The organism is Streptomyces sp. NPDC020681, from assembly GCF_044334895.1.
Lineage (GTDB): Bacteria > Actinomycetota > Actinomycetes > Streptomycetales > Streptomycetaceae > Streptomyces.
The window spans coordinates 342,470-454,819 of the sequence record NZ_JBIRTX010000003.1; the positions used below are offsets into that span (position 1 = coordinate 342,470).

General features: G+C 70.1%; 103 protein-coding genes, 2 tRNA genes and 1 riboswitch (2 of these 106 only partly in view). Of the genes, 46 read left to right on the plus strand and 59 right to left on the minus strand.

Going from position 1 to position 112,350, the window contains the following annotated elements; all coding sequences use genetic code 11:
- Positions 1–2,607, minus strand: partial view of a nitrate- and nitrite sensing domain-containing protein gene (locus ACH4YL_RS08665; protein WP_398506131.1) — the 5' portion only. The gene continues 147 nt to the left of window position 1, outside the view; the window shows 2,607 of its 2,754 coding nt (coding positions 1–2,607); its start codon is at positions 2,605–2,607; its stop codon lies off the left edge, out of view.
- 249 nt (positions 2,608–2,856) lie between these two features.
- Here ACH4YL_RS08665 and ACH4YL_RS08670 point away from each other — a divergent pair, with 249 nt between their 5' ends.
- Positions 2,857–3,648, plus strand: a complete 792-nt coding sequence (locus ACH4YL_RS08670; RefSeq protein WP_398506132.1) for a hypothetical protein — start codon at positions 2,857–2,859, stop codon at positions 3,646–3,648.
- A 53-nt stretch (positions 3,649–3,701) separates the two neighbouring features.
- Here ACH4YL_RS08670 and ACH4YL_RS08675 read toward each other — a convergent pair whose 3' ends face one another.
- Positions 3,702–4,184: a MarR family winged helix-turn-helix transcriptional regulator gene (locus ACH4YL_RS08675; protein ID WP_398506134.1), complete on the minus strand. Its 483-nt coding sequence runs from the start codon at positions 4,182–4,184 to the stop codon at positions 3,702–3,704.
- A gap of 231 nt (positions 4,185–4,415) precedes the next feature.
- Between ACH4YL_RS08675 and ACH4YL_RS08680 the strand changes: the two genes are divergently transcribed.
- Entirely contained in the window at positions 4,416–5,279 is an 864-nt protein-coding gene (locus tag ACH4YL_RS08680) for a lysozyme (protein WP_398506136.1), read from the plus strand.
- A gap of 191 nt (positions 5,280–5,470) precedes the next feature.
- Here the strand turns inward: ACH4YL_RS08680 and ACH4YL_RS08685 are convergent, their stop codons facing one another.
- Entirely contained in the window at positions 5,471–6,277 is an 807-nt protein-coding gene (locus tag ACH4YL_RS08685; protein WP_398506138.1) for a pentapeptide repeat-containing protein, read from the minus strand.
- An 88-nt stretch (positions 6,278–6,365) separates the two neighbouring features.
- Positions 6,366–9,164 carry a M4 family metallopeptidase gene (locus ACH4YL_RS08690; RefSeq protein WP_398506140.1) on the minus strand — a complete coding sequence of 933 codons (2,799 nt, stop codon included), beginning with the start codon at positions 9,162–9,164 and terminating at the stop codon, positions 6,366–6,368.
- A gap of 186 nt (positions 9,165–9,350) precedes the next feature.
- On the opposite strand from ACH4YL_RS08690, the gene ACH4YL_RS08695 reads away from it, so the two are divergent.
- Positions 9,351–10,313 carry a helix-turn-helix domain-containing protein gene (locus ACH4YL_RS08695; RefSeq protein WP_398506142.1) on the plus strand — a complete coding sequence of 321 codons (963 nt, stop codon included), beginning with the start codon at positions 9,351–9,353 and terminating at the stop codon, positions 10,311–10,313.
- A gap of 167 nt (positions 10,314–10,480) precedes the next feature.
- The gene (locus ACH4YL_RS08700) at positions 10,481–11,362 is read left to right on the plus strand and encodes a trypsin-like serine peptidase (protein ID WP_398506143.1); all 882 of its coding nucleotides are present in this window, start codon (positions 10,481–10,483) and stop codon (positions 11,360–11,362) included.
- Positions 11,363–11,419: 57 nt separating this feature from the next.
- Here ACH4YL_RS08700 and lon read toward each other — a convergent pair whose 3' ends face one another.
- Complete coding sequence (gene lon / locus ACH4YL_RS08705) at positions 11,420–13,834, minus strand: endopeptidase La (RefSeq protein WP_398506144.1); 2,415 nt, start codon at positions 13,832–13,834, stop codon at positions 11,420–11,422.
- A gap of 129 nt (positions 13,835–13,963) precedes the next feature.
- On the opposite strand from lon, the gene ACH4YL_RS08710 reads away from it, so the two are divergent.
- The gene (locus ACH4YL_RS08710; protein WP_398506145.1) at positions 13,964–14,449 is read left to right on the plus strand and encodes a protealysin inhibitor emfourin; all 486 of its coding nucleotides are present in this window, start codon (positions 13,964–13,966) and stop codon (positions 14,447–14,449) included.
- Here the strand turns inward: ACH4YL_RS08710 and ACH4YL_RS08715 are convergent.
- Entirely contained in the window at positions 14,405–15,259 is an 855-nt protein-coding gene (locus ACH4YL_RS08715) for a rhomboid-like protein (RefSeq protein ID WP_398506146.1), read from the minus strand. The genes ACH4YL_RS08710 and ACH4YL_RS08715 overlap by 45 nt on opposite strands.
- A 208-nt stretch (positions 15,260–15,467) precedes the next feature.
- Between ACH4YL_RS08715 and ACH4YL_RS08720 the strand changes: the two genes are divergently transcribed.
- The 4 genes from ACH4YL_RS08720 to ACH4YL_RS08735 all read left to right on the plus strand — a co-directional run bounded on the left by ACH4YL_RS08720 (position 15,468) and on the right by ACH4YL_RS08735 (position 22,274).
- On the plus strand, positions 15,468–16,169 hold the full coding sequence (locus tag ACH4YL_RS08720; RefSeq protein ID WP_398506147.1) for a spermidine synthase: 702 nt from the start codon (positions 15,468–15,470) through the stop codon (positions 16,167–16,169).
- 92 nt (positions 16,170–16,261) lie between these two features.
- A complete protein-coding gene (locus tag ACH4YL_RS08725; RefSeq protein WP_003959164.1) occupies positions 16,262–16,999 on the plus strand; it encodes a response regulator transcription factor in 738 nt (245 codons plus the stop codon).
- On the plus strand, positions 16,996–18,129 hold the full coding sequence (locus ACH4YL_RS08730) for an ATP-binding protein (RefSeq protein ID WP_398506148.1): 1,134 nt from the start codon (positions 16,996–16,998) through the stop codon (positions 18,127–18,129). The genes ACH4YL_RS08725 and ACH4YL_RS08730 overlap by 4 nt, the downstream gene beginning before the upstream one ends.
- Positions 18,130–18,377: 248 nt before the next feature.
- Positions 18,378–22,274, plus strand: a complete 3,897-nt coding sequence (locus ACH4YL_RS08735; protein ID WP_398506149.1) for a multifunctional oxoglutarate decarboxylase/oxoglutarate dehydrogenase thiamine pyrophosphate-binding subunit/dihydrolipoyllysine-residue succinyltransferase subunit — start codon at positions 18,378–18,380, stop codon at positions 22,272–22,274.
- A 97-nt stretch (positions 22,275–22,371) separates the two neighbouring features.
- On the opposite strand, the gene ACH4YL_RS08740 is transcribed toward ACH4YL_RS08735, so the two are convergent.
- The 4 genes from ACH4YL_RS08740 to ACH4YL_RS08755 form a co-directional block, all read right to left on the minus strand.
- Entirely contained in the window at positions 22,372–25,602 is a 3,231-nt protein-coding gene (locus tag ACH4YL_RS08740) for an SAV_2336 N-terminal domain-related protein (protein ID WP_398506151.1), read from the minus strand.
- Positions 25,603–25,608: 6 nt separating this feature from the next.
- On the minus strand, positions 25,609–26,622 hold the full coding sequence (locus ACH4YL_RS08745; protein WP_398506153.1) for an AAA family ATPase: 1,014 nt from the start codon (positions 26,620–26,622) through the stop codon (positions 25,609–25,611).
- Between the two features lie 94 nt (positions 26,623–26,716).
- On the minus strand, positions 26,717–28,708 hold the full coding sequence (locus ACH4YL_RS08750; RefSeq protein ID WP_398506154.1) for a trypsin-like peptidase domain-containing protein: 1,992 nt from the start codon (positions 28,706–28,708) through the stop codon (positions 26,717–26,719).
- The gene (locus tag ACH4YL_RS08755) at positions 28,705–29,088 is read right to left on the minus strand and encodes a CU044_2847 family protein (RefSeq protein WP_398506156.1); all 384 of its coding nucleotides are present in this window, start codon (positions 29,086–29,088) and stop codon (positions 28,705–28,707) included. The genes ACH4YL_RS08750 and ACH4YL_RS08755 overlap by 4 nt, the downstream gene beginning before the upstream one ends.
- A gap of 156 nt (positions 29,089–29,244) precedes the next feature.
- Here ACH4YL_RS08755 and ACH4YL_RS08760 point away from each other — a divergent pair, with 156 nt between their 5' ends.
- Complete coding sequence (locus ACH4YL_RS08760) at positions 29,245–29,427, plus strand: DUF6104 family protein (protein WP_055509879.1); 183 nt, start codon at positions 29,245–29,247, stop codon at positions 29,425–29,427.
- Positions 29,428–29,477: 50 nt separating this feature from the next.
- Here the strand turns inward: ACH4YL_RS08760 and ACH4YL_RS08765 are convergent, their stop codons facing one another.
- The gene (locus tag ACH4YL_RS08765; RefSeq protein ID WP_398506158.1) at positions 29,478–30,284 is read right to left on the minus strand and encodes a hypothetical protein; all 807 of its coding nucleotides are present in this window, start codon (positions 30,282–30,284) and stop codon (positions 29,478–29,480) included.
- A gap of 152 nt (positions 30,285–30,436) precedes the next feature.
- Here ACH4YL_RS08765 and ACH4YL_RS08770 point away from each other — a divergent pair, with 152 nt between their 5' ends.
- Together ACH4YL_RS08770 and ACH4YL_RS08775 are read left to right on the plus strand one after the other, a co-directional pair.
- Positions 30,437–31,339, plus strand: a complete 903-nt coding sequence (locus ACH4YL_RS08770) for a DUF4097 family beta strand repeat-containing protein (protein WP_398506160.1) — start codon at positions 30,437–30,439, stop codon at positions 31,337–31,339.
- A 1-nt stretch (position 31,340) separates the two neighbouring features.
- The gene (locus ACH4YL_RS08775; RefSeq protein ID WP_398506161.1) at positions 31,341–32,339 is read left to right on the plus strand and encodes a helix-turn-helix transcriptional regulator; all 999 of its coding nucleotides are present in this window, start codon (positions 31,341–31,343) and stop codon (positions 32,337–32,339) included.
- 812 nt (positions 32,340–33,151) lie between these two features.
- Here ACH4YL_RS08775 and ACH4YL_RS08780 read toward each other — a convergent pair.
- Both ACH4YL_RS08780 and ACH4YL_RS08785 read right to left on the minus strand, forming a co-directional pair.
- Entirely contained in the window at positions 33,152–33,709 is a 558-nt protein-coding gene (locus ACH4YL_RS08780; RefSeq protein ID WP_398506163.1) for a Clp protease N-terminal domain-containing protein, read from the minus strand.
- The gene (locus tag ACH4YL_RS08785; RefSeq protein ID WP_398506164.1) at positions 33,709–33,918 is read right to left on the minus strand and encodes a helix-turn-helix domain-containing protein; all 210 of its coding nucleotides are present in this window, start codon (positions 33,916–33,918) and stop codon (positions 33,709–33,711) included. The genes ACH4YL_RS08780 and ACH4YL_RS08785 overlap by 1 nt, the downstream gene beginning before the upstream one ends.
- Before the next feature lie 71 nt (positions 33,919–33,989).
- Between ACH4YL_RS08785 and ACH4YL_RS08790 the strand changes: the two genes are divergently transcribed.
- Positions 33,990–34,847: an MBL fold metallo-hydrolase gene (locus tag ACH4YL_RS08790; protein WP_398506165.1), complete on the plus strand. Its 858-nt coding sequence runs from the start codon at positions 33,990–33,992 to the stop codon at positions 34,845–34,847.
- Positions 34,848–34,937: 90 nt separating this feature from the next.
- Here ACH4YL_RS08790 and ACH4YL_RS08795 read toward each other — a convergent pair whose 3' ends face one another.
- Both ACH4YL_RS08795 and ACH4YL_RS08800 read right to left on the minus strand, forming a co-directional pair.
- Positions 34,938–35,903 (minus strand): zinc-binding dehydrogenase, encoded by a 966-nt coding sequence (locus ACH4YL_RS08795; protein WP_398506167.1) that lies wholly within the window; start codon positions 35,901–35,903, stop codon positions 34,938–34,940.
- Positions 35,904–36,109: 206 nt separating this feature from the next.
- Positions 36,110–37,321 carry an NADP-dependent malic enzyme gene (locus ACH4YL_RS08800; RefSeq protein WP_398506168.1) on the minus strand — a complete coding sequence of 404 codons (1,212 nt, stop codon included), beginning with the start codon at positions 37,319–37,321 and terminating at the stop codon, positions 36,110–36,112.
- A 534-nt stretch (positions 37,322–37,855) separates the two neighbouring features.
- On the opposite strand from ACH4YL_RS08800, the gene ACH4YL_RS08805 reads away from it, so the two are divergent.
- The 3 genes from ACH4YL_RS08805 to ACH4YL_RS08815 are packed head-to-tail and all read left to right on the plus strand — an operon-like array spanning position 37,856 to position 40,573.
- Positions 37,856–38,812: an ABC transporter substrate-binding protein gene (locus ACH4YL_RS08805; RefSeq protein ID WP_398506170.1), complete on the plus strand. Its 957-nt coding sequence runs from the start codon at positions 37,856–37,858 to the stop codon at positions 38,810–38,812.
- A gap of 46 nt (positions 38,813–38,858) precedes the next feature.
- Positions 38,859–39,815 carry an amino acid ABC transporter permease gene (locus tag ACH4YL_RS08810; protein WP_398506171.1) on the plus strand — a complete coding sequence of 319 codons (957 nt, stop codon included), beginning with the start codon at positions 38,859–38,861 and terminating at the stop codon, positions 39,813–39,815.
- A gap of 5 nt (positions 39,816–39,820) precedes the next feature.
- Complete coding sequence (locus ACH4YL_RS08815) at positions 39,821–40,573, plus strand: amino acid ABC transporter ATP-binding protein (protein ID WP_398506631.1); 753 nt, start codon at positions 39,821–39,823, stop codon at positions 40,571–40,573.
- 84 nt (positions 40,574–40,657) lie between these two features.
- Here ACH4YL_RS08815 and ACH4YL_RS08820 read toward each other — a convergent pair whose 3' ends face one another.
- Positions 40,658–41,347: a class I SAM-dependent methyltransferase gene (locus ACH4YL_RS08820; RefSeq protein ID WP_398506633.1), complete on the minus strand. Its 690-nt coding sequence runs from the start codon at positions 41,345–41,347 to the stop codon at positions 40,658–40,660.
- 173 nt (positions 41,348–41,520) lie between these two features.
- On the opposite strand from ACH4YL_RS08820, the gene ACH4YL_RS08825 reads away from it, so the two are divergent.
- Positions 41,521–42,150, plus strand: a complete 630-nt coding sequence (locus tag ACH4YL_RS08825) for a CGNR zinc finger domain-containing protein (RefSeq protein ID WP_398506172.1) — start codon at positions 41,521–41,523, stop codon at positions 42,148–42,150.
- Here ACH4YL_RS08825 and sodX read toward each other — a convergent pair.
- Positions 42,054–42,473: a nickel-type superoxide dismutase maturation protease gene (sodX, locus tag ACH4YL_RS08830; RefSeq protein ID WP_398506173.1), complete on the minus strand. Its 420-nt coding sequence runs from the start codon at positions 42,471–42,473 to the stop codon at positions 42,054–42,056. The two genes, ACH4YL_RS08825 and sodX, sit on opposite strands and share 97 nt — an antisense overlap.
- Before the next feature lie 163 nt (positions 42,474–42,636).
- On the opposite strand from sodX, the gene sodN reads away from it, so the two are divergent.
- On the plus strand, positions 42,637–43,032 hold the full coding sequence (gene sodN / locus ACH4YL_RS08835; protein ID WP_089511141.1) for a superoxide dismutase, Ni: 396 nt from the start codon (positions 42,637–42,639) through the stop codon (positions 43,030–43,032).
- Between the two features lie 88 nt (positions 43,033–43,120).
- Here sodN and ACH4YL_RS08840 read toward each other — a convergent pair whose 3' ends face one another.
- The 3 genes from ACH4YL_RS08840 to ACH4YL_RS08850 all read right to left on the minus strand — a co-directional run bounded on the left by ACH4YL_RS08840 (position 43,121) and on the right by ACH4YL_RS08850 (position 46,314).
- A complete protein-coding gene (locus ACH4YL_RS08840) occupies positions 43,121–44,332 on the minus strand; it encodes a low temperature requirement protein A (RefSeq protein ID WP_398506175.1) in 1,212 nt (403 codons plus the stop codon).
- Between the two features lie 114 nt (positions 44,333–44,446).
- Positions 44,447–45,397, minus strand: coding sequence for a hypothetical protein (locus tag ACH4YL_RS08845; protein ID WP_398506177.1), 951 nt, complete (start codon positions 45,395–45,397; stop codon positions 44,447–44,449).
- Positions 45,398–45,426: 29 nt separating this feature from the next.
- Entirely contained in the window at positions 45,427–46,314 is an 888-nt protein-coding gene (locus ACH4YL_RS08850; protein ID WP_398506179.1) for a DMT family transporter, read from the minus strand.
- Positions 46,315–46,424: 110 nt separating this feature from the next.
- On the opposite strand from ACH4YL_RS08850, the gene ACH4YL_RS08855 reads away from it, so the two are divergent.
- Complete coding sequence (locus ACH4YL_RS08855; protein WP_398506181.1) at positions 46,425–47,006, plus strand: TetR/AcrR family transcriptional regulator; 582 nt, start codon at positions 46,425–46,427, stop codon at positions 47,004–47,006.
- Between the two features lie 42 nt (positions 47,007–47,048).
- Here the strand turns inward: ACH4YL_RS08855 and ACH4YL_RS08860 are convergent, their stop codons facing one another.
- On the minus strand, positions 47,049–48,011 hold the full coding sequence (locus tag ACH4YL_RS08860) for a LysR family transcriptional regulator (RefSeq protein ID WP_398506183.1): 963 nt from the start codon (positions 48,009–48,011) through the stop codon (positions 47,049–47,051).
- 181 nt (positions 48,012–48,192) lie between these two features.
- On the opposite strand from ACH4YL_RS08860, the gene snpA reads away from it, so the two are divergent.
- Positions 48,193–48,855, plus strand: coding sequence for a snapalysin (snpA, locus tag ACH4YL_RS08865; RefSeq protein ID WP_398506185.1), 663 nt, complete (start codon positions 48,193–48,195; stop codon positions 48,853–48,855).
- Positions 48,856–48,980: 125 nt separating this feature from the next.
- The gene (locus ACH4YL_RS08870; RefSeq protein ID WP_398506187.1) at positions 48,981–49,445 is read left to right on the plus strand and encodes a group II truncated hemoglobin; all 465 of its coding nucleotides are present in this window, start codon (positions 48,981–48,983) and stop codon (positions 49,443–49,445) included.
- A 24-nt stretch (positions 49,446–49,469) separates the two neighbouring features.
- On the opposite strand, the gene ACH4YL_RS08875 is transcribed toward ACH4YL_RS08870, so the two are convergent.
- The 6 genes from ACH4YL_RS08875 to ACH4YL_RS08900 all read right to left on the minus strand — a co-directional run bounded on the left by ACH4YL_RS08875 (position 49,470) and on the right by ACH4YL_RS08900 (position 54,209).
- Positions 49,470–49,922 carry a DUF6304 family protein gene (locus ACH4YL_RS08875; protein ID WP_398506189.1) on the minus strand — a complete coding sequence of 151 codons (453 nt, stop codon included), beginning with the start codon at positions 49,920–49,922 and terminating at the stop codon, positions 49,470–49,472.
- 108 nt (positions 49,923–50,030) lie between these two features.
- Positions 50,031–50,255: a hypothetical protein gene (locus tag ACH4YL_RS08880; protein WP_398506191.1), complete on the minus strand. Its 225-nt coding sequence runs from the start codon at positions 50,253–50,255 to the stop codon at positions 50,031–50,033.
- Between the two features lie 43 nt (positions 50,256–50,298).
- Entirely contained in the window at positions 50,299–50,880 is a 582-nt protein-coding gene (locus ACH4YL_RS08885) for a dihydrofolate reductase family protein (RefSeq protein WP_398506193.1), read from the minus strand.
- Between the two features lie 65 nt (positions 50,881–50,945).
- Positions 50,946–51,545, minus strand: coding sequence for a GNAT family N-acetyltransferase (locus tag ACH4YL_RS08890; protein WP_398506194.1), 600 nt, complete (start codon positions 51,543–51,545; stop codon positions 50,946–50,948).
- A gap of 76 nt (positions 51,546–51,621) precedes the next feature.
- Entirely contained in the window at positions 51,622–52,653 is a 1,032-nt protein-coding gene (locus ACH4YL_RS08895; RefSeq protein ID WP_398506634.1) for a family 2 encapsulin nanocompartment cargo protein polyprenyl transferase, read from the minus strand.
- A gap of 131 nt (positions 52,654–52,784) precedes the next feature.
- The gene (locus ACH4YL_RS08900; protein WP_398506195.1) at positions 52,785–54,209 is read right to left on the minus strand and encodes a family 2B encapsulin nanocompartment shell protein; all 1,425 of its coding nucleotides are present in this window, start codon (positions 54,207–54,209) and stop codon (positions 52,785–52,787) included.
- Positions 54,210–54,523: 314 nt separating this feature from the next.
- On the opposite strand from ACH4YL_RS08900, the gene ACH4YL_RS08905 reads away from it, so the two are divergent.
- Positions 54,524–55,114: an N-acetylmuramoyl-L-alanine amidase gene (locus ACH4YL_RS08905; RefSeq protein WP_398506197.1), complete on the plus strand. Its 591-nt coding sequence runs from the start codon at positions 54,524–54,526 to the stop codon at positions 55,112–55,114.
- 44 nt (positions 55,115–55,158) lie between these two features.
- On the plus strand, positions 55,159–56,079 hold the full coding sequence (locus tag ACH4YL_RS08910; protein ID WP_398506199.1) for a 1-aminocyclopropane-1-carboxylate deaminase/D-cysteine desulfhydrase: 921 nt from the start codon (positions 55,159–55,161) through the stop codon (positions 56,077–56,079).
- A 34-nt stretch (positions 56,080–56,113) separates the two neighbouring features.
- Here ACH4YL_RS08910 and ACH4YL_RS08915 read toward each other — a convergent pair whose 3' ends face one another.
- Entirely contained in the window at positions 56,114–57,706 is a 1,593-nt protein-coding gene (locus ACH4YL_RS08915) for a Na+/H+ antiporter (protein ID WP_398506636.1), read from the minus strand.
- Positions 57,707–57,764: 58 nt separating this feature from the next.
- Here ACH4YL_RS08915 and ACH4YL_RS08920 point away from each other — a divergent pair, with 58 nt between their 5' ends.
- The 3 genes from ACH4YL_RS08920 (at position 57,765) to ACH4YL_RS08930 (ending at position 59,613) form a co-directional block, all read left to right on the plus strand.
- Positions 57,765–58,025, plus strand: a complete 261-nt coding sequence (locus tag ACH4YL_RS08920) for a UBP-type zinc finger domain-containing protein (protein WP_398506201.1) — start codon at positions 57,765–57,767, stop codon at positions 58,023–58,025.
- Positions 58,026–58,267: 242 nt separating this feature from the next.
- The gene (locus ACH4YL_RS08925; protein WP_018845530.1) at positions 58,268–58,681 is read left to right on the plus strand and encodes an anti-sigma regulatory factor; all 414 of its coding nucleotides are present in this window, start codon (positions 58,268–58,270) and stop codon (positions 58,679–58,681) included.
- On the plus strand, positions 58,678–59,613 hold the full coding sequence (locus ACH4YL_RS08930) for an RNA polymerase sigma factor SigF (protein WP_398506203.1): 936 nt from the start codon (positions 58,678–58,680) through the stop codon (positions 59,611–59,613). The genes ACH4YL_RS08925 and ACH4YL_RS08930 overlap by 4 nt, the downstream gene beginning before the upstream one ends.
- A gap of 57 nt (positions 59,614–59,670) precedes the next feature.
- Here ACH4YL_RS08930 and ACH4YL_RS08935 read toward each other — a convergent pair whose 3' ends face one another.
- Positions 59,671–60,087, minus strand: coding sequence for a hypothetical protein (locus ACH4YL_RS08935; protein ID WP_398506205.1), 417 nt, complete (start codon positions 60,085–60,087; stop codon positions 59,671–59,673).
- Between the two features lie 70 nt (positions 60,088–60,157).
- On the opposite strand from ACH4YL_RS08935, the gene ACH4YL_RS08940 reads away from it, so the two are divergent.
- Both ACH4YL_RS08940 and ACH4YL_RS08945 read left to right on the plus strand, forming a co-directional pair.
- Entirely contained in the window at positions 60,158–61,126 is a 969-nt protein-coding gene (locus tag ACH4YL_RS08940) for a diacylglycerol/lipid kinase family protein (RefSeq protein ID WP_398506207.1), read from the plus strand.
- Between the two features lie 318 nt (positions 61,127–61,444).
- Positions 61,445–61,702 (plus strand): WhiB family transcriptional regulator, encoded by a 258-nt coding sequence (locus ACH4YL_RS08945; RefSeq protein ID WP_003953983.1) that lies wholly within the window; start codon positions 61,445–61,447, stop codon positions 61,700–61,702.
- Between the two features lie 171 nt (positions 61,703–61,873).
- Here ACH4YL_RS08945 and ACH4YL_RS08950 read toward each other — a convergent pair whose 3' ends face one another.
- The 6 genes from ACH4YL_RS08950 to ACH4YL_RS08975 form a co-directional block, all read right to left on the minus strand.
- Complete coding sequence (locus ACH4YL_RS08950) at positions 61,874–63,346, minus strand: sensor histidine kinase (protein ID WP_398506637.1); 1,473 nt, start codon at positions 63,344–63,346, stop codon at positions 61,874–61,876.
- 339 nt (positions 63,347–63,685) lie between these two features.
- Positions 63,686–64,762, minus strand: a complete 1,077-nt coding sequence (locus tag ACH4YL_RS08955) for an SIS domain-containing protein (protein WP_398506208.1) — start codon at positions 64,760–64,762, stop codon at positions 63,686–63,688.
- Between the two features lie 73 nt (positions 64,763–64,835).
- Positions 64,836–66,377, minus strand: a complete 1,542-nt coding sequence (locus ACH4YL_RS08960) for a glycoside hydrolase family 3 protein (RefSeq protein ID WP_398506210.1) — start codon at positions 66,375–66,377, stop codon at positions 64,836–64,838.
- Between the two features lie 9 nt (positions 66,378–66,386).
- Positions 66,387–67,277, minus strand: a complete 891-nt coding sequence (locus ACH4YL_RS08965; RefSeq protein WP_398506212.1) for a carbohydrate ABC transporter permease — start codon at positions 67,275–67,277, stop codon at positions 66,387–66,389.
- Positions 67,274–68,266 carry a carbohydrate ABC transporter permease gene (locus ACH4YL_RS08970; RefSeq protein ID WP_398506214.1) on the minus strand — a complete coding sequence of 331 codons (993 nt, stop codon included), beginning with the start codon at positions 68,264–68,266 and terminating at the stop codon, positions 67,274–67,276. Before ACH4YL_RS08970 ends, ACH4YL_RS08965 begins: the two co-directional genes overlap by 4 nt.
- A gap of 85 nt (positions 68,267–68,351) precedes the next feature.
- Positions 68,352–69,650: a sugar ABC transporter substrate-binding protein gene (locus ACH4YL_RS08975; protein ID WP_398506216.1), complete on the minus strand. Its 1,299-nt coding sequence runs from the start codon at positions 69,648–69,650 to the stop codon at positions 68,352–68,354.
- 302 nt (positions 69,651–69,952) lie between these two features.
- Between ACH4YL_RS08975 and ACH4YL_RS08980 the strand changes: the two genes are divergently transcribed.
- The 6 genes from ACH4YL_RS08980 to ACH4YL_RS09005 all read left to right on the plus strand — a co-directional run bounded on the left by ACH4YL_RS08980 (position 69,953) and on the right by ACH4YL_RS09005 (position 76,207).
- Complete coding sequence (locus ACH4YL_RS08980; RefSeq protein WP_398506217.1) at positions 69,953–70,717, plus strand: GntR family transcriptional regulator; 765 nt, start codon at positions 69,953–69,955, stop codon at positions 70,715–70,717.
- A gap of 112 nt (positions 70,718–70,829) precedes the next feature.
- The gene (locus tag ACH4YL_RS08985) at positions 70,830–72,977 is read left to right on the plus strand and encodes a carbon starvation CstA family protein (protein ID WP_398506219.1); all 2,148 of its coding nucleotides are present in this window, start codon (positions 70,830–70,832) and stop codon (positions 72,975–72,977) included.
- Entirely contained in the window at positions 72,946–73,149 is a 204-nt protein-coding gene (locus ACH4YL_RS08990; RefSeq protein WP_398506221.1) for a CstA-like transporter-associated (seleno)protein, read from the plus strand. The genes ACH4YL_RS08985 and ACH4YL_RS08990 overlap by 32 nt, the downstream gene beginning before the upstream one ends.
- A gap of 121 nt (positions 73,150–73,270) precedes the next feature.
- Positions 73,271–73,561: a DUF3311 domain-containing protein gene (locus ACH4YL_RS08995; RefSeq protein ID WP_398506223.1), complete on the plus strand. Its 291-nt coding sequence runs from the start codon at positions 73,271–73,273 to the stop codon at positions 73,559–73,561.
- The gene (gene mctP, locus ACH4YL_RS09000) at positions 73,558–75,183 is read left to right on the plus strand and encodes a monocarboxylate uptake permease MctP (protein WP_398506225.1); all 1,626 of its coding nucleotides are present in this window, start codon (positions 73,558–73,560) and stop codon (positions 75,181–75,183) included. The genes ACH4YL_RS08995 and mctP overlap by 4 nt, the downstream gene beginning before the upstream one ends.
- 472 nt (positions 75,184–75,655) lie before the next feature.
- Positions 75,656–76,207 carry an ATP-binding protein gene (locus ACH4YL_RS09005; RefSeq protein ID WP_398506227.1) on the plus strand — a complete coding sequence of 184 codons (552 nt, stop codon included), beginning with the start codon at positions 75,656–75,658 and terminating at the stop codon, positions 76,205–76,207.
- A gap of 60 nt (positions 76,208–76,267) precedes the next feature.
- Here the strand turns inward: ACH4YL_RS09005 and ACH4YL_RS09010 are convergent, their stop codons facing one another.
- The 4 genes from ACH4YL_RS09010 to ACH4YL_RS09025 all read right to left on the minus strand — a co-directional run bounded on the left by ACH4YL_RS09010 (position 76,268) and on the right by ACH4YL_RS09025 (position 80,764).
- On the minus strand, positions 76,268–78,073 hold the full coding sequence (locus ACH4YL_RS09010; protein ID WP_398506228.1) for a cation acetate symporter: 1,806 nt from the start codon (positions 78,071–78,073) through the stop codon (positions 76,268–76,270).
- Between the two features lie 40 nt (positions 78,074–78,113).
- On the minus strand, positions 78,114–78,545 hold the full coding sequence (locus tag ACH4YL_RS09015) for a hypothetical protein (RefSeq protein WP_398506229.1): 432 nt from the start codon (positions 78,543–78,545) through the stop codon (positions 78,114–78,116).
- On the minus strand, positions 78,542–79,417 hold the full coding sequence (locus tag ACH4YL_RS09020; protein ID WP_398506230.1) for a LytR/AlgR family response regulator transcription factor: 876 nt from the start codon (positions 79,415–79,417) through the stop codon (positions 78,542–78,544). The genes ACH4YL_RS09015 and ACH4YL_RS09020 overlap by 4 nt, the downstream gene beginning before the upstream one ends.
- 78 nt (positions 79,418–79,495) lie before the next feature.
- Positions 79,496–80,764, minus strand: a complete 1,269-nt coding sequence (locus tag ACH4YL_RS09025) for a sensor histidine kinase (protein ID WP_398506231.1) — start codon at positions 80,762–80,764, stop codon at positions 79,496–79,498.
- A 254-nt stretch (positions 80,765–81,018) separates the two neighbouring features.
- A riboswitch (cobalamin riboswitch) is annotated at positions 81,019–81,161 on the plus strand.
- A 143-nt stretch (positions 81,162–81,304) separates the two neighbouring features.
- Here ACH4YL_RS09025 and ACH4YL_RS09030 point away from each other — a divergent pair.
- The gene (locus tag ACH4YL_RS09030) at positions 81,305–83,674 is read left to right on the plus strand and encodes a ribonucleoside-diphosphate reductase subunit alpha (RefSeq protein WP_398506232.1); all 2,370 of its coding nucleotides are present in this window, start codon (positions 81,305–81,307) and stop codon (positions 83,672–83,674) included.
- The gene (locus tag ACH4YL_RS09035; RefSeq protein WP_398506233.1) at positions 83,674–84,687 is read left to right on the plus strand and encodes a ribonucleotide-diphosphate reductase subunit beta; all 1,014 of its coding nucleotides are present in this window, start codon (positions 83,674–83,676) and stop codon (positions 84,685–84,687) included. The genes ACH4YL_RS09030 and ACH4YL_RS09035 overlap by 1 nt, the downstream gene beginning before the upstream one ends.
- A gap of 68 nt (positions 84,688–84,755) precedes the next feature.
- On the opposite strand, the gene ACH4YL_RS09040 is transcribed toward ACH4YL_RS09035, so the two are convergent.
- Entirely contained in the window at positions 84,756–84,950 is a 195-nt protein-coding gene (locus ACH4YL_RS09040; RefSeq protein ID WP_398506235.1) for a hypothetical protein, read from the minus strand.
- An 82-nt stretch (positions 84,951–85,032) separates the two neighbouring features.
- Here ACH4YL_RS09040 and ACH4YL_RS09045 point away from each other — a divergent pair, with 82 nt between their 5' ends.
- Positions 85,033–86,010: a helix-turn-helix domain-containing protein gene (locus ACH4YL_RS09045; protein WP_398506236.1), complete on the plus strand. Its 978-nt coding sequence runs from the start codon at positions 85,033–85,035 to the stop codon at positions 86,008–86,010.
- 13 nt (positions 86,011–86,023) lie between these two features.
- On the opposite strand, the gene ACH4YL_RS09050 is transcribed toward ACH4YL_RS09045, so the two are convergent.
- The 9 genes from ACH4YL_RS09050 to ACH4YL_RS09090 form a co-directional block, all read right to left on the minus strand.
- On the minus strand, positions 86,024–86,761 hold the full coding sequence (locus ACH4YL_RS09050) for a D-Ala-D-Ala carboxypeptidase family metallohydrolase (protein ID WP_398506238.1): 738 nt from the start codon (positions 86,759–86,761) through the stop codon (positions 86,024–86,026).
- A gap of 180 nt (positions 86,762–86,941) precedes the next feature.
- Entirely contained in the window at positions 86,942–87,571 is a 630-nt protein-coding gene (def, locus tag ACH4YL_RS09055) for a peptide deformylase (protein ID WP_398506239.1), read from the minus strand.
- 59 nt (positions 87,572–87,630) lie between these two features.
- Positions 87,631–88,638 (minus strand): tetratricopeptide repeat protein, encoded by a 1,008-nt coding sequence (locus tag ACH4YL_RS09060; RefSeq protein ID WP_398506241.1) that lies wholly within the window; start codon positions 88,636–88,638, stop codon positions 87,631–87,633.
- Positions 88,639–88,743: 105 nt separating this feature from the next.
- Positions 88,744–89,997, minus strand: a complete 1,254-nt coding sequence (locus ACH4YL_RS09065; RefSeq protein ID WP_398506639.1) for an HD-GYP domain-containing protein — start codon at positions 89,995–89,997, stop codon at positions 88,744–88,746.
- A gap of 46 nt (positions 89,998–90,043) precedes the next feature.
- Positions 90,044–91,429 carry an HD-GYP domain-containing protein gene (locus ACH4YL_RS09070; RefSeq protein WP_398506243.1) on the minus strand — a complete coding sequence of 462 codons (1,386 nt, stop codon included), beginning with the start codon at positions 91,427–91,429 and terminating at the stop codon, positions 90,044–90,046.
- Between the two features lie 162 nt (positions 91,430–91,591).
- Complete coding sequence (gene rsrA / locus ACH4YL_RS09075) at positions 91,592–91,891, minus strand: mycothiol system anti-sigma-R factor (RefSeq protein ID WP_398506245.1); 300 nt, start codon at positions 91,889–91,891, stop codon at positions 91,592–91,594.
- On the minus strand, positions 91,888–92,553 hold the full coding sequence (locus tag ACH4YL_RS09080; RefSeq protein WP_398506247.1) for a sigma-70 family RNA polymerase sigma factor: 666 nt from the start codon (positions 92,551–92,553) through the stop codon (positions 91,888–91,890). Before ACH4YL_RS09080 ends, rsrA begins: the two co-directional genes overlap by 4 nt.
- Before the next feature lie 258 nt (positions 92,554–92,811).
- A complete protein-coding gene (locus tag ACH4YL_RS09085; RefSeq protein WP_398506249.1) occupies positions 92,812–93,447 on the minus strand; it encodes an alpha/beta family hydrolase in 636 nt (211 codons plus the stop codon).
- A 79-nt stretch (positions 93,448–93,526) separates the two neighbouring features.
- A complete protein-coding gene (locus tag ACH4YL_RS09090; RefSeq protein WP_398506250.1) occupies positions 93,527–94,342 on the minus strand; it encodes an SOS response-associated peptidase in 816 nt (271 codons plus the stop codon).
- Between the two features lie 49 nt (positions 94,343–94,391).
- Here ACH4YL_RS09090 and ACH4YL_RS09095 point away from each other — a divergent pair, with 49 nt between their 5' ends.
- The 4 genes from ACH4YL_RS09095 (at position 94,392) to ACH4YL_RS09110 (ending at position 98,071) form a co-directional block, all read left to right on the plus strand.
- Entirely contained in the window at positions 94,392–95,132 is a 741-nt protein-coding gene (locus ACH4YL_RS09095) for a M50 family metallopeptidase (RefSeq protein WP_398506252.1), read from the plus strand.
- Between the two features lie 168 nt (positions 95,133–95,300).
- Complete coding sequence (gene aroA, locus ACH4YL_RS09100) at positions 95,301–96,635, plus strand: 3-phosphoshikimate 1-carboxyvinyltransferase (RefSeq protein WP_398506254.1); 1,335 nt, start codon at positions 95,301–95,303, stop codon at positions 96,633–96,635.
- A 5-nt stretch (positions 96,636–96,640) separates the two neighbouring features.
- On the plus strand, positions 96,641–97,654 hold the full coding sequence (gene rsgA / locus ACH4YL_RS09105) for a ribosome small subunit-dependent GTPase A (RefSeq protein ID WP_398506256.1): 1,014 nt from the start codon (positions 96,641–96,643) through the stop codon (positions 97,652–97,654).
- Positions 97,655–97,747: 93 nt separating this feature from the next.
- On the plus strand, positions 97,748–98,071 hold the full coding sequence (locus ACH4YL_RS09110; protein ID WP_398506641.1) for a DMT family transporter: 324 nt from the start codon (positions 97,748–97,750) through the stop codon (positions 98,069–98,071).
- On the opposite strand, the gene ACH4YL_RS09115 is transcribed toward ACH4YL_RS09110, so the two are convergent.
- Entirely contained in the window at positions 98,037–98,720 is a 684-nt protein-coding gene (locus ACH4YL_RS09115; RefSeq protein WP_398506258.1) for a TetR/AcrR family transcriptional regulator, read from the minus strand. The two genes, ACH4YL_RS09110 and ACH4YL_RS09115, sit on opposite strands and share 35 nt — an antisense overlap.
- A gap of 177 nt (positions 98,721–98,897) precedes the next feature.
- On the opposite strand from ACH4YL_RS09115, the gene hisN reads away from it, so the two are divergent.
- Positions 98,898–99,698, plus strand: a complete 801-nt coding sequence (gene hisN / locus ACH4YL_RS09120; RefSeq protein ID WP_398506260.1) for a histidinol-phosphatase — start codon at positions 98,898–98,900, stop codon at positions 99,696–99,698.
- 228 nt (positions 99,699–99,926) lie between these two features.
- Positions 99,927–100,328 (plus strand): cyclic nucleotide-binding/CBS domain-containing protein, encoded by a 402-nt coding sequence (locus ACH4YL_RS09125; RefSeq protein ID WP_398506262.1) that lies wholly within the window; start codon positions 99,927–99,929, stop codon positions 100,326–100,328.
- Positions 100,329–100,412: 84 nt separating this feature from the next.
- Here the strand turns inward: ACH4YL_RS09125 and ACH4YL_RS09130 are convergent, their stop codons facing one another.
- Positions 100,413–101,885, minus strand: a complete 1,473-nt coding sequence (locus ACH4YL_RS09130; RefSeq protein WP_398506264.1) for a catalase — start codon at positions 101,883–101,885, stop codon at positions 100,413–100,415.
- A 124-nt stretch (positions 101,886–102,009) separates the two neighbouring features.
- Between ACH4YL_RS09130 and ACH4YL_RS09135 the strand changes: the two genes are divergently transcribed.
- On the plus strand, positions 102,010–102,426 hold the full coding sequence (locus tag ACH4YL_RS09135; RefSeq protein WP_398506265.1) for a Fur family transcriptional regulator: 417 nt from the start codon (positions 102,010–102,012) through the stop codon (positions 102,424–102,426).
- 152 nt (positions 102,427–102,578) lie between these two features.
- On the opposite strand, the gene ACH4YL_RS09140 is transcribed toward ACH4YL_RS09135, so the two are convergent.
- From ACH4YL_RS09140 to ACH4YL_RS09155, 4 genes are all read right to left on the minus strand, one after another.
- A tRNA-Met gene (locus ACH4YL_RS09140) sits at positions 102,579–102,652 on the minus strand.
- An 88-nt stretch (positions 102,653–102,740) separates the two neighbouring features.
- A complete protein-coding gene (locus ACH4YL_RS09145; protein WP_398506266.1) occupies positions 102,741–104,783 on the minus strand; it encodes a tetratricopeptide repeat protein in 2,043 nt (680 codons plus the stop codon).
- Positions 104,784–104,986: 203 nt separating this feature from the next.
- Positions 104,987–105,060 (minus strand) — tRNA-Met (locus tag ACH4YL_RS09150).
- A 41-nt stretch (positions 105,061–105,101) separates the two neighbouring features.
- The gene (locus ACH4YL_RS09155) at positions 105,102–108,038 is read right to left on the minus strand and encodes a UPF0182 family protein (RefSeq protein ID WP_398506643.1); all 2,937 of its coding nucleotides are present in this window, start codon (positions 108,036–108,038) and stop codon (positions 105,102–105,104) included.
- Positions 108,039–108,174: 136 nt separating this feature from the next.
- On the opposite strand from ACH4YL_RS09155, the gene ACH4YL_RS09160 reads away from it, so the two are divergent.
- The gene (locus ACH4YL_RS09160; protein WP_398506267.1) at positions 108,175–108,732 is read left to right on the plus strand and encodes a PPA1309 family protein; all 558 of its coding nucleotides are present in this window, start codon (positions 108,175–108,177) and stop codon (positions 108,730–108,732) included.
- A gap of 92 nt (positions 108,733–108,824) precedes the next feature.
- Here the strand turns inward: ACH4YL_RS09160 and ACH4YL_RS09165 are convergent, their stop codons facing one another.
- The 4 genes from ACH4YL_RS09165 to ACH4YL_RS09180 all read right to left on the minus strand — a co-directional run bounded on the left by ACH4YL_RS09165 (position 108,825) and on the right by ACH4YL_RS09180 (position 111,953).
- A complete protein-coding gene (locus ACH4YL_RS09165; protein WP_398506269.1) occupies positions 108,825–109,913 on the minus strand; it encodes a PDZ domain-containing protein in 1,089 nt (362 codons plus the stop codon).
- A 101-nt stretch (positions 109,914–110,014) separates the two neighbouring features.
- Entirely contained in the window at positions 110,015–110,185 is a 171-nt protein-coding gene (locus ACH4YL_RS09170; RefSeq protein ID WP_398506270.1) for a hypothetical protein, read from the minus strand.
- Positions 110,186–110,287: 102 nt separating this feature from the next.
- Positions 110,288–110,746 (minus strand): molybdenum cofactor biosynthesis protein MoaE, encoded by a 459-nt coding sequence (locus tag ACH4YL_RS09175; protein ID WP_398506272.1) that lies wholly within the window; start codon positions 110,744–110,746, stop codon positions 110,288–110,290.
- Between the two features lie 79 nt (positions 110,747–110,825).
- Positions 110,826–111,953 (minus strand): SDR family oxidoreductase, encoded by a 1,128-nt coding sequence (locus tag ACH4YL_RS09180; protein ID WP_398506273.1) that lies wholly within the window; start codon positions 111,951–111,953, stop codon positions 110,826–110,828.
- Positions 111,954–112,141: 188 nt separating this feature from the next.
- On the opposite strand from ACH4YL_RS09180, the gene ACH4YL_RS09185 reads away from it, so the two are divergent.
- Positions 112,142–112,350: the 5' end (the start) of a zinc-dependent metalloprotease gene (locus ACH4YL_RS09185; RefSeq protein ID WP_398506275.1), read on the plus strand. It continues 1,216 nt past the right edge of the window; the window shows 209 of its 1,425 coding nt (coding positions 1–209); its start codon is at positions 112,142–112,144; its stop codon lies off the right edge, out of view.

Here is a 112,350-nt window from a genome sequence, read left to right on the forward strand (position 1 = left end):
GCCGAGCCTGCGGCGCAGTGCGTCGGCGTCGACGCTGCCGGTGCGCTCGCCGGGCGCGGTGGCGGGCGTCACGATCTTGGGCGTGCGCTTGGGCAGTCCCTTGTCGGTGACGCGGTCCCAGACGGGCGCGGGTGCTGCGAGCTCGGGCTCGGGCTCGGGATCGACCTCGGGCTCGGCCTGGGGCTCGGGCGCCACTTCGGACTCGGGCTCGACCGGCGCCTCGACGGCCTCCGGCTCCGGCAGCCGCATCTCGAAGGTCGTTTCGTCGACAGAGACACTCTCCGGAACGCTGTCCGGAAGCCCGTCCGCCGTCCGCTCGTGCGTCTCCGGCTCCGCCGCCCGTACGGCCGCCTCCGCGGCCTCGATCAGCGAGTCCCTGATCTCCGGACGCCGTGAACTGCCCGGCAGCGCGTTGGAGTTGGCCTCGGCCACCGAGCCCGGCAGCTGCACGGTCGCCGTGGCGGCCGCCACCTGCGGATCGGCAGCGGGCGGCTCCTTGGGCAGCAGCGCCTGCGTCAGCACGACGACCGCCGCGACCCCGCCCTGCTTCTGCTCGCGCAACTGGATCCGCACGCCATGACGCGCGGCCAGCAGCCCGGCCACCCGCAGCCCGAGCCCCTCGCCGTCCCGCGCGGGCCGGGTCTCGTACGCATCCGGGTCCTCCAGCCGCGCGTTGAGCTCGGCCATGCGCCCGCTGGTCATCCCGATGCCGCTGTCCTGCACGGAGAGCATCACCTCGCCGCTCTCCAGCAGCCAGCCCGACAGCTCGACCTGGGCGTCCGGCGGCGAGAAGGAGGTGGCGTTCTCCAGGAGTTCGGCGATCAGGTGGCTGAGGTCGTCCGCGGCGAACCCGGCGACCTGGGAGTGCGGCGGCAGTGACTGGATGACGACGCGCTGGTACCGCTCGATCTCGCTGACCGCCGCGCGCAGCACGTCGACGAGCGGTACCGGGCCCAGGTGCCCGTGGCCGTGCTCGGCGCCGGCGAGTACCAGCAGGTTCTCGCTGTGCCGGCGCATCACGGTGGCCAGGTGGTCGAGCTTGAAGAGGGTGGCAAGCCGCTCCGGGTCCTGCTCGCGCTCCTCCAGCTTCTCGATCACACCGAGCTGCCGCTCGACGAGGCCGAGCGTGCGCAGCGAGAGATTGACGAAGGTGTGGCTGACGGTGTGCTGGATCCGCGTCAGTTCGGCGGCCATGTCCGCGGTGCGCTGCTGGAGCTCGGCGCGTGCGGCGGCGAGTTCGGCGGCCAGCGCGTCGCGGTCGTCGGCGAGGTCGCCGCGGTCGCCCTCCAGCCGCTCGGCGCGTGCGGCGATGTCCCGCAGCTTGCCGTGCAGCGTGTTGAGGGACCGTACGACCTGCGCGAACTCGTCGTTGCGGCCGGTGAAGCGTACGGGCTCCTCCACCTCGGGCGCGCCGGCGAGGCGGGCCGCGCCGATGCGCAGGACGGCCAGCGGACGGGTGAGCGTGCGGGCGACGGCGGCCGAGACGCCGATCGCCACGAACAGCAGACCGCCGAGCAGCGCGATCTGCAGCTCCAGCGCGGTGACATCGTCGTCCCGCAGCTGCTCGAAGCCTTCGATACGGCCTGCGGCGAGGCTGGACTCGACGCCGCGCAGCTGCTCGATGCGGGCGGTGAGCGCGCCGTCCAGCTTCACGTAGTCGGTCTTGCGGTCGGCGGAGGAGAGCGTGGGCTGGTCGGTGAGCCGGGCGAGGAACTGCTCGGCGGCCTTCACGTCGGGCCCGGTGACGGTGCCGGCCAGCGAGTTGCGGGCGTCCTTGCGGGCGGCCTGGTCGAAGTCGGCGAGCGCGGCGAGTTCACGCACCCGCGCCTGCTGGGCGGCGGCGCTGAGCGCGTCGCGCGTACGGTCGTCGGCCTTGTCGTCCGCGTCCTCGACGGGCAGCCCGGTGATCGGGTCGACGGTCGTACCGCCGGACGAGCGCGGCACCGAGAGCGCGGCGAGCAGCAGTCCCCGGGTGGCGGACGCCTGCTCGACGGCGAGACCGAGATCGGCGGGCGCGCGGGTGCCTTCGGCGGCGCGCGGCGGGGTCTTCTCGGTGAGCTCGACGGCGAGTGCGGTCAGGTTCGTGATGACGGCGGAGTACGCCCGGTGGGCCTCCATCGCCGTGCCTTTGCCGGTGAGCGCGGTGCGGCGGACGGACGGCACGGTGGACAGATCGCGGCGCAGCTCGGCGCGGTCGCCGGGCAGCGTGGCGCGGATCTCGTCGATCTGCCGGTCGACGCGGGCGCTGCGGCTGCCGGAGACGGTGCGCTGCTTGTCCTTGTCGCCCTTCTGGTCCTCACGGCCGGCGGCGATGTACGCGGTGACCTCGTCGCGCTCGTCGGCGAGCGAATGGGCCAGGATGACGGCCTGCCGGTTGAGTCCGGCGAGGTCGACGAGGCGCTGGGACTCGGTCAGTTCGGCGGAGGTGGCGAGGACGCCCGGGGCGCCTGCCGCGAGGACGACCAGGCTGACGGCGGCGACACCGGCGACCAGTCGGCCGCGGACCCGCACGGCACGGCCTCGCCCTGCGGGGGCCGGGTCCTGTGCCGGGAACGTCTCAGGAACCAGGGGGGCCTGAGGCCGCTTCTTCTGCACCGGTGCTCGCATTCCTGCTTGACTCGTCCACCCATGAAGCAGAGATGACGACCGGTCAGACGCGACCCCCACCCCTGGTACGGCTGGACCATTCCAGCGCTTTTGGGAGGGAAGACGCGCATCGGCCGCTCCGCCACCTGAACGAGTGAACATCACTTCGGAGTTGGCGAACAACTCGCCTCGGCGGACCCGCGGGAGCGTCGACTGGATCTTCGGGCCCGGCTTTGGCAGGATGCGCGCCCGCAGCTCAGACTGGGGATCATGCGTATCGAACTCGCCACCGCGCCCGGCACCCCCGACCGTCCGAACGAAGACTGGGCCTCCGTGGTCCTGCCTGCTGCGGGACGGGGAGGGGCGCTCGTGGTGCTGGACGGAGTGACGCCGCCGAAGGGCGATGACGGATGTGTGCACGGGGTTCCGTGGTTCACCTCCCGGCTCGGCGGTGCGCTGATCGAACTGTCCGGTTCGCGGCCGGACATACCGCTGGCCGGGGTCCTTTCCACGGCAATCCGGCGCACCGCCGACGCCCACCGGGACACCTGTGACCTTTCTCACGTGCGTACGCCGCAGGCCACGGTGGTGATGGCGCGCTGGGGCGGCCCCTCGGAGGACGTGGAGCATCTGGTGCTCTCCGACTCGACGCTGCTGCTGGAGTCGCCGGACGGGCGGGTTCGCGCGGTGCTCGACGACCGGATCGACCGGCTGCCGCGCGAGTCGCTGCGTACGCACGCCTCGGCCGACGCACTGCGCAACGCGGAGGGCGGCTTCTTCACGGCGGCGGCCGATCCGGCTGTGGCGGTCCGCGCGGTGACGGGCACTACGCCCCGGGCCGAGGTGCGCGCGGTGGCGGCGCTGACGGACGGGGCCTCGCGGTGGGTCGACATGTTCGCGGAGGGCACCTGGGCGGACTGTCTGGCGCTGCTGCGCAAGGAAGGGCCGCAGGGCCTCGTCGACCGGGTCAGGGCGCTGGAGGCGTCGGCGGCCGAAGCCCGTACGGAGGTCATCCGCTGGAAGCTGCACGACGACGCGGCCGTCGTCTTCGCCGAGCTGTAGCGGCCAAGGGCCCGGCGCCCGATCCGGACGACAGGCTGCCCCGGGGCCGGACGCTACTTCTCCACGCGGGTGTTGAGCTGGTGCAGCAGTCGCGCGAGCTCCGCGATCTCGCCGCGGTCCCAGTCCGCCAGCTTGCTCACATAGCGCTCGCGCCGGGCGTCCCTCACCCGGCGGAAGCGCTCCAGGCCTTCCTCGGTGAGCCGGACGAGCGAGGCCCGGCCGTCCGCCGGATCGGGTTCGCGGGCAACCAGCCCGAGCTCTTCCAGGGCGCGCAACTGGCGGCTCATGGTCGCCTTTCCGACCCCGAAGTAGCCGGCGAGGTCGGTGGCCCGCTGCTGCCCGGCCTCTTCGAGCCGTACGAGCAGTCCGTACGCGGCGGCCTCCAGATCCGGGTGGACCTCGCGCGCCATCTCGCCGGAGTTCGCCCGGGCCCGGCGCAGAAAGACGGCCAACTCCCGCTCCAGGGCCAGGAAGACGTGGTCCACACCACTCCGGTCCTTGGGATCCGCTTCACTCCCTGTACCGCTTCTGTGCACGTCAGCACCCCTCGCGCGCTTTCCGGATCCTGAAAGTTTCTTTCGGCGGCGGCCATTGCCGCAGCTCGGCCAGTATTTCGCAGGCGTAGACCAACGGCAGCACCCTGCCCCTCTTCCGCAACAGGGTTCTACGTGCGTAGCTTCATGAATGACATGTCCACACCATGCAGATCCCCACGACATGTCGACACATCGTCAGATCCCCCCCACCGAGGTCTTCGGAGGCACGCCATGCCCGTGCACAGATCCGGAACCACCGTTCCCCTCAGCTCGTCGTGGAGACCCCGCCGCTCGCTGCTCGCCGCGGCCGGCGCTCTCCTCGCAGTCCTCTCCCTCCTCCTCACCCTCCCCGGCACGGCCGCCGCTGACGCGGCCGGCGCCGATGTGCCGCCGCGCGGCTCCGCCCGTCTGGGCATGGGCGTCATCGCGCACGACGGCCAGGGAGGTCTGCCGCGCGACAACCGCGCCGTCCAGACGGAAGGCGTCGACGTCTCCAGCCACCAGGGCAACGTCAACTGGTCGGGACTGTGGACCAGCGGTGTGAAGTGGGCCTACGTCAAGGCCACCGAAGGCACCTACTACAAGAACCCCTACTTCCCGCAGCAGTACAACGGCTCGTACAACATCGGGATGATCCGCGGCGCGTACCACTTCGCCACGCCCGACACCACGACCGGAGCCGCGCAGGCCGACTACTTCGTGAACAACGGCGGCGGCTGGTCCCGTGACGGAAGGACCCTGCCGGGCGCGCTCGACATCGAGTGGAATCCGTACGGCGCGGCCTGCTTCGGCAAGACGCAGTCCGCGATGGTGACCTGGATCCGCGACTTCCTCAACCGGTACAAGGCCCGTACCGGACGCGACGCGGTGATCTACACCGCCACCAGTTGGTGGACCCAGTGCACCGGCAACTACAGCGGCTTCGGTGCGGCCAATCCGCTGTGGATCGCCCGGTACAACACCACTCCGGGCACGCTGCCGGCCGGCTGGGCGTACCAGACGATGTGGCAGTACACCTCGTCCGGACCGATCGTCGGCGACCACAACAAGTTCAACGGCGCGCTGGACCGCGTCGTGGCTCTCGCGAACGGCTAGGTCCTGTCGGGCCGATCGGGCCGGATCAGTGAGCGGGGTCTGGTGCGTGCAGCTGCAAGGCGGAGGAGGGAGACATGGCGGAGCCATGGCGACCGACGACAACGCGGCAGATGTGCGTGCCAGGGCACGCGAGCCCGGCAAGATCGGCCCGACAGGACCTCAGCCTCCAGGGGCCGCCCCGCGGACCCGGGTCACGACCAGTGCGCGGGGCGGTTCAGTTCCTTGGGAAGCCTGGTGGCGGCATCGCCCTTCGCCGCGTTCAGCTGCGGCTGAGTGACGAAGATGGCGCCGGTGAGATCGGCGCCCGAGAGGTTCGCGTCGCGCAGATCCGCACCGATGAGGTCGGCGAGGCGCAGATCGGCGCCGGTCAGATCCGCGGCGATGAGATACGCGCCGCGGAGACTGACCCCGCGCAGATCGGCACCCTTGAGCCGGGCGCCCATCAGATCCGCTCCCCGGCGGTCCTTCTTCCGCCCGGCGGCGCCGGCGCCGGCCCGTACGAGCTCGCTCGTCCGCAGCAACACCTCATTGACCTGCTGCCGGTGCGCGGCCACATCCAGCTTCTCCAGGTCGTCGGGCCCCAGCCCGGCCAGACGCTCGGTCTCCGCGAGCTGCCGCCGGATGTCCGCGTGGACCGAGCGGGCGGGCCGCAGCGTCAGCGCCTCGGTCAGATAGCGGAGCAGTTCGTGAAGCTGCCGTACGACGGGGAAGACCGCGAACATCTGCGCCGCGGTCTCGGGGGCCTGCCGCCAGTCCGTGCCGCCGAAGGTGATCTGCGAGACCTGCTGGCCCGCGCCGAAGCAGTCGTACACCGTGCAGCCGGAGAAGCCGCTCTGCCGCAGCCGGGTGTGGATGCCGCAGCGGAAGTCGGTGCGCAGATTGGAGCAGGGCTTTCCGGCGTCCTTGTCGGTCGCGAAGTCCGCGGACGCGGAGAACGGCAGTGCGACGCAGCACAGCCCGAAGCAGCTCCCGCAGTCGGCCTGCAGCGGGTTTTCCATTGCTCCATTGTGCGGGACGGCGAAGGACCCCCGGCGCGCAGGCACCGGGGGTCCGTCACATCACCTAGGCCTTGCTGTCAGCCGGTTGTCAGCCGCACCGGCCCGCCGGCCGGTCGCGGGTGACCAGGTCGGTCCAGCCCGTCGTGCCGTCGATCCAGATCACCTGACGGCCGGAGACGGCCGCCGGGGAGATCTGCTCGCCGCGGTTGCAGGAGACCCGCTCCTGGCGCGAGCCGTCCGCGGCGATCTGCCACAGCTTCGGCAGCGACTCGTTGCGGAGCACCGTGTCGGGCAGCGCGCTGTTCACGGTGACCGCCTCGTCGGAGACCGTCAGATCGAAGGGCAGCAGCGCGGTCGGCTTGGACTCCGGGCTGATGTCGACCGTGCCGGTGCCGTCGAGGCCGGAGCGGCGGACGGCCATCTGGCCCTCGTCGTTCAGGTTCTCGTCCACCAGCCAGAAGGCGTGCGTGGCGTTGATGCCGGCCTGGCCGAGCACCTGCGGGTCGCCGAGCTGCTGGGCGAGTGCCGCCTTGCCGGTCTTGAGGTCGTGGACCTCGACGCCCAGCTTGTACTCCTGGCCTTCCGGATACAGCTTGGCGTAGGCGAGCTTTCCGTTCCTGATCGCGGGAAGCGCGGTCAGTACGTCGAAGCCCCCGCCGTCCACGAAGGTCGGCTCACGGTCGCCGGGGCGCAGATAGGCGACATGCCGGTCGAAGAAGATCCCGAAGGTCTCGAAGACCACCACACCGTTCTCCACCCGCAGGCCGGAGATGTCGGTGAACGAGGTGTACAGCTTCTTGGTCGGACCGCCCGCGACCGGCCGGGAGAGGATGTCGAGGCTGGTCGTGCCGTACGCCGCCCAGACGACCGTCTTGCCGTCGGTCGCCGGATAGACGTGATAGCGCCCGTCGTTGGGGCTGATCAGCTTCGGACTGCCGGTGCCGTCGGCGCGGCCCGCGTAGACGGAGTACGGCTCCGAGCCTTCGTCGTTGGACTGCGAGACGGCCCACCAGCCGCCGCCCGCCTGGACGCCGGTGCCGGCGATGTTGAGCTTGCCGAGCAGCCGGTCGGAGTCGACGCCGAGGGCGTCCTCCCAGCCCTCGACGATGCCGTGGGCGTTGAACGACCGCTTCACCACGGCCAGTTGCTTCGCCGTGACGTCGAGGTCCTTCGCGGCCGCGAGCACCGCGTTGCGGCCGTCGGTGAATCCGTCGAGCGGTGTCATGTACTCGGACAGCGCCTTGTAGACGATTCGGTCGCCGAGCTCGCCGCCGACGTCCTGGCGCAGGTCCCACAACGCACCCGAGAAGATGGTGGAGTTGAGGTGCACTCCGCCGTTGTCGGCGCCGAAGGTGACGCCGAGGAAGTTCTTCGAGGTGGACGCGCCGTCGTTGAGGTCACGCAGCGCGCAGTCCCGCGGCTTGGTCGTACGGCACAGGTCCTCGCCGATCAGACCCGACTCCGGGGCCTCCATCGACTGGCCGGACGCGGCGAGGTCGATGGCGTTGCCGAAGTAGTCGGCGAGCGCTTCGTTGAGCGCGCCGGACTGGCCCGCGTAGACGAGGTTGGCGGTGTTCTCGACGACGCCGTGCGTCATCTCGTGTCCCACCACGTCGAGGTCGGCGGAGAGGGGCTTGTACTCCTCGTCACCGCCGCCGTACACCATCTTCTGGCCGTCCCAGAAGGCGTTCACGAACGGGCCGCCGAAGTCGGTGACGCCGACGAGGGAGTTGACGGTCATGCCGCGGCCGTCGAGGCTGTCGCGGCCGAGGTTCTTGCGGTAGAAGTCGTAGACCCGGCCGGCGGCCCAGTGCGCGTCGACCGCGCCCGACTCGGTGGCCTCCTTGCCGAAGTCCGACGCCGGATCGCTGAACTCCTTCAGCCCGCTCGGCCAGGTGCCCGCCACCTCGCCGACGTCGCGGCCGCGTGCGTCCCAGGTCGTGAGGGTGTTCTTGCTGGTGTCCGCCATGCGGGCGGTGTCCGTCATGCGGTACGCGGTGCCGGCGGCGTCGAGTCCGAGGTCGAGGTCGACCTTGGCACCGTCGAGCTTGACGCCGGAGCCCTTGACCGGGAGGACGGGGTCGGCCTCGGCCGCGCGCGCGGCCGCCTTGGCCGTGGCCGTGCCCGGCTTCTTCGCCATGTTCTTGGCGGCGAGGGTCTTGATGCCGCTGAACTGCAGCACCGGGTATCCGGCGCGGGCGTCGACATACACCTGCTGGAGGACCGGCTGGCCGGTGGCAGGGTCGGTGCCGCGCACGGTGACGTGGTGGGCGAGCACGCCTTCGCCGCGCGGGATCACCACGAGGCCGCCGGCCGTGCCGGTGAGCGCGGCGGCCCGGGCGGACTTGGCGCCCTTGCCCGGTATCGCGTCGGCCTTGCTCAGCGTCTTGCCGCCGAGACGCGCGGCCGTCGCCGCGATCGCGCGGCGCACCGCCGTCTCCTTGCTGACGCTCGCCTTCGTGCCGGTCTTCAGACCCGTGAAGTACTTGCCGGAGGTGCCGGTGACGACCCGCTTGCCGCCCTTGGACTCCATCCGTACGACGTACTGGCCGCCGAACACCGGGACGCCGTGGTGCTTCTGCTGAAGCCGCACGGTCTCTTCCGCGCCATTTTTGACGGTCCCCAGCGGCGTCAGATCGCGCTGCGCGTCGGCGATCCGGTAGCGGCTCTCCTTGGCTTCGAGATGGCCGCGGGCCGCGTCGGCGGGACTTGCCTCGGCGTCCGCCGCGTCCCTGATGCCCTCGACGAGCGACGGTGTGGCCGTCTCTGCCCCCGGGATGACATCGGCGGGCGGTGCGGCGGCCGGAGTGACCGCCTGCGCCGGTACTGCGGTCAGCAAGAGCCCGGCTGCGCCGAGCAGTGCTGCGAGACCGGTCCCCCTGGACATGCCCGATCTCCGTGTGCGTGTTCTGGCCTTGCGCACAGTTCGTACCCCTCCCACGTGCTGGTCAAGCCGTAAAGGTGGTCATGCCCATGCAACCTGCGGGCCGCCAACCGATCAATGAGGTCGGCAAGTTGACAAGTGGACACGCACACTTGTGTGTCCCGTGAAGACGGAGTGAGAATCCGACACATGAGCGAGGGGGAACTGCACACCCTCGGCCTGGGGCAGGCCGAGGAACGCGCCTACGAAGCGCTGCTCAAGGAAAGGGCCTGCGGGGCGGATGAGTTGGCGCGGCTGCTGGGACTGCCGCGGGAGCGTCTTGACCGGGTGCTCGGCCACCTCGTCGAACACGGCTTCGCGCTGCCGGCCGACGGCGCCGGCGACGACGCGCTGCCGCATCCGGCGGCCCCGGCGTCGGCGATCCGTACGCTCATCCACCGGCGCCAGGCCGAACTGCACTTACGGTCGGCGGAACTCGAGCGATTACGGATGACCGCGGACCAGCTCGCGGTCCGCCTGATGTCGGGCTCACCGAGCGCGTCCGACGGCGGCATCGAGGTGGTGACGGGACCACGGGCGATCGGCGAGACGACGGCGTACCTGCTGGCGTCGGCGGAGCGCGAAGTGGCGATCCTGGACCCGGAGTCGCTCGACCTCTCGGCGCTGCTCGAACGAGGAGTCGACGTACGGACCGTCCTCGACCGGGACGGCCTCTCGGCCCCGGGCCGGATGCGGGCGGTGACCGGCCTGGCCGAACGGGGCCTGCGGGCACGGGTCGCGACGGCCGTCCCGACCAAGCTGATCGCGGTCGACCGCCGGATCACGCTGCTGCCTCCCGCGGACCCGACATCCCCCGCCGCCACGGCGCTGCTGGTCGACGACGCGCTCCTGCGCAACGCACTCGTCCCCCTCTTCGAAACGGTCTGGGACCGCGCGACCCCGCTGGGCGGCCCGCACACCGCGCTCCCGAAGGCCGAACGCGAACTCCTGGGCCTGCTGGCCTCGGGCCTCAAGGACGAGGCAATCGCCCGCCGCCTGGGCGTCCACGTCCACACGGCACGCCGGAGAATCAGCCGCCTGCTGGACACACTTGGGGCGGAGACCCGCTTCCAGGCGGGCGCGAAGGCGACGCTCCGGGGGTGGCTGGACTGATTGTTTCCGGGGCTGCGCCCCAGCCCCCGCGCCTCGCTGCTCGCCGCGTCCGGCGAAGCTCGGCCACCACGGCCGCAGGCCGTACGGGGTCCAGGGGCGAAGCCCTGGTTGCGGGAAAGGGCAGGGTGGGGAAGAGAGGCCCAGCCCTCACCCGGCAGGATGGCCGGATGACGCACAACCGGACCGGCACCGCACGGCGTTCCAACGCCGCCGCCGCCACCGCGATACTCATCGCGCTCAGCGCCTGCGGCGGGACAGCGTCGTCCGCCGAGCCACCGGCGAAACAGGCCGCCCGCGCCGTCGCACCCGCACCCCGGTCCTCGGCCGTCGCCTTCGACGGGGCGTCTTCGGTCGGCGTACTGATCGACCGCGACGGCGAGCACTTCTGCACCGCGAGCGTCGTCGACAGTCCGAAGGGCAATGTCGTCGCGACCGCCGCGCACTGCATCCAGGACGCCGGCGGCGAGCCTGACCACGAGCCCGGTGAGCTCCGGTTCGCGCCGGAGTTCTCCGGCAACGGCAATGGCAACGCCACGAACAAGGACCAGGGCAGGACCAGCGCCAAGGCCAAGGGCGTGTATCCGTACGGGCAGTGGAAGGTCGGCTCCGTACACATCGACGACCGGTGGACCGACGACGCCGACGACGCTGACGCCGCCGACTACGCCTTTCTGACGCTGGAGCCGGACCCCAAGGGCCGCCAGGTGCAGCAGGTCGTCGGCGCGGCCAAACCCGACTGGGAGTCGGAGGCCGACCGGCGGGTCACCGTCGTCGGGTATCCGAATCAGGCACACAATCCGGCCAATCGGCCCGTCGCGTGCACCACCGACACCCGTCCCGACCCCGAGTCGCCGGAGATCCTCCTCATGGAGTGCGCCGGGTTCTGGGAGGGCACGAGCGGCGCGCCCTGGCTCGCCGACTACCGGGACGCGCAGCATCAGGGGCGGCTCATCGGCGTGCTGAGCGGCGGCGACACGGACCGCGAGTCGACCGCGGCGCTCTTCGACGCGAAGGCGCGCGACCTGTACGAGCAGGCCGCGGGCCAGTAGCGGCACGCGCAAGGGCCCGGCGGCTCACCCACAGCCGCCGGGCCCGCACACGAAGCGTCACGCCGCCGCCGGCAACGCCACCTCCGCCGGAGAGAGCGCAATCTCCAGCACCTGTCGGACATCCGTCACCGGGTGTACCTCCAGCTTGTCGAGGATCTCGGACGGGACATCGTCCAGGTCCGCCTCGTTCCGCTTCGGGATCACCACCGTCGTCGTACCCGCCCGGTGCGCGGCCAGCAGCTTCTGCTTCAGGCCGCCGATCGGCAGGACCCGCCCGGTCAGCGAGACCTCGCCGGTCATGGCGACGTCCGTACGGACCAGCCGGCCCGACAGCAGCGACGCCAGCGCCGTGGTCATCGTGATGCCCGCGCTCGGGCCGTCCTTCGGCACCGCGCCGGCCGGGAAGTGGATGTGCACACCCCGGTCCTTGAGATCCGCCACCGGAAGCTCCAGCTCCGCTCCGTGCGAGCGCAGGAAGCTCAGCGCGATCTGCGCGGACTCCTTCATCACGTCACCGAGCTGACCGGTGAGGGTCAGACCCGCCGCGCCCGTCTCCGGGTCGGCCAGCGACGCCTCGACGAACAGGACGTCGCCGCCCGCGCCGGTGACGGCGAGACCGGTGGCCACTCCGGGCACGGCCGTACGCCGCTCGGCCGGGTCCTGCGCGGACTCGGGCACATGGTGCGGCCGCCCGATCAGGCCGCGCAGTTGCTCGGCGCCGACGATGAACGGCAGCTCCTGCTCGCCCAGTTCGTGCTGCGACGCCACCTTGCGCAGCAGTCTGGCGATCGAACGCTCCAGGTTCCGCACGCCCGCCTCACGGGTGTACTCCCCCGCCAGCCTGCGCAGCGCGGACTCGTCGATGGTCACCTCGCCGGGCTCCAGGCCCGCCCGCTCCAGCTGGCGCGGCAGCAGGTGGTCCCGGGCGATGACGACCTTCTCGTCCTCGGTGTAGCCGTCGAGCCTGACCAGCTCCATCCGGTCGAGCAGCGCCTCCGGGATGGCCTCCAGTACGTTCGCGGTGGCCAGGAAGACGACGTCGCTCAGGTCGAGTTCGACCTCCAGGTAGTGGTCGCGGAAGGTGTGGTTCTGCGCCGGGTCCAGGACCTCGAGCAGCGCCGCGGCCGGGTCGCCGCGGAAGTCCGAGCCGACCTTGTCGATCTCGTCGAGCAGGACCACCGGGTTCATGGACCCGGCTTCCTTGATCGCCCGGACGATGCGGCCCGGCAGCGCGCCGACGTAGGTACGCCGGTGTCCGCGGATCTCCGCCTCGTCCCGGACGCCGCCGAGCGCGACCCGGACGAACTTCCGTCCCATCGCGTGCGCGACGGACTCACCGAGCGAGGTCTTGCCGACACCGGGCGGGCCGACGAGCGCCAGAACCGCGCCCCCGCGCCGCCCGCCGACCACGCCCAGCCCCCGGTCGGCACGCCGCTTGCGCACCGCCAGGTATTCGGTGATCCGTTCCTTCACGTCCTGCAGTCCGGCGTGCTCGGCGTCCAGGATCGCCTTCGCGCCCTGGATGTCGTACTCGTCCTCGGTGCGCTCGTTCCAGGGCAGTTCGAGGACCGTGTCGAGCCAGGTGCGGATCCAGGAGATCTCGGGGCTCTGGTCGCTGCCCCGCTCCAGCTTGTCGACCTCCTTGAGCGCGGCCTCACGGACCTTCTCGGGCAGGTCGGCGGCCTCGACGCGGGCCCGGTAGTCGTCGGTCTCGTCCTCGCCGTCCTCACCGTTGAGCTCACGGAGCTCCTTGCGCACGGCTTCGAGCTGACGGCGCAGCAGGAACTCGCGCTGCTGCTTGTCGACGCCCTCCTGGACGTCCTTGGCGATGGACTCCGCGACGTCCTGCTCGGCGAGGTGCTCGCGCAGCTGCTCGGTGGCGAGCTTGAGGCGGGCCACCGGGTCGGCGGTCTCGAGGAGTTCGATCTTCTGGGCGGTGGTCAGGAACGGTGAGTAGCCGGAGTTGTCGGCGAGCTGCGAGACGTCGTCGATCTGCTGGACACGGTCCACGACCTGCCAGGCTCCGCGCTTCTTCAGCCAGTTCGTGGCGAGCGCCTTGTATTCCTTGACGAGCTCGGCGACCTGACCGGGCATGGGGTCAGGCACGGTCTCGTCGATCCGCGCGCCCTCGACCCAGAGTGCGCCGCCGGGCCCTGTAGTGCCAGCGCCGATCTTCACGCGGCCACGGCCGCGGATGAGCGCGCCGGGGTCTCCGTCGGAGAGCCGGCCGACCTGCTCGACGGTCCCGAGCACACCGGTCGCGGCGTACGTCCCGTCGACCCGCGGAACAAGAAGCACCTTCGGCTTGCTTGCCCCACTGGAGCGCGCAGCGGCCTGCGCGGCCTCCACCGCGGCTCGTACCTCTGCGTCGGACAGGTCCAGCGGCACCACCATTCCGGGCAGCACGACCTCGTCGTCGAGGGGCAGCACGGGCAGGGTGAGCGAAGTGAACGCAGAAGACTCAGCAGCCATGATCTCCCCTTAGGCAGTGAAGTTGAGCTGTATGGACTCAATGCACAGGGCCTCGGAGATGTTCCCGGGGGAACGTTCGCTCTCAGCGATCGTCCGCGGGGCAGCCGCCTCGTGGCCGATACTGCGGCGATGAGGCTTGAGTCGTACGGACGACGGGTGGGCGCCGGGGCGGGGCTGGCGCTCGCGGGACTTCTGGTCGCCGGGTGCGGCGGCGCGGGCGGGGGCGACGGTGAGGCGCCCAAGAGCACGCCTTCCTCCTCGGCGGCGACACGCTCCGCGTCGCCTGCCGCGGCTCAGCCGCTCGTCGAGATGACGGTCACCGGAGGCATCGCCGGTGTGCACAACCGGCTCCTCGTCCGCGCCGACGGCAGCTACTCCACGACCACGAAGACCGGAGCGGGCCGTACCGGCCGAATGACCCCGGCCGAGCTGGCCGAGCTGCGCCGGGCCCTGGAAGACGCCGACTTCGCCCGCCTCCCGCGCAATCCCACGGGCTCCCCGATCGCGGACGGCTTCACCTACGAGATCTCGTACGCGGGCCACACGGTCACCACATCCGACCCCGGGCTGCTACCCGCCCTGCGGGACGTACTCGCCGCGCTCCCCGAGGACTAGCGGGTGCCGCGCCACGCGGCGCACCGCCGGCCAGCACAGGAGCCCGGCCAGCAGGGCCAGCGGATGGCCCCAGTTGGTGAGCGGGTCCGCGAAGGCCAGCAGGTCCTTGAGGAGCATCAGGGACGTGAAGCCGAGGAGCGTGGCGCGCGGGACCGGGCCGAGGAGCCCGGCGAGCGCGCCGATGCTCGCCATCAGCCCGAAGCTGATGCCGTAGTCGAGCCGGTGCAGCGAGGTGGCGGGCAGATGTCCGGCCGCCACGGATATCCCGACCGGTATCTCGGTGGCCAGCGTCGCCATGACATGACCGGCGAAAAACACCCCGGCGGTGCGCAGTCCTCCGATGCGGCGTTCCAGCGCGGTCAGTGTGAAGAGGAAGGCGACGGCGTACGGGGACGCCAACCCGCCGGCCACCCACAGCGCGCTCGCACCCAGAACGAGCAGCGGGGTGTCGGCCAAATGGGCGACATCGGTGCTGGAGCCGCGGAGGAGGGCGGAGACGGTGGCGGGGTCGCCGTACTCGGCGAACAGGGAGGTGGCGATCAGCACGAGGATGTACGCGAAGGTGAACGGCGTCCCGGTGGGTGTCGGCACCACCTGCCGCAGCACGGCCCAGCCGCGCCGCCACGCCGACCCTTGAGCTTCACCGCCGCACGAGGCCTCGGCCGCACCGGACGGTACGGGCCGGACAAGGCCCGCCTCCGGGGAGGCGGACTCGGCAGCGGGCTCCACCGGGCTCTTCCGCTGGCGCGGGATCCCGGGCAGCAGGCCCGTGTCCGTCGAGGGGACTTCGTCCTTCGTGCGCCGGTGCACCGCGTGAGGCCCCTTTCGCCAAGCCCCCGAACAAAACACCACCCAACGCGATCACCATCACCCGCGTCTATGACGTGCGCCACACCAGGCAACCCTCGTACCGCTTCGAGCGTCGCGCGCACCACCGGGCCAATTCATTTGTTCCGCTCGCGCCGTCCCGCCACGATGGCCCCAGACACCCGCCCGGCCCGCCATCCGGAGGTCATCCATGTCGCTGTACACCGACGCGTCCGATCCGCCCGTCACCCTCGACCGGCGCGACGGACCCCATGGCGAGGTCGTACTGCGGCGGCGCGGTGATCGGCACGAGATCATCGCCAACGGGTGTTTTCTGATGGACACCTCCGACGGCCGCTCCGAGCGACTTCTCGTCGACGCCGCGTACGACGCGCTCGCCGCCGCCGGAAAACGCGATCCCGCCCTCCTCATCGGCGGCCTCGGCGTCGGCTTCTCGCTGGCCCACGCCGCCGCCAACCCGAACTGGCGCAGCATCGCCGTCGTCGAGCGCGAACAGGCGATCATCGACTGGCACCGCACCGGGCCGCTGCGGCAGATCTCCGGCGACGCGCTCGCCGACCCCCGCAGCGTGATCCTGCACACGGACCTCCTTGACCACCTCCGTGCCGGTCCGGACCACGCGGAGCGTTACGACGCCCTCTGTCTTGACATCGACAACGGACCCGACTGGACCGTCACCGACGACAACGGAAATCTCTACTCACCAGCCGGACTAGCCGCCTGTCAGGCCCTGTTGGAGCCGGGCGGAATTCTCGCCGTGTGGTCCGCCCAGCCCTCCGCCGCTTTCGAGGATGCGTTGCGGAATGCCGGATTCACCGGGGTAAGAACCGAAGAGATCCCCCTTGCCCGAGGAGTTCCCGACGTGGTCCATCTCGCTGTTCGCCCTGCGTAGCCGGGAGTGCGTCACTGCCTTTACGCTGCTGACCTACACACCGGATCTAGAACCGGCTTGCAGCTCGCGAGAACGCGTACAGGGGCGGGACGATGGAGCAGACACACACCACCCACAACGGCGTCGCGGCCACGCCCGGCGCCCAGCGCCGGGTGCTGGTGGTCGAGGACGATTCGACGATCGTCGACGCCATCGCCGCACGTCTGCGGGCCGAGGGCTTCCTCGTGCAGACGGCCGCCGACGGGCCCGCCGCGGTCGACGCGGCCGAGGCATGGCAACCCGATCTCATGGTCCTGGATGTGATGCTGCCCGGCTTCGACGGCCTCGAGGTGTGCCGTCGCGTCCAGGCGCAGCGTCCCGTCCCGGTCCTGATGCTCACGGCGCGCGACGACGAGACGGACATGCTCGTCGGGCTCGGCGTCGGCGCGGACGACTACATGACCAAGCCCTTCTCGATGCGGGAGCTCGCGGCACGCGTGCATGTGCTGCTGCGCCGCGTCGAGCGGGCCGCGCTCGCCGCGGTGACCCCGCGCAGCGGGATCCTGCGCCTCGGCGAGCTGGAGATCGACCACGCACAGCGCCGGGTCCGGGTGCGCGGTGACGACGTGCATCTGACGCCGACCGAGTTCGATCTGCTGGTCTGCCTGGCGAACACGCCGCGCGCCGTGCTCTCCCGCGAGCAGTTGCTGGCCGAGGTCTGGGACTGGGCGGACGCCTCCGGCACCCGCACCGTCGACAGCCACATCAAGGCTCTGCGCCGGAAGATCGGCGCAGAGCGGATCCGTACCGTGCACGGCGTCGGCTACGCGCTGGAGACGCCTGCGCCATGAGGCGCAGGCTCCGTGGCGGACGGCCCGGCAGACGAGACCGCAGCCAGGGCTGGAGAAACTGGCTGCGGTCCGCCTCGATCTCGATATCCATCAAGACCAAGCTCGGCACGCTCGTCGTCGTCTCGGTCTTCATCACGACCGGCCTGCTGCTGGTCGCGCTGCGCACCGAGACCGAGCTGCGCTTCATCACCGTCTTCTCGGTGATCGCGACGCTCCTGATCACCCAGTTCGTGGCGCACGGGCTGACCGCGCCGCTGGACGAGATGAACACGGTGGCCAAGGGCATATCGCACGGCGACTACACCCGCCGGGTGCGCGGCGCCGACCGCCGGGACGAGCTCGGCGACCTCGCCTCCACCATCAACCGCATGGCGGACGACCTGGAGGCGGTGGACCAGCACCGCAAGGAGCTGGTCGCCAATGTCTCGCACGAGCTGCGCACTCCGATCGCCGCGCTGCGCGCCGTGCTGGAGAACGTCGTGGACGGGGTCTCCGCCGCCGATCCGGAGACGATGCGCACGGCGCTCAAGCAGACCGAGCGGCTGGGCCGCCTGGTCGAGACGCTGCTGGACCTCTCCAGGCTGGACAACGGCGTCGTACCGCTGCGGTCCCGCCGTTTCGAGGTGTGGCCCTATCTGTCGGGAGTGCTGAAGGAGGCCAATCTGGCCGCCTCCCAGCGCGGTCTCACGTCCGGCTCCGGGCACCACACCCGTACCGACGTGCATCTGCATCTGGACGTGTCGCCGCCCGAGCTGACCGCGCACGCGGACGCGGAGCGGCTGCACCAGGTGGTGGCGAACCTCATCGACAACGCGGTCAAGCACTCGCCGCCGCACGGCCGCGTGACCGTACGGGCCCGGCGCGGCCCGCTGCCGGAGTCGCTCGACCTCGAAGTGGTCGACGAGGGCCCGGGCATTCCCGAGCAGGAGCGCCATCGGGTCTTCGAGCGCTTCAACCGCGGCAGCGTGACGTCACCGCACGGCAAGGGCAGCGACGGCGGTACGGGCCTGGGCCTGGCGATCGCACGCTGGGCGGTCGATCTGCACGGCGGGCGCATCGGCGTGGCCGAATCGTCCCGCGGCTGCCGCATCCTCGTCACGCTTCCGGGGGTCCCGGCGGCACGCGGTTGACGTAGGGTTCGAACCGGAAGCGCGCATTCTGCGTGTACGCAGGTGAGGACACCGCCCGCGCCCAGACCCCGCTTCGGACTCTGGGTGCGAAACCATGCTTGTTTCCCGCCATTCCCTGCCCCGAAACCCGCCCTTCGGTGTGACTTGCGCGACGATGGCCCGCCCGGCCTGCACCTCTCGGCCAGGGAGGCGTAGCCTTTATTTCCGCTGTCCACCACCTTGTGAAGCGGAAGAGGGCGGTTGCCGCCGTGTCGTCTCAGTCCCCCAGTAACTCGAGCATCTCGACCGACCAAGGCGGGCAGGGTAAGAACCCTGCCGCCGCGTTCGGCCCCAATGAGTGGCTCGTCGACGAGATCTACCAGCAGTACCTCCAGGACCCGAATTCGGTCGACCGTGCCTGGTGGGACTTCTTCGCCGACTACAAGCCGGGTGCACCGGCCGCCGGTCAGTCGAGCGCCGCGCAGGCCTCGGATGCCGTAGCCGCGGGGGCTGCGGACACCGCAGCCCCGGTCGCCGCACCGTCCAACGGCGCACCCGCGGCCGCCCCGGCTGCCGCCGCCCCTGCGGCCCCCGCGGCCCCTGCCGCGAAGCCCGCGGCTGTAGCCCCCGCCGCACCGGCACAGCCCGCAGCCCCGGCCCCGGCCCCGGCTGCCGCTGCCCCTGCCGCACCGGCGCAGCCCGCGGCTCAGGCTCCCGCGGCCGCGAAGCCCGCCGCCGCGCCGGCGGCTGCCGCCGGCAAGGCGGCTGAGCCGGCCCCGGCCCAGGGCCCCGAGTACGTCACGCTCCGCGGCCCCTCGGCCGCCGTCGCGAAGAACATGAACGCGTCGCTGGAGCTGCCCACGGCCACCTCCGTGCGCGCCGTCCCGGTGAAGCTGCTCTTCGACAACCGGATCGTCATCAACAACCACCTCAAGCGCGCCCGCGGCGGGAAGGTCTCCTTCACGCACCTCATCGGGTACGCGATGGTGCAGGCGATCAAGGCCATGCCGTCGATGAACTACTCCTTCACGGAGAAGGACGGCAAGCCGACCCTGGTCAAGCCGGAGCACATCAACTTCGGTCTCGCGATCGACCTGGTGAAGCCCAACGGCGACCGCCAGCTCGTCGTCGCCGGCATCAAGAAGGCCGAGACGCTCAACTTCTTCGAGTTCTGGCAGGCGTACGAGGACATCGTCCGCCGTGCCCGGAACAACAAGCTGACGATGGACGACTTCACCGGCGTCACCGTCTCGCTGACCAACCCCGGCGGCCTCGGCACCGTGCACTCCGTGCCGCGGCTGATGCCCGGACAGTCGGTCATCATGGGCGTCGGCTCCATGGACTACCCGGCGGAGTTCCAGGGCACCTCCCAGGACACGCTGAACCGGCTGGGCATCTCCAAGGTGATGACCCTCACGAGCACGTACGACCACCGCGTCATCCAGGGCGCCGCCTCCGGCGAGTTCCTGCGGGTCGTCGCCAACCTCCTCCTCGGCGAGGACGGCTTCTACGACGACATCTTCCAGGCGCTGCGCATCCCCTACGAGCCGGTCCGCTGGCTCAAGGACATCGACGCCTCGCACGACGACGACGTCACCAAGGCCGCCCGCGTCTTCGAGCTGATCCACTCCTACCGGGTCCGCGGCCATGTCATGGCCGACACCGACCCGCTGGAGTACCGCCAGCGCAAGCACCCCGACCTCGACATCACCGAGCACGGGCTCACCCTGTGGGACCTGGAGCGCGAGTTCGCGGTCGGCGGCTTCTCCGGCAAGTCGATGATGAAGCTGCGCGACATCCTCGGCGTGCTGCGCGACTCGTACTGCCGCACCACCGGCATCGAGTTCATGCACATCCAGGACCCGAAGCAGCGCAAGTGGATCCAGGACCGCGTGGAGCGCGGGCACACCAAGCCCGAGCGCGAGGAGCAGCTGCGGATCCTGCGCCGCCTGAACGCGGCGGAGGCCTTCGAGACCTTCCTGCAGACCAAGTACGTCGGTCAGAAGCGGTTCTCGCTGGAGGGCGGCGAGTCCGTCATCCCGCTGCTCGACGCGGTCATCGACTCCGCCGCCGAGTCGCGCCTGGACGAGGTCGTCATCGGCATGGCCCACCGCGGCCGGCTGAACGTCCTCGCGAACATCGTGGGCAAGTCGTACGCCCAGATCTTCCGGGAGTTCGAGGGCAACCTCGACCCGAAGTCGATGCACGGCTCCGGCGACGTGAAGTACCACCTGGGCGCCGAGGGCACCTTCACCGGTCTCGACGGCGAGCAGATCAAGGTCTCTCTGGTCGCCAACCCCTCGCACCTGGAGGCGGTCGACCCGGTCCTGGAGGGTGTCGCCCGCGCCAAGCAGGACGTCATCAACAAGGGCGGCACGGACTTCACGGTCCTGCCGGTCGCGCTGCACGGTGACGCGGCCTTCGCCGGCCAGGGTGTGGTCGCCGAGACGCTGAACATGTCGCAGCTGCGCGGCTACCGCACCGGCGGCACGGTCCACATCGTCATCAACAACCAGGTCGGCTTCACCGCCGCCCCGGAGTCCTCGCGTTCGTCCATGTACGCGACCGACGTGGCCCGCATGATCGAGGCGCCGATCTTCCACGTGAACGGCGACGACCCGGAGGCCGTGGTCCGCGTCGCGCGGCTCGCCTTCGAGTTCCGCCAGACGTTCAACAAGGACGTCGTGATCGACCTCATCTGCTACCGCCGCCGCGGTCACAACGAGGGCGACAACCCGCAGTTCACCAACCCGCAGATGTACAACCTGATCGACAAGAAGCGCTCGGTGCGCAAGCTCTACACCGAGTCGCTGATCGGTCGTGGCGACATCACGCTGGAAGAGGCGGAGCAGGCGCTCCAGGACTTCCAGGGCCAGTTGGAGAAGGTGTTCGCGGAGGTCCGCGAGGCCACCAGCCAGCCGACCACGGCGCATGTCCCGGACGCGCAGGCCGAGTTCCCGGTGGCCGTCACCACCGCGGTCTCCCAGGAGGTCGTGAAGCGGATCGCAGAGTCCCAGGTCAACATCCCCGACCGGATCACCGTCCACCCGCGTCTGATGCCGCAGATGCAGCGTCGCGCGGCCTCGGTGGAGGACGGCACGATCGACTGGGGCATGGGCGAGACGCTCGCCATCGGCTCGCTGCTGATGGAGGGCACTCCGGTCCGGCTCTCCGGCCAGGACACCCGCCGTGGCACGTTCGGCCAGCGCCACGCGGTGCTGGTGGACCAGGAGACCGGCGAGGACTACACGCCGCTGCTGTACCTCTCCGACGACCAGGCCCGCTACAACGTCTACGACTCGCTGCTCAGCGAGTACGCGGCGATGGGCTTCGAGTACGGCTACTCGCTGGCCCGCGCGGACGCGCTGGTCATGTGGGAGGCCCAGTTCGGTGACTTCGTCAACGGCGCGCAGACCGTCGTGGACGAGTTCATCTCGTCGGCCGAGCAGAAGTGGGGCCAGACCTCCGGCGTCACGCTGCTGCTGCCGCACGGCTACGAGGGCCAGGGCCCGGACCACTCGTCCGCCCGTCCTGAGCGCTTCCTGCAGATGTGCGCGCAGAACAACATGACGGTCGCGATGCCGACCCTGCCGTCGAACTACTTCCACCTGCTGCGCTGGCAGGTCCACAACCCGCACCACAAGCCGCTGATCGTCTTCACTCCGAAGTCGATGCTGCGTCTGAAGGCCGCGGCGTCGAAGGCGGAGGAGTTCCTCAGCGGCGGCTTCCGCCCGGTGATCGGCGACGCTGCGTTTGATGCAGGCGGCGTGGACCCGAACGGGGTCCGCAAGGTCGTCTTCTGCACCGGCAAGGTCTACTACGACCTGGAGGCCGAGCGGGTCAAGCGCGGCAACACGGACACCGCGATCATCCGCCTCGAGCGTCTGTACCCGTTGCCGGGTGCCGAGCTCCAGGCCGAGATCGCCAAGTTCCCGAACGCCGAGAAGTACCTCTGGACGCAGGAGGAGCCGGCGAACCAGGGTGCGTGGCCGTTCATCGCGCTCAACCTGATCGACCACCTGGACCTGGCCGTCGGAGCGGACATCCCGCACGGCGAGCGCCTGCGCCGCATCTCGCGGCCGCACGGTTCGTCCCCGGCGGTCGGCTCGGCCAAGCGGCACCAGGCCGAGCAGCAGCAGCTGCTCAACGAGGTCTTCGAGGCCTGAGCAGTACGCGAGCAGTACGCAGAACCTGAAGAGGCCCGGCCCGCGCACCTCGCGCGGGACCGGGCCTCTCGGCTCTGCCCGGGTCCTGTCCGGTCCCTCAGGCTTCTTCGAGGCGTACGACCTCCGCGCGGATCAGCTCCGCCGTGTCCGAGTCCGTCGCGCCGACGGCCGACAGCATGGCGAGCACCGCGCTGTGCTCCTCCAGCGCCCGCTCCCGACCCGCCGTGCGCTCAAGACGCTTGGCCCGCATCCACTGGGCGGCGGTGGCCCGCTCCAGCAGACCGGCGGAGCCCGGCTCGGCCGCCGCCCGCCGGTAGTACTCGGCGGCGTCCTGGAGCCGCTGGTGGGAGGCCGTGCGCAGGGCGAGCAGCGCCGAGGCGAGCGCCCGGTACCACCAGGTGTACGCGGCCAGTTCGCGGTCCGCGGCGGCGCGGGCGGTCGCGCCGAGTGCCCAGTCCGCCTCGTGGAGGTCGGCGACCGTCTCCTCGGCGCGGAACCGTTCGATGTAGGCGTGGCCCAGCAGGGCGCGGCGGCGCGGGAGTTCGGGGTCGGCCGCCGATGTCTCGTCGATCGCGCCGCGCAGGGCCCGTACGGCGGCGTGGATGTCTCCCGGCGCCTCCTTGTCCACGCCTCGCTCGGTCAGCTGCCTGCCGAGCGAGGTGAGGACCGCGGCGCGGCCGGGATCGTGCCAGGGCAGCAGCGGAAGCGCCTCGGTCCAGGCCGCTATCGCCGAGTCCCGGTACGCCCAGCCGCCCGTCGACACGTACCGCTGCTCCAGGACGCGGGCCATCCGCAGCAGTATGTCGGCGAGCGCCTCCTCGTCCTTGTCGACATGTCGGCGTGCCTGGTCCAGTGCCTGGAGGATGCGCAGCCGGGCGTCTTCGTCGGGGTGTTCGTGAGCGAACTCGATGGCGTCGGCGTAGTCCAGCCAGGCCCTGCAGAGCTCCGTCTGCTCGACGGCGTCCCAGTCGATGGCGTCGATGCCGGCGTGCAGATCCTTGTCGGCGCGGTCGGCGAAGGCGCGGGAGGTGATCCGGTCCTCCTCGGTGGCGGCCCTGGCGACCGGTCCCTCGCCGCGGTAGTGGCGGGCCAGTTCGAGGAGGAGCCCGCCCTTGACCAGCAGCGCGGACTCCCGGTGTTCGTCCGCCAGCAGCAGCTGTACGACGCCGAGCGCGGTGTGCAGTGTTTCGGTGAACCAGTCCTCGGGCCTGCCGGGTCCGCGCAGCCCGTACGGCGCGCCGGTCACCGCGAGCCGCCGCAGCACCCGGATCCGCGCCCAGGCGGCGTCCTCCCGCAGCCCGGAACGGCCGTCCGGGCCGGGCGGGTTGTCGGTCAGCTCGGCGAGGCTGCTGTCCGCCGACAGAAGCAGGACGGCGGCCTCCATGCCCGGGTCGTCCGGTTCCGCGGCGGTCAGCGCCCGTACCCACTCCAGCCGGCGGGACTGGAGTCGGCCCGCCTCGACCTCGACGGCCATCGCCTCCAGCACCTGGGCCAGCGTCAGATGCGCCTGCGGCTTCCCGGTGAGCGCGTTCTGCGCCGCGTCCAGCGCCTCGCGCAGATCCTCCGGCAGCGGACGCACCAGCCAGCGCCGGAACAGGGCCTCGGCCAGCTCTCCGTACAGTCCGGCGCGTTCGGCAACGCGCCGTTCCGCCTGTGCGGCCGAGCCGAGGAGCCTGATCGCCGCGTCCAGATCGCGTACGGTGCCGTACTCGCCGAAGTGCGTCAGACACGCGCGGGCCCTGGCCAGCAGACCCGCCGGGCCGTCCTTCGGCAGGCCGCCCGGGGTCGCGGCGGGCTGCGGGGCGCCGAGCCGGCGCAGCACCAGCGCGGAGACCTGGGCGAAGGCCCAGAGCCTGCCACTGTCGGCGCGTGCCGGGGACGCGGGACGCGGGTCGACCGATCCGGCGAGGAAGGCGGCGGCCATCGCCGGGAAGTTGCGTACGGAGCGGCCGTAGCGCGACTCGACGTACTCGGAGCAGTGCTTGAGCACCAACGAGGCGCTACTGGCCCCCAGTTGGCCCAGCAGCTCCTCGCGCACACCGTCCAGGAAGGCGTACGCCGGGCCGCCCTCGGCCTCGTCGGGGCCCTCGTCGTCGCGCTTCAGCAGTCCGCTGAGCAGCACTTCGGCCAGTACGTCGGGCCCGCTGCGGACCAGCATGGCGCGCTGCACCAGCTGCATCACCGGGAGCATCAGCGGGACCGCCGACAGATAGACGGCGAGCTGGGCGGCGGCCGGTGACGCGGTCCTGCGGAAGGCGCGTACGCGGTCGGCGGCGTCGATCCGGCGGGCCGCACGGGACGGGGCAGCGGCCGGCCGGTGGCGGGCCGTGACCAGTGCCGCGGCGGCGTTCAGGGACTGGCCCGTGGCGCCGGCCACGAGCCGCGTCCAGGCCTCGAAGGAGGAACGGCGCAGCGCGAGCACCGGTATCGGAATCCCGCGCTGGGCGCCGCCGCGCTGCGGGCTGAACTCCAGCCGCCCCGCCGGTCCTTCGCGCCGCCGCAGCAGTCCGGGCCGCGCAGGCAGATGCGTACGGCCCCACATTCGCTGCGGCAGCGGCTGGACGACGGCGACCGGTGCGGTCGACGCCCAGGTGTGCAGCAGCCGCTGCATCCGGCCGCTGCGCCACATGGGTCCGGCGCAGTCGCTGAGCACCACGGTCAGCTGGCGTCCGGTCGGGTCGCCGAGCTGGGCGGGCACGGGCTCGTCCTCGCTGAGGCGGTGGACGGCGACCTCGCGGAAGGCGCCGGCCCGTTCGCAGATCTGGCGCAGTTCCTCAAGTGCCGTGCTCCACACGACATTCGACGAGGATTCGTCCATCACGAGCGCGAGCCGGGCCTCACGGCGGCGGCTCGTGCGCAGCACGGGCACCACGAGTCCGGTGTCGGCGGCGCGGTCGGCGGTCGCGATCTCGTCGAGCTCGCGGCGGACCAGGCGCATGGGCGGGCGGTAGCGCTGCAGGGGCCGCAGCGAGCGTTGGAGCGCGAGCGTGTCGGGCAGCGCCGCCGGGGCGGGCACGGGCACCCGGCGCGTGCCACCGTCGGGTATTCCACCGGGCACGCCGTCCGCCTGCGCCGGACCGTAGAGGTCGAGACGGGGCCGTGGCTGTGGTCCGGGCCGGAACGAGGATTCCTCGGGCGGCTGACCGGCCTCGGCCGGCGGCCGGTCCGCGGGCTCCGGCAGCGCCGGGCCCGCAGGCGCGCCGTCCTGGCGCCGGGCTGCGGCGGGTACGTGGCCGGCCAGCCACAGCGCGTCCGCCAACTCCTCGGCGGTGGGCTTCAGTTCCGCCTCACGCAGCCGGGCGACCAGAGCGGCCAGGGCCGGGTTCACGGTTTCTCACCGCTGCCGTATGTCGAGCGGCCGGATCAGCAGCTCGGCCAGCTCCTCGCGCCGGCCGGGCTCCGCGCGCACGGCGTGCTGCGTGAGGTAGATGGCATTGAGCAGCTGGTCGGTCGGGCGCAGTTCGCCGTCGCCGTCCTCGCGGGTGAACTGGCCGATCAGATCAAGGTTCTGCTCGTCCGCGCCGGCCCCGAAGTGCGCCTGCACCATGGCGGCGAGCCGCTCGTCGCGCGGCGGGTCGAGGTGCAGATGGATACAGCGGCGCAGCAGCGGAGCCGGGAAGTCGCGCTCACCGTTGCTGGTCATCACGACGAACGGGAAGGCGTGGCAGCGCACCCGGCCGTCCTGGACCGGCACCCGGCGGCCGTCGTCGGTGAGCACGCGCACCTCGTCCTGGCCCGGCCGGTCGGCCATCCGCTCCAGCTCGGGGAGCGCGAACTCGCCTTCCTCCACCACGTTCAGCAGATCGTTCGGCAGGTCGATGTCGCTCTTGTCGAGCTCGTCGATGAGCAGCACACGGGGCCGCTCGGCGGGCAGCAGCGCGGTGCCCAGCGGCCCGAGCCTGATGTACCTGCCGATGTCGTCGGACCCGCGCCCGGCTCCCCGCTCGGCGAGCTGGGCGTCCTGGAGCCGGCCGATGGCGTCGTAGCTGTAGAGGCCGTCCTTGAGTTCGGTGCGGCTGACGATGGGCCACTGGAGGACCCGGCCGAGGCCCAGTTCGTACGCGACGGAGTGCGCGAGCGTGGACTTGCCGGAGCCGGGCTCGCCGGTGACCAGGAGCGGACGCCGCAAGTACAGGGCGGCGTTGATCAGTTCGAGCGCCTCGTCGTCCTGGGCGGGCGGTGCCTCCACGCGTGCGCCGAGCCGCCGCGTGGACGAGCTGTCGATCGGCGGCGCGGGGTCGGGCAGCGGCACTCCGGAGAACGCACGCCAGGGCGGCGGCGGAGGCAGCCGCCGGATCCTGCCGGGATCCGGTTCCCCCACGCCTCGGTAGATCAGCCAGTCGTCCATCGCTCGCTCCTCTTGAGGGGCCGGTGGCACCGGTGGCGGACCTTGCGGGATATGTACCCAGCCTCCCGCGGTCCCATTGCTCGGCGGCGGCCCCTCATGGCGAGTCCACCGGTCCGTTGTCGTCCGCGGGCAGAGGGCGGCTCGGGTCGTCGTAGAGCATGGCCACTCCTTCCGCCCAGTGCCTGCTGTTCCGCGATCCGCTGATGTCGTCCCTGATACGGCGCAGCCGGTCAGGAAGCTCAGTCGCGACGGCCGTCCCCGCGATCAGCTCGGCCGCGCCCTCGTTCACCTCGTCGCAGAACTCGTTGCAGCCGTACTCGGAATGGCCGTCCGTGTGCCACAGCGCGATGCCGTGTCCGGCCTCCAGCGCCAGGCCGATGGCCCGCCGTCCGACGCCGCTGCCTGCGGGCCTGCACAGCACGGGCACGGCGGACGCCGGCATGTACTCGAAGTGCCGGGCCCTGGGGACCTGGCGCTGCGGCGGCGTACGGATCGCGGTGAGCGCGTCGGCCGCGATCGTCCCTTCCCAGCGACGCAGCCACGCGGCGTCCGGTTCTCCTCGCCGCGAGAGATCGCGCAGCACCACCATGCGCCGTACGCCGACATACGCCGGATGGTGCAGCCGGGCCATCTCGGTGAGCTGCCAGCGGTGTACGGCGGTGTCGAAGTGGTCGGCGGGCAGCGCGACTTCGAGCGGCGCCGGGACGCCGGGCCCGTCGACGGTGGCGAAGACCTCGTCCAGCGGTCCGCGCAGCTTCTGGACGAGCTGCTCGGGCGGCACTCCGTCGCCGGTCTGCTCCTCGTGCAGCGGCTCGTTGACGTCATGGCCGTCGTCGACGCGGATGCGCCAGTAGAAGCGGGTCGCTCCCGCGTCGCAGACGGGCTCCAGCTCGACGATGACGACCGCGGCGCCGTCGCCCGGCCGCGGATAGCGGACCACGATCCGGCCCGGGCCGTCCGCGGCGCGCGGGTGCACGAGTCCAGGCGGCAGCGTCGCCTGCGTGACGACGGTGTGCACGATGCGCGGCACGTCCTGGAGCCTTCGCGCCACCCAGTCGGCGAGCGCCACGGGGTCGCCGCCGCGGCTGCGTTCGTACCCCACCACCAGCTGGAGGTAGTGCAGCGCGGCAATCGCGGCGACCGGCTGGCCCGCCTCGTACAGCAGGCCGTGGCCGTCGCGCCACAGGTGCGGCAGGAGCTGTCCGGGCGGCGAGGCGACACCGCCGCGGGCCTTCTTCGCGAGCTCGACCACGGGCCGGATGCCGTCCGGCGGATGCACGCCGGCCAGCAGGAACAGCGCCTCGCGCCGGTCGCGTGGGCTCCACTGGTCGCCGCCGGTGTGCACGCCGGCGCCGGGGAGCTGGTGCTGGCGCTCGATCCAGTTGTGTCCGGTGACCTTCGGGGACTGGCCGTGCCAGCGGTCGTGCGCGGACATCAGTTGCGGGTACGCGGGGCCGAAGCGGCGCAGCGCGGTGGCCGCGATGGCCATGCCGCCGTCCCGGCCGGCGCGCCGGGACTTGAGGATGCCGACGACGGCGCCGGTGTGCGCGTCGAGCACCGGGGAGCCGGAGCCGCCCTTGGGGAACTCTGCCTCCGGCCTGAACCGCATTCCGTAGTCGTCGTCGAATCCGTTGATCGTGGCGGCGGCCTTCCAGCGCACGGCCCGCGGCACTGCGCCCTCCTCGGGCCGGTAGCCCTGGATGACGCCCCGGCCGCCGGGATAGTCGGTGCGTTCGGTGAGCCAGACGCACTCGTGCTCGACACCGGGCTCGACGAGCCGTACGAGGGCGAGATCCTGCTCGACCGGTACGCGCTGTTCGGAGCGCGGTTCGCCGTCCAGGAGCCAGCAGTCGAGCCGGGCTTCGAGGGGCTCGCCGCCGTTGACCTCGCTGCCGCTGACGTGGAAGATCCGGCCGCGGTCGCCCCTGAGGTGCGGTGCGAGGACATGCGCGCAGGTCAGGATCCAGCCGGGCGCGACGAAGAAACCGCTGCCCCACATCGCGGCGCTGTCCTGGGCAGGGACGAGGTGGACGGTGGCCGCGCGGGTGAGGGCGTCGATGACGGAGTCGGATTCGGTGTCGGTCATACGGCGTCGGGACCGGGTGCGGGTGAGGGGTCCGGTGGCTGCTGATCCGACGGCCGGTTCTTGAGCTGCCAGGTGAGCGTGACCTGGACCGATGCCTTGGCCTCGCCCGCGGCGAGCACGGCGAGCGCCACCCCGGACTTCGCGGTCAGCTCGACGCCGAAGGAGACGGACGCCTCGTCCGGCCCGGCCGCGGCCGCCGCCTCCAGGACGGACGCGCCGACATCGGTGATCAGCTGCTGGAGCTGCTGGACCTTGGCGGTGGCGTTCTCGACGAAGCCGACGTCCTCGTCGTCCTCGCCGTACCCGCCGCCCGCGGTGGACAGCCGGGCGAGCACGACGGCTCCCCCGGGCAGTTCGATCTGCTGGACGCGTCCGTTCACGGTTCCCCCCGTTCTCGACGGCCAACTCGCCCCAGCGGTAACTCACTTGGGTGCTGTGCGAATGGCGACGACGTTACTGGCCCGCCCGGTTGCAGGGGAGAGCCGGAAGTCGCCGTAATCTGAGGAGGTAGTGCCCATCCGTATCAGGAGCATGTCTTGTACTTCACCGATCGCGGCATCGAGGAGCTGGAGAAGCGGCGCGGCCAGGAGGAGGTCACCTTCGAGTGGCTCGCCGAGCAGCTGCGTACGTTCGTCGACCTCAACCCCGACTTCGAGGTCCCGGTGGAGCGCCTGGCCACCTGGCTGGCGAGGCTGGACGACGAGGACGAGGACGAGTAGGGCGCGATACAGGGCTGCGGGGCCCGGCGCACCGCACCGGGAGGCGCGGACTACCGCGTCCGCTCCCGCACCCGGTCGTACACCAGCCCCAGCACACCGTGCGCCACCAGCACCGCACCGGCCACCACCCAGCCTCCGCTCCTGCGCCGCAGCCCCCAGACCGCCAGCGGCACACCCGCCGCGAGCTGCGCAGCGCCGAGCGCCCGCGCCTTCGGGCCGCGCAGCCACGGCCCGAGCGGGCCCTCCTCGACCGCGTCGAGTTCCGCCCGTACGGCATCGCGCCAGCCCGACCACTCCACGGTCTCCGCGCCGAGCTCGTGCGCGACCGACCGGAGCCGGTCGGCCGGTTCGCCGGGTGCGAGACCGCCGGGCAGTTCGAGCCCCGCGCCGGCCAGGACCGCGATCAGGCCGAGCAGCCGGGCGCGCGCGTCCGACGCGGGGTCGGGCCGGGTGAGCGGCTCGAGCGCCTGCATGTCGAGTACGGGATCGAGCCCGAGCCGCGCCGCGAACGTGCGCATCGCCTCGTCCTCGCCCACCGGTGTGCCGTCCGCGAGCCAGATGTAGCCGACAGGTCTGCGGAATCCGGAGGCGAGCGTGAAACCGGCCCGGTCGCCGTCCCACCACAGCGCGAGCACCGGCCAGGTCACGCCGACGGCGACCGCCGTCGCCCAGCCCGCGAGGACCCGGTCGACCGGTTCGCCGCCGTCCTGCCAGGGCTTTCCCTCCGGGACGAGGACGCTCCACTCGTCGCCGGCGGGAGCGAGGAGCTGCTGTTCACGCAGCAGATGGGCCGGCGGCCGTACGGCGGAGGGCTCGGCCCGGCAGAGCAGCAGCGCGCCCACGGGTGTCGCGTTCATTCCCCATACGCTAGGGCAGTTTGTCCCGATATGGCGGAGTACTCGCGCCCGCACGGGATTCCCGGAACGCTTGACATCCGCCATTCGCGATATATCGTAACGAAGAGAAGACGCGATATGTTGCGTCAGCCCCGCTAGGGAGGGTCAGCACCATGGCAGAGTCGACGTGGGAAGTCTCCGAGCCGCAGAAGCTCACCTTCGACGACCCCGTGACCGCACTCAATGTGCGCATCGTCAGCGGAACGGTCAACGTCGTGGGCACGGACGAAGGTTCCGCCCGCCTCGAGGTCAGCGAGATCGAGGGCCCTCCGCTGATCGTGACCCTGCAGGGCTCCACGCTCACCGTCGCGTACGAGGACCTGCCCTGGAAGGGCTTCCTCAAGTGGCTCGACCGCAAGGGCTGGCACCGCAGAGCGGTCGTCTCGCTCGCGGTCCCGTCGCACGCGAGCGTCGAGGTCGGCGTCGTCGGCGCGGGAGCGGTCGTCTCCGGGATCAAGGGGACGACGGCCGTACGCGGCGTCAGCGGCGACACCACACTCGTACGGCTCTCCGGCGCGGTCCACGCCGAAACCGTCTCCGGGAACCTGGAGGCCCAGGCCGTCACCGGCGACCTGCGCTACGGCTCCGTCTCCGGCGATCTGACCGTGATCGAGGGCGCGGGGTCGTCGGTCAGGGGCGACTCGGTCAGCGGCGACATGGTCGTCGACCTCACCGTGCTCGACGTGGAGGGGACGTCGAGGCCCACCGACATCCGGCTGAACAGCGTGTCCGGCGAGATCGCGATCCGGCTGCCGCATCCGACCGACGCGGAGGTGGAGGCGAACACCGCGAGCGGCGCGGTCGCCAACGCCTTCGATGATCTGCGGGTCAGCGGCCACTGGGGCGCGAAGAAGATCACCGGCACGCTGGGCGCGGGCACGGGCACGCTCAAGGCAACGACCGTCTCCGGCTCGATCGCGCTGCTCCGCCGCCCGGCGGAGGACGACGAACCGCACGACACCGCGCCGCACGACACCGCCCCCAGCGATGCCGCTCCCTCCGGAAAGGTGCTCTGACATGGCGCCCGTCTTTGCCCATGGCCGTCTGCGCCTCTATCTGCTCAAGCTCCTGGACGAGGCCCCGCGCCACGGCTACGAAGTGATCCGGCTCCTGGAGGAGCGGTTCCAGGGCCTGTACGCGCCGTCGGCGGGCACGGTCTATCCGCGGCTGGCCAAACTGGAGGCCGAGGGCCTGGTCACGCACGCCACCGAAGGCGGCCGCAAGGTCTACTCGATCACCGACGCGGGCCGCGAGGAACTGGCCGGGCGCAGCGGCGAACTGGCCGATCTGGAACTGGAGATCCGCGAGTCGGTCTCCGAACTCGCCGCGGAGATCCGCGACGACGTCCGCGGCGCGGCGGGCAAGCTGCGCAGCGAGATGCGGGCGGCGGCATCCGAGACACGGACGTCACCCGGAACCGGGAAGTCCGGGAAGACGGGGAAGCCGGGGAAGTCCGGGAAGAGCGACCGGGCGATGGACTGGGGCGACCCGGAGGCATGGCGCACGGCGAAGGAGGAGGTGCGCCGGGTCACCCACGAGTGGCAGGAGCAGGCCCGCCGCGCGAAGGACGAGTCCCGCCGGGCCCGTGAGGACGCGCAGCAGGCCCGCCGCCAGGCGAAGGAGGCACAGGAGACGGCACGCCGGGAGATGCAGCGCATCGCCAAGCAGGTCCAGGACCAGGTGCAGGACCACTTCGCGCGCGGCGACTGGCCGACGGGCGTACGGGAGGGCCTCTCGGAACTCTCGACACAACTGGGCGGCCTGGCGCGCGGCACGACCTGGCCCCCGTACATCAAGCCGGAACCGGCCGACGCGGACCCCGACTGGCCGAAGGACACCCCGCCGACGGGCGACCCGTCACGCGACCTGGACCGCCTGCTCGACCGCTTCCGCGACGACATCCGCGACGCGGCAAGGGACAACGGAGTCACGGACGACCAACTCCGCGAAACCCGCCGCCACTTGTCCACGGCAGCGGCCCACATCGGCGCCCTGCTGCGCACGCCCCGCACCTGAGGGCCAACTCGCAGAGGCGACGGCCCCTGGCCGAACCGACCACAGCCACAGGGCCAGCCGCCGACTCCAACGGGCCGCAGGGCCGGCCCGGCCCCGGTGCGAACTGCGGAACGGGGCAGGGCGCCAGACGCCCCCTCGCGGCGAGACGCTGCCGCGAGGGGTCGGTCGTCGGCGTCGGCACAACGCACGGCCTCTGCCCGCGGCGCGACGCTGCCGCGACAGTGCCCCCAGCGTCGCCACCACACACGGCGCGATGCTGCCGCAACGGTAGCTGGCGCCTACTTCGGCGAACCGCACGACTCCTGCCCACGGCGCACTGTCGCAATTGGTGCCGGGGCGCCTGAGCCAGCCGGGGCAACGGCTTCGGCATCGCGCACGGCGCCAAGCTGCCCGGCAACGGGGACCCGGGCGCAGCATCAGCATCACGCACGGCCGGCCCCGCCCGCGGCGCGAAGCTGCCGCAACGGGCGCTGGCGCCCACTTCGGCGAACCGCACGACTCCTGCCCACGGCGCGCTGTTGCAATTGGTGCTGGGGCGCCTGCTAGGCGACCCCCCTCGCCCGCCCGCGGCGCGAAGCTGCCAGCAACAGCCAGCCGGGGCAACGGCTTCGACATCGCGCACGGCGCGAAGCTGCCCGGCAACGGGGACCCGGGCGCGGCTTCGGCACCACGCACGGCCCTGCCCGCGGCGCGAAGCTGCCGCAACCTGGCCGGGGCGCCAGCCCGCCCGCCTCCCGGGGGCCTGGGGGCCTGCCCCCAGTTTCGGGAAGGGGCGGGGTGGGGGCAAAAACCCCGCACCCGCACCCGCCGGCTCAGGCTCCGCCCCCGCCCCCGTACATCACCCGCTCCACCGACTCGTACGTCGCCCCGTGCTCCGCCAGCACATCCGCCACCACCCCCGGCCGCGCCGTCAGCGCCAGCAGAAAGTGTTCGCCGCCGATCTCCCGGTCCCCGCGGCCCACCGCGATCCGGAGGGACTGCACCAGCGTGTCCTTCGCCGACGGCGTGAAGGACCGATGGCCCGCCCACCACCGCTTCGCCTTCGGACCCGACTGCAGCGCTCCGCGCCCGTGCGTCTCCTCGACCCGCGAGACGATCTCGCCGACATCGATCCCGAGGCCCGCCAGCGCGTCCTCGTCCGCCTTGGACAGACCGCCGCGGCGCCGCGCGTCCGCCAAAGCTCGTTCCACGGACTCGCGTCGGTCCCTGATTCCGAGCGCCGTGAACGCGAACGCCGCCCGCGTCCCCTGCTGGTCCAGCATCGCCAGCAGCAGATGCTCCTCGGTGACCGCGTCCGCGCCCGCCCGCTCCGAATGTTCCACAGAGCCCGTGACCACATCCCGCGCGTCCTTGGTGAAGCGCTCGAACATCACTGCCTCCCGTACTTCTTGTGTACGGCCTGCCGGCTGACGCCCAGATCGGCCGCAATCTCCTGCCACGACCAGCCCTGATTGCGGGCGCTGCGGACCTGTACGGCTTCCAGCTGTTCGAGGAGTCGCCGCAGCGCGGCCACCGCCCGCAGCCCGACCCGTGGGTCACGGTCGCCCGCCCGCTCGGCGAGATCGGTTGCTTCGGTCATGACTGTCAACCTACATTGACAGTTGTCCACAGTCAACCCCGGTTGACAGTCCTCCGCCGTACCGTGGTCCCGTGATCGATTTCCGCGCTTCCGCACCCGTCCCAGGCAGCCTCGACGTCCAGTGGCACGCCGGCTGGCCGTCCCCGAAGCACGACCCGGCTCCGGAAATACAGGTGCATGCGTACTCCGAACACACCGTGATCCTGCGGCAGAACAAGTCGGTGCACTTCGAAGCCCCGTTCCTCTTCCTGCTGTACGGGAACGAGCGGGCGCTGCTGCTCGACACCGGCGCGACGGCCGACCCGGCGCACTTCCCGCTGCGCGCGACCGTCGACGGCCTGATCGAGCGCCGGCTTGCCGCCCACCCGCGCAGCACGTCCCAGGAGGAGTACGGCCTGGTCGTGGCCCACACCCACGGCCACGGCGACCACATCGCGGGCGACCCGCAGTTCGCGGACCGGCCGCATACGGAGACCGTCGGCCCCTCACTGCCCGAGGTGAAGGACTTCTTCGGCCTCGAGGAGTGGCCGGACGGCCGCGCCGAACTGGACCTGGGCGGACGGGTGCTCGACGTCCTGCCGGGCCCCGGCCACCAGGACGCGGCCGTGGTCTTCCACGACCGGCACACAGGCCTGCTGCTGACCGGTGACTCCCTCTACCCTGGCAGGCTCTATGTCGAGGACACGGCCGCCTTCACCGCCACGGTCGACCGCCTGCTCGACTTCTGCGGGACGACACCGATCACCCATGTCCTGGGCTGCCACATAGAGATGACGACCACGCCGGACGAGGACTATCCCCGCGGCACCACCCATCAGCCGGACGAGCCACCGCTCCAGCTGACGACCGACCATCTGCGCCGACTGCGCAAGGCTCTCACCGCACGGGAGAGCCGGTGCGGGGATTTCACCGTCGTCTACCGGGACTAACGGCGGCGCATCGCCACTGACGGCCCATCAAGAAGACAGTCGACCAAGAGGCAGTCGATCAAGAGGGCGGCCCACCAGGAAGACAGTCGATCAGGAGGGCTTCAGCACGATCTTCCCGAAGAGGTCGCCGCCCGCCATCCGCTCGAACCCCTCCCGCGCACGGTCCAGCGGGAGTACCTCGTCGATCACCGGCCGCACGCCGGTCGCCGCGCAGAAGGAGAGGAGGTCCTCCAGCTCGTCCTTGGAGCCCATCGTCGAGCCGACGACCTTGAGCTCCAGGAAGAAGATCCGGGTCAGCTCGGCGTGCGCAGGACGGTCGCCACTCGTGGCGCCCGAGATCACCAACGTGCCGCCGGGCCGCAGCGACTTGACCGAGTGCGACCAGGTCGCCGCGCCGACCGTCTCGATGACCGCGTCCACCCGGTGCGGCAGCCGCGCGCCCGGCTCGTACGCCTCCACCGCGCCGAGCTCGACGGCCCGCTTCCGCTTGGCCTCGTCGCGGCTGGTTGCGTACACACGCAGGCCGGCCGCCTTCCCGAGAACGATCGCCGCGGTGGCGACACCGCCGCCGGCGCCCTGTACGAGCACCGAATCGCCGGGCCGTACACCGGCGTTGGTGAAGAGCATGCGGTACGCGGTGAGCCAGGCCGTCGGCAGACAGGCGGCCTGCTCGAAGCTGAGTTCCTTCGGCTTCGGCAGCACGTTCCAGGACGGGACGGTGACCTGTTCGGCGAAGGTGCCCTGATAGCGCTCGGTGAGGATGGAGCGCGGCTCGTCCGGGCCGACGCCGTGCCCGGTCTGGCCGATCACGGAGTGGACCACGACCTCGTTGCCGTCGGCGTCGATCCCGGCGGCGTCGCAGCCGAGGATCATCGGCAGCCTGTCCTCGCTGATGCCGACGCCGCGCAGCGACCAGATGTCGTGGTGGTTGAGGGACGCGGCTCTGACGGTGACGGTGGTCCAGCCCGGCCGGACCTCGGGGGCCGGGCGCTCTCCCAGCTCAAGGCCGTTGAGCGGGGCTTCGCGGTCGATGCGGGCGGCGTAGGCGGCGAACATGACCTTGACCTTAGGGCGACGGCGGGACGCGGCGGAACCACACAGAGGTGTGACACGCACCGCGTCGGCAAGGGTGACCCCCAGGGCCCCGGATCCACCCGTTCGGCACAAGCACTGCCCGTTCGGCCGAAGCACGGCCAGGAAAATCAGAACGGGTTGTGCCGGGCCCCGGGGGGCTCGGCACAACCCGTCCACACAGCAGCACGTCAGCGCCTGGCGACGCCCTCCGCACGGGCCGCCGCCGCGACCGCCGACGTGACCGCGGGAGCGACCCGCTCGTCGAACGGAGACGGGATCACATAGTCGGCCGCCAGGTCGTCGCCCACGACGTCCGCCAGCGCGTTCGCCGCGGCGATCTTCATGCCCTCGGTGATCCGCGACGCCCGGACCTGGAGCGCGCCCGCGAAGATCCCCGGGAACGCCAGGACGTTGTTGATCTGGTTCGGGAAGTCGCTGCGACCCGTCGCCACCACGGCCGCGTACTTGTGCGCGACATCGGGGTGGACCTCCGGGTTCGGGTTGGCCATGGCGAAGACGAACGCGCCCTTCGCCATCGAGGCGACCGCCGCCTCCGGCACCGTGCCGCCGGAGACGCCGATGAAAACATCGGCGCCGGCCAGCGCGGTCTCCAGCGAGCCCGAAAGACCGGCGCGGTTGGTGATCTCCGCGAGCTCACGCTTCACCGAGGTCAGGTCCTCGCGGTCGCGGCTGACGATGCCCTTGCGGTCGGCCACCGCCACATCGCCGATCCCGGCCTCCAGCAGGAACTTCGCGATGGCCACGCCGGCCGCGCCGGCACCGGAGATCACGGCACGCAGGTCGCCCAGGCCGCGGTCGGTCAGCTTCGCCGCGTTCCGCAGGGCCGCAAGGGTGACCACGGCCGTGCCGTGCTGGTCGTCGTGGAAGACGGGGATGTCGAGGCGCTCCTGGAGCTTGCGCTCGATCTCGAAGCAGCGCGGGGCCGAAATGTCCTCGAGGTTCACTCCGCCGAAGGACGGCGCGAGGCGCACGACGGTCTCGACGATCTCGTCCGCGTCCGTCGTGGCGAGCGCGATCGGCACCGCGTCCACGCCGCCGAACTGCTTGAAGAGGATCGCTTTCCCCTCCATCACCGGAAGCGACGCCTCCGGGCCGATGTCGCCCAGCCCCAGCACCGCGGTGCCGTCCGTCACGACCGCGACGACCTGCGACTTCCAGGTGTAGTCGTGGACGAGCTCGGGCTGCTCGGCGATGGCGGTGCACACCCTGGCGACGCCGGGCGTGTACGCGAGGGACAGGTCGTCCTTGTCACGCACCGGCACCGTGGCCTGGATGGCCATCTTGCCGCCGCGGTGCAGCGCGAAGGCAGGATCGAAGGGCTCCTCGGGAGCACTCTCCGTACTGCTGTCGCTGCGAGGATTGACGATCTCCGCTGCCATTGGTTTGACCCCTTAATTCTTCATCTGTTGAGGGTTTCCACTCCTGTTTCCACTCCTGGTTGAGGAGGGGTGGGCGGGCACCGCGTCCGTGCCCCGCCTCAGCGGTTGGCCCGCCTGACGGGGGGAGGTACGTACGCGCGGGCGCGCCGCACACGCGCCCTGAGCCCCGGATGAGGGGTGTAAGCATCCTTCTTACCGGACCACGGGCACAGTCGACGAGTCGATATCCGGTTCCTGACACGACTCATCGTCGAATGTCAGGACACGTCAGTCACGCCCCCAGAATCACGTCTGCAGCCCAGGTCAGGCCGCAGATCTTCCGGTCGGAAGGAGGTGTTCCAGCGAATGGTCCGGCCTTGATGTACCGGCCCGCTGGGGTACGGGGGTGTCCCGTTACCCGATTTTGACATGCGTGGCCCCCTGAATGGGCTAGTCCGAATGGCAAGATGCCGAAAACACTCAAGGTCGGGACACTCGAAGATGAGTAAACGACCCGAAATCAGCTATTCCCTCACCCGCCGGAGGATCTCGATCATGACCGCAAGCAACACCTGTCGTACGACCGCCGCCCGGGCCAGGATCGCCGCGGTCGGCGCCATCGCGGTCGCCGGCACCCTGCTGCTGACCGCCTGTGGCGACCAGACGAGCGGCGGCGGCAGCGACGAGGGCACCACGGCGAGCAGCGCAGCACTCTTCGACAAGCTGCCGAAGAAGTACCAGGACTCCAAGGTCATCAAGGTCGGCACGGACGCCGCCTACGCCCCCATGGAGTACGAGGAGGGCGGCAAGATCGTCGGTATCGACCCCGACATCGCCGCCGCGCTCGGCAAGGAGCTCGGCGTCACGTTCCAGTTCACCAGCGGCACCTTCGACGGTCTGATCTCGTCGCTGAACAGCGGCCGTCAGGACGTTGTGATGTCCGCCATGAGCGACACCAAGGCCCGCCAGGAGGGCCTGGACGACACGGGCAAGAAGGTCGGCGAGGGCGTCGACTTCGTCGACTACTTCACCTCCGGCGTCTCGCTCCTGGTCAAGAAGGGCAACCCGGAGAAGATCGCCTCGCTCGACGACCTGTGCGGCAAGAAGGTGGCCGTGCAGCGCGGCACGATCTACGAGGACACCTTCAAGACCCAGGCCACCAAGTGCAAGACGGACGGCAAGGGCACGCTCACGATCGAGGCGTTCGACACCGACGCCGAGGCCCAGACCCGCGTGAAGTCCGGCGGCGCGGTCGCCGACCTGAACGACTACCCGGTCGCCGCGCACATCGCGAAGACCGCGGGCGGCGGCAACGACTTCGAGGTCGCCGGCAACCAGACCGACGCCGGTCCGTTCGGCATCGCCGTCGACAAGGACAACGCGCAGCTGCGTGACGCGCTCAAGGAAGCCGTGGACGCGATCATCAAGAACGGCGAGTACAAGAAGGTCCTGGAGAAGTGGGACGTCACGAACAGCGCCGTCACCGAGGCGACCGTCAACGCCGGCAAGTAAGTCGCCGTCGGTCCGCTTCAACGCGTTTCACTGAAGGGCAGTCACTGTGACTGACAAGTTCGACAAGTCGCCCTCCGGCGAGCCACCAGAGGACTCGCCGGTGAGCAAGACCGCGGTCGCTCGCCCCGAGCAGATCAAGGCCATCCCGGTACGGCACTGGGGTCGCTGGATCAGCGGCGTCATCGTCGTGGCGCTGCTGAGCCTGCTGGTCTATTCGTTCTCGCAGGGCGACGTCAACTGGGGCACGGTCGGAGACTTCATCTTCGACGACCGGATCCTCACCGGCATGGGCCGCACGGTGCTGATCAGCGTGCTGTCGATGGCCATCGGCCTGGCGCTCGGCGTCCTCTTCGCGGTCATGCGACTGTCGAAGAACCCGGTCACCGGCGCGGTGGCCTGGCTGTACATCTGGTTCTTCCGCGGGACCCCGGTGTACGTGCAGCTCCTGCTGTGGTTCAACCTCGCGCTGATCTTCCCCGTCCTGAACCTCGGGTTCTACAAGGACGAGATGGTCGACGTGATGACCCCGTTCATGGTCGCCCTGCTGGGTCTTGGCCTGAACGAGGGCGCCTACATGGCGGAGATCGTCCGCGCCGGCATCCAGTCGGTCGACGAGGGCCAGACGGAGGCGTCGCACGCGCTCGGCATGTCCAATAGCAGGACCATGCGCCGCGTGGTCCTGCCGCAGGCGATGCGGGTGATCGTGCCGCCGACCGGCAACGAGTTCATCAACCTGCTGAAGACCTCGTCCCTGGTCTCCGCGGTGCAGTACACAGACCTGCTGCGAGCGGCCACGAACATCGGCTCCACATCGTTCGCGGTCATGGAGATGCTGCTGGTGGCCTCGGTCTGGTACCTGGTTCTGACCAGCATCTTCAGCGTCGGCCAGTTCTACGTCGAGCGGTATTACGCCCGCGGTTCGCTGCGGGAGCTGCCGCCGACACCGTGGCAGAAGGTCAAGGCGATGCTCAGTACGTTCCGTCGCCCGGAGGTGGCCCGATGAACGCGATGGTGAAGGCCGAGGGCGTCCACAAGTCCTACGGTCTGGCGCATGTCCTCAAGGGCATCGATCTCGAGGTCGCCCCGCGTGAGGTGTTCTGCCTGGTCGGCCCGTCCGGCTCCGGCAAGTCCACCTTCCTGCGGTGCATCAACCACCTGGAGAAGATCAACGCCGGCCGGCTCTCGGTCGACGGTCAGCTGGTGGGCTACCGGCAGAAGGGCGACAAGCTCTACGAGCTCAAGGACACCGAAGTCGCCGCCCAGCGCCGCGACATCGGCATGGTCTTCCAGCGCTTCAACCTGTTCCCCCACATGACGGCCCTGCAGAACGTCATGGAAGCGCCGATCCAGGTCAAGGGCGAGTCCAAGGCAGTCGCCCGGGAACGCGCCGAGCGACTGCTCGACCGCGTCGGCCTGGCCGACAAGGGCAAGCACTACCCCACCCAGCTCTCCGGCGGCCAGCAGCAGCGCGTCGCCATCGCCCGAGCGCTGGCGATGGAGCCCAAGCTGATGCTCTTCGACGAGCCGACCTCCGCGCTCGACCCCGAGCTGGTGGGTGAGGTGCTGGACGTCATGCGCGGTCTCGCCGAGGACGGCATGACGATGATCGTCGTCACCCACGAGATGGGCTTCGCCCGCGAAGTCGGCGACGCGCTCGTCTTCATGGACGACGGTGTCGTGGTCGAATCCGGCCACCCGCGCGAGGTGCTCAGCAACCCCCAGCACGACCGCACCAAGGCCTTCCTCTCGAAGGTCCTCTAGCAGTACGGCAGTTACGCAAAGGGCGGTACGGACCAGTGTCCGTACCGCCCTTTGCGTTGCCCGGTGACCGTCCGGCGCACGGGCCTACTTGAGAGCGAGCAGGAGCGTGTCGGACGGCGAGGACCATACGGCCCTGGACTCACCGAAGCCCGCCGTCAGCAGGGTCTCGGCGTGCCAGCGGGCGGACGGCATCTCGCCGTCGGCGTGCTCGCCGTAGATCTCGTAGCGCCGGGCGGTGGGCCCGGCCAGGACAGGATCCTGGGCGGCAAGGCCCCACCACTCGCTCCAGTCGACGGCTCCGGCCGCCTTGGCGCGGTCCATCTGGGCGTGGCGCTGGGCGCGTTCGGCGGCGTTGATGCGAGGCGTGGTGTGGTCGATCATGTGGTCGGCGTTCATGAAGACGCCGCCGTCGCGGACGATTCGCGCGAGCTGTCCGTACAGCGTGGCCAGCGGTCCGCTGTGCAGCCAGTGCAGCGCGGTGGCGGTGAGCACGGCGTCGTACGAGCCGTACGGCAGCCGCGTCACCCAGTCGGGGTCCTTGAGGTCCGCGGTGACGAAGGTGACCCGCTCGTCGCCCGCGAAGTACCCCTCGGCGATGGTCAGCAGTGCCGGGTCCAGATCGACCCCCGTGCTCGTCGCCTTCGGGAACCGGCGGAAGAGCCGGTCCGTAATACTTCCCGTACCGCACGCGAGGTCCAGCACCCGCGGCTCGGGGCCCACCGTGGCCTCGACCATGTCCAGCATCACCCGGAACCGCTCCTCGCGATCGGGCATGTACCACTCCTGCTGGCGGTCCCAGCTCTGCTGCCAGGCCTGCCAGTCGGTCCCCGTACCCGCTCCCGCAACCGTCTCAGCCACCGGAACCCTCCCGTCCGTAATACCCTCGAAGCTGTATCAGCCGTTACTACTGATACGACGACACTAGACCGCCGCGGTAAGGACTACAAGTGGAACTGGCCTATTACTCGGACTACGCCGTGCGCCTGGTCAACACCGAGGAGCCGGCTCGCAACAAGGACTCCCTCACGTCGGTCGAGGCCATCCGCGAACTCTTCGGCGTGTCGGGGCAGGCCGCACGGCGTGCCACCGACGCGGACGTCACCCGGTTCCGGTCCGTACGCGGCCGGCTCCGCGCGGTCTTCACCGCGGCCGACGAGGGCGACGAGACGCAGGCGGTCGACCTGCTGAACTCACTGCTGCTGGAGTTCCCGGTCAGCCCGCAGATCTCGGGCCACGACTTCCGGGACGACGACGGCCGCCCGAAGTGGCACATGCACCTGGCCGACCATCCGTCCAACGCGACGGCGGGATACGCGGCGATCGCCGCGATGGGCCTGGCCTTCCATCTGACGGAGTACGGCGTCGACCGGCTCGGCCTCTGCCAGGCGGCACCGTGCCGCAACGCCTATCTCGACACCTCGACCAACCGCTCGCGCCGCTACTGCTCGGACCGCTGCGCGACCCGCGCCAATGTCGCCGCCTACCGCGCCCGCAAGCGCCTGGAGACGGAACGGTCGGAGAGCACCAGCCGCAGCGAGGACACCACCCAGGAGGCGACCCCGCGCACGGAGCGCTGATCCTCGGCGAGCGGCCGGTACCTTCCGCGTACGCGCCCCAGCAGCAACTCCTGGGGCACGGTGCCGAACAGCCTGCTGTCCCCCTCCGCGCCCGGGTTGTCACCCAGCACCCACCAGCCGCCGTCGCGCAGTTCGACGAGGCGCTTGACGATGAGCAGGTCCTGCTGGAGCGGATGCCGGAGCACGGCGACATCGCCGGGCCGCACCTCCGCGCCGTAGTGCACGAGCAGTTGATCGCCGTGCTTGAGCGTCGGGTACATGGAAGGACCTGTCACTTCGGCGACTCCGAACGGCACTCTCGGCTCCCGCCCCTGCTCAGTCATCCGCCACCTCCGAGTCCCACGGTCATGCCCAACGGTACGTTCCGCCACCAGTCCCATACTGACCCTGGACTTTTGTCCTAAGCCCATGGGGGCACTCGCGAAAACAGGTCTCTCACGGAGTAATGTCCCACCTGAGAAGACGATCACGAGGAAGGACAGCTCAATGCTCTCCCGCCTGTTTGCCCCCAAGGTGAAGGTCAGCGCCCACTGCGACCTGCCGTGCGGTGTGTACGACCCGGCCCAGGCCCGCATCGAGGCCGAGTCGGTCAAGGCCGTCCAGGAGAAGTACCAGGCCAACGAGGACCCGCACTTCCGGGCCCGCGCCACGGTCATCAAGGAGCAGCGCGCGGAGCTCGCCAAGCACCATGTCTCGGTGCTGTGGAGCGACTACTTCAAGCCGCCGCACTTCGAGAAGTACCCGGAGCTTCACCAGCTGGTGAACGACGCGCTGAAGGCGCTGTCCGCCGCCAAGGCCTCCACGGACCCGGCGACGGGCCAGAAGGCGCTGGACTACATTGCCCAGATCGACAAGATCTTCTGGGAGACGAAGAAGGCCTGACCGTTTCTCGGTCCTGTTTCTTTGTCAAGGCAGCACCCGGCATCCGCGCGGAGCCGGGTGCTGTCGGCGTCTTCGGCCACTCCGGGTGTCAGTCCTTCGGGGACTCCTCCTCGACCGCCGCCCCTGCCGTCCTGCCGTGCAGCAGCACAAGTCCCGTCACCGCCGCGGCCAGCAGCGCCAGCGCGAGCAGCGCCGGAATCAGCGCGACCACGGCGCCCGCGCACAGACAGCCGAGACCGCCGAGGACGAGCGCTGGTGACCTGCGGCCCGCGGTGCGCAGCAGGATCGCCGCCGCGGCCAGGATGAACACGCCGACTCCGCCGGCGAGCGCCCATGCCACCAGGCCGTGCAACGGCTCGTCCAGGTCGTAGTGCTCGGTGTCGGCGACCTGGTGGAGCACCTTCTTCATGCCGAGTGCGGTGACCACGATGCCCGCGACGAGCGGCAGGTGCAGAAAGGTGTACGTGTCGCGTGCCAGGCGGGTGCGGTCGTCGCCGGTCAGTTCGGTCAGCCGGTGCTCGGCGTGCTCGCCGATGTGGCGGAAGTACAGCCGCCAGAGCCCGGCGACGACCAGCAGGCCCGCTGCGGCCCCGGCCAGGATCGGTGTGGAGATGGCGAAGCCGGACACCCCGACGCCGATGGCCACGATCGACTCGCCCAGCGCGATGATCACGATCAGCCCGTGCCGCTCGGCGAAGTGCCCGGGCGAGGCGACGCGCCAGCCGGACGATCCGGTGAGGTAGATCCCGAAGTAGTCGATGACGACCGCGCCGAGCCACACCAGCACCTGAGCGAGGCCCGACAGTGTGCAGCCGATCAGGAGCAGCGTGAACGGCGGCACCACGGACAGCAGCGCGGTCCGGCGCAGCGTGGCGTGGAGCGCCTCGTCGCCGGGGCTGGAGATCCAGTACGAGACGAGGTGCAGCAGCCGGACAGCGCCGTAGCAGAGCACGAAGACCAGCGGCGCCGAGAGGCCGCCGGGTGCGTCGTCGTACACCTCGGGCACGGTGAGCGAGACGATCAGCACCACGGCCATGACGGCGACGAGGACCGCGAACATCGGCCCGGTGTCGGCCCGTACGACATTGCCCAGCCAGGCGAAGCAGCACCAGCACCACCAGAGCAGTGCGAGCACGACGATCCCGCCGAGCATCCTCAGTGCTGTCGGGTCGGCCGCCATCAATGCGGTGACCTGCGTGATCGCATAGACGAACACCAAGTCGAAGAACAGCTCGGCCGGCGTCACGCGGTGATCGTCTCCGGTGGCGATCATCCGGGACCGTTCTCTGCCTGTCGCCACAGTGCCTCTCCCCCCTCGGCGGCCCGGTGACGGGCCCACTGGGGCCGAAGGATACAGACGATGCCAGGGAGGCGACCGAGGCACGGCGAGGAGGTCCCCGGCCGCCCGGGCGAGTCAGTCCCCCAGCGCCTTGCGTATGTTGGCCCGCACCACGTCCAGGTCCTTCCGCACCGCCTCGTACGCCGGCTTGTCCCGGTCGACGTCGTACTGCTGCACCTCCCGGCGGACCTCCCACCACTCGCCCGCCGTGTCGTGCTTCCGCTTGCACTCGACATCGGCCGTCGCCGTCGCCAACTCCCGGTCCGTACGGGTTGTGTTGCCGTTCTGGCCGCGTGACCAGGCCTTGTCCGAGAACGCCTCCTGTGGGTTCTGGTACCGCCCGAGGCCCTTGTCCACGACGCACTGGGACCATGTCTTCAAGGCCAGCACGACCCGTGGGTCCTTCTCCACCGTCTTGTCCAGGCTCCTCTCACGGTCCTGCGAGAAGGTCCACATGCGCTTGGAGTCCTTGACGCCGTCGGCCAGTTGCCCACTGGCCACCCCGGAGCAGCCCGCCTCGGGAACCTTGCGGCCGCTGACGGTCGCAGAACCGCCGAGACGGGTGCCGTACAGGACCCCGCGCTCCTCCTGCGTCATGGCGCGGCCCTTGGGCTCCCACGCCGCCGCCTTCTTGGGATCCCAGCCGTAGCCCCAGCGGCGGGCCTTGTCGAGGTCCAGGAGTCCGTACGGGCCTGTGCCTGCCGCGACCATCGACATCGCCGGCGACGGCTGTTTGGGGTCCAGCGGGAAGTCGGCGAACCCGAAGGACACCATGCAGCGCTGCTCCAGCCGGGCCTGCGCCTTACTGTGCTGCCGGTACTCGTCGGTGCTGAACTGGTACCGGTCGATGGGCAGTTCGGGCACGTCGTCCTCGGTCGCGAAGCGCACCTTCGCATCCTCGGCCGGGAGGAGCCCGCACCCGGTCAGCGCCACGGCGAGCACCAACGGCGCCAGCACCAGGCCCAACCCGGCACGCCCCGAAGCGCGCCCCCAGGCACGTCCCAACAGCGACAGAAGATCGGTCATGCGGCCATCATGCATGCCGCCGCCGACAATCACTCCGGCTGTCCACAACTCCCCGCGCCACGACGCACGATCACCACCGCCGCCAGCCCGAGAGCCAGCCCTGCGGCCGTCTGCACTCCAAAGGGCTCGCCGAACATCGCCGCGCCCCAGATCGCGGTCACCGGCGCCATCAGGAACATCAGCGTGTTGACCTGCGTCACGCCGGAACGGCGCAACACCAGCCAGTACAGGCCGTATCCGCCGAAGGTGGCCAGAACCACCAGCCAGCCGATCGCCGTCCAGAACGCGGCATCGGCCGGCGGCACGGCAGATCCGAGGGCAGCCGCGAGGACGGTGAACACGACGGCGCTGGTGGCGCAGTGGACCGTCATCGCGACCGCGGGCGCGACCGGCGCGCGCGTACGGCTCTCCAGGAAGGTCGCCGCGACCAGCGAGAGCATCCCGGCGAACGGCACCGCGTACGCCCAGGCCGGAACGCCCGCACCGACCGCCGTGGCATCGGCGAGCGTGACGACTCCGACGCCCGAGACGCCCAGGCCCAGGCCCAGCCACTGCGGCCCGGACACGTACTGCCGCAGCAGCGGCCCGGCCAGCGCACCCGCGACCAGCGGCTGCGTTCCGTCGATCAGCGCGGTGGTGCCGCTGGAGACGCCGAGCTGGATCGCCCAGTACACGGTGAGCAGATAGCCGCTCTGCGAGAGCGCGCCGATCACGGTCTGGCGCAGCACGTCCCGTGCGGTCAGCCCACGCCAGGAGTGCCGGGCGAAGGCGACGGAGACGAGGGCCAGCACGACGGCCAGCGGCAGAAAGCGCCACATCAGCACGGTGACGGCGGCCGCGCTGCCCGCGCCGAGCTTGGCTCCGATGAAGCCGGAGCTCCAGCAGAGCACGAAGGCGGCCGAGAGCAGCATGTTCATGGTCGTTCCACCGTCCGGTGGCCTAGGGCCTGTCGTGTGGGTCTTGCCGACGACTCAGGTATACAGATCGGTCTACCTCATCGACTATACAGATCGGTATACTCGATGCCATGGGCAGGCAGACGACTCCGCACCGCATCGCGATGACCCCCGGCGCACGCCGCGCTCTCGACGCCGCGTCCCGCCTCTTCTACGAGCGCGGCATCCACGCCGTCGGCGTCGATCTGATCGCGGCCGAGGCGGGCGTCACCAAGAAGACCCTCTACGACCGCTTCGGGTCCAAGGACCAGCTGGTCGTGGAGTATCTCGCCGCCCGCGACGAGCAGTGGCGCGCCTTCCTCGCCGAGCGTCTGGAGGCGGCCGGGCCGTCCGCGGACGAGCGCATCCTGGCCGTTTTCGACGCCTCCCGGGAGTGGGCGGGCGAGCACAGCACTCGCGGCTGCAGCATGGTCAACGCGCACGCGGAGATCAGCGACCCGCGCCACCCGGCGTTCGGTGTCATCACCGGCCAGAAGGCCTGGATGCTCGCCCTCTTCACCGATCTGGCACGCGAAGCCGCGGCTCAGGATCCCGCGAAGCTCGGCCGCGCACTCATGCTGCTCCACGAGGGCGCACTCGTCACACACGGCCTGAACGTCTTCCCCGACGCGCTCACCGCCGCGCGTGAACAGGCCCGCGCGCTGCTCCCCTGACCGGGATCAGGCCCCTGACCGGGATCAGGCCGCTGACCGGGATCAGGCCGCGCGCCGGTCCAGCAGCGGGCTCTTGTGCCGCAGCAGCCACTGCCGGTACGCCGCCGCCCTCAGCGCCGCTTCCCGGTACGCCGCCTCCAGGTCCGCGTACACCGCCGCATACAGCTCCTCGCACGAACCGGGCCGCGAGAACAGCAGCAGCCGTACGGCCAGTGGATCGCCGCGCAGCGGGCGGATCGCCATGTCGTCGCGCGGGTCCGAGGTCGGCTGGCACGGCGCGACCGCCTCGCCGACCGCGATCAGTGACGCGGCCGTGTGGTAGTCGCCGTACAGCACCGGCGGATTGAGCCCGGCCGCACCCAATACCCGGCGCAGTCCGTCCCATTCGCCGTCCACCGTCGGATCGACGATCCACCGGTCCTCGGCCAGATCGGCCAGCTCCACGACGGGAGCGCCGGCGGCCGGATGGTCGTGCGCCATCGAGATGAACTGCGGCTCGCGCTCGATCAGTACGCGTACGGAAAGACCGTCCGGCACGAGCAGCGGACAGCCCTCCACCTCGTGCACGAAGGCGACATCGAGCTGACCGGCGGCGACCGTCCTGAGCAGCGCGTTCGCCGAGACGTCCACATGCAGCGAGATATCGGTTCCGGGCAGCCGCTGCCGGAGCCGGCGCAGCCAGCCGGCGAGCGCGCGGCTTGCGGTGGAGCCGACACGTAATCGCGGTCCGCCGGCCCGGGCGGCCGCCGCCTTGGCCTCGACGACGAGTGCGGCCATTTCGGCCACCAGCGGGCGGGCTCTGCTCAGTACGGAACGGCCGAGCGGGGTCGGCCGGCAGCCGGTGCGGTCACGCGAGAAGAGCTCCGCGCCGAGGGAGTGCTCGATCCGGCGCAGCTGGGTCGTCAGGGACGGCTGGCTGACGCCCAGTTGGCGCGCTGCTTTGTGCAGGCTGCCCGCGTCCGCTATGGCGCACAGCGCACGGAGGTGCCTCACCTCGAGCTCCATGAACCGAGAGTAGAGCGGCATCAACTGTCCCACCAGGCACACCAGTTGCCACAGAACGGGAGGACCCGGACAGGGTGATGCGCCTGGGTTATCGGCAGTTGACATCATCCCGAGGGCGGGGCGGCTCCCCGACACTCTGCTGTACCGAACCCGTTCACTGGACGAGTAGGAGCCCCCCACAATGCGTCACACTCGAACGGTACTCTCCGCCGCACTCGGCATCGGCCTCGTGGCCGCGCTGGGCGCGGGTCCCGCCAACGCCGCGACGGTCAACTCCCCCACAGTTGCCCCCGCTTCGTCCCCCACCGGCCACGCCGCGTACGCCGGATCCTCGGAGGACGCCAAGGCAACGAAGGCGTTCTTCGACGCCGTCCTGAAGTCGGTCGCCGAGAAGCGCGCAGCCAACCCCGGCGCGCAGGCAGTGACCGTCGTCTACAGCACCAGCAACGCGCCCAGCTTCCGCAGCCAGATAGCGCAGAGCACATCGATCTGGAACAGCTCCGTCAGCAATGTGAAGCTGCAGGAGGGTTCGGGCGCGGACTTCTCCTACCGCGAGGGCAACGACCCCCGCGGCTCGTACGCCAGCACCGACGGTCACGGCCGGGGCTACATCTTCCTCGACTACCGGCAGAACCAGCAGTACAACTCCACCCGTGTCACCGCCCACGAGACCGGGCACGTGCTCGGGCTGCCCGACCACTACTCGGGCCCGTGCAGCGAGCTCATGTCGGGCGGCGGACCCGGCACGTCGTGCCAGAACGCAACACCGGACGCGAATGAGCGGGCCCGCGTCAACCAGCTCTGGGCGAACGGCCTGGCCGCGGCGATCGCGAGCGTCTCCTGACGCGCTCGTGACTCGTTTCTGACGCCTCCCTGAGGGCCCCGGAGCCGCCGGGCCCGCGCACGAGGGGCGCCCTGCCGAAAAAGTGGCAGGGCGCCCCTCCGCCGTATCCCGCATAGGCTGACGGCATGACCGAGCCGAGCGAACGCACCGGGTCCCTGTACGAGGCAGCGGGCGGCGCAGATGCCCTGCGGCGGCTGAGCGACACCTTCTACGAGGCCGTGCTCGCCGACCCGCTGCTGGCCCCCGTCTTCGTCGACTTCACTCCCGCGCACATCGAGCATGTCGCCGTCTGGCTGGCCGAGATCTTCGACGGACCCGCGCGTTTCACCGCCGAACTGGGCGGCCACCAAGCCCTGCTCCGCGCCCATCTCGGCCTGTCGATCACCGAGGAGCAGCGGCTGCGCTGGATGGAGCTGATGACCGCGGCGGTCGAGAAGGAGCTCCCGGACGACGAGCTGCTGCGCCGCCGGGTGATCGAGTACTTCGACTGGGGCACAAAGATCGCCCGTTCCGTCTCGGCCGACCCTCCGGGCACGGACCTGGGCGACCCGGGCCCGACGCCGCGCTGGGGCTGGAACGGCCTGCGCTGAGACCGTTCGCCTCCGGTGAGGCGGTCAGGCCCCGACCGGTGTCTGGAATACGAGCTCCGCGCCGGGCGGAAGCTGCTCCTGGATCAGTGCGAGAGCGTCGCCGAAGTCCCCGCTCGCGACTCCGGATTCGTACGCCGCTCCGCCGTAGTGCAGGGTCAGATTGAGATCCGACCTGTCGAGCGACCCTTCCGGCCGCGGTTCGCCGAGCGTCAGCAGACTGCTGAGCGTGGCCCGCTGGACCGTGCCCGCCGAGTGGACGGGCAGCGGCATGTCCCACTCCAGTACGCAGGAGGAGAGAAGTCCGCCGCCCTCGACCGGACGCAGGGCGGCGAAGCTCGCCCCTTGGTACTCAACACCCCTGATGCGTGTGCGCAGTTGCCGCCCCTGCGCCGATATGTGCGCCGCGATCGTGACCGCTTCCGCGCCACGCCGATCGCGGTACCAGCCCGCCCAGACTTCCGTCGACTCCGATGACATGGCGCGGACTGTAGCGGTACGCCGCACTCCGCCTAACAGCAGGGATGCCTCTGCCGGTCGCGGGTCCGACGCGAGTCCGGCCGCGGCTCCGGGCGGGCTCGGCACCGCTCAGGCGGTGCCGACCTCCGCGCCGGGCCCATCACCTCGCTGCTCGTCCTGCTCCTCGACCCTGTCCGGGCACTTCGGGTTGTGGCAGGGGCCTGGCCCCCAGGTGGGGACGAACGCCCCGAGAGTCTTGTGTCGCTTGATTACGGTACCGACAGGCTGTCCGCACGTCGGGCACTGAAGCTCGGCCTGCGGGTTGTGGACGGTACGACGTCCTTCGCTGCCCATGGCACCAGGATATGGCGGTTTGGGCGGGTCGGACAGCCGGCGGTCATCGCTTCCTGGCGTACTTGCGCACCACCACTCCGTTGTCGAAGGAACGCACCGACTCGAGCGTGAACTCGCCGACGCGGAAGTCCGTGGCGAACATGGGCATTCCGGTGCCGAGTACCACCGGATACGTCTTGATGACGAGTTCGTCGACCTCGTCCATCAGCTGGCCCGCGAGGTTCGCGCCGCCGCAGAGATAGATGCCGAGCCCGTCCTCCTGCTTGAGCTCGCGGATCCGCGCCACGACATCGCCGGAGACGATCTCCACATTCGGGTCGGGCGACTCCTGGATGCTGCGGGACGCGACGAGTTCGCGCAGATGGGCGTAGGGGCTGGTGACCTTGGCGTCGAGCGCGACGTCATAGCTTGCCCGGCCCTGGATGATCGTGTCGTACTCGGTGTTCGGGGCGTCGTCGATGCCGAACGCCTGACGGGCCATGGTCGGCAGCGTGTCCACGGCTTCGTTCTTGAAGTACTCGAGGAAGTCCCCGGAGACGAACTGCATGAAGAAGTCCGACTTGCCGTCCGAGTCCCCGATGAAGCCGTCGATCGACGCGGCGATGAAGTAGCTGAGCTTGCGCAAACCGGTCCTCCGTCCGATAACCACTCCATGCATAGTGCTTCACCTGTAGTGGTTGCGCAAGGGCTTTACGGCCAGGGCCGGGGCTCGCGCCACATCGGCCACATCAGCGGCCCCTCGGGCAGTTGCACCGCCTCCCCGGCGAAGGCGAAGCCGAGCCGCTCGTACAGCCGGCGGCTGCGCGCGCTGCTCGCCTCCAGATAGGCCGGAACGCCGTCACGGTCGCAGCGCTCCAGCGCCGGAGCGAGCAGTGCCGCTCCCAGCCCCTGGCCCTGCCGCCCCGGCTCGACGGCGATCAGCACCAGATACTCATGTGCCCGGTCGTGCGGATGGACCGCGCCGGTCAGCCGGCCCACCTCCCGTGCGCGTTCGTTGTGGGGGCCCGCGATCTCACGCATCCGGGCCGCCGTCTCGTTGTCCTGCTCCGGTTCGCCGCCCGGCAGCTCCAGCCACACGGCCGCGGCCGACCCGTCCTCCATCACATCGACCCGGCCGGCCGCCAGCGCCTGATCGACGAAGACGCCGAGGAAAGGTGCATGCACCCGGCTCCGCTCGGCCGGATCCGGAAAGACCCAGCAGCTCACCGGGTCGTCCTCGAACGCCGCTGAGACCAGCTGGACGACCGCCTCGCGATCGTCCGAGGTAGCCCGCCGAATCCGTATGCCCATCGGTCTCCGCCTCTCGCCCCGAGCCCGGGAGGTCACGCCGGGCCAACGTGCCTCCATGCTCCAGGAGTCGGCCGCCTCAGCGGGTGCGGCGGGTGACGAATTCGGCCAGTGCGAGCAGGTCGCCCGCCGCGGCGAGATCCGGCACGGCCCGGGAGAGCTCATGGACCGCGCGGGCCATCCGGTCGGCCGCCTGGAGCTGGGCCCAGTCGCGGCCGCCCGCCCGGTCGACGGCCTCGGCGGCGCGGCGTACGGTCGTCGCGGTCATGGGGCCTCGGTAGAGCTCAGCAAGCTCCGCGCCGGCCGGAGTGCCGGAGGTCAGGGCCGCCACCACCGGCAGCGATTTCTTGTGTGCGGCCAGGTCGGCGCCGGCCGGTTTGCCCGTACGCCCGGGATCGCCCCAGATCCCGATCAGATCGTCGATGAACTGGAAGGCGAGCCCCGCCTCCCGCCCGAAGGCGTCCAGCGCCGCGGTCTCCTCCTCACCCGCGCCCGCGTACAGCGCTCCGAGCGCGCACGCACAGCCCAGCAGCGCGCCGGTCTTGGCCGTCGCCATGCGGAGGCACTCGTCGAGCGATACCTCGTGCGGCGCCCGCTCCTCGAAGGCGCAGTCCGCCTGCTGGCCCGCGCACAGCTCGATCACACAGGCCGCGAGCCGCTCGGAGGCCGCCGCGGACGCCGGATGGCGGTCCTCGGCGAGCAGCCGCAGCGCGAGAGCGAGCAGTGCGTCGCCCGCGATGATGGCGTCCGGAGTCCCGAAGACCGTCCAGGCGGTGGGCCGGTGTCTGCGGGTCTGGTCCTCGTCGATGACATCGTCGTGGAGAAGTGTGAAGTTGTGCGCCAGCTCCACCGCGACAGCGGCCCGTACGGCCTGCTGCGGATCGCCGCCGAGCGCTCTCGCCGCGGCCAGTACGAGCCCGGGTCTGATCGCCTTGCCGACGGAGCCCGCGGCCGGAGTGCCGTCGGCGTGCTCCCACCCGAAGTGGTACATCGCGACCCGTCGTATGGAACCGGGCAACGACTCGACGGCTGCGCGCAGCCGGGGATTGACGGCCTCACGGGTGCGTTCGAGAAGGACGACGGCCTCACGGGCCTCGACGGTCTCCGACATGGTCAACTGGGCGGTCCTTTCCCGGTGTTGGACGTACGGACGAAGGCGAGCGACGAAGGCGAGCGGGGCCAGGGCCGGGGGCGGCGGCCGGGGCGCGGGGACGGTGCCGCGCCCGAGGCCGCCCGGCCGGCTCACCTCCAGCGGCTCACCTCGACGTTCTCCAGCACACCGAGCGCGTCCGGCACCAGCACCGCCGCCGAGTAGTACGCCGTGAGCAGGTACGAGATGATCGCCTGCTCGTCGATGCCCATGAACCGCACCGACAGACTCGGCTCGATCTCGTCCGGAATTCCCGTCTGGTGCAGGCCGATCACGCCCTGCTCGGCCTCGCCCGTACGCATGCAGATGATGGATGTGGTCCTGGCGTCGCTGATCGGGATCTTGTTGCACGGGTAGATGGGCACGCCGCGCCAGGTCGGGATGCGGTTGCCGTTCACGTCGATGCTCTCGGGCACCAGGCCCCGCTTGTTGCACTCGCGCCCGAAGGCGGCGATGGCACGCGGGTGCGCGAGGAAGAACTTGGAGCCGCGGCGGCGCGACAGCAGCTCGTCCATGTCGTCCGGGCTCGGCGCGCCGTCGTGCGGCTGGAGCCGCTGACCGTAGTCACAGTTGGCGAGCAGACCGAACTCGCGGTGGTTGATGAGCTCGTCCTCCTGGCGCTCGCGCAGCGCCTCGACCGTGAGCCGCAACTGCTGCTCGGTCTGGTTCATCGGCTGGTTGTAGAGGTCGGCGACCCGGCTGTGCACCTTCAGCACGGTCTGGGCCACGCTCAGTTCGTACTCGCGCGGCACGCCTTCGTAGTCCACGTAGGTGTGCGGGACGACGGCCTCGCCGACATGGCCCGCGGACAGATCGATCTCCGCCTCGCCGTATTTGTTGGTCCGCTGGTGCGGCAGCGCGGCGAGGCTCGCCAGATGCGTGCGCAGCGAATCGGCGCGCTCCGCGAGGTTCAGCACATCGTCTCTGGTCAGCACCAGCACCGTGCATGCCGTCGCGGCGCGGGCCGTGTGCTCCCAGGTGGCGTCGCGCTCCACGAGCGTCTGCTCGCCGAAGTGCGCGCCGTCGGCGAGGACTTCGATCACCGCCTCGTCGCCGTACGGACCGGTGCCGATCTGTTCGACCCTGCCGTGGGCCAGCAAATAGATCCGGTCCGCCGCCGTGCCCGCGGCGGCGAGCACCTCTCCGGTCGCGAACTCCCGCTGCTCACAGCGGTTCGCCAGTTCGGCGAGCACCGCCTCGTCACCGAACTCCCGCAGCGCGGGCAGCTCGCCCAGCTCGGCGGGGATGACCGTGACACGGTCGCCGGTCTGCACAAACGTCACGCGTCCGTCGCCCACCGAGTAGCTCAGGCGGCGATTGACCCGGTAGGTGCCGCCCTGCACCTGCACCCACGGGAGCATGCGCAGCAGCCACCGGGAGGTGATCTCCTGCATCTGCGGGGCCGACTTGGTGGTCGTGGCAAGGTTCCGCGCGGCGGCCGTGCCGAGACTCTGCTGCTGCGGCGTTTGCTGCTCACGAACGTCGTCGCCGACAGAGCCAACCGAACCAACCGACATAGGACTCCCTCTCGATCATGGTCTGACCTGCGAGACAAAGCCTTTCAGCACGGAGAGTCGCGACGCCATTACACAAATGGATGGGACTAGTTCGGCTCGGGCAGGGAACGTCGGCGGCTTCAGGCCGCGCCGTCCGCCGGCTGACCGGATCAGCTCGCACGCCGTACGAACAAAGCGTCCTTCCATGAGAGTTCGGGTAGAAGCGTCGTTGCGGCACATTCCGTGCCCTTCCCCCCTGTATCCCCGTATCCCTGAACCCCGCCCCCCTGCGTTCCTGTATTCCCCCGTATCCCTCGCATCCCCAAGGAGCCGCGATGTCTCCCCCCATGTCCGCGAACAGCTTTTTCGACGCCCTGCGCGACGAGGGGCTGACAGTCGTCCAAGTCGGCGACTGGCGCGAGCACAACCGCAACCACAAGGGCCCCTGGGGTCCGGTGCACGGCGTGATGATCCATCACACGGTCACCAAGGGCACCGCAGAGACGGTCCGCCTCTGCCGCGACGGACACTCGGCCCTGCCGGGACCGCTGTGCCACGGCGTCATCGCCAAGGACGGCAAGATCCATCTCGTCGGCTACGGCCGCGCGAACCACGCGGGCCTCGGTGACGACGACGTGCTGCGCGCGGTCATCGCGGAGAAGGCACTGCCTCCGGACAACGAGGCGAACACCGACGGAAACCGCCATTTCTACGGCTTCGAGTGCGAGAACCTCGGCGACGGCAAGGACCCCTGGCCGCCGGTCCAGCTGGAGGCGATCGAGAGAGCGGCCGCGGCGATCTGCCGCCATCACGGCTGGACGGCACGCTCCGTCATCGGCCATCTCGAGTGGCAGCCGGGAAAGGTCGACCCCAGGGGCTTCACGATGAGCTCCATGCGCGAGCGCATCCAGGAGCGCCTGAAGTGACACGTGAATCAGCCCGAAGAGAGACCTGACGTGACAATGGCCGGGTGACCCCGGAAGCGCTCGACCTCGACACGGCCCTGAGGCCGCGGCTGCCGTCGCCGTTGCGGCAGGTCGAGGACGAGCGCTTCACCCGGCACGGCGTACGCCTGCTGCTCAAGCGCGACGACCTGATCCACCCGGACCTGCCCGGCAACAAATGGCGCAAGCTCGCCCCGAACCTCGAAGCCGCCGAGGGCCGCCCGCTGCTCACCTTCGGCGGCGCGTACTCCAACCATCTGCGGGCCACGGCCGCGGCCGGCCGCCTCCTGGGCTTCGGGACGATCGGTGTCGTCCGCGGCGACGAACTGGCCACGCGCCCGCTGAACCCGTCCCTGTCCCAGTGCGCGGCCGACGGCATGCGGCTGCTCTTCGTGGACCGTGCGGTCTACCGGCGCAAGGACGACCCACACGTGCGGGCGCAGATCGCCGAGAGGGCGGCACAGGCGCTCGGCGTGAGCCCGGCGGACCTGTACGTCGTTCCCGAGGGCGGCAGCAATGTGCACGCCGTACGCGGCTGTGTCGCCCTCGGCGAGGAGCTGCACGGGCTCGCGGACGTCGTCGCCGTCGCCTGCGGCACCGGCGGAACACTCGCCGGTCTGGCCGCCGGCCTGGCGCCCGGCCAGCGGGCCATCGGCTTTCCGGTCCTCAAGGGCGGCTTCCTCGCCGAGGAGATACAGCGCCTCCAGCAAGAGTCCTTCGGCGGCCCGGCAGGTGACTGGTCGCTCGACGAGCGCTTCCACTTCGGCGGGTACGCCCGTACGCCCCCGCGGCTCCACGCCTTCGCCGACGACTTCGAGGCCCGCCACGGCCTTCCGGTCGAGCGGGTCTATGTCGCCAAGATGCTCAGCGGCCTGACCGCGCTCGCAGCCGACGGTGCTTTCGCGCCCGGCACCACGCTCGCGGCCGTGGTCACCGGCCGGCCCTAGGGCCTGGCCCAGAGGGCAGTTGAGACTTCCGGCCCTAGGGAGCGTCCTCGCGGTACGCCGCGGCCTCCTCCAGGTCCAGCCGGCGCAGCAGCGTACGCAGCATCTCGTCGTCGATCCGCCGCTGGTCCCGGAGTTTGACGAAGACCTCGCGCTCCGCGTCGATCATCTCGCCCGCCAGCCGCCGGTAGGTGTCGTCCGCCGACTCACCGGTCACCTCATTCACGGTTCCGAGCCGCTCCCAGACCGCGTTCCTGCGACGCTCGAGCACCGTCCGCAGCCGCTCCGCCAGCGGCTCGGGGAGCGCGTTGCGCTCGTCGGCGAGCAGCTCCTCCAGCCGCCGGTCAGCCGCCTGCGACGCCTCGCTCTGGGCCTGGGCCTCGGCCAGCGTCTCGGCGTGGGTGTCGCGCGGCGGCAGCTTCAGCGCCCGGATCAGCGCGGGCAGCGTGAGGCCCTGCACCACCAGCGTGCCGATCACCGTCGTGAAGGTCAGGAACAGGACCAGATTCCGCGCCGGGAACGGCTCGCCGTCCGTCGCCACCGGGATCGAGAAGGCGATCGCCAGTGAGACGACGCCGCGCATCCCGGCCCAGCCCACGATCACCGGCGCGGTCCAGTTGGTGCCCGGCTCCCGTTTTCTGATCCGCGGCGACAGCCGCGGCAGGAAGGTGGCCGGGAAGACCCACACGAACCGCACCACCACCACGGCGACGAAGACCCCGAACGCGTACCAGAGCGATTCACCGACGCTGTAGTCCCCCAGCCCTTCCAGCACGTAAGGAAGCTGCAGCCCGATCAGAGCGAAGACCGAGGACTCCAGGATGAACGCGACCATCCTCCAGACCGCGCCCTCCTGCAGCCGGGTCTCGAAGTCGACCTGCCAGGAGCGGTGGCCGAGATAGAGCGCGACGACGACGACGGCGAGCACGCCGGACGCGCCGACATGCTCGGCGGCGGCGTAGGCGACGAACGGGATCAGCAGCGACAGCGTGTTCTGCAGGAGGGCTTCCTTCAGATGCGTGCGCAGCCAGTGGATCGGCACCATCAGCAGGAGGCCGACCCCGATGCCGCCGAGCGAGGCCAGCGCGAATTCGCCGATGCCGCCGGCCCAGGTCATGCCCTCGCCGACGGTGGCGGCCAGCGCCACCTTGTAGGCGGTGATCGCGGTGGCGTCGTTCACCAGCGACTCGCCCTGCAGGATGGTGGTGATGCGGTTCGGCAGCCGCAGCCGGCGGGCGATCGCGGTCGCGGCGACCGCGTCCGGCGGCGCGATCACCGCGCCGAGCACCAGCGCCGCGCTCAGCGGCAGGTCCGGCACCAGCAGATAGGCGAGATAGCCGACGGCGACGGTCGCGAAGAGCACATAGCCGACGGAGAGAAGTGCGACGGGCCGCACATTCGCCCGCAGATCGAGAAACGAGCTCTCGACGGCGGCGGTGTACAGCAGGGGCGGCAGCACCAGCGGAAGCACGATGTGCGGATCGAGCGTGTAGTCCGGCACTCCCGGCACATATGCGCCAATCAGCCCGACCGCCACCAGGAGCAGCGGCGCGGGTACGGGCGTCCTGCGGGCCGCTCCGGCGACCGCCGCGCTCGCCGCGATCAGCGCCACCAGTGGCAATGCGTCCATCTCGCCGTCCCTCGCGTCCGTCCGTACGTCCGGCCTGCCGAGCCGTAACCTGGCAATCATGAGCGAGTGTCCGCATGTTGCAGAACTGCCCGACCCCGAGGTGACCCCGCTGTCCGACACCTGCCCGGAGTGTCTGGCGGCCGGCGGCCACCCCGTGCATCTGCGACTGTGCCTGGTCTGCGGGCACGTCGGCTGCTGTGACTCGTCGCCGGGGCGGCACGCGAGCGCACACTTCAAGGAGACGGGTCATCCCGTGATGCGGAGCTTCGAGCCCGGGGAGAGCTGGCGCTGGTGTTTTGCCGACGGTTCGATCGTCTGAAGCGTGGGTACGTCAACCCTCCGCCGGTTCCTCGCAATTGGGCCCCGCAGACCCCTAGCCACTGTGCGTACTCATATGCTTACCATGAGTGACAGCCACCGAGTGGGGGCCCCGGCGACAGGGCACCATGGATCGCGATAGCGTCGCCGGGCCAGTACCGGCTACGTACTGACTGCGTAGCGACGGCCTCGGGATCTTCCTCCCGCGGCCCCGAAAGAGCTTGTGCCACCTTGGAGGTGAGGGTGTCCCAGATCGCAGGCGAGCCCGGGACTCAGGACTTCGTGGAAGTCCGGCTGCCCGCTGCGGGTGCCTACCTGTCCGTGCTGCGTACGGCCACGGCCGGACTCGCAGCGCGCTTGGACTTCACCCTCGACGAGATCGAGGATCTGCGGATCGCGGTCGACGAGGCATGCGCGATCCTGCTGCAGCAGGCGGTCCCCGGCTCCGTTCTCAGCTGCGTGTTCCGACTGGTCGACGACTCGCTGGAGGTCACGGTCTCGGCGCCGACGACCGACGGCCGGGCGCCGGAGCGCGACACCTTCGCCTGGACAGTGCTCTCCGCGCTGGCCGGCAAGGTCGACTCCTCGGTCGCCGACGACCGTACGGTCTCCATCAGCCTGTACAAACAGCGCGGCGCGGGACCCGGGCCGGCGTGAGGAACGGGGACGGTCCGGTGCGGAACGAGCCACCCGCGGTGAGGGGAATCCCGGAGCAGCAGGCCCGTCCGCATCCGGTGGACGGACTTGACGGCCAGACGGCCGCGGCGGAGCAGGGGCAGTCAGAGCGGGCGGACCGTATGAGCGAGCACGTGCACGAGCAGCAGCACCACGATCCACATGACCGCAGCGGGGCGCGGGCGATGTTCATCGAGCTTCGCAAGCTCCCCGACGGCTCTCCGGAGCGGGCGGAAATGCGCAACCAGCTGGTGCGTATGCATCTGCCGCTGGTCGAGCATCTGGCGCGGCGCTTCCGCAACCGCGGTGAGCCGCTGGACGATCTGACGCAGGTCGCGACCATCGGCCTGATCAAGTCGGTGGACCGGTTCGACCCGGAGCGGGGCGTCGAGTTCTCGACGTACGCGACTCCGACGGTCGTCGGCGAGATCAAGCGCCACTTCCGGGACAAGGGCTGGGCGGTCCGGGTGCCGCGCCGGCTTCAGGAACTGCGGCTCGCGCTGACCACGGCGACTGCCGAGCTCTCCCAGCAGCACGGCCGTTCTCCGACGGTGCACGAGCTGGCCGAGCGCCTGGGCATCTCGGAGGAGGAGGTCCTGGAGGGCCTGGAGTCGGCGAACGCCTACTCCACGCTGTCCCTGGACGTCCCGGACACGGACGACGAGTCTCCGGCGGTGGCGGACACCCTCGGCGCCGAGGACGAGGCGCTTGAGGGCGTCGAGTACCGCGAGTCGCTGAAGCCGCTGCTGGAGGACCTGCCGCCGCGGGAGAAGCGGATCCTGCTGCTGCGGTTCTTCGGGAACATGACGCAGTCGCAGATCGCGCAGGAGGTCGGCATCTCACAGATGCATGTCTCCCGGCTGTTGGCGCGGACGCTGGCGCAACTGCGGGAGCGGCTGCTGGTGGAGGAGTAGAAGGCCGTCACGCTTCGGGGCCCGCGCGCACTCAGGTGCGAGGCGGGCCCTGCTGCTTCACGCGTCGCGCGCGCCCGGCCCGCGGATGCCCAGCGCCTGTGTCGTCGCCGGGTTCACCAGCAGAACCAGGCCCGTCACCGCGACCACCGCCAGCACGATGCCCAGCGGGATCAGCGCGCCGGACGCCTTCAGCAGCGTCCATGCCGGGATCAGGGCCATCAGGTGCGTGATCATCGCCGGGCCCCGGCTCCAGCTGCGCCGCAGCAGCAGGCCGCGCGCCGCGAAGAGCGGGATCGCGCCGAGTGCGATGAGCGTCACTCCGCCCATCTCGGCCTGCGTCGGGTCGTCCGGCCGGCCGAGCAGCCCCATCACCAGCATGTAGACGCCGCCCGCGACCAGTGCCAGGCCTTCCAGACCGGACACCGCGGCAGCGGCGGCCAGGCGGGCGGGACGGGGGGTCTGGTCATCACTCACCACAGCAGGGTAGCCCGGGGCCGCAGACCGGGGCTGGGCCAGGTACCAACAGGTAGGTACTCTGCTTCGCATGCGCGCACTTCTCGTGGTCAATCCGGCAGCAACCACTACCAGTGCCCGCACCCGTGACGTACTGATCCACGCACTCGCCAGCGAGATGAAGCTGGAGGCCGTCACGACGGAGTACCGGGGACACGCCCGCGACCTCGGCCGCCGGGCCGCCGAGTCGGAGGACATCGACATGGTCGTGGCCCTCGGCGGCGACGGCACGGTCAACGAGGTCGTCAACGGGCTGCTGCACCACGGTCCCGACATAGACCGGCTGCCACGCCTCGCCGTGGTCCCCGGCGGCTCGACCAATGTCTTCGCCCGCGCCCTCGGTCTGCCGAACGACGCCGTGGAGGCGACCGGCGCGATCCTGGACGCCCTGCGCGACGAGACCGAGCGCGTCATCGGGCTCGGACTTGCGGCCGGCACCCCGGGCACCGAGGACGAGGCGGCGCCCGCCCGCTGGTTCACCTTCTGCGCCGGACTCGGTTTCGACGCGGGTGTGGTCGGCCGGGTCGAACAGCAGAGGGAGCGCGGCAGGCGTTCGACGCACGCCCTCTATATGCGCCAAGTGGTACGCCAGTTTCTGGAGGAGCCGAACCGCCGCCAGGGCGTGATCACGCTGGAGCGGCCCGGCCACGATCCGGTCAGCAATCTTGTGCTGTCCATAGTCTGTAACACAGCACCGTGGACCTACCTGGGCAATCGCCCGGTGTACGCGTCGCCGAACGCGTCTTTCGACACGGCCCTGGACGTGGTCGCGCTGTCCAAGCTGTCGACCCCGGCGGTAGCCCGTTACGCGACCCAACTGCTCACTTCAAGCCCCGAGCGCGGACCGCACGGCAGGCACGCAGTCACTGTCCATGACCAGACGGACTTCACCTTGAATTCAAAGGTTCCCCTCCCGTTCCAGATGGACGGTGACCACCTCGGGCTACGGTCGAGCGTGACGTTCACAGGCGTACGCCGTGCACTGCGTGTGATTGTGTGAGTGGAAGGGCCGAAGGGCCTTTATCTCGAACGTATGGGCTGGGCTCCACCCCATAGAAGTACGGCTGTGACCTAGTCGACACCGAGGAATCAAAAAAAAGTTTCCGGAAGGGGTTGTATCCGCAGCCGAGGTTTGCGAATCTCTACATGGCGATCGGGACGGCCCGCAGCATCGGCCCCACAGACCGCCAGAACCCCTCCTTGAAACCCAGGACCACGCCAGTTCACCTGGCGGTCGGCCCTGCCGTTGCGGGGGGATTCGTGAAAGCGTTCACATTCACAAGCAACCCGCACGTAATACCAAGGAGAGGTAGCAGCCATGGACTGGCGTCACAACGCCGTTTGCCGCGAGGAAGACCCCGAGCTCTTCTTCCCCATCGGCAACACCGGTCCTGCGCTGCTGCAGATCGAGGAAGCCAAGGCCGTCTGCCGTCGCTGCCCCGTCATGGAGCAGTGCCTGCAGTGGGCGCTCGAGTCCGGCCAGGACTCCGGCGTCTGGGGTGGCCTCAGCGAGGACGAGCGCCGCGCGATGAAGCGCCGCGCCGCTCGCAACCGGGCGCGCAACGCAAGCGCCTGATTGCCACCGCTACGAGCCTGAGCCCGGCGGCGCGTACAGAGAGTACGCACTCACCGCCCCCGAGCCGCAGCGCGCAGTAGTAACTCACAGCATTCGAGCCCCGGACCATATCCGATACGGTCCGGGGCTCGCTGCTGTTCTCGGCCTTGGTGTTCTCAGCCCCGGGGTCCGCTACTTCTGGGCCCGCACTGGGATGTCGAGCACCACGCGCGTGCCGCGGCCGGGCTCCGGCGCCGGAAGCATGTCGAAGCCGCCGCCCAACTCGCCCTCCACCAGCGTCCGTACGATCTGCAGACCGAGATTGCCCGTGCGCTGCGCGTCGAACCCCTCGGGCAGACCGATGCCGTCGTCCTGGACGGTGATCAGCAGCCGGCCGTCCACCCGCTGGTCGCCGCGTACCGCCGAGACCTCGACCGAGCCGTGTTCGCCGTGCGGAAAGGCGTGTTCCAGCGCGTTCTGCAGCACTTCGGTGAGGACCATGGCGAGCGGGGTCGCGACCTCGGCGTCCAGGATGCCGAAGCGGCCGGTGCGGCGGCAGTCGACCTTGCCGGGCGAGATCTCGGAGACCATCGCGATGACCCGGTCGGCGATCTCGTCGAACTCGACGCGCTCGTCCAGGTTCTGGGACAGCGTCTCGTGCACGATCGCGATCGAACCGACGCGCCGCACGGCCTCGTTGAGCGCCTCACGGCCGCGTACCGAATCCATCCGGCGGGCCTGCAGCCGCAACAGCGCGGCGACTGTCTGGAGGTTGTTCTTGACCCGGTGGTGGATCTCCCGGATGGTGGCGTCCTTGGTGATCAACTCGCGCTCGCGGCGGCGCAGTTCGGTGACGTCGCGGAGCAGTACGAGAGAGCCGATCCGGGTGCCCTTGGGCTTGAGCGGAATGGCGCGCAGCTGGATCACGCCGCCGTTGCCCTCGACCTCGGCCTCGCGCGGGGCGTAGCCGCTGGCGAGTTTGACCAGGGCCTCGTCGACGGGGCCGCGGGAGGGGGCGAGTTCGGCGGTGATCTGGCCGAGGTGCTGGCCGACGAGGTCGGCGGCGAGACCGAGACGGTGGTACGCGGAGAGGCCGTTGGGGCTGGCGTACTGGACGACGCCGTCGGCGTCGAGCCGGATCAGCCCGTCGCCGGCGCGCGGCGAGGCGTCCATGTCGACCTGCTGGCCGGGGAACGGGAAGGACCCGGCGGCAATCATCTGGGCCAGGTCGGAGGCGCTCTGGAGGTACGTGAGCTCCAGCCGGGACGGGGTCCGTACGGTCAGCAGATTCGTATTGCGGGCGATGACGCCGAGGACGCGTCCCTCCCGTCGTACGGGGATGGACTCGACCCGCACGGGAACCTCTTCGCGCCACTCCGGGTCGCCCTCGCGCACGATCCGGCCCTCGTCGAGCGCGGCGTCCAGCAACGGACGCCGGCCGCGGGGAACGAGATGGCCGACCATGTCGTCCTGATAGGAGGTGGGGCCGGTGTTCGGCCGCATCTGGGCCACCGAGACATAGCGTGTGCCGTCGCGCGTGGGGACCCAGAGGACGAGGTCGGCGAAGGAGAGGTCGGAGAGCAGCTGCCACTCCGAAACCAGCAGATGCAGCCACTCGAGGTCGGATTCGGTGAGGGCTGTGTGCTGGTGCACGAGGTCGTTCATGGAGGGCACATCTGCGAGCGTACGTTAGGTGTGAACCGGGTGATGCGGGCGGCCGTGATGGAGAATGGGCCAAGAACTAAGCTCGGTAGATGGATGGACATCCGAGAATGGTCTAGTCCACAATGACTTGACAGCTTCCGCCCTCCCCGCACAGGAGGGTGGAACGAGGCCGCGGCGCTCTCTGCCCTGACTGCGCCGGGACCTCCCACACGGCCGAGTGGGATCGCACACCCGCCGGCCGGAGAAACTCCGGGCTGCGGTGCCGGACGGGTTGAGGGTCCCGTCAGGCGCCGCGGCCCGCGGGTGTTTCCGGGGCCACGGCGCCGCGCGCAGGGAAGCTCAGCTGGTCTCCGTGACCTTTGCCAGGGCTCTGGGTGCGTCCGGGTCCTGTCCCCTCGCGATCGTGACCTCGTACGCCAGCAGCTGGAGCGGGAGGATCTCCAGGATGGGCTGGAGTTCCTCCGGGACGCCCTCCGTGGGCAGTGTGAAGCCCGCGGAGGACGCAGAGACCTGGGGGGCCGGACCGATCACCACCAGGTCCGCACCGCGGCCCCGGAGGCGATCGAGGACCGGCTGGAGTGCCGCGCCGCCCTTGCCGTCCGTAACGACCGCGATCACCGGCGAGATGTTGTCGACCATGGCGAGTGGCCCGTGCAGAAGATCCGCGCCGGAGTACGACAGGGCCGGGATGTAACTGGTCTCCATCAGCTTGAGCGCGGCCTCTTTCGCCGTCGGGTAGCCGTAGCCCCGCGACGTGATCACCATGCGCTCGGCGAACCGGTAGCGGGACGCCAGCTGCCGCACCTCGTCCTGGCGGGACAGGACGTGGGCCGCCAGGTCGGGCAGGGCCTTCGCGGCCGCGCCGTCGCCGCCGCGCAGGCCCTCGACGAAGAGATAGAGCGCGAGGAGCGAGGCCGTGTAGGTCTTGGTGGCGGGGAGCGCCTTCTCCGGCCCGGCCAGGATGTCGATGTGGAACTCGGACACCGCGGCCAGCGGCGAGTCCGGGTTGTTGGTGACCGCCAGCGTGATCGCGCCGGCCTCCCGCGCCGCCTTCGTGGAGGCCACCAGGTCCGGCGAGCCGCCCGACTGGCTGACCGTCACCACCAGCACGTCCCGCAGGTCCGGCCGTGCGCCGTACGCCGTCGTCGTGGACATGGAGGTGAGCCCGCAGGGCAGCCCCAGCTGGATCTCGAGCAGGTACTTCGCGTACAGCGCGGCGTTGTCGGACGTGCCGCGCGCCGTCAGCAGCACGAACCGCGGGCTCCGCGCCGCGATCGCCGACGCCACCTCGCGGATCCGCGGCGCACCCTGCTCCAGGATGCGCCGCAGCACCGCGGGCTGCTCTGCCATCTCGCCGGACATGATCCGGCCCGGACGCTCGCTGTGGCCTGCGTCGGCCGAACTCGTGGCGGACATGCTGAGTGCCTCCATGTGGCATTCCCTGTGCCGGGGCGAGCCGTGGGCCCCGGCACAGCACGGTCCGCGTCGGTCAGGCCCCGGCGCCCTTGCCGGTGATGACCTCCGCGGCGGCCCGTCCGCAGACGCGGGCGGCGCCATGGGTCGCGATGTGCAGGGCACCCCTCGGCTCGGCCTCGTCCACACCCATCTCGACGACGACCGTGTCCGGCCGGGCCGCGATCAGTGAGTCCAGAGCGTCCGCCATCCAGGGGTGGCGGTGAACGTCGCGTACTACAGCGACGATCCTACGGTCCGCCGCCATACCCAGCACATTTGCCACCAGGGCCGACGTTTCGGTCGAGCCGTCGTACGTGTCGGTCGTGGTGCCGGGCAGCATCGCGGCGAGTTCGGGCGCGAGACCCCACGGAGTCTCGTCGCCGACTGCGATGTTCGCGACCGGGGTGAAGGCCGCGACATACGGCGCCGAAGTGATCCGCTCGTACCGCCGCTCCCCCGCCGTCACCTTCACGGCCCGGCGTGCGGCGACAAGTCCGATGTCGGTGCCGGGCGCGGTCCCCTCCTGTGAAGCCGCGCCCGGCTCCGATGCAGCCCCCCTGGCCCGTCGCGTCCAGTCGGCGAGGGCGCGCACCCGCGCTGCCGCGTCGGCCAGCCGCTCCTCGGGCAGTTCGCCGTCCCGTACCGCCGTCACCAGCGCGTCGCGCAGGCGCAGTACGGTCTCCTCGTCGGCCAGGCCGCCGCCGACGCAGATCGCGTCGGCGCCCGCGGCGATCGCGAGGACGGAGCCGCGCTCGATGCCGTACGTCGACGCGATGGCGTTCATCTCCATGCCGTCGGTGACGATCAGCCCCTGATAGCCCAGCTCTTCGCGCAGCAGACCGGTGAGGATCTGCGGGCTCAGTGTCGCCGGGCGGTTCGGGTCGAGCGCGGGAAGAAGGATATGCGCGCTCATCACCGCTTTGGAACCCGCAGCGATCGCCGCACGGAAAGGCACCAGTTCACGGGCGTGCAGCGTCTCGAGATCCACATCGATCCGGGGCAGCGCGTGGTGCGAGTCCACATTGGTGTCGCCGTGTCCCGGGAAGTGCTTGGTGCAGGCGGCGACTCCGGCGGCCTGGAGGCCTTCGACGTACGCGACGGTGTGCCGGGCGGCAAGCGCGGTGTCGGAGCCGAACGACCGCACACCGATCACCGGATTGATCGGATTCGAGTTGATGTCGGCGGACGGCGCCCAGTTGAGGTCGACACCGCACTCGGCGAGCCGGCGGCCCAGCTCCCGGGCGACGTCCCGGGTGAGCCCGGTGTCGTCCACCATGCCGAGCGCGTAGTTGCCGGGGAAGGAGGAGCCGGTGCGCACCTCGAGCCGGGTGACGTCACCGCCCTCCTCGTCGATCGCGACGAGGACATCGGCCCGCTCGGCCCGCAGCTGCGCGGTGAGCGCGGCCAGTTGACCGGGCGAGACGATGTTGCGGCCGAACAGGCCGACGGAGGACAGCCCTTCGCCGATGTGGCGCAGCAGCCACTCGGGCGCGGTGGTGCCGATGAAGCCGGGCTGGAGCACGGCGAGGGCGTCGCGGGTGAGGGTGTCCGAGGATCCACGAACGAGAGTGGTCATGAGGCGGCGTTATCCCTTCACTGCACCGGAGGTGAGTCCCGCCGCCATCTTCTTCTGGATGAACATGAAGAAGGCGACGACCGGGATGGCGATGAGCGTCGAGGCGGCCATCAGCGCGCCGTAGTCGACTCCACGGGAGGTGGTGAAGTTCGCCAGCCACACGTTGAGGGTGTACTTGTCGTTGTCCTGGAGGACGACGTACGCCAGGAGGTACTCGTTCCAGGCGTTGATGAGCGAGTAGATGGAGGCGGCGGCGAGGCCCGGGGCGAGCAGCGGGAAGACGATCCGCCAGAAAGCACCCATCTGGCTGCAGCCGTCCACCATCGCGGACTCCTCCAGCTCCTTCGGGATGTTGATGACGAAGCCGCGGATCATCCAGGTCGCGAACGGGAGCGTGGAGACCAGGTAGATGATGGTCACGCCCCAGTACTCATTGAGCGCGCCGAGGTCGTTGAGCTGCAGGTAGATCGGAATCAGCATCGCGGTCGGCGGCAGCAGCTGGACCAGGATGAGGACGATCATGAAGGCCTTGCGGCCGAAAAACTTGAAGCGGCCGATGGCGTACGCGGCGACGGTGGCCATCACCATCGCGCCGACGACGGCGCTGAGGCAGATGATCAGGCTGGACTTGATCGCCGTACCGAAGTTGGCGTAGTCCATGGCGCGGCTGAAGTTGTCGAAGGTGATCGACGACGGCCACAGCGTCTGGTCGTAGCTGCGGATCTCGGCGTTCGGGCGCAGGGCGCTGATGACGAGCCAGTAGACCGGGAAGATCATGACCACGAAGGTCAGCAGCCCGATGACGTTGTAGACGTGCCGGCTCTTCTTCTTGCGGTCCGGCCGCAGAGTCTGACGGACTCCCTGGCCGGTGGCCTTCGGTGCGGAGGCGGTGGCGCTCACTCGACGTCTCCGATCTTGAGCAGCTGGCGCAGGTAGTACACGGCGACACCGGACAGCAGCAGCACCGTGATCAGTGAGATGGCCGCGCCCTGGCTGAAGGAGTTGGACTCGAACGCCTTGTTGAAGGCATAGAGGCCGAGCACCTCGTACTCGGGCTCGGGCTTGGTGCCGCGCATCAGCCAGACCTGGCCGAGGACGTTGAAGTCCCAGATCACCGAGAGGGTGGCGACCATCTGGAAGACGGGCTTGATGACCGGGAGGACGACATAGCGGAAGTTGCCGAACGCGCCGACGCCGTCGATCGCCGCGGCCTCTTCCAGCTCGCGGGGCACCTGGGTGAGGGCCGCGTACAGCGTGATGGCGACGAACGGGATGGCGCCCCACACCACGACCGCGCCGATGACGACGAAGCCCTGCTTGTAGTCGAGGAACCAGTTGTGGCCCTGGAAGTCCAGGCCCAGGTACTTCGTCAGCACCATGTTCGCCACTCCGTAGTCGGAGTCGGAGAACCAGCGGAAGATCGAGGCGGCGACCATCAGCGGGATCGACCAGGCCGCGATCAGCGCGGCGGTCACCAACAGCCGTACCCACGTGGACATCCGCTGCATCATCAGCGCGATCGCGAGGCCGAAGGCCAGCGTGGTGACCACGCACGCCGCCATGAAGACGACGGTCAGCACGACCGAGTCCCAGAAGGCCGGGTCACCGAAGATGTTGGAGAACTGCTCGAAGCCCACCCACGGGGCGGGGTCACCGGTCCACAGTTCCTTGCGGCCGATGTCCTGGAAGGACATGAGGATCGTCTTGACCAGTGGCCAGACGAACACGGCCGCGATCGCGACGATCGTGGGGCCTATCAGCAGATAGGGCAGCAGCTGGCCCGCCTTGCGCGGTCGTCTGCCCCTGTTGGACGGCTGGGGGCCGATGCCTTCGGGGTGCCGCGGGACGGGCACCGCCGGGTCGGCTGCTTTGGTGTCGGCGGCACTCATGGTGCTCTGGCCTTCCGCTCGGACCGGATACCGGAGGGCGGGGGCGGCGGGCCGGGCCCGCCGCCCCCGCTGGGCGATCAAGGGATCAGGAAGCCTCGTTGATCAGCTTGTCGATCTCCGCGTCGGCCGCCTTGGTGGCCTCCTCGACCGACTTGCCCTTGATGATGTCGAGCAGCATCAGCTCGAGGACTTCCTTCTTCTCGATCGCGGACCAGCCCGGCGCGATCGGCGTGAACCAGGCGTCCGGCACGGCGTTGGCGATCGGAGCGGTCTCCGGCTTCGCCTTCAGCGGCTCCAGCTGCTTGGTGTTGTTCGGAAGGATGTTCTTCGAGGCGAGCACGGCCTCGGACTTCTCGCTGGTGAACAGCGAGATCCACTCCTCGCCCAGGTCCTGGATCTTGGACTTGGAGATGGTGGCGAGGTCGGAGCCGCCGATGAAGGAAGGCAGGGCCTTGCCGTCGGGGCCAGGCATGCCGGCGGTGCCGATCTTGTCCTTCAGCTTCGGGTTGCCGTTGGCGGCGGAGTCGGTGACGCTGCCCGCCTCCCAGCCGTTGCCGTAGAGAAGAGCGGTCTTCTCGTTGGCCATGACGTTGGCGTGGTCCTGCTCGTCCTTGGTCTTGTCGCCGTGGTTGTACTTCTTGACCAGGTCGACGAAGTGAGTGATGCCCTTCTGCGCCTCCGGGGTGGAGAGCGAGGACTTCCACTCCTTCTTGCCCTCGTCGTACGTGGCGATCTCACCGCCGTACGCGGCGACGTACGACATGGCGGCGTACCAGTAGCGGCCCGGCAGGTAGAGCGGCGAGAACGCCTTGTCCTTGGTGTTCTTCGCCTGGACCTTGTCGAGGGCGGCGGTGAGCTCGGCCTCGGTGGTGGGCAGGGCGTCCGAGCCGGTGCCGGCCTTGAACATGTCCTTGTTGTAGATGGCCACACGCGCACCGGCGTAGTACGGGACGCAGTACAGCTTGCCCTCGTACGAACAGGTGTCCTTGAGGCCCTTGATCCAGGTGTCGGAGTTCTCGTACTTCTTCGGGTCGATCTCGCCGACGGCGCCGTTCAGGATGTACGTCATCGTCTCGGTGTTGCCGAGCTCGACCACGTCCGGGAACTTGTCGCCGGCGAGCGCCGCGTCGAGCTTCTTGGTCTTGTCAGCCCACTGCTGGTACTGGACATTGACCTTGACACCCGGGTACTTCGCGTTGAACTGGGTGTTGACGTCCTTGACCAGCTCGGGCCAGGTTGACTGAGCGTCGGTCATCAACCAGACGGTCAGAGTCTCCTTGCGGTCCTTCGGGTCCTTCGCAGACTCGCTGTCACCCGAGCCACATGCTGCGACCGAAGCCGCCATTGCTGCCACACCCACTGCAGCTATGAGCTTGCGCTTCACGCCACCCTCCTCAAGGGATGCAAGAGTTCCCCCCACCGCCCGGGAGTCGCACAACACGCAGAGACAGCGCTTCAGGTCTGCCCGTGGGGCTGGGACCTGGTCTTTAATGGTTTAGACCAGTACCCGGAGCTTGGCCTAGACCTTTAGGGGTGTCAAGGGTGTATAAGAAGGGCTGTCGCGTCCGTTATCGGACCGACACCTGAGGGAGGGCGACGACCCGTGACCGGACCGTGCCACCATGTGAGCCGCAACAGACGGAGGAGCCGGTGACGGCAGCAGCACACGAGTCGGGAAGGCGCGCCATGACCACGGACGGGGGCGGCACGGAGACCGAGGGCGGGGCTCAGACCCGCACCGCGCGCGTGCCCAAGTACTACCGGCTCAAGCGCCACTTGCTCGACATGACGGAAACCCTGCCGCCGGGCACCCCGGTGCCGCCGGAGCGCACGCTCGCCGCGGAGTTCGACACCTCGCGGACCACCGTGCGCCAGGCCCTGCAGGAACTGGTCGTCGAGGGACGGCTGGAGCGCATCCAGGGCAAGGGCACGTTCGTGGCCAAGCCCAAGGTCTCGCAGGCCCTTCAGCTCACCTCGTACACCGAGGACATGAAGGCCCAGGGCCTGGAGCCGACCTCGCAGCTGCTGGACATCGGCTATGTCACGGCCGACGACACGCTGGCCGGACTGCTGGACATCTCGACCGGCGGCCGGGTGCTGCGGATCGAGCGGCTGCGGCTGGCTAGCGGCGAGCCGATGGCGATCGAGACCACACATCTTTCGGCCAAGCGCTTCCCGGCGCTGCGGCGGTCGCTGGTCAAGTACACCTCGCTGTACACGGCACTGGCGGAGGTGTACGACGTCCATCTCGCCGAGGCCGAGGAGACCATCGAGACCTCGCTGGCGACACCGCGCGAGGCGGGCCTGCTCGGTACGGACGTGGGCCTGCCGATGCTGATGCTCTCGCGCCACTCGCTGGACGCGCAGGGCGAGCCGGTGGAGTGGGTGCGCTCGGTGTACCGCGGCGACCGCTACAAGTTCGTGGCGAGGTTGCAGCGACCGAAGGACTGACCGCACGGCTGACTCACTGGCTGACTGAAACACAAGGTGCACGTGGTGTAGCGCGCCTGATGTTCCTGCTCTACGGTCCTCCCGTCATCGCTTGCGACGGGAGGACGACCCGGTGCGCTCAGCAAATCCACGAACCATCGTCATCTGGACGCTCGTCGCGCTGATCGGCGCGGCCGGCTGGACCGTACTGGCCCTCTCGCGCGGCGAGGAGGTGTCCGCCGCCTGGATGGTCGCCGCGGCTCTCGGCTCGTACGCCATCGGCTACCGCTTCTACTCGAAGTTCATCGTCAACCGCGTCCTGAAGGTCGACAGGACCAGGGCCACGCCCGCCGAGCGGCTCGACAACGGCATCGACTTCCACCCCACCGACCGGCGCGTCCTGCTCGGGCACCACTTCGCGGCCATCGCGGGCGCGGGACCGCTGGTCGGACCCGTACTGGCCGCGCAGATGGGGTACTTGCCGGGCACCATCTGGATCATCGTCGGCGTCATCTTCGCGGGCGCCGTCCAGGACATGGTGGTGCTGTTCTTCTCGACCCGCCGCAACGGCAAGTCGCTGGGGCAGATGGCACGGGACGAGATCGGGCCGTTCGGCGGAGCCGCGGCCCTGCTCGCCGCGTTCATGATCATGATCATCCTGCTCGGTGTGCTGGCGCTGGTCATCGTCAACGCCCTGGCCCGCTCCCCCTGGGGCACGTTCTCCATCGGCATGACCATCCCGATCGCGCTGCTGATGGGCTTCTATCTGCGGGTGCTGCGGCCGGGCCGGGTCAGCGAGGTCACGCTGATCGGCGTCGCGCTGCTGCTGCTCTCGATCGTCGCCGGCCGCTGGGTCGCCGAGTCGTCGCTCGCCGACACCTTCACGCTCGCGCCCTCCACGCTGGTGCTGTGGATGGTGGCGTACGGCTTCATCGCGTCCGTCCTGCCGGTGTGGATGCTGCTCGCGCCGCGCGACTATCTCTCCACCTTCATGAAGGTCGGCACGATCGGGCTGCTGGCGCTGGGCGTTGTCGTCGCGCTGCCGGACATGCGGATGGACGCGGTCACGGACTTCGCGAGCCGCGGCGACGGGCCGGTGTTCGCCGGGTCGCTGTTCCCGTTCGTCTTCATCACCATCGCGTGCGGCGCGCTCTCCGGATTCCACTCGCTGATCGCCTCCGGCACAACGCCGAAGATGATCCAGAAGGAGACGCAGATCCGGATGATCGGCTACGGCTCCATGCTGATGGAGTCGTTCGTGGCGGTCATGGCGCTGATCGCCGCCTGCATCATCGATCCCGGGCTGTACTTCGCGATGAACGCACCGGCCGGAGTCATCGGCGACAGCGTGCAGTCCGCCTCGCAGGCCGTCGCGAACCTCGGCTACACCATCTCGCCCGCAGATCTGGCGAAGGCGGCCGAGGCGGTGGAGGAACAGTCGCTGCTCTCCCGCACCGGCGGCGCACCGACGCTCGCGGTCGGCGTCTCGGAGATCTTCTCGCAGGTCGTCGGCGGCAGCGGAATGAAGGCCTTCTGGTACCACTTCGCCATCATGTTCGAGGCGCTGTTCATCCTGACCGCGCTCGACGCGGGCACACGCGTGGGCCGCTTCATGCTCCAGGACATGCTCGGCAACGTCTACAAGCCGTTCCGCAACGTCAGCTGGAAGCCGGGCATCCTCATCACCAGCGCGGTCGTGGCGGCACTTTGGGGCTACTTCCTCTGGGTCGGCGTGCACGAGCCGCTCGGCGGGATCAATCAGCTCTTCCCGATCTTCGGCATCTCCAACCAGCTGCTCGCGGCCGTCGCGCTGGCCGTCTGCACCACGCTGCTGGTGAAGTCCGGACGGCTCAAATGGGCCTGGATCACCGGGATTCCGCTCGCCTGGGACGTGACGGTGACGCTGACGGCCAGCTGGCAGAAGGTCTTCTCCGGCGATCCGCGCGTCGGTTTCTTCACCCAGCGCGACCTCTACCAGGACGGCATCGACGCCGGAAAGGTGCTGCCGCCCGCCAAGTCCATGGACGACATGCACACCATCGTCACCAACTCCACGGTGGACGGCGTCCTTTCGGCGGTGCTCGCGCTGCTGATCGTGGTCGTCGTGGTGGACGCGGCCCGGGTGTGTGTGAAGGCGGTCCGCAACCCGGCGTCCGCGCTGCTGGACGAAGCCCCGTTCGTGGAGTCGAAGCTGACCGCGCCGGCCGGGCTGTGGCCGACGAAGGAGGAGAAGGCGGAGGAGGCGCGCAATGCTCTGGAGCGGGCTGCGGCGGACCGCTAGCGCGGTGCGGTGGTACGTACGTGAATTGCTGGACGAGTCGGCGTACGACAGATATGTCGCGCATGCGCGGTCGCACGATTCCGCGGTGGCCGTGCCGTCCCGGAGGGAGTTCGAGCGGATGCGGACAGACCGGCAGGAGTCCGACCCGCGGGCCGGTTTCCGTTGCTGCTGACGGTCGTTGACCCGAAGTCGTTGCAGTACCGATATACGGACGGGGGGTGACGCCTGGCGAAACCCTCGCCTAGATTTCCTGCGCATTACACGGGTTACAGGTGAGGGAACGGAGCCGCCGTATGTCTGATGTGACGGATGAGAAAGCTGGTGCGCCACCAGCGGCCGGCCCGCCACCGGCGATCACGCCGGTGCGCATTGTTGTCGCCCTCTGCCTCTTCACGCCGTTCGTGGCGATGCTCTGGGTCGGCTCGTACGCGAAGGTCGAACCGCAGGTCTTCGGCATCCCGTTCTTCTACTGGTACCAGATGCTCTGGGTGCTGATCTCGACCGTCCTCACCATGATCGCGTACAAGCTGTGGCAGCGTGACCAGCGCGCCCGCAAGTCCCAGGGCGGAGGCGCATCGGCATGAACGACGGCGTGAACGGCGTTGCACTCGCCGTCTTCATCTTCTTCTTCCTGGCCGTCACGGTCATGGGCTTCCTGGCCGCGCGCTGGCGCAAGGCCGAGAGCGACAGCCTCGACGAATGGGGCCTGGGCGGCCGCTCGTTCGGCACCTGGGTCACCTGGTTCCTGCTCGGCGGCGACCTGTACACGGCGTACACCTTCGTCGCCGTCCCGGCCGCGATCTACGCAGCGGGCGCGGCGGGCTTCTTCGCCGTCCCGTACACGATCCTGGTCTACCCGCTGATCTTCACCTTCCTGCCGCGGCTGTGGTCGGTCTCGCACAAGCACGGCTACGTCACCACATCGGACTTCGTGCGCGGCCGCTTCGGTTCGAAGGGTCTGTCGCTGGCGGTCGCGGTCACCGGCATCCTCGCGACGATGCCGTACATCGCGCTGCAACTGGTCGGCATCCAGGCGGTGCTGGACGTGATGGGCGTCGGCGGCGGCGAGAACACCAACTGGTTCATCAAGGACCTGCCGCTGCTGATCGCCTTCGGCGTGCTGGCGGCGTACACGTACTCCTCCGGGCTGCGCGCTCCGGCGCTGATCGCCTTCGTCAAGGACACGCTGATCTACATCGTCATCGCGGTGGCGATCATCTACATCCCGATCAAGCTCGGCGGTTTCGACGACATCTTCGCGAAGGCGGGCGACGCCTACGCGCAGATCAACCCGGCCACGGACAAGCCGCGTGGCTCGCTGGTGCCGGGCGACGCGGGTCACTGGGGCTATGCCACGCTGGCGCTCGGGTCGGCGCTCGCGCTCTTCATGTATCCGCACTCGATCACGGCGACGCTCTCCTCGCGCAGCCGTGACGTGATCCGCCGCAACACCACGATCCTGCCGCTGTACTCGCTGATGCTGGGGCTGCTGGCGCTGCTCGGCTTCATGGCGATCGCGGCCGGAATCAAGGTGGAGAACGGCCAGCTGGCGATTCCTCAGCTGTTCGAGACGATGTTCCCGGACTGGTTCGCGGGTGTGGCCTTCGCGGCGATCGGCATCGGCGCACTGGTGCCGGCGGCGATCATGTCGATCGCGGCGGCGAATCTCTTCACCCGCAACATCTACAAGGACTTCCTGAAGCCGGACGCGACGCCGGCGCAGGAGACCAAGGTGTCGAAGCTGGTGTCGCTGCTGGTGAAGGTCGGTGCGCTGGCCTTCGTCCTGACCATGGACAAGACGGTGGCGATCAACTTCCAGCTGCTGGGCGGGATCTGGATCCTCCAGACCTTCCCGGCCCTGGTGGGCGGCCTGTTCACGCGCTGGTTCCACCGCTGGGCGCTGCTCGGCGGCTGGGCGGTCGGCATGATCTACGGCACGGCCGCGGCGTACGGAGTCGCCAGCCCGACGCAGAAGCACTTCGGCGGCTCGTCGGCGGAGATCCCCGGCTTCGGTGAGATCGGCTACATCGGCCTGACTGCCTTTGTGCTCAATGTCGTTGTCACGGTGGTGCTGACGTTCGTCCTGCGGGCGGCGAAGGCGCCGGAGGGTGTGGACGAGACGAGTCCGTCGGACTACACGGCGGACTCGGACGACCCGGGCGTCAAGGTGGAACTGCCGTCGGCGACGGCGGGGGCGGGTCACTGACCCGGCGCAACAGGAGGGCCGCCGCGTCTCCCCAGCCGGGGGCGCAGCGGCCCTTGCCTATTGGGCGGCGCGGTGCGGTTGCCGACCGGGCCGGGGCTACGCGCCTCAATCGCCGGCGAGCCTTGATTTCCGCTGTCCTCAATCGCCGGACGGGCTCCAACGGCGCGCCATTCAGCCGGCGCGAACGGGTCCGTGCGGCCGTGCACTGTGCCGTTCATCGTCCCATCACGGCCGCTCACCGCGCTCACCGATCCATCCGTCGCAACGGGCCGCCCGCTCGGCTTGCCCGGAGCCCGGATGGGTACACGGCATGCCTCGGACGGCGTACACAGGAAATGCAGGAACTGCCGCTACCAGCAGGAACCGTCGTCCACACGGGCGACAGCGGCTCCGACCTTGCAGGGCCGCGACACAAACAGAGGCGCGACGGACTTCTCCCGGTCCAGTGCCGCCCGAAGGGAAGCACCCGGTCATGATCACCACCGTCGCCCGCGCTCCGGTCTCGGGCCTGGCCGCCCGGCCCCCGAGTACCAGGTGCGAGCCGTCCAACCACCCCAACCGCGTCGACCTGGCCCTGGCCGCCGACGCGGCGCACGTCGCCACCGCACGCCGGGAGGTCAGCGCCCATCTGCGAAGCTGGAACCTGGGCCACCTGGCAGCGGACGCGGCCCTGATCACCTCTGAGCTGGTGACCAACGCGGTGCTCTACGGCCGTACCGAGACCGTCACGGTGCACCTGGCCAAGTGCGGCACGGTGACGGAGCCGCAGCTGCTGATCGCCGTCACCGACCAGTCCCCTGCCGCCGTGCCCGCACCCTGTTCCCCGGCAACTGCGGAAGAACACGGCCGCGGCCTGCTCATCCTCCAGTGCGTGGCCAGCTGCTGGGGTGTCGTGACCAGGCCTCGCGGCGGAAAACTCGTCTGGGCCACTCTCGCCGTCAAATCCCCTGATCACGGGCACGAAACCGGGCCGTCACCATCGCCGTGCTGCGCGAGCTCGCAGTGGGCACTGGCCCTTGCCTGACGCCCATAGCTCCTGACGCCCGGAGCTGCCTGGCGCCCGTAGGCGGCGGTGCACGGCCACTCAGCGCGGTCGGCGCGACGGGGCCAGTGACTCCGGGGCATGAAGGCGGGCCAGCGCACGTGCGGTTCCGGGAGGGATGCTGCGACGGGTCAGCCAAGAGGTCCCGATCATCACCGCGAACGCCAGGGGCACGCTCCAGGCCGCCGGTCGGCTCAGCAACGTCCCGGTCCACCCTCCTGGCGGGTCTCCGGCGATGGTCACGACCACCGCGCCGATGGTGGTTCCCCCGCCGACCAGCAGGCCCGCCATCGCGCCCTGCGGGGTGAGCCGCCGCCACCAGATGCCCAGGAGCAGCAACGGCGAGAATGATGACGCGGCAACCGCGAACGCCAGCCCGACGACGTCCGCCGCTGCCCGGTGCACGACGACGAGAGACAGCACGCAGGGCACGCCGGCCGCAGCCACGCCCGCGAAACGCAGGCGCAGCACGTCGCGGGCCTCGATGCGCAGCTCCGACCTGGCGCGGCGCGGCCTGCTCACCAGCCCGCGCCGCCGAATCACTTGTGCCCTGGCAGCCGACCACATGCGCTCCAGTTCCTGCCCGAGCACTCCAGCCACCGAGACGGTCAGTCCGCATGCCGTCGACAGGAACGCCGCGAACGCGCCCGCGGTCAGCAGCGTGCCCAGCAGTACTCCGCCCGTCCCGCCCACCAGCCGGTCGGGCAGCAGCAGTACGGCCGCATCGGTACGGCCGGTCATGAGCAGTTCGGGGGTGTACAGGCGGCTGAGCGCCCCGTACACCGGGGGTAGCACGTAGAACGCGGCGAGCAGCCACAGCACGGCCCACGTGGTGCGGCGGGCGGCCACTCCGTCGGGGTTGGTGTAGAAGCGCACGATCACATGAGGCAGCCCCATGGTGCCCAGCAGGGTGGCGAGGAGCAGCGAGTACGTCCCGTACACCGGGTGTTCGGTGCCCGACAGCGGGCGTGACCAGTCCCCGCCGTCGAGCGGGGGCTGCCCCTGCGGGTGCGGTACGTCGGCCCCGGCCGGGAACACCACGCGTGTGTCCTCGCCGATCCGGTGCTCGCCCGGCTCGAGGCGTACCCGTGTACCGTCCACGCGATGCCCGTCGAGACTGCCGCTCACCGCGACGGTCACGGGCTCCTCGACCTGTACCCGCATGCTCTGCTGCACGGAGACTGTCGTCGCCTCGCGAAACCGCGGCGGGGTGTCGCCACCCGGCCAGGGCGCACCGTCCGCGCGCCAGGCCAGCAGCAGGAAGATCACGGGCACGGCGAGTGCCGTCAACTTCAGCCAGTACTGGAACGCCTGGACGAAGGTGACACTGCGCATTCCGCCGGAGGCAACCGTGACCATCACGACGGCGGTGACGACGACCGGCCCCACCCACAGGGGGGCCGCGGTCACGGTACGCAGCGTCAGGCCCGCGCCCTGCAGTTGCGGCAGCAGATACAGCCAGCCGGTGAACACCACCAGCAGGGCAGTCAGGCGGCGCACCCGGGTGGACTCCAGGCGCGCCTCGGCGAAGTCCGGCACGGTGTACGCCCCGGAGCGGCGCAGTGGGGCCGCGACGAACGCCAGGAGCACCAGGTACCCGGCGGTGTAGCCGACGCCGTACCACAGCATGTCGGCGCCGAAGGCCAGCACGAGCCCCGCGATACCGAGGAACGAGGCCGCGGAAAGGTACTCGCCGCCGATCGCGGATGCGTTGCGCAGCGGGGAGACGGCACGCGAGGCGACGTAGAAGTCCGATGTGGCACGGCCCGGGCGCAGGCCGTAGACGCTGAACAGGGCGGTAGCGACGCACACCACGGCCACGGCTGCCACGGGCGGTGCGATGCTCATGCGGTTCCTACCTCCACGAGGCGCTTTCGGCAGATGCCCCTCATGAGCGCTCGACAAGGTCTGTGAAGTCGTGCTCGTTCCGCCTGGCGTGGCGCAGGCAGACGAAGGCGAGTGTGAGGATCACCGGGTGCACGGCGACGCCGATGATCAGCCATGGGGCGGGGACTCCCGCCACCATCGCGTTCCGCAGGGTGGGCGCGGCCAGGAACAGGAACGGCAGGCCGCCGAGCACGGCGACGAGGACCCCTACGACAGCGAGCCCGAGCCGGAGCTGGGCACGCATGAGAGAGCGGAGATAGATGTCGCCGAGTGGTGTCTGCCGACCGAGATCGTCGGCGACCGGTTCGCGTCCGTCGGCCGGTAGCTGCCTGCCTGCGAGGGCGGCCAGCGTCCGAGGATGGGCCACGACGCGGCGGATGGGAGCACTGTCCGCACCCGGATCTCCGCGCGACTGTTCCGGGCCGTCGGTCACCTAGCACCTCGGCTGTCGGGGAAGGTGCGAGGAAGCGACGGGGCCTCGGTGGCGGGCACCGCGCCGGGGCGCGGCCCCTCGGACTGGCGGGTCCCCGCTTGCCGCACCAGAAGGTCCCGGACCTGACGCATGTGGCGCCGACTGACCGGCAGCAGCTCATCCCCAATGCGCACACACGCCTGTCCGGCCCCCATACGCAGCTCCTGGACCTGGCGCAGGGCGACGAGATAGGTGCGATGGATACGGACGAATCCGGCGTCGCCCCAGCGCTCCTCCAAAGCGGCCAGGGATGTCCGCACCAGGTGGGTGGCCGAAGGGGTGTGCAGGCGCGCGTAGTCGCCGTGTGCCTCGGCGTAGATGACCTCACTTCGGTGGACGAAGCGCGTCACGCCCGCCAGCTCCACGCAGATGACCTCGTCAGGAAGGCCGGAAGCGGCCTGACCCGCTTCCTCGGGCGGGCTCGCGGCGGCCCGCTCCGCCGTGACTCCTGCGCCGTGCGACGCGGCGGCGACGCGGCGCACCGCCTCAGCCAGCCGCTCCGGATGCACCGGCTTGAGCACGTAGTCGGCGGCATGCAACGAGAATGCGTCCACCGCGTAGTCGTCGTGCGCAGTCACGAACACCACCGCCGGCGGGTGGGCGAAACGGGAGACCACGCGCGCTATGGCCACGCCGTCCAGGCCGGGCATGCCGATGTCGAGGAAGACGGCGTCGAGCGGTCGTCCCCCCTCCAGCGCCCGGTCGATGTCGAGCAGCGCCTGTGCGCCGTCGGTTGCGGTCCGGACCTCGCCCACGCGCGGGTCGCGGCGAAGCAAGTACGCCAACTCCTCCAGAGCCGGTACCTCGTCGTCCACCGCGAGAACGTGGAGCATATGGCCAGGCTAACGCTCCCCCAACACGCGGTGGAGCGTTCCTCCCGCCCGACACGCACCGGATGTGCACGATCACTGTCAGCCCTGACCGGGCCCGCTCTGGACGGCCTGCGGGTGAAACTTCGGCACCCGCACCCGCACCTTTGTCCCGGCACCGGGCGCGGTCTCCACGATCAACCCGTACGCGTCCCCATAGATCTGACGCAATCGCGCATCGATGTTGCGCAGCCCGATCCCCGGCTCACGCCGAGGCTCGGAACCGGGCGGCTCCGCCGCGGACTCCCGTGTCTCGCCCTTCAGTGTCGCGGCCAACTGCTCGGGATCCATCCCCGTGCCGTCGTCCTCCACGCTGATCCACGCCTCGCTGCCGACGTCCTCCGCCGTGATCACCAGGTGACCGGGGCCCGCACGGCGCTCCAGGCCGTGGCGGACCGCGTTCTCGACGAGGGGCTGCAGGCAGAGGAAGGGCACCACCACGGAGAGCACCTCGGGTGCCACGCGCAGTACGACCTGAAGGCGGCTGCCGAACCGAGCGCGCTCCAGCAGCAGGTAACGGTCGATGCACCGCAGCTCCTCGGCAAGGGAGGTGAAGTCACCGTGCTGGCGGAACGAGTACCGGGTGAACTCCGCGAACTCCACCAGCAGCTCCCTGGCCCGTTCCGGATCGGTTCGGACGAAGGAGGCGATGGCCGACAGCGAGTTGTAGATGAAGTGAGGCGAGATCTGGGCCCGCAGCGCGCGCACCTCCGCCTCCGCGACGGCCGCGCGCGAGCGGTCGAGCTCGGCCAGCTCCAGCTGGGTCGACACCCAGCGCGCGACTTCCGTGGTGGCTCGGACCAGTCCGGTGGAGGCATTGGTCGCGTACACCGCGAGCGCACCCTCCGGCCGGCCGGCCACGATCAGCGGCACGACCACGCCCTGCCGCAGCGGACAGTCGGCCCTGTTGCATGGTGGATCGCCAGGGCCGATGACCTCGGTGCGTCCGGCGGCGAGGGCCCGCCCGGCGTGCTCGGGCACGGCTGCCCTGTGGTCGTGCCCCGGCTCCGGCGCGGACCCGTCCCAGGCCAGCACGGTGCCGGAGGCGTCCGTCATGGCCAGCGCGGGTACATCGAGCAGCGCCCGCAGATGCCGCCCGGCCCGTCGCGCGCTGTCCGCGTTCAGCGTGGCCCGCAGCGGGGGTGCCGCGAGCGAGGCGGTGTGGAGTGTCTCGTACGTCGCCTGCTCCTGGGCCGTGCCGAGAAACTGCCGCTTGCCGACGGTGCGCAGCATCAGAAGCCCGGCAGCAATGAAGAACACCAGCGCTGCTGCCAGAAGTGCAGCGGCCGCACCGGTCGAAAACCACGGCATGCTCCGGACGCTACACCCGCATCACGCGTGATACGCGGCCGCGACCGGGGTGCGTGGCCCACCCATGACCGCATGGCCCATCCGAAGACCTCCTACGTTGCACCGAGCCGCAGTCCCTGCCCCGCCTTGTGACCGAAGTGCGGTCTCCCCGGCGCGCCGGCGGATCGCACGACTCCGCGAACTCAACCGAGTGACCTTCGATACGACTTGGGGCTCCGGCCCGCCACGACACAACATGTGGGGGGTGCGGCAACTCCCCGCCCCCACATGTATGCTCGTGCTCGCTGTCGCCGCAGGGGAATCCGGTGCGAATCCGGAACTGTCCCGCAACGGTGTGCTGTGGTGCGCTTTGTCGTACCCGCAAGTCCGGGCACCTGCCGACAGTGCGTCCGGCTCGACCGAACCGGACGCCGAGACGTCCGGGCCTCGCGGGTTGGGCCGGTGGACGCCGTACCGAGTGCTGCCCTGACATGGTCGCGCGCGCTCGAACGGCCCCGCCTCCTCCCCGCCGGCCCAGAGCCGAGCGAGGGAGAGCACCACGTGACCATCGCGCCAGCCGATCCGGCTTCAGGCATCTCCGAGCAGTTGGCGGACGGCCCCGGGACCGCGCTTCTGCGGACCCTGACCGACCTCACCGCCGATCTGCCGGACACCGACCCCGGACGGGTCGCCGCCGCCGCGCTGCGCGGCCGCCACGCCGGATCGGACGCGGCCGAACTCCGTGGACTCGCCACGGACGCCGCCGCGGGCCTGATCTCCGAGGACCCGGCCTACTCCCGGCTCGCCGCCCGGCTCCTGACCCGCACCATCGCCGACGAGGCCGCCGACCAGGGCGCGGTCGCCTTCTCCGCGTCGGTCGCGGTCGGGCACCGCGAGGGCCTGATCGCCGACCGTACGGCCGAGTTCGTGACGCTGCACTCCGCGCGCCTTGACGCGCTCATCGACCCGGACGCCGACGACCGCTTCGGCTACTTCGGGCTGCGCACGCTCTACAGCCGCTATCTGCTCCGGCATCCGATCACCCGTCAGGTGATCGAGACGCCGCAGCACTTCATGCTGCGCGTCGCCTGCGGCCTCGCGGAGGACGACAGCGTCCGCGCGCTGGACGAGGTCGCCGCGCTGTACGGCCTGATGAGCCGTCTCGACTATCTGCCGTCGTCCCCCACGCTCTTCAACTCCGGCACCCGCCACCCGCAGATGTCGTCCTGCTATCTGCTGGACTCGCCGAAGGACGAGCTCGACTCGATCTACGACCGGTACCACCAGGTCGCGCGGCTGTCGAAGCACGCGGGCGGCATCGGTCTCTCGTACTCCCGCATCCGCGCCCGCGGTTCGCTGATCCGCGGCACCAACGGGCACTCCAACGGCATCGTGCCGTTCCTGAAGACCCTCGACGCCTCGGTCGCCGCGGTGAACCAGGGCGGCCGCCGCAAGGGCGCGGCCGCCGTCTACCTGGAGACCTGGCACGCGGACATCGAGGAGTTCCTGGAGCTGCGGGACAACACCGGTGAGGACGCCCGGCGTACGCACAATCTGAATCTCGCGCACTGGATCCCGGACGAGTTCATGCGACGCGTCGAGGCCGACGCCGAGTGGTCGCTGTTCTCGCCGGCCGATGTGCCGGAGCTGGTGGACCTGTGGGGCGAGGAGTTCGAGGCCGCGTACCGCGCCGCCGAGGCCAAGGGTCTGGCGCGCAAGACGATGCCGGCGCGTGAGCTCTACGGCCGGATGATGCGGACGCTCGCGCAGACCGGCAACGGCTGGATGACCTTCAAGGACGCCTCCAACCGCACCGCCAACCAGACCGCCGAGCCCGGCCACACGGTCCACTCCTCGAACCTGTGCACCGAGATCCTGGAGGTCACGGACGACGGCGAGACGGCCGTCTGCAACCTCGGTTCGGTCAACCTGGGTTCGTTCGTGGACCGGGGAATCGGGGGCGACGGCATCGACTGGGAGCGTCTTGACGAGACCGTCCGTACCGCCGTCACCTTCCTTGACCGGGTCGTCGACATCAACTTCTACCCGACCGAGCAGGCCGGCCGTTCCAACGCCAAGTGGCGTCCGGTGGGCCTGGGCGCGATGGGTCTCCAGGACGTCTTCTTCAAGCTGAAGCTGCCCTTCGACTCGGCCGAGGCACGGGCGCTGTCGACGAAGCTCGCCGAGCGGATCATGCTGGCCGCGTACGAGGCGTCCGCCGGGCTCGCCGAGCGCAGCGGCCCGCTGCCGGCCTGGGAGAAGACCCGTGCCGCGCGCGGTGTGCTGCACCCGGACCACTACGGCGTGGAGCTCAACTGGCCGGAGCGCTGGGCGGCCCTGCGGGCCCGTATCGCCGCGACCGGCATGCGCAACTCGCTGCTGCTGGCCATCGCGCCGACCGCGACCATCGCGTCCATCGCGGGCGTGTACGAGTGCATCGAGCCGCAGGTCTCCAACCTGTTCAAGCGCGAGACGCTGTCCGGCGAGTTCCTCCAGGTCAATTCCTACCTGGTGGCGGAGCTGAAGCGGCTCGGCGTGTGGGACGCGCAGACCCGTGAGGCGCTGCGCGAGGCCAACGGCTCGGTGCAGGCCTTCAACTGGGTCCCGGCCGAGGTGCGCGAGCTGTACCGCACGGCGTGGGAGATCCCGCAGCGCGGCCTGATCGACATGGCCGCGGCCCGCACCCCGTTCCTGGACCAGTCGCAGTCGCTGAACCTGTTCCTGGAGACGCCGACCATCGGCAAGCTCAGTTCGATGTACGCGTACGCCTGGAAGCAGGGGCTGAAGACGACGTACTACCTGCGCTCCCGTCCGGCGACGCGGATCGCCCGCGCGGCGCAGTCCGCCCCCATCCCCGTGCAGCAGGCCGCCGAGCCCGACGCCGTCGCCTGCTCCCTTGAGAACCCCGAGTCCTGCGAGGCCTGCCAGTAATGAGCTCCACCGAAAAGAATCTCCTCGACCCGGGCTTCGAGCTGACGCTGCGTCCGATGCGCTATCCGGACTTCTACGAGCGCTACCGCGACGCGATCAAGAACACCTGGACCGTGGAGGAGGTCGACCTCCACTCCGACGTGGCCGACCTCGCCAAGCTGACCCCCGGTGAGCAGCACATGATCGGCCGGCTGGTCGCGTTCTTCGCGACGGGCGACTCGATCGTGTCCAACAACCTGGTGCTCACCCTCTACAAGCACATCAACTCCCCCGAGGCGCGGCTGTACTTGTCGCGGCAGCTCTTCGAGGAGGCCGTGCACGTCCAGTTCTATCTGACGCTGCTGGACACCTATCTGCCGGACCCGGCCGACCGCGCTGCCGCCTTCGACGCGGTCGAGGAGATTCCCTCCATCCGCGAGAAGGCGCAGTTCTGCTTCAAGTGGATGGACTCGGTCGAGAAGATCGAGCGGCTGGAGTCGAAGGCCGACCGCCGCCGCTTCCTGCTGAACCTGATCTGTTTCGCCGCCTGCATCGAGGGCCTGTTCTTCTACGGGGCCTTCGCGTACGTCTACTGGTTCCGTTCGCGCGGTCTGCTGCACGGCCTGGCCACCGGCACCAACTGGGTGTTCCGGGACGAGACGATGCACATGAACTTCGCCTTCGAGGTCGTGGACACGGTCCGCAAGGAGGAGCCGGAGCTCTTCGACGACGCACTTCAGCAGCAGGTCACCGACATGCTGAAGGAGGCGGTGGAGGCGGAGCTGCAGTTCGGCCGCGACCTGTGCGGCGACGGTCTGCCGGGCATGAACACCGAGTCGATGCGCGAGTACCTGCAGTGCGTCGCCGACCAGCGGCTGACCCGGCTGGGCTTCGCTCCCGTGTACGGCTCGGAGAATCCGTTCTCCTTCATGGAGCTGCAGGGCGTCCAGGAGCTGACCAACTTCTTCGAGCGCCGTCCGTCGGCCTACCAGGTCGCGGTCGAGGGCTCGGTCGGCTTCGACGACGACTTCTAGATCTTTTCTGCCGGGGGGAACGGGGGGCAGCCGGGTGGGTGCGTGCGCACCCACCCGGCTGTTTCGTTTCACGCGGAGCGCTCGTACTCACGGCGCGAGGGAATCGGCTGCCGCGCCCGCTGCCCGGCCCGCACGGCCCCGCGCGCGGCCGCCTCGCGCAGCTGACGGTCGATGGAACGCTCCCTGGCGTACCCGACCAGCGACGGAAGGGTGATCAACGCCAGGAGGGCGATGACGAAGAGGTATGCCATGAATGTGTTCATGAACACCACTGTCTTCCTCCGGAGCAGGATTGGTCAGTGGCAGGACTGTCATTAACCATCGAATTACTGCCACACTGGCTCCATGCTGAAAAACGTGGCCGCCGTACTCCTCGACGGCGTGCATCCCTTCGAACTCGGAGTGCTCAGCGAGGTCTTCGGACTCGACCGCAGCGACGACGGTCTGCCCGTCTACGACTTCGCCGCGGTCTCCGCCGCCGGCCCCACGCTGCCCACCCACGCCGGATTCACCATCAGCACCCCCTTCGGCCTCGAACGGCTGGAGGAGGCGGATCTCATCGCCGTCCCCACCGGTGGCGACTACTCGACCCGGGACTATCCCGAGGACCTGCTCGAGGCCCTGCGGCAGGCCGTCGACCGCGGAGCGCGGGTGCTCAGCGTCTGCACCGGCGCCTTCGTCCTCGGCGCCGCCGGGCTGCTCGACGGCCGCCGCTGCACCACCCACTGGCGGCACACGCACGTCCTGGCCCGGCGCCACCCGAAGGCCATCGTCGATCCCGATGTGCTGTACGTCGACGAAGGCCAGGTCATCACGTCCGCCGGCACCGCGGCCGCGATCGACGCCTGCCTCCATGTCGTACGGCAGGAGCACGGCCCGGAGGTCGCCAACCACATCGCCCGCCGGATGGTGGTGCCGCCGCACCGCGACGGCGGCCAGGCGCAGTACATCGAGCGGCCGCTGCCGCGCACGTCGTGCGACACGGTCGGCGAGGTGCTGGCCTGGATGGAGCGCCATCTGGACCGCGAGATGACCGTCGAGCAGCTCGCCGACCGGGCCCACATGTCACCGCGCACCTTCGCCCGCCGCTTCCAGCAGGAGACCGGCACCACGCCGTACCGCTGGCTGCTGCGGCAGCGGGTGCTGCTCTCCCAGGAGCTGCTGGAATCGACGGACGAGACGGTGGACTCGATCGCGGGCCGCGCCGGGTTCGGCAACGCGGCGGCGCTGCGCCACCACTTCCTTCGTACGCTCGACACGACGCCGAACGCCTATCGCCGGACCTTCCGCGGCCCAGTGCGCCCGGTGCGCCCGGTCGCGTAGGAGGTCGGACCGGTCAGATTCCGCAGCTCGACGCGGACCAGAAACGGCTCGCCCGGTGGTCGACGTGGGTGTGGTCGCTGTGGCCCGGGTAGCCGGGGCCGAGGATGCCGTTGAAGCCGTGGTTGCGGGCCTGCTGGGCGAGCTTGCACAGGGAGTGCGGGCCTGAGCCGAGGTCCGCCGCGTCGCCGTACAGATGGCGGCTGCCCGCGGCGCCGCCGACGGCGTCGTTGCAGGCGGTCGAGCGGAAGCCGCTGGTCACGGTGATGGGCTGGTCGCCGAGTGCATGGCGCATGGCCTCCAGCTTCCACATGGTGCGCAGTGCGTTGGACTTCGCGGTGGCCGCGCTGACCGCGCCGCCAGCCCAGGTGGAGTTGCAGTCGTTGAGCTCGGCGTAGCTGAAGTGGACCGGGGTGCAGTCGTCGTCCTGGAGGGCGTAGAGCTTGCTGAACGTGGCCGGGCCCGCGACACCGTCGGCGGCGAGGCCGTAGGCCGACTGGAAGCGCCGGACGGCGGCGGCGGTCGCCGGGCCGTAGTCGCCGTCGATTCCCAGGACGGCGCCGTATCCGGGGTAGCCCGCGACCCGGATCTGCAGCTGGGTGACGTCGGCGCCGGACGTTCCCTGGGAGAGGGTGCGGGACCAGGTGTAGCAGCCGTCGGCGTGGGCGGTGCCTGCCGTGACGAGGACACCACCCAACGATGCGGCCATGAGCATGACAAAGGACAGTAGGAGTCGTGCGGTGCGTCGGGGCATCGGCCCTCCATGACGAGTCCACCCGGATGAGTCAGTGCAACGCGAATACACGCCAGAGACTGGCGGGGCGGTCGACGCGCGTCAACAGGGCCTGCGCCACCGTCATTTGTCCGCCCATTGGCGGCAAGACAAAGGCCCCGCGCCGGTCACCGGACGGGGCCTTGGCACATGAGCGCACTGTCAGTCGTTCGGCACGGTCTCGTAGCGCGGCGTGCCCTCTTCCATCTGCCGCAGCGCGTCCTTGCGGTCCCGCTTGGACAGCCGGTCGATGTACAGGTAGCCGTACAGGTGGTCCGTCTCGTGCTGCAGGCAGCGCGCGAAGTAGCCGGTGCCACGGACCTTGATCGCGTTGCCCGCGGCGTCCTGGCCGCGCACGACCGCGTAGTCGGGCCGGGCCAGCGAGGCGTACGCCGTCGGCACGGACAGGCAGCCCTCGTTCGAGTCGTCGAGCGCACGCAGCTCCGGCGGCAGCTCCTCCAGGACCGGGTTGCACACGACCCCGGTGTGCCGCACGCCATCGTCGTCGGGGCAGTCGTACACGAAGACCTTGAGGTCCACGCCGATCTGGTTGGCCGCCAGGCCAACGCCCTCCGCCGCCTTCTGGCTGGCGAACATGTCGTCGATCAGCGCAGCGAGCTTGTCGTCGAACTCGGTGACGTCCTTGCACTCCTTGTGGAGCACAGGATTGCCGACGACCGTGATCGGGCGCGCCGTGCCGCGCTCGCGGTACGCCAGCTCGCGCTCCTCGCAGTCCTCCGTGTCGACGACGAAGCCGTCGTTCACCTGCTCGTCCGTCTGCTGCTGCGCCATGTCCGCTTCTGCGCCTTCCTGAAAACCCGATTCGATCCCGTACAGCCTACGGCCAGGAATCAGCAGACTTCCTCGAGATCCCGCCACTCGCGGGTGTCCGGGCTGTCCGCGACCCAGCCGTCCAGCAGCCCGCGGACGAGGCCCGCAGGCGCCGCGATGCCGCATTCGCGCTCCGGCGACCACAGATCGCCGGCCGTGCGGTGGCCGAGCGGGCCCGGATGACCCGGCTCGCTGTGATCGTGCGGGTCGAGGTGCTCGCCCTCGCCCTCCGCGCTGGGCATCCGGCTCTCGGAGCAGGACCGGCACAGCAGCCGTACCGACGACGACCAGTCCTCGGCGGCGAATCCGGCGTCCGACGCGAGCTGCTCCAGCGCGTCCCGGTCGGCCTCGGTGGCGGCCTCCAGCAGCACCACCCAGGTGGGCACCGGCGACGGCGCCCAGAGCTCGATCTCGTCGAAGACGGGGTAGGAGGGGCCGGCCGAGGTGATGCGCTCGCCGTTGGGCACACCGTCGTGCAGGACGACCTCGCCCCAGCGGCGTCCGGAGGACGGCAGCGGGATCGAGAGGACCTCTATCCGGGCCGGATCGAGCCTGCGGCCCCACACGACCTCGGCCTCGCCCTCGGGCGAAAGGCGCACGGCTGCGCTGCCGAGGTCCATACCGACCGGTTCGCCGTTCAACGGTCCGGCGCCGGTGCCGCCCGAGCGGGTCGGGCCGCCGGGCACCCTGAGGCCGTACGCCTGCCAGGCGCGGCGGGCCAGCGGCCAGTCCTGCAGGGCGGTGGCGGCGATGCCGACGTTCCACCAGTCGGGGGCCCCGGTCTCCTTGTCCAGCAGGGCGACGGCGCGCAGGCCCGCGGCCCGCGCCTGCTCCCAGTCGTGCCGGAACTTGTGCAGCAGCGCCAGGTTGAACCAGGACTCGGAGAGCCAGGGCTCCAGGTCCGCGGCCCGTGTCAGCAGCGCGCCCGCGTCCTCGTACCGGCCGTCGCCGATCAGCGTGAACGCGCGGTCCGTGGCCTGCCGCCAAGAGGCGGAGGGCCGATGCCGTACCTTCCCGAAGATCCTCACGATTCCCGCCTGCCGGTCGCTCGGGTCATTTCCCCCGGACGCTGTGCTTGTGCCTTCTTTCGCATCCAACCATGCCCGGTCGGAGGCTGGCTCATTACCCATGGGTTACCCAGGTAGGACCGGGGCCAGACCGCCTCGCGCCAGGACTCTCGCGAGGGATTCGACCACCTCTGGCTGGTAGTCCCGCCCGGTGCCGAGCCGGAGCTCCTCGAGCGCACCGAGCGCACCGCCCGCTGTGCTTCCGCTTCCCCCGGTCAGATCGTCGTATGCGTTGACCGTGCGGACAATCCGGGCGGGCAGTGGCTGCTCTCGGTACGGGTCGGCCTGGCGCTCCACGACGACGGCGACCGCCGCCGGGACGCCGGTCTGGCGCACCACGGCACCACCCAGCAGCGCGATACGGCGCTGGTCCGCGGCCGGGAGATGGGCGGTGGCCCCGTCCGGCACGGGATCCACCAGCGAAAGCTGGCCGATGTCGTGCATGAGGGCGGCATACTCCAGGACGGTCAGATCCGTCCCGCTCAGGCCCAGCTCACGCCCGACGGCGGTGCTGAGCGCGGCGACGCGGCGGGCATGGCCGGGCTGGGTGTATCCGGCGATCTCGGTCGCGCGGGCGAGTGAGGCGATGGTCTGCCGGTAGGTGGTCCGTACCGCGGCGTAGCGCCGGAAGGACAGCTGGGTCAGCAGCAGCGGCACACAGAACACCGGCAGCGCCCACAGCCCGGCGACGGCGACGGCGAGAGCGATCACGGCGCCGGTGGCGCAGACAGCGGAGCCGATGCCGAGCAGGGCGCGGAGCTCGTCGCGCAGCAGCGGGCCGTAGGGGAAGCCGGTGCGGGCGTGCAGCATCGCGGCGGCGAGTACCGCGTCGCACAGCGCGGTCAGCACGAGCAGGACGAGGAGAAACAGCACGTAGTACGCACCGTGCCCAAGCCGTCGCTCCAGCTCCCCGGAGGTGTACAGCGGCTGGAAGCACACGGCGGCGAACCCGACGGTCAGCACCCGCCGCGCGACATGGTCCAGCGCCGGCCCCCGCCCGCGCGCCACATGCGGCACGGCCCCGACGAGCGCTGCGGCCACGACGACGGCGACGACCTGGAGGACACCATGGCTGGTGGCCCGGCCCGCGCACTCCCCGAGCAGCGCGTACGCGAGCGCTCCCGCGGCCCCCAACGGTGCCGGCTCCCGCTCCCCGGCCACGGCCCCCCACCGCGCAAGCTCCCCGACGACTATGAGCGCCCCGAAGGCCAGCACGTTCCCGGGCTGATCGACCCCGTGCCACAAGGTCCGCGCGAGCCCGGCCGCGGTCAGCGCGGCAGCGGCCGCGTACACAGCCCGCACGACCCAGCGGCCCGGTATCACGACCGTCTCCCTGCCGCGGGCACGGGAAGGAGCGCGAGCGCACTCAACCCGGGCCGCCCGCCGACTCACGGCCCCATACCGCCGCCCGGACCGGCAGCGACTCCGCCCAAGGCCCCGGCCCCCGCTCCGGCTGCGCCGGGACCCACGCGGGCTCGTCGGCGGTGACGGCCGTCTCCCAGCCGTGCCGCTCCAGCGCCCGCACCAGCGCCCGCACCATCTGCGGGTCGAACTGCGTGCCCGCGCACCGTTTCAGCTCCTCCAGCGCCGAAGCGACCGGCCGTGCGCGCCGGTACGTACGCGTCGAGGTCATCGCGTCGAACGCGTCCGCCACCGCCACCACCCGCGCGAACTCCGGGATCTGCCGCCCCACAAGCCCGTACGGATATCCGCTGCCGTCCAGCCGCTCGTGGTGGTGCAGGATCGCCGCCCGCGCCTCCCCCAGGAAACCGATGCCGCGCACCATCTCGTGGCCGTACTCCGGATGCAGTTCGATCACGCGCCGCTCGTCCGGCGTCAGCGGTCCGTCCTTGCGCAGCACCCGGGTCGGCACGCCGAGCTTTCCCACGTCGTGCAGGATGCCGGCGAACCGGATCACCTCAAGACGCTCCTCTTCCATGTCCAGTTCGCGCGCGATCAGCACGGACGCCCGCCCGACCCGTTCGCTGTGCCCGCGCGTGTACTTGTCCTTGAGGTCGACCGCCTGCACCAGCGCCCGGATCGTCGCCTGATGGGCCGCCCGCTCACGGTGGTACTGCCCGAAGATCCAGCAGGAGATGTACATCGGCAGCAGCACGAACAGCGCGGACAGCGGCCCGTACGGACTGCGCCACAGCACCGCCATCATCAGTCCGGCGAGCCCGTGCACCAGGTGCGGGGCGAGCGAGCGCGGCAGCAGCTCGCGCCAGGCGGCGCCGACCGGCAGCCGCTCCACGGTGGCGAGGATGCCGCCGTCGAGTGCCGTCAGCACCAGGCAGAAGGCGAGCGCGCCGGCCGCCGCGGGCACCAGCGCATACGGGAAGTCGGGCGCGCGCAGCGTCCCGGCACCGCCGAGCAGCAGATACGCCTGTGCCGCACCGGAGGTCGCGAGCGCGAGCTGGGACGCCCGCCAGATCCGCCGTATCGCGGCGGGACGCTCGTCGACGCGGCCCAGCAGCGCTCCGGGCACGGCGACGAGCGCGGCCGCGGCGGGCGGCAGCAGAAAGGCCGCGGCGAGCAGTACGGGGAAGAAGGATCCGGCGCCCACCGGAACATGGCTGCCGAGGTAGCGGCAGTGCGCGGGCAGCTCGCACACCGCGTACAGCCCGGCGAGCAGCCCCACCGCGCTCCACGAAACCCCGGACCCGGCCCGGGTGATCGGCAGCGCGCCCACCGCAGCGCACAGCATGACGCCCAGAACGTATGCGCGTGCCGCCGCCGGTATCGAGCTCACTGCCCAGCACCCTCCTCAAATCGAGCGCCAGGCTAGCGAGTTGAGGAAGTAACGGTGGCTGGATTCCCGCTATTCGCACAGACGGGTGAACATTGAGCCGGATACACGAAAGGCGCGCCGCGACAATCGCGACGCACCTCTGTGCGAACCGACCTGCGTGCCTTATTCGTGCACGATGCCGGGAAGCTCGGTGTCGGCCACTATCTCGCCGGACCGGATCAGATCAATGCGCCCCATGACCTTGGCCCGCAGGTCCGATGGCACGTCGTCATGTCCGCAGCACCGCTTGACCAGCTTCTTCACGGCCTGCTCGAGCCCGTACTTCTCCAGGCACGGAGAGCACTCCTCGAAGTGCACCTCGAATTTGGTGCAGTCACTGTCGGGCATCTCTCGGTCGAGAAACTCATAGAGATGGTCCAGGACCTCTGAGCAGTCCGTCTCGTGCGGCTCTCCGCAGCTCATGAGCCCGAACCTTTCGCTTCGTTCGACTCCCCCGCACCGGCCGGGACGAGCCCGCGCTCACGGGCGTAGTCCTCGAGCATGCCGCGCAGTTGACGGCGGCCCCGGTGCAGGCGGGACATCACCGTCCCGATGGGTGTTCCCATGATGTCCGCGATCTCCTTGTACGCAAAGCCCTCTACGTCCGCGAGATAGACCGCGATACGGAACTCTTCGGGAATGGCCTGCAGCGCCGCCTTCACGTCCGAGTCCGGCAGGTGGTCGAGCGCCTGCGACTCGGCGGAGCGCAGCCCGGTCGACATGTGCGACTCGGCGCGCGCGAGCTGCCAGTCCTCGATCTCCTCGGCGGCACTGCGCTGAGGCTCGCGCTGCTTCTTCCGGTACGAGTTGATGAAGGTGTTCGTGAGGATCCGGTACATCCACGCCTTGAGGTTCGTGCCCTCACGGAACTGGTGGAAGGAGCCGTACGCCTTGGCATACGTCTCCTGCACAAGATCCTCGGCGTCGGCCGGGTTGCGCGTCATCCGCAGGGCAGCGGAGTACATCTGGTCGAGGAAGCCCAGAGCATCCCGCTCGAAGCGTGCGTTACGCTCCGCGGCCGTCTCCTCGGGCTCTGCCGTCTGGCCGTCGTCGGTCCCTGCGTCGGTCCCAGTGACCGGACCCACCTCCTCCAACGCTGTGGCGAGGCCGAATGCGGACCCGCTCGAATCGGAGAATAGTCGACCCTCGGGCGACAGCTGCTTTCCATCCGCTCCGCCCGGCGCACGAACAGCGCCGGTCTTCGCCGCGGAAAGCACCGTCCACTCAAGGTCAGCGGCGGGCTTACGGCTCGGGCAGATGGTCGAACCCATGCGACGAACTCCCTACTCCATGCTGTGCTGACTGACGTCCCGACACCCCCCACAACAGCCAGGGACCGCCCGTCATTCCCACAGTCCCCGGGCCCAGCCGCGTACCGCGTCTGTGATCGTCCTCACGGTCTCCGCCTCGGTGACGCCCGCGCGTTTGGGCACGGCGAACCCGTGATCTCCGTGCGGGATTTCCACCAGCTCGTACGTGCCCTCGGGGAATTTTGCGGGCTTTCCGAAGGGGTCGTTGCCGCCCTGCACGACGAGCGTCGGCAGGCCCGCTCCGAGCAGCTCGTCGGCGCGGGACTTCTCGGGCCTGCCCGGCGGATGCAGCGGGAAGCTCAGTGCGAGCACCCCGGCCGCCCCGAGTTCCTCGCCGGTCCGGCAGGCGACCCGGGCCCCGGCACTGCGCCCTCCGGCGACGACGGGAAGCCCCGGCTTCGCCAGTACGGGCCAGATGCCGCGCCAGCCGACGTCGAGGGTCTTCGGCGCGGGTGCGACCTTCTTCCCGGCGACCCGCCACGGCTGCTCCACGAGCGCCACGGTCACGCCGTCCTGCGGGAGGACCCTGGCGATCGCCTGGAGGTCCCGCGCCTCGATCCCGCCCCCGGCCCCATGGCTGAGGGCGAGGACGAGCCGCGCCTTCTTGGCGGTGTACCAGGTGACGCGGGCGTCCCCGGCGTCGGTCTGCACGATTTCGCTCTTGCTCACGTTCCCATCCTGCCGCGCACCGCCGCGTACAGCAGGAAACGCCCCGGTCAGAACTCACTCGGAAGCCGGCAGAGCCCGGTCAGAACAGCGTGCCCACTTCCGGCGCCGCCAGCTCCTCGAGCAGCTCCGGCCCGTTGTTCCGCACATTGCTGACCGCCGTCGTCACCGGATACGCCCGCATCAGCCCGCCCGGCGGCGGCGCCAGCAGTCCCTTCAGGCCCTCCAGGTCCGTCCTCGACGGGTCCAGCCAGGCGTCCCACCGGTCCGGCGTCAGCATCAGCGGCATCCGCGGATGGATGTCCGACAGCGACCGGGGGCCGTCCGCCGGCGCCACTCCGAGCGGCCCCGTCTCCGCCTCGGTCGTAATCACCGAGCAGGTCACCCACCATGCCTGCGGATGGTCGTCCGGCAGCGTCCTGTCGCGCCAGAACTCGTACAGCCCGGCCATCGCGAAGACCGACCCGTCCGCCGGCGTCACGAAGTACGGCTGCTTCCGCGGCCGCTTCTTCTTGCCCTCGACCTCGAGCTGCCGCTCGTCCGTCCCGGTCACCCACTCGAAATAGCCGTCGGCCGGCAGGATGCAGCGCCGCGAGACGAAGGGCTTGCGGAACGAGGGCTTGTCCGCCACCGTCTCCGCCCGTGCGTTGATCATCCGAGCGCCGCCCTCGGGCGTCTTCGCCCAGGACGGCACCAGCCCCCACTTCAGCGCCCGCAGCTGGCGAACCGGACGCCGGTCCTCCGCGTCTTTGAGAGGACGCTCGAGAATCGCGTACACATCCTTCGTGGGAGCCACGTTGTAATCGGGAGCCAATGTCTCCTTCGGCTCCCACTTTTCGACCTCGAAGAGTCCTGCGAGATCCTCGGGCCTACGACTCGCTGCATACCGTCCACACATAAGTGCCACACTGCCACTCCTGTCCGCCGCCCGAGGAGCCGCCCGGAAAATGGCCAGCGCCCACACCGCCTCCACCCTCAGCAGTGCTTCCATAGCCGACCTCTGGGACCGCGTCTTCGGCTCCCAGCCCGCCCCGGAGCGGTGGCTGGTACTCGCCACATTGCTGGTCGCTCTCGCCGCCGTGGTGCCCCACCCGGTCTGGCGGCTCTCCCGCAACGCCGTCACCATCGCCCACGAAGGCGGCCACGGCCTCGTCGCCCTGCTCACCGGCCGCAGCCTCGACGGCATCCGGCTGCACTCCGACACCAGCGGACTCACCGTCAGCCGCGGCAAACCGACCGGCCTCGGCATGATCCTCACCGCCGCCGCGGGCTACACGGCCCCGCCGCTGCTCGGCCTCGGCGGCGCGTGGCTGCTCGCCGCGCACCACATCACCCTGCTGTTGTGGCTGGCCACGGCCCTGCTGCTGGCGATGCTGGTGATGATCCGCAATGCGTACGGCGCGCTCACGGTGATTCTGACCGGTGCCGCCTTCCTCCTTATCTCCTGGCTGGCGGAAGCGGAGGTGCAGGCCGCGTTCGCGTACGCCGCCGTCTGGTTCCTGCTGCTGGGCGGCGTGAGGCCGGCCTTCGAGCTGCAGGCCAAGCGCCGCCACGGCGGAGCCCCCGACTCGGACGCCGACCAGCTCTCCAGGCTCACCCATGTTCCGGCGGCCATGTGGCTGTTCCTTTTCCACGCGGTGTCGCTCTGTTCGCTGATCGGCGGCGGCCGCTGGCTGCTGGACCTGTAGCCCTTCGTACGTCCCGGCCTGCGGGACTCGGCTCACAACTCGGCTCGCATGCGCGGAATCCGGCCTGTACAAAGGCCGACGAAGCCCTTTACCACTCATCGATTACGCCCCGATTTCGCCGCATTTGATCAAGATCGGGGTCTCTGCCGAACCACTAAAGTGAAGGCCATGACCGAAAGCTCCGTGCACCCTGCCCTCTGGCCCGCCCCTTTCGCGACCGGAGCCGTCGAAGCGACGGTGACCGTGCCCGGTTCGAAGTCGGTCACCAACCGCGCGCTGGTGCTCGCTTCGCTCGCCGCCGAACCCGGCTGGCTGCGCCGCCCGCTGCGCTCCCGTGACAGCCTGCTGATGGCCGAGGCGCTGCGCGCGCTCGGCGTCGGCATCGAAGAGACCGTGTCGTCCTCGTCCGTCGCCGGCGAGCCCGACGGCGGCGAGGCCTGGCGCGTCATCCCGGCCGGCCTGCACGGCCCGGCCACGGTCGACGTCGGCAACGCCGGCACGGTGATGCGCTTCCTGCCACCGGTCGCCGCACTCGCCGACGGCGCGATCCGCTTCGACGGCGACCCCCGCTCCTACGAACGCCCGCTGCACGGAGTGATCGACGCGCTGCGCGTACTCGGCGCCCGTATCGACGACGACGGCCGCGGCGCCCTCCCGATGACCGTGCACGGCGGCGGCGCGCTGGACGGCGGCTCCGTCGAGATCGACGCCTCCTCGTCCTCGCAGTTCGTCTCCGCCCTGCTGCTGTCCGCGCCGCGCTTCAACCAGGGCGTGGAGGTGCGGCACGTCGGCGGCAGGCTCCCGTCCATGCCGCACATCCGGATGACCGTCGACATGCTGCGTGCCGTCGGCGCGCAGGTCGACGAGCCGGAGACCGGCGGCGAGCCCAATGTCTGGCGCGTCTCGCCGTCCGCGCTGCTCGGCCGCGATCTCACCGTCGAGCCCGATCTGTCCAACGCCCAGCCGTTCCTGGCGGCCGCGCTGATCACCGGCGGCCGGGTCACCATCCCCGACTGGCCCGAGCGCACCACTCAGCCCGGTGACGCACTGCGTGAGATCTTCACCGAGATGGGCGGTTCCTGGGAGCTGACGGAGGCCGGGCTGACCTTCACCGGCACCGGCCGCATCCAGGGCATCGACGTCGATCTCGGCGAGGTCGGCGAGCTGACGCCCGGCATCGCGGCGGTCGCCGCGCTCGCCGACTCCCCGTCCACGCTGCGCGGCGTCGCCCATCTCCGGCTCCACGAGACGGACCGCCTCGCCGCGCTCACCAAGGAGATCAACGAGCTCGGCGGCGATGTCACCGAGACCGAGGACGGCCTCCTGATCCGCCCGCGGCCGCTGCACGGCGGTGTGTTCCACACGTACGACGACCACCGGATGGCCACGGCCGGCTCGATCATCGGCCTCGCCGTCGACGGCGTGCAGATCGAGAACGTCGCGACAACCGCCAAGACCCTGCCCGATTTCCCGCGGATGTGGGCCGGAATGCTCGGGGCCTGACGGACATGCGGCGCTACGGCAAGAACCCCGACGAGGACGACATCCGCGTCCGCCCCAACCGCAAGGGCAACCGGCCCCGGACCAATATCCGTCCCAAGCACGAGGACGCGGTCGAGGGCATGGTCCTGACCGTCGACCGAGGCCGGCTCACCTGCCTCGTCGACGAGCGTGTCGTCATGGCGATGAAGGCACGCGAACTGGGCCGCAAGGCCGCGGTCGTCGGCGACCGGGTCGGCATCGTCGGCGATCTGTCCGGCGACAAGGACACCTTGGCGCGCATTGTGCGGATCGAGGAGCGCAAGTCCGTGCTGCGCCGCACGGCCGACGACGACGATCCGTACGAGCGCGTGGTCGTCGCCAACGCCGATCAGCTGGCCATCGTGACGGCCCTCGCCGACCCCGAACCACGGCCGCGGCTGATCGACCGCTGCATCGTCGCGGCGTACGACGGCGGGCTCACGCCGCTCCTCGTACTGACCAAGTCGGATCTGGCCTCGCCCGACGAGCTGTTGGACAAGTACGGCGCACTGGGCGTCCCCCATATCGTCACCACCCGCGACGAGTTCGTGGACGGCGTCGCCGCCGAGCGGGTCCATGAGCACCTCAAGGGCCGGACCACCGTGTTCGTCGGCCACTCCGGCGTCGGCAAGACGACTCTGGTCAACGCTCTCGTGCCCAAGGAGCGCCGGCGGAGCACCGGCCTGGTCAACGCGGTCACCGGACGCGGCCGGCACACCACCACATCGGCGCTGGCGCTGCCGCTCGCGGACAAGGAGGGCGGCTGGGTGATCGACACCCCGGGCGTGCGTTCCTTCGGTCTGCACCATGTCGATCCGTCACGCGTGATCCTCGCCTTCCCGGATCTCGTACCGGGTACGGAAGGCTGCCCGCGTGCCTGCAGCCACGACGAACCGGACTGCGCACTGGACGCATGGGTGGCCGACGGCCATGCGGACCCGGCGCGGCTGTACTCACTGCGGCGGCTGCTGGCCACCCGGGAACGACGCGAAGGCGACTGACTCGCTCACGTTTGCGGTCTGCCGATGTTGGTAAGTGCATAATCGCATCAAGCCCGACGAAGCAGTCACCGACCGATGCGGGAGGCACAGACCATGGCGTGGCTGCTCGTAATTGTCGCCGGGTTTCTGGAGACGGGCTTCGCCGTCTGTCTCAAGCTGTCGCACGGATTCACCAGACTCTGGCCGACGATCGCGTTCGCGGCCTTCGCCCTGGGCAGCTTCGGACTGCTGACGCTCGCGCTGAAAAAGCTGGACGTGGGTCCCGCTTATGCCGTGTGGACCGGCATCGGCGCGGCGGGCACGGCGATCTACGGCATGATCTTCCTCGACGACCTGGTCTCCACACTCAAGATCCTCTCGATCTCGCTGGTGATCGTCGGTGTCATCGGTCTGCAGCTGTCGGGCTCGTCGCACTGACGCCGTTCGGCACCCCGGCACCGGCACCGGCACCGCTCACCGGACTCAGTCCTTCGACGGCCGTACGCACCAGAGGTCCGACACCCTCGCCGGCCGGCGCGACGACCGAGGAGAGCGCGAGCCGCATCGCGACCTCGCAGTGCCGTCCGAGTTCGGCCGACTCCTCGCTCGTACGGCCGGGCCGCCCCTGCTCCAGCGCGGCCAGTGACCGGTCCCGTACCGCCGCGACCACGTCCGAAGGGCCCGGCAGCCCCGCGTCCGCGCGTCGCTGGGCGGGCACTCCGGCCAGAACCGCGCCACGGCGGGCCGGTCTCGGCGTCGGCAGCCGCTCCCCCCAGCAGCCGGTGAGCAGCGCCCGCAGCAGGGGCCTGGCTCTCGCCTCGCCGGCGGTCCATTCGGCGAGGGCGGCCAGCCGGTCCGCGGGTCCGGCCGGCTCCGCCAGCAGCCGGTCCACGCCGTGGAGATACGCGTCCGCCTCGCGCCGCACCAGCGCTCTGGCGAGACCGTCCTTGCTGCCGAACTCGTTGTAGAGCGTCTGCCGTGAGACCCCTGCGGCTGATGCCACGTCGACCATCCGCACTGCTGACCACGGCTGCTCGGCGAGCGCCAGGAGAGCGGCGTTCAGCAGGGACTCTCGCGCTGTAGGCATCGTCGCCTCCCAGGCCGTACGCCTCCGGGGCCGGGCTGCCCGCCGTGCGGCACTGCGCACAGAGTTGACGCGCCGCCCTGCACTGTCAATAGCCGTGACGACAGGTGCACGAGGGGGAGTTCGGGTGCCTCCATGCGCCCCAGGCCATGGCCCAAGCACACCGATAGAGTGACGACCATGCCCGACTACCACGACGATCTGCGTCTTGCCCACGTCCTCGCGGACGCCGCCGACGCCGCCACGATGGACCGGTTCAAGGCTCTGGACCTGAAGGTCGAGACCAAGCCGGACATGACGCCGGTGAGCGAGGCCGACAAGGCTGCGGAGGAGCTGATCCGCGGACAGCTCCAGCGGGCACGGCCGCGTGACGCGATCCTCGGCGAGGAGTACGGCATCGAGGGCACGGGCCCGCGCCGCTGGGTCATCGACCCGATCGACGGCACCAAGAACTATGTGCGCGGCGTTCCGGTCTGGGCGACGCTGATCTCGCTGATGGTGCAGGGCGAGGGCGGCTACCAGCCGGTCGTCGGCGTGGTCTCGGCCCCGGCGCTGGGCCGCCGCTGGTGGGCGGCGCAGGGCGGCGGCGCGTACACCGGGCGGTCGCTGAGTTCGGCGAGCAGGCTGCGGGTCTCCAAGGTCGGCCGGATCCAGGACGCCTCGTTCGCGTACTCCTCGCTGAGCGGCTGGGAGGCGCAGAGCCGGCTCGACGGGTTCCTGGATCTGACCCGGGCCTGCTGGCGCACCCGCGGCTATGGCGACTTCTGGCCGTACATGATGGTCGCCGAGGGTTCGGTGGACATCTGCGCGGAGCCCGAGCTGTCGCTGTGGGACATGGCGGCGACCGCAATCGTCGTACAGGAGGCGGGCGGATCCTTCACCGGCCTGGACGGACGCCCCGGCCCGCACAGCGGGAACGCGGCGGCGTCCAATGGGCTGCTGCACGAGGAACTGCTCGGCTATCTCAACCAGCGCTACTGACCGTCAGCGCTACAGACCGTCAGCCCTGTTGACCCTCAGCGCTGCTGACGGGTCCGGTCAGCGGTACTGATTGGCCCGGTCCGCGGTGCCGGGTGGCCGCACCGGCCAAACCGCCCGGCCCCGCCCTCTTGCTGCCTCACCTCTGGGCTGCGACTCTGAAAGTCCCCCACTTGTGAACTTGTGAATCGGTTCCCGAACGACCGATCCACCAAGGAGGTGGCTCCATCCATGCTCGTCCGTGACGCCATGAGCACGGTGGTCCTCACCATCGGGCCCACGCACACACTCCGCCAGGCGGCCCGGCTGATGGCCGCGCGCCGTGTCGGCGCCGCAGTCGTACTCGACACCGACGCCGACAACCTGGGAATTCTGACCGAGCGCGACATTCTCATCTCGGTGGGCACGGGGCAGGACCCCGATCTGGAGACCGCCGGCACCCACACCACCACCGACGTCGTTTTCGCCGCGCCGTCCTGGACCCTGGAGGAGGCTGCGGAGGCCATGTCCCACGGCGGCTTCCGTCATCTGATCGTGCTCGACGGCACAGGACCCGTCGGCATCGTCTCCGTACGCGACATCATCCGCTGCTGGGCCCCCGTCAGGCGGCACCAGACCACGCTGGTGAGCTAGCGGGCACCTACTGGGCGCGCATGCCAGAGGGCCGGACCCCCCTGGACAGGGATCCGGCCCTCCGCGCTGCGGCAAGCGCCTCTGCTAACCGCGCAGGGCCTGGACTGCGGCCTCGAGCCGCTTGCCGAAGTCGCCGTCCGCCCGGCGGAAGTTGTCGACGGCCCGCTCGGCGATGTCGTCGCGCGACACCTTCGCGATGAACCCGGCGAGGTTCTCGATCAGGCGGCCCTTCTCGTCCTCGGACATCAGCCGGTAGAGGTTGCCCGCCTGCACGAAGTCGTTGTCCTCGGCATGGCTCGGCGCCTCGTGCGTACCGGTGCCGGCCGTGAAGCCGGCCGTCGGCTGCCACAGCGGCCTGTCCGTCTGGAACGGGCCGCCGAAGGAGTTCGGCTCGTAGTTCTTCGCGCCCTTGTGACGTCCGTCGTACAGGTAGCCGTCACGGCTGTTCGTCCGCGCCTCGGTGGCGTGCGGGCGGTTCACCGGCAGGTGGTCGGCGTTGATGCCGACGCGGTAGCGGTGGGCGTCGCCGTACGCGAAGAGGCGGCCCTGGAGCATCTTGTCCGGCGAGGGACCGATGCCCGGCACGAAGTGGGCGGGGCTGAAGATGGACTGCTCGACCTCGGCGAAGATGTTCTCCGGGTTGCGGTTGAGCTCCAGCTTGCCGATCTCGATCGGCGGGTAGTCCTCGTGCGGCCACACTTTGGTGAGGTCGAACGGGTTGAAGCGGTAGTTCGCCGCCTCGGCCGCCGGCATGACCTGGATCTGCACGGTCCAGGACGGGAAGTCACCGCGCTCGATGGACTCACGCAGGTCGCGCTGGTGGGAGTCGGGGTCCTCACCGGCGAGCTTCGCGGCCTCTTCCGAGGTCAGGTTCTTGATGCCCTGGTCGGTCTTGAAGTGGTACTTGACCCAGAAGACCTCGCCGGCCTCGTTGTTCCACTGGTACGTGTGCGAGCCGTACCCGTTCATGTGGCGGAGCGTCGCGGGGATGCCGCGGTCGCCGAAGAGCCAGGTCACCTGGTGGGTCGACTCGGGGCTCAGACCCCAGAAGTCCCAGACGTTGTCGGCTTCCTGACTGCCCGTGTACGGGTCGCGCTTCTGCGTGTGGATGAAGTCCGGGAACTTGATGGCGTCCTTGATGAAGAACACCGGGGTGTTGTTGCCGACGAGGTCGTAGTTGCCCTCCTCGGTGTAGAACTTCAGCGCGAAGCCGCGCGGGTCGCGCACGGCGTCCGCGGAACCGAGGTTGCCGGCGACCGTCGAGAAGCGCAGGAACGTCTCGGTCTGCTTGCCGACCTCGGAGAGGAACGTGGCACGCGTCCACTGCGACACGTCGCGGGTCAGCGTGAAGGTGCCGTACGCGCCCGCGCCGCGGGCGTGCACGATGCGCTCCGGGATGCGCTCGCGGTTGAAGTGCGCGAGCTTCTCGAGCAGCAGCTGGTCCTGGACCAGAACAGGACCGCCGACACCAGCGGTCTCGCTGTTCTGGTTGTCGGCGACCGGCGCCCCGGCCTCCGTGGTGAGCGGTCCCTGCGTCACGTGCGCCTCCTGCGTCATTCCTGCAAAGTCCTGTCCCTGGCGTATGCCGGTCTCGATCCTACATTGGACTTTGTCTAGGTCAAGTAGAGGTCCAAAGTCACACCCGTTCGGGACCTGGTCGCCTCACTGTTAGGCTGTTCTTATGAGTGACCTGTTGGAACGACTTCGCGGACGCGGCTGGCGGATGACCGCCCAGCGGCGTGTCGTGGCAGAGGTCCTCGACGGCGACCATGTCCACCTGACCGCCGACGAGGTGCACTCGCGGGCGGTGAAGAGGCTGCCCGAGATCTCCCGGGCGACCGTCTACAACACGCTCGGTGAGCTCGTCTCGCTCGGCGAAGTCCTGGAGGTCTCCACGGACCGCCGCGCCAAGCGGTACGACCCGAACGCGCACCGCCCGCACCAGCACCTGGTGTGCGCCCAGTGCGGCTCGATCCGCGACGTCCACCCGGCGGGCAACCCACTGGCGGACCTTCCCGCCTCGGAGCGCTTCGGCTTCACGGTCTCCGACGTCGAGGTCACGTACCGGGGCATCTGCCCGAACTGCTCGTCGGCCTGACACCACACGCTTCCGACGGCCCCGCACCCCAGGTGCGGGGCCTTCGGCATGCAGCGGGGCGCGCACTCCGGACAACGGCAGCGGTACTGACACCACGGCTCCGGGTACGACAAAGGCCCGGATCCTGAAGGATCCGGGCCTTTGTCTGTGAGTAGCGGGGACAGGATTTGAACCTGCGACCTCTGGGTTATGAGCCCAGCGAGCTACCGAGCTGCTCCACCCCGCGTCGGTGAACACAACATTACGTCACCCCGCCGACCAGCGCAAATCGATATTGCGCAAGGCCCCGGGGCGCCAGTCCCCGGGGCACGGGCTCACGCCGTGAGCTCCTGATGAAGCGCCTCGCGCAGTCGCGCGGCCCGCTCCGCCACCTCCGCCGGCCCCAGCTCCACGGCCCGCGCACACCACCGCTGCCCCTCGGTCAGCTCGCCCCTGCGCGCGGCGAGCAGCGCAAGCCGCAGCGCGGCCCGGCCGTGCCCGCCCCGGGCCGCACGGGACCACCACAGGGCCGCCTCGCGCTCATTGCCCTCACGGGCGAGCAGCAGACCGAGGTTGAACGCGCCGTTGCGGCTGCCCGCCTCGGCAGCCTCGCGGTACCAGCGTGCCGCATCCACCATGTCGCCGCGAGCCGCGGCGAGCATGCCGACCCGTACCTGCGCACGGCGGTGCCCCTGCTCGGCGGAGCGCTCGTACCACTCCTCGCACTCGCTCTTCTCCGCCATCGGCTCGCCGAGGGCCGGCGGTCCGGGCGGCGGCTGCTGCGAGTCGAGCAGCGTGGCCAGCCGGAACGCGGCCTCCGCGCTGCCGCCGCCCGCCGCGCAGCGCAGATGCCGCTCAGCCTCCCGCTCGTCGCCGTCCCGCAGCCGCGCGATGCCGACCTGGAGCGCTGCCTCGGTGTGACCTGCGGCAGCGGCCCGCTCGTACCAGCCCAGGGCCGTACGGTCGTCGTCGCGGCCGACGTAGAGGATGCCCAGGTTGAAGGCGGCGTCGACGCTTCCGGCCTCCGCGGCCTTGGAGAACCACGGCTCGGCGCCGGTCGCGTCGCCGGCCTGGAGCAGCAGCACTGCGAGCGCGTTGGCGGCCTCGCGGTGACCCGCGTAGGCGGCACGGCGGTACCACTGCTCGGCCTGCGGCGTACGGTCCTGGGCGGCGCAGAGCAGCCCAAGGTTGTACGCGCCGTTCACGTCGCCCGCGTCCATGGCCGCGCGGTACCAGCGCTCGGCGGTCTGCTGCTCACCACGGGCGGCATGCAGCGCACCGAGCGCGTTGGCGGCGTTGCCGTCGCCGTCCTGTGCGGCACGCAGCCACCAGACGGCGGCGCTCTCCTCGTCGCCGGCGTCCCGCAGCAGGAAGCCGAGCGCGCAGGCGGCACGGGCCTCGCCGTCCTTGGCGGAGGAGAGGTACCAGCGCCCGGCCTCCTTGAGCTCGCCGCGCTTCTCGAGGATCGCGCCGAGGTGCAGCGCGGCCCGCCGGTGCCCGCGGGCGGCGGCCTGCCGGTACCACTGAGCGGCCTCGTCGAGCGCCGACAGCTCACGGCCTGCCTCGTCCGACCGCTCAGCCGTGTCGCCCGCACCGGCACCAGCGACGTCCCGCACCGCAGACGCAGCCGCGCTAGCCGCCTCCGCGCGCGCCACCACCAGGCCCATCCCCGCACCCGCGCGCGCCTTCTCGCCCGCACGCCGTTCCAGCGCGCGGGCAAGCCGGTACGCGGCCTCACGGTGGCCCTGCTCGGCCGCCGAACGCAGCCAGCGCTCCGCGCCCACGTCACTGCGGTGCTCCAGCAGATCGGCGAGTGCGTACGCCCCGAGCGCATGGCCCTGCTCGGCGGACTGCCGCAGCCAGTACTCCGCGCCGGGCTCGTCGCCGCGCTCGCGGAAGTGACGGCCCAGAGCGTGCGCCGCGGCGGCCGAACCGGCGACGGCGGCGATACGCCACCAGCCGGCGGCCTCGTCGGCGTACCCGCGCTGGTGCAGCAGGACACCCAGATTGTTGGCGGCGGCGCGGTCGCCCTCGGCGGTCGCGGCACGCAGATGCGGCTCGGCGCCGTCGAGGTCGCCGCGGCGCAGCAGCAGCGCGCCCAGCACGCTCATGGCCGCGCTGTCGCCGCCCTCGGCCGCACGCCGGTAACGCTCCTCGGTCCCCGCGGTCTCCACGGAGTCGCCGCTCTCGGCGCTGGTCCTGCCCGTACCCATGCCGGTGTCCGTGCCGGCCTGCCCGCCCGTGGCGGCGCCGTCAACGTTGCCCACGGCAATGTCCGCGGTGTCGGCAGCGTTGGTCGCATCCGCCGTGATTCCGGGATGCCGCTGCACAAACCGCCCTGTCTCCAACAGAGTTGCCCTGTCCCCCATAAATTCCATCGTCGCACCACCTGCAACCCGCGTACACCTGGTATACCGCAGCCAGTGAGGTCACTTCAGCGTTTTGTCGACATGCCCACAGAGAGATAAGTCAAACACGCTCTCCCTCAACTCGCGCCGCGCGGCACACAGTTCTCACCGGCAGCACATACGCGCGAAGAGGGCCCGGATCCTCAAAGGATCCGGGCCCTCTTCGATTTCAGTAGCGGGGACAGGATTTGAACCTGCGACCTCTGGGTTATGAGCCCAGCGAGCTACCGAGCTGCTCCACCCCGCGTCGTGTTCCACAACCGTATCACGACGCGGGATGTTGCCTGCTCAGCCGCTGTTCGGCGGCGGGGACGTGGCCGGTTTGCCCTGCGCTGCCTCAAGTCGCTGCAGCGCCGCGTCCAGCTCCTCCTGTGCCCTGCCGTACGCCTCCCAGTCCTTCGGGTCCTTCGCCAGCGCGGCCTCGGCGTCCTGATGCGCCTTCAGCACGTCGGCGATGGCGGCCTTGGTCGCCGCGTCACCGGTCGGCGGAGTCGTCGGCGGTGTGGTCGGCGGCTTGGTGGTCCCGTCACCCGGTGGCGGCGTGGTCGTCGGAGGTGGCTCCGTCCCGCTCTGCGCGAAGACCGCGTCGAGCGCCTCCGTGAGGCTGTCCTTGAAGACCGGCTTACCGCCGCCGTATGCGACGGCCACCTTCTTGAGCAGCGGGTAGTTGGCCGCACCGCCTCGTGCGTACACCGGCTCGATGTACAGGAACCCGCCGTCCAACGGCACCGTCAGCAGGTTTCCGTACTCGATGTCCGAGTCGGTGCCTCTGAGGTCACGGACGAACGTGGCGACTTCCGGGACACCGTTGAGCTCACTCTGCACCTGTGTCGGACCCTGCACCTGCTCGGTGACTCTGAGCAGTCTTATGGAGCCGTACCCCTTGCTCGTCGCGTCGGCGTCCACCGCCATGAACGCACCGAGGTTCGGGCGTCCGGCCGGGGTGAAGGTCGTTGTCAGCGAGAACTTCTGATCCTTCTCGCCGGGCATCTTCAAGCTCAGGTAGTACGGCGGGACCGCGCTGGTGTCCTTGTTCGTCGGGTCGTCCGGCACCTGCCACGCGTCGGAGCCGCTGTAGAACTGCTCCGGCTCGGTGACGTGGTACCGGGTGAGCAGCTCGCGCTGCACCTTGAACATGTCCTGCGGGTACCGCAGATGGGCCTTGAGGTCCGACGAGATCTCGCTCTTCGGCTTCACCGTGCCCGGGAACGCCTTCATCCAGGTCTTGAGCACCGGGTCCTGGGTGTCCCACTGGTACAGGTTGACCGTGCCGTCGTACGCGTCGACGGTGGCCTTCACCGAGTTGCGGATGTAGTTGACCTGGTTCTGCTGGGCGACGACCGCACGCTGGTTGGTGGTCAGCGAGTCGGCGGTGGTGTCCCCGAGCGTCGTACGAGAGGCGTACGGATAGCCGTTGGTCGTGGTGTACGCGTCGACGATCCAGGTGATGCGCTTGTTCACGACCGCCGGGTAGGCGTCGCCGTCGATGGTCAGCCACGGCGCGACAGCCTCGACGCGCTCCTTCGGCGTGCGGTTGTACAGAATCCGCGACCCGTCGCCGATGGCTCCGGAGTACATCATCTGAGGCTCGCTGAAGGCCACGGCGTACGCGGCGCGGTTGAGCGGGCTGGAGAGGTTGACCCCGCTCTTGCCTTGGTAGCTCGTGTACTTGGTGGGCCCGACGTTCGCCTCGTAGTCGAGCTCCTTCTGCGGACCGCCGACGATCGAGTACTGCTCGGTCTTCTCGCCGTAGTAGATCTTCTGCTCGTACTCGCCGAGCTGGCCGCCGGTCGGCATCCCGGACTCGGTGAAGTCCGGCGAGCCCACGGTGCCTTGGTTCGCATCGGTGATGACGCTGGTGCCCTTGGCCGCGATCGCGCCGTAGCCATGGGTGTAGGTGAAGTGGTCATTGATCCAGTTGCGCTTCTGGATGCCCGTGATGTTGAGCTCGCGCAGACCGATGACCGTGTCCTGCGGCTTGCCGTCGGGTCCGGTGTACCGGTCGACGTCCAGGGTCGCGGGGAACTGGTAGTACTTGCGCTCCTGCTGGAGCTGCTGGAAGGCGGGCGAGACGACGTTCGAGTCGACCACGCGGTAGCTGGCCGCCGACGGAGCCGCGGCCCGCTGCTGTGCCTTCCGCTTGGTGTCGCCCTTGCCCGCGTAGTCCTCGGGCTTGGCGCTGTCGATGCCGTACGCCTTGCGCGTGGCATCGATGTTCTTCTTGATGTACGCGCTTTCCTTGGCCTGCTCGTTCGGCTGGACCTGGAACTTCTGCACGATGGCCGGGTACAGGCCGCCGATCAGGATCGCCGACAGGACCATCAGGCCGAAGCCGATCACCGGGAGCTGCCAGGTGCGGCGCCAGAGCGTCGCGAAGAAGAGCACGGCGCAGATGACGGCGATGCAGAAGAGGATCGTCTTGGCCGGCAGATAGGCGTTGGCGTCCACATACCGCAGGCCCGTCCAGTTCCCGGTCGCCTTGAAGTCGCTGGACTTCACCGCGAGGCCGTACCGGTCGAGCCAGTACGCAACCGCCTTGAGCGACACGAACACGCCGAGCAGCACCGACAGATGCCCGGTGGCCGCGGCGGTCGCCCGCGCGCCGGGGCTGGTGATGCGCAGTCCGCCGTACAGATAGTGCGTCAGTGCGGCGGCGATCAGCGAGAGCACGGCGGCCGCGAAGCCGAAGCCGAGCAGGAACCGGTACCAGGGCAGGTCGAACGCGTAGAACGACACGTCCATGCCGAACTGCGGGTCCTTCTGGCCGAAGGAGACACCGTTGACCCACATCAGCCAGGTCCGCCACTGACCCGTGGCGGAGGCGCCGGCGATGAGTCCGACCAGCGCGGTGATCGCGAGCAGCACCCACTTCTTGTACGGCGCGATGCCCATGCGGTAGCGATCAAGGCTCTGCTGCTCCAGCGACATCGCACTGAGCGGCGGTCGCAAGCGGTGCGCGAGCCAGATGTTCACGCCGACCGCGGCCGCCATCAGCAGCCCGAAGACGGCGAACAGTCCGATCTTGGTCCACAGCGTGGTGGTGAACACCGAGGAGTAGTGGACGGAGCGATACCAGAGCCAGTCGGTCCAGAACCCGGCGAACATGACAAACGCCATGGCCAGCACGGCCAGTACGCCCAGTGTCATGAGCAGGGTGCGGACACGCCGGGACGGCCGGCCCACTCTGATCCGTGGCCCGGTCGGGCCTCCGCCGCGGTCCGGCATCTGGAAAGCCAACGTGCGCACCTCGAAGTTCGCGGTCGTGTGAAACGGGCCCCGCGATCGTAGAGCCCACTACTGCAACTTACTGAGGCTTTACCTAGTTCCCGTATCGGGGCCGGAAGGAGGCAGGATATTGGCTATGTCCAACGCTTCCTCCTCCGGCCCCCCGATGGCCGCCAGTCCACTGACCCGCGCCGTGCTCGAAATCGACGAGTACGCATCCGGGCTCGGCTGGGACCAGCCGGCCCGACTCTTCGCGCTCGTCGACACCGCGCAGCTGCGTACCCAGGAACCCGGCCTCGCCGCCCAGCTCGGCCTCGACGGTGCCAACGCGGCCGCGCCGCTGACCCCGATCGAGCAGGACGAGATCCCGCCGGGTACGGCGCTGGACGAGTTCCTGGCCACGATCGCCTGGCCCGACGCGGTGGCCGGCTGCGCGCTGACGGTGGAGCGCCAGATGCTCCCCGCGTCCGCCGATGCCGCCGTTCCGGACGGCCTCGACGGCGCCTCGCTCACCGAGTGGGTGGCCGCCCATCCGGACCGCCAGGAGGTGCGGATGACGGTGGCGGTGCTCCGTGACGGCGCGCGCGAGTCGGCGCTGCGGATGCGCGAGAAGGACTCGCCGACGCAGGTGCTGACGGGCTCGGACCTGGTGCCGGGTCTGGCGGAGGCTCTGTCGGCGACGTTCGAGGCCTAGCCGACGGCTCGCCCGTGTCCGCACACCGGGCACGGGCGGCCGGGTACCTGAGCTCTTCGCCGGGCGCGGGCAGGCGGGCGTCGGGCACGGGCTCAGCTCTTCGCGCAGCTCGGCAGCCCGGCCGTGTCGCCCGCCTTGATCTTCTCCAGCGACTTCGTCGCGTCCTCGATGGTGTTCACCTTCACCAGCGTCAGCCCCTTGGGGATGTCCGACGCAGCCGTCGCGCAGTTGTCGCTCGGCGTCAGGAAGTACTCCGCCCCGGCGTTCCGCGCGCCGACCAGCTTCATCTCGATGCCGCCGATCGGGCCGACCTTCCCGCTGTCGTCGATCGTGCCGGTGCCCGCCACGAACTTGCCGCCGGTCAGGTCGCCCGGAGTGAGCTTGTCGACAATTCCGAGCGAGAACATCAGGCCCGCGCTCGGGCCGCCGACGTCCGCCAGATTGATGTCGATGGTGAACGGGAACGTGTGGTCCGTCCCTGCGTGGATGCCGACGATCGCGCGGTCGTCCGTCTCCGACTTCGCGGTCGTGACCGTGACCTTCTCGGTGCCGGTCGGCTCCTTGCCGGCCTTCTCCGCCGCGGCGGCTTCCTTCGCCGGGACGATCGTGAAGACGACCTTCTCGCCGGGCTTGTGCTTCACCACGAGCTTGGCGACGTCCCCGGGCTCGTTGACCGTGGTGCCGTCCACGGCACGGATGACGTCACCGGCGTGCAGCCGGTCCTCGGCGGGCGTGTCCTTGAGGACCGTCGAGACGACGACGCGCGACTTCACCGGGATCTTCAGCTGCTTGAGCGCAGAAACTTTGGCGCTCTCCTGCGACTGGGTGAATTCCTCGGCGTTCTCCTGCGTCGACTGCTCTTCCGTCTTGCCGTTCGGATAGAGCGTGTCGTGCGGAACGACCACATTGTCGTGGGCCAGCCAGCCGTAGACCGCCTCGACGAGGTTCATGTTGTAGTCCGCGCCCGTGACCCGGACCGTCGTCATATTGAGATGGCCGGTCGTCGGGTAGGTCTCGCGGCCGGAGATCTGAAGGACCGGTTCGCCACGGGCAGCGCCCAAAGTGTTGACCGTCGGTCCGGGCGACATCTCCGAATACGGCACTTTGATGAACACCCCTGCGCAGAGCAGCGCGATGAAGATGAGGGTGGAGGCGAGCATCGTCGCGGTGCGGCGTGGCATGGAACGACAGTACGGGACGGGTCTGTCAGTGCACCGCCGGGGCCGGTCCGTACGGGGCCTCTTGGCAACTGCGTACGGTCGGCGGAAGGGTCACCCCTGAGTCATGCGACGTCGGTACCGGAGCCGGGCTTCTCCATCGCATCGCGGAACCGCGCATAACCGGCAAGCTCGGCCACGTCCCCGGTCGTCCGGTTCCGTGCGGCCCAGCCTCCCCATATCGCAGCACCGACAGCAGCGAAAAGCGGAATCAACAACCAGGCAAGTGCTGCCATCGCGACCTCCCTACCCCATGAGCAAACGCAACCGAGTGATCAGCAGATTAGTCATCTGCCGGTTCAACGCTCATAGCAGGGGGGCAGTTACGCAAATCGGCGCTAGGCGCCGACCCATTCCTCGGTACCGTCCGCGAACGTCTGGTGCTTCCAGATCGGCGCCTCGTGCTTGAGATCGTCGATCAGCATCCGGCAGGCCTCAAAGGCCTCTCCTCGATGCGGACACGACACCGCGACGACGACCGCCAGATCCCCGACCCGCAGGTCTCCCACCCGATGCACCGCCGCCAGCGCCCGCACCGGGAACTGCGCCGTCACCTTCTCGGCGATCCGGCGCATCTCGGCCTCGGCCGTCGGATGGCAGGAATACCCGAGCGTGTCGACATCGGCGCCGCCGTCGTGGTTGCGCACGGTGCCGACGAAGAGCGCGGTGCCGCCTGCCGCATCGTCGCCGACGGCCGCGAAGACCTCGTCGAGGGAGAGCGGGGTGTCACGGATCGCGAGGAGGCGGATGGGGTCCTGCGCCGCCTGCTCGCCGGGGTGGTCGTGCCTGCTTGCCATGTCTGCCATCGTGCCGTACGCCACTGACATCGGGGAATAGCGCATTCGACCGGTCGGGCGCGGCCCGCGTTGGAGCCTCCTACAGACGTCTGCGTGCCTTGCGTGCGCGCCGCACCAGGGCGGCCGTGCCGAGCAGCGCGACCGTCGCGCCCGCGGCGCCCGCCGCGGTCGCGTCCTTGCGGCCGAGCCGGCGACCGGCGACGGTGTGCCGGCCCTCCACCTCTTCGAGCAGGGCCGCGAGGACCTCCTCGTTGGTCCACTGAGGGCGCCAGCCCGCGTCGTGGAGCCGGCTGACGCTCACCACCCAGGGATGCATGGTGTACGCCAGGTCTCCCGCAGGGGACGGTGTGAGGCCGATCCGGTGGAGCCGGGCAGCCGCGCCCAGGGCGACGGCCGAAGGCAGCTCCATCCTCCGGATGCCGCTCAGCTCCTCGACTTCCTCCTGTTCGAGCCAGCCGTCGCAACCGACGGCGAGCTCGCCTTCCACCTTCTCCAGGGCGGCGTACTCCAGCGCGCTCACCAGGTCCTCGACATGGCAGAACTGCCAGGTGGGACGCGATCCGGCGACCACGAGCAGCCGCGGCGACTCGAAGTAGCGGGTCAGCGCGGTGTCAGTACCGCCCACCAGGACGGCGGGCCTTACCACCGTGACATTGAGGCCGGGGTGGGCGCGGGGCCCGCGGCGGCCCAGGCGCTCGATCTCCAGCAGGTCACCGACGCCTGTGGCCTCCGCCGTGGCGCGCAGTTCCGCGTCCTCGGACAGCGGGATGTCGTTGTCGGGAAGCGCCCCGTAGACCATCGCCGAGGTGCACAGCACGACGCGGTGCACACCGGCCGCCGCCGCGGCAGTGAGCACGGTCTGGGTGCCGCGTACGTTGTACGCGGTACGGGCCGCGGCGTCGGTCTCCAGATCCAGGTCGAGCGCCAGATGCACCACCACATCCACGCCGCGCAGCTTCTCCGCGATGGCCGGATCGCGGACGTCGAGAATGTGCCAGGTCGCCTCGGAGACCTCTCCTCGGCGCTCGTCGATGGCGATGACCTGCTTGATCTCGTCGGACTCGGCCAGCCGCCGAGCCAGCAGTTCTCCGACGCCCGTGGCCGCGCCGGTGACCGCCACGACGGGTCGGCGGCCTCCGTGCCCTTGGCCAGGGCTCGGGGTTGAGCGGTTTCGCGCTGCGCGAACCTGCGGATCTGGGGAACTCACCAGGCGTCTCCAGCGGTTGTCTTCAGTACGTGAGCGAATGACGCGTGCGTACCAGGTGCGTCCATCCTGCCGCAGCCCACGAGTCGGCGGAGCACCGAGCCCATTTGCGGCCCGGATGTCTACGCTGGTGGTGTTGTCGGGCATTCGCCGCCGGCCGGAGCCGGCGGCCCTACGAGCCGAGGAAACCCGTGAGTGACACCCCATTCGGATTCGGCCTTCCGCCGGAGGAGCCGGAGAACGGCGACGAAGGCAAGAAGAACGATCCCGCCGGAGGTGGCCACGGCGCCGGCGGGCCCTCCCCCGGGAATCCTTTCGGATTCGGTGCCGGGGACGCGGACAATCCGTTCGCCGCCATGTTCGGTTCTTTGAACCCGAACGACCTGGGTGCGGCCTTCCA

Excerpts from the sequence above, each read along its gene's own strand:
- ACH4YL_RS09005 (WP_398506227.1), top strand. The coding sequence starts at position 75,656 with ATGATCACCACCGTCGCCCGCGCTCCGGTCTCGGGCCTGGCCGCCCGG.
- ACH4YL_RS08815 (WP_398506631.1), top strand. The coding sequence starts at position 39,821 with ATGGTGAAGGCCGAGGGCGTCCACAAGTCCTACGGTCTGGCGCATGTC.
- ACH4YL_RS09035 (WP_398506233.1), top strand. The coding sequence starts at position 83,674 with ATGAGCTCCACCGAAAAGAATCTCCTCGACCCGGGCTTCGAGCTGACG.
- ACH4YL_RS09135 (WP_398506265.1), top strand. The coding sequence starts at position 102,010 with ATGAGTGACCTGTTGGAACGACTTCGCGGACGCGGCTGGCGGATGACC.
- ACH4YL_RS08905 (WP_398506197.1), top strand. The coding sequence starts at position 54,524 with ATGTCTCCCCCCATGTCCGCGAACAGCTTTTTCGACGCCCTGCGCGAC.
- ACH4YL_RS08860 (WP_398506183.1), bottom strand. The coding sequence starts at position 48,011 with ATGGAGCTCGAGGTGAGGCACCTCCGTGCGCTGTGCGCCATAGCGGAC.
- ACH4YL_RS08875 (WP_398506189.1), bottom strand. The coding sequence starts at position 49,922 with ATGTCATCGGAGTCGACGGAAGTCTGGGCGGGCTGGTACCGCGATCGG.
- ACH4YL_RS08970 (WP_398506214.1), bottom strand. The coding sequence starts at position 68,266 with ATGAGTGCCGCCGACACCAAAGCAGCCGACCCGGCGGTGCCCGTCCCG.
- ACH4YL_RS08750 (WP_398506154.1), bottom strand. The coding sequence starts at position 28,708 with ATGACCGACACCGAATCCGACTCCGTCATCGACGCCCTCACCCGCGCG.
- ACH4YL_RS08725 (WP_003959164.1), top strand. The coding sequence starts at position 16,262 with ATGGAGCAGACACACACCACCCACAACGGCGTCGCGGCCACGCCCGGC.
- ACH4YL_RS08710 (WP_398506145.1), top strand. The coding sequence starts at position 13,964 with ATGAGGCTTGAGTCGTACGGACGACGGGTGGGCGCCGGGGCGGGGCTG.
- rsrA (WP_398506245.1), bottom strand. The coding sequence starts at position 91,891 with ATGAGCTGCGGAGAGCCGCACGAGACGGACTGCTCAGAGGTCCTGGAC.
- ACH4YL_RS08920 (WP_398506201.1), top strand. The coding sequence starts at position 57,765 with ATGAGCGAGTGTCCGCATGTTGCAGAACTGCCCGACCCCGAGGTGACC.
- ACH4YL_RS09020 (WP_398506230.1), bottom strand. The coding sequence starts at position 79,417 with ATGCTCCACGTTCTCGCGGTGGACGACGAGGTACCGGCTCTGGAGGAG.
- ACH4YL_RS09010 (WP_398506228.1), bottom strand. The coding sequence starts at position 78,073 with ATGAGCATCGCACCGCCCGTGGCAGCCGTGGCCGTGGTGTGCGTCGCT.
- sodN (WP_089511141.1), top strand. The coding sequence starts at position 42,637 with ATGCTCTCCCGCCTGTTTGCCCCCAAGGTGAAGGTCAGCGCCCACTGC.
- ACH4YL_RS08690 (WP_398506140.1), bottom strand. The coding sequence starts at position 9,164 with ATGTCCAGGGGGACCGGTCTCGCAGCACTGCTCGGCGCAGCCGGGCTC.
- ACH4YL_RS08980 (WP_398506217.1), top strand. The coding sequence starts at position 69,953 with ATGACCACGGACGGGGGCGGCACGGAGACCGAGGGCGGGGCTCAGACC.
- ACH4YL_RS08680 (WP_398506136.1), top strand. The coding sequence starts at position 4,416 with ATGCCCGTGCACAGATCCGGAACCACCGTTCCCCTCAGCTCGTCGTGG.
- ACH4YL_RS08670 (WP_398506132.1), top strand. The coding sequence starts at position 2,857 with ATGCGTATCGAACTCGCCACCGCGCCCGGCACCCCCGACCGTCCGAAC.
- aroA (WP_398506254.1), top strand. The coding sequence starts at position 95,301 with ATGACCGAAAGCTCCGTGCACCCTGCCCTCTGGCCCGCCCCTTTCGCG.
- ACH4YL_RS08845 (WP_398506177.1), bottom strand. The coding sequence starts at position 45,397 with ATGACCGATCTTCTGTCGCTGTTGGGACGTGCCTGGGGGCGCGCTTCG.
- ACH4YL_RS08770 (WP_398506160.1), top strand. The coding sequence starts at position 30,437 with ATGGCAGAGTCGACGTGGGAAGTCTCCGAGCCGCAGAAGCTCACCTTC.
- ACH4YL_RS08800 (WP_398506168.1), bottom strand. The coding sequence starts at position 37,321 with ATGGCAGCGGAGATCGTCAATCCTCGCAGCGACAGCAGTACGGAGAGT.
- def (WP_398506239.1), bottom strand. The coding sequence starts at position 87,571 with ATGGCGCAGCAGCAGACGGACGAGCAGGTGAACGACGGCTTCGTCGTC.
- ACH4YL_RS09130 (WP_398506264.1), bottom strand. The coding sequence starts at position 101,885 with ATGACGCAGGAGGCGCACGTGACGCAGGGACCGCTCACCACGGAGGCC.
- ACH4YL_RS08820 (WP_398506633.1), bottom strand. The coding sequence starts at position 41,347 with ATGCCCGATCGCGAGGAGCGGTTCCGGGTGATGCTGGACATGGTCGAG.
- ACH4YL_RS09155 (WP_398506643.1), bottom strand. The coding sequence starts at position 108,038 with ATGCCGGACCGCGGCGGAGGCCCGACCGGGCCACGGATCAGAGTGGGC.
- ACH4YL_RS08915 (WP_398506636.1), bottom strand. The coding sequence starts at position 57,706 with ATGGACGCATTGCCACTGGTGGCGCTGATCGCGGCGAGCGCGGCGGTC.
- ACH4YL_RS08695 (WP_398506142.1), top strand. The coding sequence starts at position 9,351 with ATGAGCGAGGGGGAACTGCACACCCTCGGCCTGGGGCAGGCCGAGGAA.
- ACH4YL_RS09115 (WP_398506258.1), bottom strand. The coding sequence starts at position 98,720 with ATGCCTACAGCGCGAGAGTCCCTGCTGAACGCCGCTCTCCTGGCGCTC.
- ACH4YL_RS08995 (WP_398506223.1), top strand. The coding sequence starts at position 73,271 with ATGTCTGATGTGACGGATGAGAAAGCTGGTGCGCCACCAGCGGCCGGC.
- ACH4YL_RS08855 (WP_398506181.1), top strand. The coding sequence starts at position 46,425 with ATGGGCAGGCAGACGACTCCGCACCGCATCGCGATGACCCCCGGCGCA.
- ACH4YL_RS08900 (WP_398506195.1), bottom strand. The coding sequence starts at position 54,209 with ATGTCGGTTGGTTCGGTTGGCTCTGTCGGCGACGACGTTCGTGAGCAG.
- ACH4YL_RS09095 (WP_398506252.1), top strand. The coding sequence starts at position 94,392 with ATGGCCAGCGCCCACACCGCCTCCACCCTCAGCAGTGCTTCCATAGCC.
- ACH4YL_RS09125 (WP_398506262.1), top strand. The coding sequence starts at position 99,927 with ATGCTCGTCCGTGACGCCATGAGCACGGTGGTCCTCACCATCGGGCCC.
- ACH4YL_RS09110 (WP_398506641.1), top strand. The coding sequence starts at position 97,748 with ATGGCGTGGCTGCTCGTAATTGTCGCCGGGTTTCTGGAGACGGGCTTC.
- ACH4YL_RS08990 (WP_398506221.1), top strand. The coding sequence starts at position 72,946 with ATGCTCTGGAGCGGGCTGCGGCGGACCGCTAGCGCGGTGCGGTGGTAC.
- ACH4YL_RS09045 (WP_398506236.1), top strand. The coding sequence starts at position 85,033 with ATGCTGAAAAACGTGGCCGCCGTACTCCTCGACGGCGTGCATCCCTTC.
- ACH4YL_RS09025 (WP_398506231.1), bottom strand. The coding sequence starts at position 80,764 with ATGCCGTGGTTTTCGACCGGTGCGGCCGCTGCACTTCTGGCAGCAGCG.
- ACH4YL_RS08805 (WP_398506170.1), top strand. The coding sequence starts at position 37,856 with ATGACCGCAAGCAACACCTGTCGTACGACCGCCGCCCGGGCCAGGATC.
- ACH4YL_RS09170 (WP_398506270.1), bottom strand. The coding sequence starts at position 110,185 with ATGGCAGCACTTGCCTGGTTGTTGATTCCGCTTTTCGCTGCTGTCGGT.
- ACH4YL_RS08960 (WP_398506210.1), bottom strand. The coding sequence starts at position 66,377 with ATGACCACTCTCGTTCGTGGATCCTCGGACACCCTCACCCGCGACGCC.
- ACH4YL_RS09050 (WP_398506238.1), bottom strand. The coding sequence starts at position 86,761 with ATGCCCCGACGCACCGCACGACTCCTACTGTCCTTTGTCATGCTCATG.
- ACH4YL_RS09040 (WP_398506235.1), bottom strand. The coding sequence starts at position 84,950 with ATGAACACATTCATGGCATACCTCTTCGTCATCGCCCTCCTGGCGTTG.
- ACH4YL_RS08730 (WP_398506148.1), top strand. The coding sequence starts at position 16,996 with ATGAGGCGCAGGCTCCGTGGCGGACGGCCCGGCAGACGAGACCGCAGC.
- lon (WP_398506144.1), bottom strand. The coding sequence starts at position 13,834 with ATGGCTGCTGAGTCTTCTGCGTTCACTTCGCTCACCCTGCCCGTGCTG.
- ACH4YL_RS09165 (WP_398506269.1), bottom strand. The coding sequence starts at position 109,913 with ATGCCACGCCGCACCGCGACGATGCTCGCCTCCACCCTCATCTTCATC.
- ACH4YL_RS08945 (WP_003953983.1), top strand. The coding sequence starts at position 61,445 with ATGGACTGGCGTCACAACGCCGTTTGCCGCGAGGAAGACCCCGAGCTC.
- ACH4YL_RS08955 (WP_398506208.1), bottom strand. The coding sequence starts at position 64,762 with ATGTCCGCCACGAGTTCGGCCGACGCAGGCCACAGCGAGCGTCCGGGC.
- ACH4YL_RS08780 (WP_398506163.1), bottom strand. The coding sequence starts at position 33,709 with ATGTTCGAGCGCTTCACCAAGGACGCGCGGGATGTGGTCACGGGCTCT.
- ACH4YL_RS09145 (WP_398506266.1), bottom strand. The coding sequence starts at position 104,783 with ATGGAATTTATGGGGGACAGGGCAACTCTGTTGGAGACAGGGCGGTTT.
- ACH4YL_RS08895 (WP_398506634.1), bottom strand. The coding sequence starts at position 52,653 with ATGTCGGAGACCGTCGAGGCCCGTGAGGCCGTCGTCCTTCTCGAACGC.
- ACH4YL_RS08950 (WP_398506637.1), bottom strand. The coding sequence starts at position 63,346 with ATGAACGACCTCGTGCACCAGCACACAGCCCTCACCGAATCCGACCTC.
- ACH4YL_RS08720 (WP_398506147.1), top strand. The coding sequence starts at position 15,468 with ATGTCGCTGTACACCGACGCGTCCGATCCGCCCGTCACCCTCGACCGG.
- ACH4YL_RS08700 (WP_398506143.1), top strand. The coding sequence starts at position 10,481 with ATGACGCACAACCGGACCGGCACCGCACGGCGTTCCAACGCCGCCGCC.
- ACH4YL_RS08795 (WP_398506167.1), bottom strand. The coding sequence starts at position 35,903 with ATGTTCGCCGCCTACGCCGCCCGCATCGACCGCGAAGCCCCGCTCAAC.
- rsgA (WP_398506256.1), top strand. The coding sequence starts at position 96,641 with ATGCGGCGCTACGGCAAGAACCCCGACGAGGACGACATCCGCGTCCGC.
- ACH4YL_RS08775 (WP_398506161.1), top strand. The coding sequence starts at position 31,341 with ATGGCGCCCGTCTTTGCCCATGGCCGTCTGCGCCTCTATCTGCTCAAG.
- ACH4YL_RS08890 (WP_398506194.1), bottom strand. The coding sequence starts at position 51,545 with ATGGGCATACGGATTCGGCGGGCTACCTCGGACGATCGCGAGGCGGTC.
- ACH4YL_RS09160 (WP_398506267.1), top strand. The coding sequence starts at position 108,175 with ATGTCCAACGCTTCCTCCTCCGGCCCCCCGATGGCCGCCAGTCCACTG.
- ACH4YL_RS08785 (WP_398506164.1), bottom strand. The coding sequence starts at position 33,918 with ATGACCGAAGCAACCGATCTCGCCGAGCGGGCGGGCGACCGTGACCCA.
- ACH4YL_RS09175 (WP_398506272.1), bottom strand. The coding sequence starts at position 110,746 with ATGGCAAGCAGGCACGACCACCCCGGCGAGCAGGCGGCGCAGGACCCC.
- ACH4YL_RS09090 (WP_398506250.1), bottom strand. The coding sequence starts at position 94,342 with ATGTGTGGACGGTATGCAGCGAGTCGTAGGCCCGAGGATCTCGCAGGA.
- ACH4YL_RS08685 (WP_398506138.1), bottom strand. The coding sequence starts at position 6,277 with ATGGAAAACCCGCTGCAGGCCGACTGCGGGAGCTGCTTCGGGCTGTGC.
- ACH4YL_RS08745 (WP_398506153.1), bottom strand. The coding sequence starts at position 26,622 with ATGGACGACTGGCTGATCTACCGAGGCGTGGGGGAACCGGATCCCGGC.
- snpA (WP_398506185.1), top strand. The coding sequence starts at position 48,193 with ATGCGTCACACTCGAACGGTACTCTCCGCCGCACTCGGCATCGGCCTC.
- sodX (WP_398506173.1), bottom strand. The coding sequence starts at position 42,473 with ATGACTGAGCAGGGGCGGGAGCCGAGAGTGCCGTTCGGAGTCGCCGAA.
- ACH4YL_RS08850 (WP_398506179.1), bottom strand. The coding sequence starts at position 46,314 with ATGAACATGCTGCTCTCGGCCGCCTTCGTGCTCTGCTGGAGCTCCGGC.
- mctP (WP_398506225.1), top strand. The coding sequence starts at position 73,558 with ATGAACGACGGCGTGAACGGCGTTGCACTCGCCGTCTTCATCTTCTTC.
- ACH4YL_RS08880 (WP_398506191.1), bottom strand. The coding sequence starts at position 50,255 with ATGGGCAGCGAAGGACGTCGTACCGTCCACAACCCGCAGGCCGAGCTT.
- ACH4YL_RS08940 (WP_398506207.1), top strand. The coding sequence starts at position 60,158 with ATGCGCGCACTTCTCGTGGTCAATCCGGCAGCAACCACTACCAGTGCC.
- ACH4YL_RS08765 (WP_398506158.1), bottom strand. The coding sequence starts at position 30,284 with ATGAACGCGACACCCGTGGGCGCGCTGCTGCTCTGCCGGGCCGAGCCC.
- hisN (WP_398506260.1), top strand. The coding sequence starts at position 98,898 with ATGCCCGACTACCACGACGATCTGCGTCTTGCCCACGTCCTCGCGGAC.
- ACH4YL_RS08870 (WP_398506187.1), top strand. The coding sequence starts at position 48,981 with ATGACCGAGCCGAGCGAACGCACCGGGTCCCTGTACGAGGCAGCGGGC.